Raw genomic sequence first — 110935 nt, forward strand, 5'->3', positions numbered from 1 at the left:
GGCCCGAGGGCTACGCACGGCTGGTTCGGGACAGCATCGACAGCACCAATGCCGAGGGCCTTCGCCTGGCACCCACGCTGGAGCGCCCCACCTGGATCCTAGGGCATGAACAGACCGGCGGTCGCGGACGGCGCGGCCGGAGCTGGGCCACGCCGCGGGGCAATTTCTCGGCCACGCTGATGATGCGGCCCACGGGCACTGCCGGATGGGCGGCGCTGCGCAGCTTTCTTGCCGCCAATGCCCTGTTCGAGACGCTTGCCCTGCACGTGGACCGCACGCGCCTGTCGCTCAAATGGCCCAATGACGTGCTGCTGGACGGCGGCAAGGTGGCCGGGATCCTGCTGGAAACGACGACGCGGAATGGCGCGGTGGACTGGCTGGCCATCGGGATCGGCGTGAACGTCGCGCATGTGCCCGAGGGAATCCGCGACGCGGCCTTTCCGCCAGTGAAGCTGGATCTCGACATCGCGGCCGAGGATCTGCTCACGTCGCTCGCCGGGTTCTACGCCACCGAAGAAGGAATCATCGAGCGGCTGGGCTTCGCGCCGATCCGCGAGAAATGGCTGCGCCACGCCGCGCGCCTGGGCGAAGTCATCACCGCGCGCACCGGCACCGAAGAACTCACAGGCGTGTTCCGCGACGTGGATGAGGGCGGCCACCTGGTGCTCGACACTCCCGAGGGCGAGCGGCGGATCGCGGCCGCCGATATCTACTTCTAGGGGACCTCGCGCATGCTTCTGGCCATCGATTGCGGCAACACGAATACCGTTTTCTCGATCTTCGACGGCGAGAGCTTCATCGCGACCTGGCGCACCTCGACCGAATGGCAGCGCACGGCGGACCAGTATTATGTCTGGCTGCGCACCCTGATGAGCCTGAACAAGATCGACGTCGCGATCGACGAGGTGATCGTCAGCTCGACCGTGCCGCGCGTGGTGTTCAACCTGCGGGTCCTGTGCAACCGTTACTTCGACTGCCGGCCTTACGTGGTGGGCAAGCCCGACTGCCTGCTGCCGGTGGACGTGCGGGTGGACAGCGGCACGCAGGTGGGGCCGGACCGGCTGGTCAACACGGTGGGCGGCTTCGATCTTCACGGGCCGGACCTGATCGTCGTGGATTTCGGCACCGCCACCACCTTCGACGTGGTGGGGCGTGATGGCGCCTATGTGGGCGGTGTCATTTCGCCGGGTGTTAATCTGTCGCTGCAGGCCCTACATGACGCTGCAGCTGCATTGCCTCTGGTCGACGTGACCAAGCCCGCGCAGGTCGTGGGCAAGAACACCGTCGACTGCATGCAGTCCGGAATTTTCTGGGGCTATGTGGGCCTCATCAACGGGGTGGTCGAGCGCATCAAGGACGAGCGCGCCCGCCCCATGAAGGTCATCGGAACGGGTGGGCTGGCACCGTTATTCCAGCAAGGTGACGCGTTGTTCGACGTGTTCGAAGACAATCTGACGATGCACGGGTTGGTCGTGATCCATCGTCACAACAAGGAAATGGGTAACTAACCATGAGCGAAAACCGACTGATTTACCTGCCCCTCGGAGGGGCGGGCGAGATCGGCATGAACTGTTACGTCTACGGCTACGGCACACCCGGCAAGGAGCGGCTGATCGTGGTCGACCTGGGCGTGACCTTCCCCGACATGGACACCACGCCGGGGGTTGACCTGATCTTCCCGGACGTGAGCTGGCTGGAAGAGCGCAAGGACCGCATCGACGGCATCTTCATCACCCACGCCCACGAGGACCACGTGGGCGCTGTCGGCCATCTCTGGGGCAAGCTGGATGCACCGGTCTATGCCCGGGCCTTCACCGCGCATCACGCGCGCCGCAAGATGGAAGAGCAGGGTCACAACCCCGACAAGGTGCAGGTGATGGGCCCCTGGCCCGAGATGCGCCAGATCGGCGATTTCAATATCGGCTTCCTGCCGGTCAGCCACTCGATCCCCGAAAGCTCGGCCATGGTAATCGAGACGCCGGACGGGCGGGTCATCCATACCGGCGACTTCAAGATCGACTACGATCCCGGCGTGGGCGAGGCATTCGACCGCGACCTGTGGACCGAGGCGTCGAAGCCCGGCGTGAAAGCGCTGGTCTGCGATTCGACCAACGTCTTCTCGGGCCACGAGGGGCGGAGCGAATCCTCGCTTGCGCCCGAGATCACGCGGCTCGTGGCCGAACAGCCCGGCATGGTGGTGGCCACAACGTTCGCGTCGAACGTGGCGCGGGTGAAGACGCTGGCCGAGGCCGGCATTGCCGCCGGACGCTCGGTCTGCCTGCTGGGCCGGGCCATGCGCCGCATGATCGAGGCCTCGGTCGAGACCGGCGTGCTGTCCGATTTCCCGTCGACCATCCCGCCCGAGGACGCGCGCGAGGTGCCGCGCGGCAACCTCATGCTGATCGTGACCGGCAGCCAAGGCGAACGCCGCGCGGCGTCGGCGCAGCTGGCGCGCGGGAAATACATGGGGCTGACCATGGCCGAGGGCGACACGTTCCTCTTCAGCTCCAAGACCATCCCCGGCAACGAGCGGGGCGTGATCTCGATCATGAACCAGTTTTCCGAGCAGGGCGTCGACGTGGTCGACGACGATGGCGGCCGCTACCACGTGTCGGGCCACGCCAACCGGCCCGACATCCTGGCCATGCACGAGCTCGTGCGCCCGCAGATGGTGGTGCCCATGCACGGTGAACACCGTCACCTGCGCGAGCACGTGAAGCTGGCCAAGGATAACGGCCGTGCGGGGGTGCTGGCGCCCAACGGCACCTGCGTGTCGCTGTCGGGCAACAAGCCTGAGGTGGTCGAGTACGTGGAAACCGGCCGCGTTTACCTGGACGGCGCGGTTCAGGTCGGCGCGCTGGACGGCATCGTGCGTGACCGGATCCGCATGGCTCTGAACGGCCACGTGGTGGTGACCCTGATCATCGACGAGGACGACACGCCGCTGGGCGATCCCTGGGTCGAGCTCGTGGGCCTGCCCGAGACGGGACGCTCGGGGAGTTCCGTGGCCGAGATCATGGAGCAGGACCTGGGCCAGTTCATGCAACGCGCCGACGACCGCACGCTGATGGATGACGACAAGCTGGACGAACAGCTGCGCCGCGTGGCTCGCAATACCGCCAATGACGAGCTGGGACGCAAGCCCGAGGTCACCGTGGTGATCTCGCGCCTGAGCTGAGGCCGGGCAGGGGGCGCCGCCCCCGTCCGCTTCGCGGCCTCCCCGGAGGTATTTGTCGAAAGATGAAGCCGGGGCGGGCCGCGCCCATCTGGCTTTTCAGTCGATCGGTTGCGGGGCCACGTCAGGCGTGGCCGTGCCCTCGGCCTCGTCGTCGTCGTCCCCTGAGCAGAGATAGACGGCGCCGCCGACGGCGACCAGGCTGACGGCCGCTGTACCGGCGAGCGCGGGGGCGGCCAAAGCTGCGGAGACCGCGCCGCTGGCGCTGCTGCCGACGCTGGACGCGATCGATGCGGCGCTGCCCGACAGGATTGCCGCGCCCGAGGCATGCAGGACGGCATTGGTGCGGCTCTGGCCTTCGGCGCGGCCCGCGGCGATATCGGTGGCGGTTCCGGCGATGCCCACCGCCGTGTCGCGCGCGGTGTTGACCCGTTCGCAGGCGGTGCGGGCGCAGCGGCCACGGTACGTACGTTCGCCCGGCACCAGCAGGAAGCCCATCAGGTCATCGGGCAACAGGCAATACCCGCTCAGATCATCTTCGGGAACCTCGCGGGCGAGGAACGCGATCAGCGTTTCGCTGTCGCAGGCGGGGGGACGGCCCCGCACCCGGTCGAGGCCCAGAGCGGCCCAGCCCGCCGCGCGTTCGCGCAGGCCCGGGTGCGGCGCGTCGAGCGCGTCACGGTCGATGGTGAGGGTCGTGGAGTTGACCTCGGCCCGGCAGAGATCCTCGGCCAGGGCAGGGGTGGCACAGACGACGGAGGCGAAGAGGAAGCAGGTAAAACGCCCCATGGACCGTGAGCTAGCCCGCCAGACGCTCTTCGAAAGACTTCTCGATGAATGTCGGCAGATGATCGCCCATGCCCTTGACCGCATCGTCGCCCGACGCGCCCTTGCCGCGTCCCCGGCCGCGACCACCGCGGCGGGATCCGCTTTCGGCCTCGGTCTTGGGCGTCTCGTCCTTGGGCGCTTCGGCCTTGGGGGCGTCGTCCTTCGGCGTCTCGGCTTTCGAAGGAGTCTCGTCGGCGGGTGCCTCGGACGCGGTTTCTTTCGCCGGGGCGGTGTCCGCTTTCGCCGGCGCGGTGTCTGCGTCGGACTTGCGGCGGCGCGAGCGGCTGCGCTTGGGCTTCTCGTCGGTCGCGGCCTCGGCCGTCGCCGGCTCGTTCGGCGCGTCGTTGCCCAGCGGGCTGTCGAGGCGCGGGATCTGTTTCTCGATCAGCCGCTCGACATCGTCGAGGTTCTTTTCGTCCTGGGGCACGCAGATCATGATCGCCTTGCCCTCGCGCCCCGCGCGGCCGGTCCGGCCGATGCGGTGGACGTAATCCTCGGCGTGGCTGGGCACGTCGAAGTTGAACACGTGGCTCACGGCGGGCACGTCGAGTCCCCGGGCGGCCACGTCCGACGCGACGAGGAAGCGCAGGTCGCCCGCGCGGAAGCCGTCGAGCGTGCGGGTGCGCTGCGACTGGTCCAGGTCGCCATGGATGGGCGCCGCGTCGTAGCCGTATTTCTTGAGGCTCTTGGCCACCACGTCCACGTCCATCTTGCGGTTGCAGAAGATGATCGCGTTCGAGCAGGCGTCGCCTTCCTTGTCGATCAGCGTGCGCAGCAGCTTGCGCTTCTCGCTGGGCTGGCGATCCTTGCGCGAGCCCTTGAACATCACCACGCCCTGTTCGATCGTCTCGGACGCGGTGGCCTGGCGGGCGACCTCGACGCGTTCGGGGTTCGACAGGAAGGTGTTGGTGATCCGCTCGATCTCGGGCGCCATGGTGGCCGAGAAGAACAGCGTCTGCCGGGTGAAGGGGACCAGGCTGAAGATCCGCTCGATATCGGGGATGAACCCCATGTCGAGCATCCGGTCGGCCTCGTCCACCACCATGATCTTGACGTCGGTGAGCAGGAGCTTGCCCCGCTCGAAATGGTCGAGCAGGCGGCCCGGCGTCGCGATGAGCACATCGACGCCCTTGTCGATCAGCACGTCCTGTTCCTTGAACGAGACACCGCCGATCAGCAGCGCCTTGGTCAGGCGCACGTGCTTGGCGTAGGTGTCGAAGTTCTCGGCCACCTGGGCGGCCAGTTCGCGGGTCGGTGCCAGCACCAGGCTGCGCGGCATGCGCGCCTTGGCGCGGCCGCGGGCGAGCTGGGTGATCATCGGCAGGGTGAAGGACGCGGTCTTGCCGGTGCCGGTCTGGGCGATGCCCAGCACGTCGCGTCCCTCCAGCGCGGCGGGAATCGCCCCGGCCTGGATGGGGGTCGGCGTGGTGTAGCCGGCTTCTTCGATGGCTTTCTGGACCTTGGGGCCCAGCTTCAGGTCGCTGAATTTCGTCATGTGTGTCCGAACGTCGAGGCGGCCCGTGCCGCCTTTGCATGTTGGGACGATGAAAAACGGCCGTCCCGTCGAATAGGCGCACGCGCATCGCCGCCCGGCGCCTGACTACTGGCTTGACGGCCCGTCGTCAATCGGCGGGTGGTTTCCCGCGCCCGGCCGTCAGAGCGCCGCCACAATCGCCCAGCCCACCGGGGCGAGCGTCGCGAAGCCCAGAAGCAGGATCGCGCCGTTGCCCATGGTCAGGCCCAGCCCGAACAGGAAGCAGGGCACCGCCAGCATGGCGGGCAGCCCCGGCACGAAGCCAACCAGCACCATGATCACGCCGCCCAACGCCGTGGCCGTGCCGACGGCCGCCAGGACGACCCGTGCCCGGGCCAGCCCCCGCAGCCGGCCGGACAGGGTGTCGTCGATCCAGTTGGCCACGGGGGACGCCTTGTTCACCGCGCTCGACAGGGCGGATTTCGGGATCTCGCGCCGTCCCAGCATATCCGGCACGCGCAAGCCGCGCCGGCCGCGCAGTAGCTGCACGCCCAGGATCACCAGCGTCGCGCCCACCAGGGCCGGAACGCCCGGCACCATTCCCACCGGCAGAAGCAGGAATGCGCTGATCGTCAGGAGGAGCGGGCCGAATCCCCGCGCCTGCAGGGTTTCGAGCAGCACGTCGAACCGCACGCCGCCGTCGCCGTCCGACAACTCGCCCAGCCGGGCGAGCAGGGACTGCACTCGGTGGTTTTCGCCCGGCTCGGATTCGGTCATGTGGCAAAAACGCGCAGGCGCCCCGGCGCGTTCCGATTGCCTAGACCATCATCTCTTTTGTCGCGGTCAGGTTGATGTCGGGATAGTCCCGCGCCACACGGTCGATGTCCCATTGCAGGCGCGTTAGGTAGACGAGGTCGCCGTCATTGTCGTGGGCGATGTGCTGCTTGTTGGCCTGCACGAATTTGTCCACCGCCGCGTCCGTGCCCGACACCCAGCGGGCCGAGGTGAACTGCGAGCCCTCGAAGCGGACGGGCAGGCCGTATTCCAGCTCGATCCGGCTGGCCAGGACCTCGAACTGGAGCGCGCCGACCACGCCCACGATGAACCCCGCGCCCATCATCGGCTTGAACACCTTGGCGGCGCCTTCCTCGGCGAACTGGCTCAGGGCCTTGTCCAGGTGCTTGGCCTTCATCGGGTCGCCCGCGCGGCAGTTCTGCAGAAGCTCGGGCGCGAACGAGGGGATGCCGCTGACGCGCAGCGCCTCGCCTTCGGTCAGCGTGTCGCCGATGCGCAGCTGCCCGTGGTTCGGGATGCCCATGATGTCGCCGGCCCAGGCCTCTTCGGCCAGCTCACGGTCGGAGGCCAGGAACAGCACGGGGTTCGAGATCGCCATGGGCTTCTTCGAGCGCACATGGGTCAGCTTCATGCCGCGCTTGAAATGCCCCGACGCCATGCGGACGAAGGCCACGCGGTCGCGGTGCTTGGGGTCCATGTTGGCCTGCACCTTGAAGACGAAGCCGGTGACCTTGTCCTCGTCGGGGCTGATCTGGCGCGGCTCGGCCTTCTGCGGCTGGGGCTGGGGGCCGAAATCGCCGATCCCGGTCATCAGCTCCTTCACGCCGAAGCTGTTGATGGCGCTGCCGAACCAGATCGGCGTGAGCGTCCCGTCCAGAAGCGCCTGCTGGTCGAAGGCCGGAAGCAGCTCGCGCGCCATCTCGACCTCTTCGCGCAGCTGTTCCAGCAGGGCGGGGGGCACGTGATCGGCCATCTTCGGGTCGTCGAGGCCCTGCAGCCGGATGGTCTCGGCTACCTTGTTGCGGTCGGCCCGGTCCATGAGTTCCAGCCGGTCGTTCAGGATGTCGTAGCAGCCCAGGAAATCGCGGCCCTGGCCGATGGGCCAGCTGGCCGGCGTCACGTCGATGGCCAGGTTTTCCTGGATCTCGTCGATGATCTCGAACGTGTCGCGCGCCTCGCGGTCCATCTTGTTGCAGAAGGTCAGGATCGGCAGGTCGCGCAGGCGGCAGACCTCGAACAGCTTCTGGGTCTGGCTCTCCACGCCCTTGGCGCCGTCGATCACCATCACCGCCGCGTCCACCGCGGTGAGCGTGCGATAGGTGTCTTCCGAGAAGTCGCTGTGGCCGGGCGTGTCCACCAGGTTGAAGCGGTAGGTGCCGAAATCGAAGGACATGGCCGAGGCCGAGACCGAGATGCCCCGGTCCTTTTCCATCTGCATGAAGTCCGAGCGCGTGCGCCGCGCCTCGCCCTTGGCGCGGACCTGTCCGGCCATCTGGATGGCGCCGCCATACAGCAGGAACTTCTCGGTCAGCGTGGTCTTGCCCGCGTCCGGGTGGCTGATGATGGCAAAGGTCCTGCGCCGCGCGATCTCGGGCGGCAGGGGGGCGGCATTGTGCGAACGATCCAACATGGGCTGCGATATAGGCCGCGCGGGATTGGCACGCAATCGGGCGCGTTTCGTGGTATGCTGAACCCACCTGACGGGGAGGTGGACTCATGGAACTGATGGCAGTTGCGAAACAGCTGGTCGAGCGGGTGCGCGATGGCGACGGCACCCGGCTGCTGGACGAGATCTACGACGAGGATGCGCGCTCGATCGAGGCCTGGAGCCCCGAGGGGCAGGACCGGGAGACGCGCGGGCTGGACGCGCTGCGCGGCAAGCATGCCTGGTGGGACGAGCACATGGAGACCCACGCGATGGAGGTCGAGGGGCCGTTTCCCCACGGCCATGACAAGTTCGCGGTGATCTACCAGGTGGACGCCACCGACCGGTCGAATGATCAGCGCTTCCAGATGCGCGAGGTCGCCGTCTACACGGTCGCGGACGGCAAGATCACGCGGGAAGAGTTCTTCTACGACAGGCCCGGCTGATCAGAAGCGCAGCGTCATCGTGCGACGCCCGGACGGGCAGCAGCGCGGGTCGCCGTCCTGCAGCACGTACAGTTCCAGCAGCAGCCCTTCGGGCGCGGGGGTGACCGACGCGATGCCGCCGGTCAGGTCGAATTCGGCCGCGCGCACGAAGCCGTCGTCGCGGGCGACATAGGCGTAGTAGCCCAGGCTCACCGCGTTGCCGCCGGGAAAGGGATACGCCGCCTGCACCAGGTAATCGCCCGCCCCGTCCTGGTCGAAATCCCACGCCCACGCCTTCACGGTGTCCAGGGTCCTGCCCTCTGCCAGGTCGGCGCGGATCGCGGGCGGGGCCTCCACGCTCGGCAGGGATTGGGCGGCAACCGGTCCGGCGGCCACGAGCGCCAGTGCAAGGGCGCGGATCAGCACGCCGAGGCGCGCCGCAGGGTGTCGACGGAAATCGGGGTGCGGGTGCCGTGCTCGTCCAGCTCGGCCGCGGGGGGCAGACCTTCGCCGGCATGCGATGCCACGGCCTCGGGCAGGGCGTTGCGGGTGCGGGTGTCGACCAGCAGCGTCTCGGCGGCGATGCCCTCGGCATAGATGATCTCGTGCCGGTCGAAGAGCAGCTGGTAATACTCGACGAACCCGCCATCGGTGCGGGTCACGGTGTCGCCATTGACCAGGTATTTCGCCTTCACCAGCACCTCGGCCCGGCCGACGCCCGCGCGGTCCTGGCGCTGGTAGACGAATAGGCGGTGGTTGGGGCTGACGATCAGGTCGTTCTCGTTGTGCAGAACGCCCTTGGCGATGCGGATCGGGGCGAAGGCGCCGATGGCCCGCACGGTGCGTGTGCCGACCCAGCGCACCTGCTGCACGCCGTGGTCGCGGGTCAGGACCGGATCGCCCACGCGCAGCTTCTCGATGGGAACCTGGCGTCCGTTGGCCATGGTGATGTGGGTGCCGCGGGTGAAGGACACGCAGGCGGCCTCGGCAAAGCGGGCGGCGGCCGCGTCGCGGTCGACGGTGACCAGCGTGTAGTCGCGGCGCGACGCCAATGGGGCCAGCGGGAACAGGTAGACCTGCGCGATGGTGCAGCGGTCGCGGTTCAGCTCGACAATGACCAGCGTTTCGACCGCGGTACCGTCGGTGGACATGAACGTGGCCAGGCAGTCCAGGTGCAGATCCGCCCCGACCAGCCCCGCCTCGGTGCCCGGTGCCACGACCATCTGGCCCGGACGGTGCGAGACCGACAGGCGCACCGGCTCGGCCCCGCGCATCAGGGCATAGGTGTCGCCCAGGATCAGGTCGTCGGCCACCGAAAGCGGGTCGCCCAGGTTGGCGCCGTCCACCGCGATGAACGACTGGGCGGGATAGATGACTAGGCTTTGCGCCGGATCCTGTTCGATCGCGGAAAGAAGGGTCATGTGGAAACTCGTACTAGCAAGGCCCCGTTGCCCGCCGCGCAGCCCTGCGGCGACGGAAGTTCGGAGCCTGCCAACGCTACCCGATTTCGGCCCGTGCGACAATCGCGACGGGTCGGCGGGGTCATTTGGACGCGCGACCGGTTCGGCCTGGTAAACGAGGGAGCGTTTGCGCGCAGACTGTTTCGATACCGGACACGCTCGTCCGGGTCTTTTGCAGTGGGCGGCACGCGGGCGCGGTGCTAAGTCACGGCCCGACACAATCGGGAAGGAGACACGGCATGGATCTGGGAATTTCGGGCAAGCGCGCGCTGGTCACGGCGTCGTCCAAGGGGCTTGGGCTGGGCTGCGCCGAGGCGCTGGCCGAAGCGGGCTGCAACCTCGTGATGAACGCGCGCGGGGCCGAGGCGCTCGAGGCCGCGGCGGCACGCATCCGCGAGCGCTGGGGCGTCGAGGTCACCACCGTGGCCTGCGATGTCACCACGGCCGAAGGGCAGAAGCAGGTGCTGGACTCCGCGGGGCAGCCCGACATCCTGGTCACCAACGCCGGCGGCCCGCCCCCGGGCATGTGGACCGACTGGGACCGCGACGACTTCATCGCGGCGCTGGACGCCAACATGCTGACGCCCATCGCGCTGATGAAGGCCTGCGTGCCCGCAATGATGGAGCGGGGCTGGGGCCGCGTCGTCAACATCACCTCGGTCTCGGTCAAGGCACCCGTGCCGGTTCTGGGCCTGTCGAACAGCGCGCGCGCCGGCCTGACGGGATATGTCGCCGGCACTTCGCGCCAGGTGGCGGGCAAGGGCGTGACGATCAACAACCTCTTGCCCGGCATCCACGCGACCGACCGCGCCGATGCGCTGGACAAGGGCGTGGTCGAGAAGGAGGGCATCAGCTTCGACGAGGCGCGCGCGAACCGGCAGGCGACGATCCCAGCCGGTCGCTATGGCACGCCCGAGGAGTTCGGGCAGGCCTGTGCCTTCCTGTGCTCGGTCCATGCCGGGTTCATCGTCGGGCAGAACGTTCTGCTGGACGGCGGCGCGACCAACCTGTCCATGTGATCGTCTTGATGGCGCGGGGCCGGGCTGCTAGCTGCACCTGACGAAACTTGTCGGACATCGCGATGCCGCTTACGACTCTCCGCCTTCAGGTCGACGACCTGTGCTGCTCCTTCGACGGCCGGCAGGTGGTGAGCGATGTCACCCTGTCGGTTGCCGAAGGCCAGGTCATGTGCCTGCTGGGGCCGTCCGGCTGCGGCAAGTCCACCACCCTGCGGGCCATCGCCGGGGTCGAGATCCCCGACAGCGGGACGATCCGCATCGACGGCGCCCCGGTCTTCGGCCCCGAGGGCAGCGTGCCGCCCGAGCATCGCGGCGTCGGCTTGATCTTCCAGGATTTCGCCCTGTTCCCCCACCTGTCGGTGGCCGACAACGTGGCCTTCGGTCTGAAGGGCCGCAAGAAGGACAAGCGCGCCCGGGCCCATGCCCTGCTGGAGCGGGTCCATCTCGAGCGCTATCTCGACAGCTATCCGCACGAGCTGTCGGGCGGCGAACAGCAGCGGGTCGCTCTGGCCCGGGCCATCGCGCCGAAGCCCCGCGTCATGCTGATGGACGAGCCTTTCTCGGGCCTCGACAACCGGCTGCGCGACGGCATTCGGGACGAGACGCTGGCCCTGTTGAAGGAGGAAGGCACCGCCGTCCTGCTGGTCACGCACGAGCCGGAAGAGGCGATGCGCATGGCCGACGAGATCGCGCTGATGCGCGATGGGCGGATCGTGCAGCGCGGTGCGCCCTACAACGTCTACAACGCGCCGGCGGACCGGGCCGCCGCCGCCTTCTTCAGCGATATCAACGTGATCGAGGGCGAAGTTAACGGGGCGCTGACCGATACGCCCTTCGGCCAGTTCCTCGCCCCGGGCCAGCCCGACGGCACCAAGGTCGACATCGCCATTCGCCCCCAGCACGTGCGCATCGACTTCGATCGGGACGGTCGCGGGCCGAATCCCACGCCGCAGGACGGTACGCCCGCCCGAGCGGTGGTCGTGCGGTCGCGTTTCATCGGTAACGAAAGCCTTGTTGAATTCAGGCTGGACGCGACGGGCGGCAAGATGATCGCCACGGTGCCCTCGGTCTTCCTGCCCAAGCCGGGTACGCCGCTGTGGCTGATGATCCGCCGCGACCGCTGCTTCGTCTTCCCCCGCGCATGAGCAACGGCGTGCTGCTGCAGCGCCTTCCCGACGACGCGGTGGCCCATCCTTTGCCGGGGACGCGACCGATCGATCCCGACGACTGGCTGCGTGTGGATGAGGCCTATGCCGCGCAGATGGCCTTGCGCGACTCGTTGCTCGATGACCGCCCGCACCTGGTGCGCGACGTGCTGCCAGACGGCCGCGCAGCGGCGCGGGAGGCCTTGGCGCTGGTCGTGGACCACCTGTCGCGGCGGTCGGATTTCGAGGTCACGCAGGACACGGTCCGACGGCCCGACGGCAGGCGCGTTTCGCTGAACGACGACAATCCGCTGGGCACCATCGGCCGGTTGGTGCAGGAGGATCTGTGCATTCTTGCGCCATCGCCCGAGGGTCACCGCCTCGTCGGGGCGGTCCTGTGTTTTCCGTCGGCCTGGACGTTGGCGCAGAAGATGGGCCGCACGCTGGACGCCTTGCACGGCCCCGTGCCGGACTATCAAGGCGATGTCGCGCGGCGCGTTCAGCGGTTGTTCGACGGGGTACGGCCAGACCGGCCGCTGGTCCGGCACAATCTCCTGCATCACGACAGCGACGCGCTGTTCAATCCGCGGCTGGAATTCTCGCAAACACCGCGCGGGCCGGGCGACTCGCGGTTCAAGCGGGTCGAGCGGCAGGTGATCCTGCGGCTGCCCGAAACGGGACTGGTGGGCTTTTCGATCCACACCTACCTGGTCGCCGCGGCCGGGGGCTAGCGGGGCCGCAAAGGCAGCTGTCAGTGCAGGAGTGCGCCGCGCATGGGTTCGGGGCTGATCCGGCCCGAGACGGGCAGGCGGCGGGGGATGTCCTGCAGGACAGCCCAGGTGAATTGCGTGGGACGCAGCACCTGGCTGGTGGGTTTCCACAGGATCGAAGCTGCGGACAGACGCATGCTGATCCGCCGCGCCAGTTCGTAGCAGAGTTGCCGCGCCACCAGGCCTTCGACGGTCTCGGCGGCCCGGACGGCGATAGCCACTTCCGATCCCTTGCCGAAAGCCGACGACTGAAGCTCGATGATGCCGTGATCCGTCTCGATCCGCATGCTCTCACCATCGAAGCCCAGATCCTGCGACAGGATGCATACGTCGGCCTGACGAAGGCACCAGCATACGGGGCCCGAGATCGCGTAGAAATCGGGAGCCTTGCCGGGACCGAACCGGACTTTGGCCGTAATGACCTTTGGCTCGCGTGTCATTGTTTCCTCACTCGTAGTTCAAATGCCGATGGAGAAACACTGTTGGCCGATCACGGCGCGAAAAGGGCGGACGAGAGGTAAATACCGTCAAAAAACAAGATGGCTCAATCCGGCTTCGCGAAGCCGTGATGCCGTGATGCAGACCGTGTCACTCGGCCAATATCGCATCATACTATCGAATTATCGGCTGGATGCCACTGCTAAGCCGGATTTCCTACGAAAAAGGGGCGCCGACGAACGGCGCCCCTTCGATATGCTCGGCTGAGACCGGGGTCAGCAGCTGTAATACATCTTGAATTCCATCGGGTGCGGGCAGTGCTCGTAGGCGTAGATCTCTTCCCACTTCAGATCCATGTAGCCCTGGATCTGATCCTTGGTGAAGACGTCGCCCGCGGTCAGGAAGTCCATGTCCTTCTCCAGTTCGTCCAGCGCTTCGCGCAGCGACGAGCAGACGGTCGGGATCTCGGCCAGCTCCTCGGGGGGCAGATCGTAGAGATCCTTGTCCATGGCTTCGCCCGGGTGGATCTTGTTCTTGATCCCGTCGATGCCGGCCATCAGCAGGGCGGCGAAGCACAGGTAGGGGTTCGCCGACGGATCGGGGAAACGGGCCTCGACGCGCTTGGCCTTGGGGCTTTCGGCCCACGGGATCCGGACGCAGCCCGAGCGGTTGCGGGCCGAGTAGGCGCGCAGCACGGGTGCCTCGAAACCGGGGATCAGGCGCTTGTAGCTGTTGGTCGACGGATTGGTGAAAGCGTTCAGCGCCTTCGCGTGCTTCAGGATGCCGCCGATGAAATACAGCGCCTCGTCGCTCAGGTCGGCGTACTTGTCACCGGCGAAGAGCGGCTTGCCGTCCTTCCAGATCGACATGTTCACGTGCATGCCGGTGCCGTTGTCGCCCGAGATGGGCTTGGGCATGAAGGTTGCCGACTTGCCATAGGCGTCGGCCACGTTGTGGATGACGTACTTGTACTTCTGCAGGTTGTCGGCCTGTTCGACCATGGTGCCGAAGATCAGCCCCAGCTCGTGCTGGCACGAAGCGACCTCGTGGTGGTGCTTGTCCACCTTCATGCCGATCCGCTTCATGGTCGACAGCATCTCCGAGCGCAGGTCCTGCGCGTCGTCGACGGGGTTCACCGGGAAGTAACCGCCCTTGATGCCGGGGCGGTGGCCCATGTTGCCCATCTCGAAGTCCGCGTCGCTGTTCCACGCGCCGTCCTGGGCGTCGACCTCGTAGCTGACCTTGTTCATGGCCACCGAGTACTTGACGTTGTCGAACAGGAAGAACTCGGCCTCGGGGCCGAAATAGGCGGTGTCGCCGATGCCGGACGAACGCAGGTATTCCTCGGCGTTGCGCGCGGTGCCGCGGGGGTCGCGGTCATAGCGTTCGCCGGTATCGGGCTCGACCACGGTGCAGTGCACGCAGATGGTCTTCTCCGCGTAGAACGGATCCATGTAGGCCGATCCCGCGTCGGGCATCAGTTTCATGTCTGACTGCTCGATGGATTTCCAGCCGGCGATGGACGAGCCGTCGAACATGAAGCCGTCTTCGAGGAAGTCCTCGTCGACCTCGTGCGACATCACCGTAACGTGCTGCAACTTGCCTCGCGGGTCGGTGAAGCGGATGTCGACATATTCGATCTCTTCGTCCTTGATCTTCTGGACGAGTTCCTTGTTGTTCATGGAATACCCTCTTTCCCTGATTGGACTGGTCTTGTCGGACGCGCGGCCGGTTACAGCGCGTCGTGCCCGGTTTCACCTGTGCGGATCCGGATGGCCTGCTCCACCGGGCTCACGAAGATCTTGCCGTCGCCGATCTTGTCGGTCTTGGCGGCCGAGATGATCGCCTCGACGGCGCTGTCGACCTGGCCTTCCTCGAGCACGACCTCGATTTTCACCTTCGGCAGGAAATCGACGACATATTCGGCCCCGCGATAGAGCTCGGTATGGCCCTTCTGGCGGCCAAAACCCTTCACTTCCAGCACGCTGAGGCCCTGGACGCCCACTTCCTGCAGCGCCTCCTTCACCTCGTCGAGCTTGAAGGGCTTGATGATCGCCTCGATCTTTTTCATGGGCCGATTCCTCCGGTTCCGCGTCACTTGGGGTCAGACCACTTCCCGCGCCGGGCCTCAATTGGATAGGCTGGGGGCAAGGGCGGTCGCTGGGGGTCATTCCTAGGGCGTGCTGAAATTATATGCAATGTGGCTTACGGCTGTGCAGTTTGTGAAGGGGTATCGATGGAGCGTTTGCTGACTGCCGCAGAAATGCGCGAAACCGAGAAAGCTGCCATGGAAAGCGGCGAAACCTCGGGGCGCCACTTGATGGAGCGGGCGGGCGAAGGGGCCGTGGCCGCTATCCTGTCGGAGTGGCCGGATCTGGCGGGCGGACCGCACCGCGCCGCCGTCTTGTGCGGCCCCGGAAACAACGGGGGCGACGGGTTCGTGGTGGCGCGCCTGCTGGCGGACCGCGGCTGGACGGTCGAGGTCTATCTTTACGGTGACCCCGATCGCGTCGCCGGCGATGCGCGCGCGAACCTCGAAGCCTGGACGGCCCGGCATCCGCTTCAGCCAATGGAGCAGGCAGCCGGCGCAACGCCGCCCGACCTGCTGATCGACGCCATGTTCGGCATCGGCGTGTCGCGTCCGATCCCCGACCTTTGCATGCAGGCCTGGCACGCGCTTGCCGCATCGGACGCGCCCTCAGGGCCGCCGGGGCGCACCGTCGCGTTGGACTGCCCGTCGGGCTTCGACGTGGATCGCGGCGGCTACTTCCTGCCCGAGCCCGAGGGGAATGATCCCGCCGCATGGCGGCTGCTTCCGGACCTGTGCGTCACCTTCCACGCGGCGAAGCAGGGCTTGTTCCTCGACGAAGCCGCCCGCCGCCCCCCGCGCGTCGTAGCTATCGGGTTGGCCGAGCACGCCGCCGCGACCGGCGCCGCCACCCGTCTGCTGTCCGGTGACGCCGCCGAGCAACGCGCGTGGTACCGCCGTGTCACGGGCGGCGACGAGCACCTCCATAAGTACGACCGGGGCCATGCGCTGGTCCTGGGCGGCGGGCCGGGAAAGGGCGGCGCCGCGCGCATGGCGGCCCGGGCGGCGCTGCGGGCGGGCGCCGGGTTGGTCACCGTCGCCGTGCCCCGGGACGCACTGCCCGAGAACGCGGCGCAGCTGAACGCGATCATGCTGTCTGCGATGGACACGCCCGACGACCTGGACCGCCTTCTGGAGGACGGGCGCCTTTCGGCCGTTTGCCTCGGTCCGGGGCTCGGGGTGGGGGCGCGCACCCGTGAGCTGGTCCGGTCCGCGCTGGACGGCGACCGGCGGGTGGTGCTGGATGCCGACGCATTGACCAGCTTCCGCGAGGCGCCGGAAACGCTATTCGAGATGCTGAACGGCGATTGCGTGCTGACCCCGCACGAGGGCGAATTCGCCCGCCTCTTTCCCGACCTCGCCGAACGGGGGCGCAGCCTGTCCAAGATCGACGCGGCCCGGCAGGCCGCCGCACGCTGCGGCGCGGTGGTCCTTCTGAAGGGGGCCGCGACGGTCATTGCCGATCCGGAGGGGACGGTCGGCGTTCACGCCGCGCTTTACGACCGCAGGGTGCCGCAGCTGGCGACGGCAGGGGCAGGGGACGTGCTGGCCGGGTTCATCACCGGGCTTTGCGCCGCGCCGGGCCGTGACACGCGCGCCGTGACCGAGCTGGCCGCCTGGCTGCACGCCGAATCCGCACGCACCTTCGGCCCCGGTCTCATCGCCGAGGATCTGCCGGATGAGCTTCCGAAGGTGCTGGCCGCGCTCGGTGCTTGAAGGGCCAGCCAGCATGGGCGCAACCAGAGCGCCGTAGCGCGGCGTTGCCGGTCCGGAAGCACTGACGACGTGACGCCAGCCCTCTGCGCATCACTTGCTCATGTGGAACGACGAAGCGGCTGCGCCCGCCCGGCCGCGTGTCAGTCCTTCAACGGAGACACCCGGGCCAGGCTGCGAACCTTCTCAAGCGCCGCGCCCGAATCGATACTTTCGCGCGCCATCTCGACGCCCGCTGCCAGGTCGTCCGCACGCCCGGCCACCACCAGCGCCGCCGCCGCGTTCAGCAGCACGGCGTCGCGATAGGCGCCGGTCGCGCCCTCCAGCAGCGCGCGGAAGGCGCGGCCGTTCTCGTCCGGGGTGCCGCCCACGATGGCCTCGAACGGATGCACGGGCAGTCCCGCATCCTCGGGCGCGATCTCGTGCTCGGTCACCGCGCCGTCCTCGAGTTTCAGAACCGTGCTGGGTGCCGCGATCGAGATCTCGTCGGTGCCGTCGCCGCCATGGACCAGCCAGGCGCGCGTGCTGCCCAGCGCGCCCAGCGTCTCGGCCATGGGCCGCAGGACCTCGCGCGAGAACGCGCCGGTCAGCTGGTATTTCACACCCGCGGGGTTCGTCAGCGGGCCGAGAATGTTGAAGATCGTGCGCGTCCCCAGCTCGGACCGGGTGGGCATCACGTGGGCCACGGCGGGGTGATGCATGGGCGCCATCATGAAGCCAATGCCGACCTCGTTCAGCGCGCGCTCGACCGTTTCGGGGCCGACCATCACGTCGATGCCCATCTGCGCGATCGCATCCGCGGCGCCGGATTTCGAGCTGAGGTTGCGGTTGCCGTGCTTGGCCACCGGAACGCCCGCGCCCGCGACCACGAAAGCCGTGGCGGTCGAGATGTTCAGCGTGCCCTTGCCGTCGCCGCCGGTGCCGACGATGTCCATGGCGCCCTCGGGCGCGCGCACGGCGCGGCATCGCGCGCGCATGGCGGCCGCGGCGGCGGCGTATTCGGCGACCGATTCTCCGCGCGTGCGCAGAGTCATCAGGAACCCGCCGATCTGGCTGGGCGTCGCTTCGCCGTCGAACAGCATCCCGAAGGCGGTCTCGGCCTCGGGGCCGGTCAGGGGGCGGTCGACGGCGGCGGCGATCAGGGGCTTCAGGTCATCGCTCATGCCGGGACCGCGCAGAGGTCCAGGAAGTTGCGCAGCATGGCGTGACCATGCTCGGACCGAATCGACTCGGGGTGAAATTGCACGCCATGGATGGGCAGCGACCGGTGCGCCAGCCCCATAATGGTGCCGTCGGCCAGCTCGGCCGTGACCTGCAAACTGTCGGGCAGCCCGTCGCGTTCGACCACCAGCGAATGATAGCGGGTCGCGCGCAGCGGGCTGGGAAGCCCCTTGAACACGGATGCCCCCGCATGGCGCATCTCGTCCACCTTGCCGTGCACGATGGCGCTGTGGCGGATCACCCGCCCGCCCATGGCCTGCCCGATGGCCTGGTGGCCCAGGCAGACACCCAGCAGCGGGGTGCCGCTGTCGGCGGCCGCCTGCACCATCTCGAGGCAGATGCCGGCCTGGTCGGGGTCGCAGGGGCCGGGCGACAGCACGATGCCGGCGGGTCGCTTGGACATGGCCTCCGCCGCGCTCAGCGTGTCGTTGCGCACGACCTCGACCTCGGCGCCGAGTTCGCCGAGGTAATGCACGAGGTTCCAGGTGAAGCTGTCGTAGTTGTCGATAAGCAGGAGCAAGCCGCCGGGCCTTTCGAGTGGAAACGGGGGGTGATCCCGTTGATCTGTCGCGATATACATGCGCAAAGGCGCGTCGAAGCGTCAAGCTGGGCCGACGACGGCGCCGCGTCAAGCGCTGGCCGGGCGGTCCGTTTTCAGGCGGGGCTGAGCGAAGGGCTCCGCGCCCCGAGGCATGTTACGGAGAAGCCCAGTTGAGCATGGCGTTGTTGAAAGGCGTTGCCACCGGCGCGGTCGTCTCGCTGAGCATTGTGGTCGTGGCGTCGCAGATGCTGAACCTGCAGACCCTGAGCACGACGCCGCCCGAGGCCGCGACGGCGCTGGACGATAGCGGCACTTTGCCCGGATCCGGCCCCGACACGCCTGTCGACGAGGCTGTGTCGCCCACTATCCCGGGTTCCTTCGACGCCGCGGACGCCACGGACGAGACGACGGCCGATCCGGCCAGCCCGGAGCCGCCCGCGTCGTCCGACACCGATCTCGCGGCCGACGGTCCCGGAGATGCGCCCGCCATGCCCGACACGAGCGGCGACGCGGCGGCGACCCTGCAGATGGGCGCGCCCGACACCGCCGCCGAAAACGCTGCGATCGACCGCGGTATGGCGGCCGATATTCCGCCCGCCGACACACCCGACAGTCGTCTTTCGGCCGCGCCCGAAGCCGATCCGATCCCTGCCGCTGTGCCGGCCGCGCCAGGGCCCACGTTGATCGTCGATCCTGACGTGACGCTGGCGGCGCCGGCGATCCCGGATGGTCCGGCCATTGCCTCGGCGCCCGATATCGCTGCCAAGATCGACATGTCGGCTCCCGCCGCGCCGGAGGCGGCAGACACGATCCAGTTGGCCGAAGCGCCCGATCCGCTGGGCCCGCGGCCCGCCGCGCCCTCCGGCGAAACGCCCGAAACGGGCGCCGAAGCCACCATCCCCGGGGATGCGGGCGGACCGGCCGAAGGCCCGGCGGGCGAGGCGCCGGCAGAGGGTCCCGTGGACGACGCCGTCGACACAGCGCCCGAGACCGAGATCGAGACGACCGAAAACGCGCCCTCCGATGCCCAACGCGATCCTGTCGTCGACGCGGCCGAAGATCCTTCGGCCGGCGGCGTGGCCGATCTCGCCCCCGAGGCGATGCCCGGGTCCGGCCGTGATACGGCTGGTGAGACGCCCGCGTCGGACGAAAACCCCGCCGGTGCGCCCGATGACGCCGCCGCCGACATCATGATCGCCCAGGACATGACGGGCGAGCTTGACCCGAACGCGGCCGCTTCTGATACGGGAACGGAAAATAACGCGCCGACCGGGCCATCGCAGGACGAGACGCCGCGCGGGGTCAGCGCCGCCGATGTGATCGACATGGACCAGATCGTCAGGTCCGATGAAGACACGTCCGGTCGGAACGAGCCCCCGGCCGGTGCGGGGATCGACGGAACCGATGAACTCGAGGCCGGCGTGCCCGAGCCCGACATGGACGACGACATCGCCACGTCTTTCCCGTCCGCAATGGCCGATAGTGAAGCGGCCCCGCCGTCCGCGCAGCCGGGTGGCGTGCGAGTGAACCGCCTGGTCCAAATCGAACCCGCGCCTGAACCCGAGCCCGCACCGGACGGTCAGGGGGGCGACGCCGACGGACCTGCGGGCGAGAGTGATGCATCGGGCGAAGCGGATGGCGACGACTCGGGTCTGGCGGGCTCGGGCCAGGGCTCGGATGCAACGGATGCCGCCGATTCTGATTCCGCCCCCGAGGCCCAGGACGACCCGTCGCTCAGCCCCGACGAACGGGTGGCTCTTGCCGAGTCCGAGGATCCGGCTGCCGGACCGACCGCACCGTCGTCCAACCTGATCGAGCGGCGGGCGCAGGGCTTCATGCCCGATTCCGGCGTTCCCGGCGCGGACCCCGGCGCTGAGTCGCCCGGCGCGCCGGTCGTGACTGCCAGTCCGCTCGAAATCGATCCGGACGCGCCGGTGGCCGAACTGACGGGCGACCCCATGACCGACTTCCGGCAACCCTTCGACAACCCTGAGGATCTCCCGGTAATGGCGGTGATCCTGCTGGATTATGGCGGGCCGATGATCGACGTGCCGGTCAACGCGACCATCGCGCTGGACCCGACCATGCCCGATGTCGCGGACCGCGCTGCCGCCTATTTCGCCATGGGCTTCGAGGTGGCGGTCATGCCCGACACCACCGGCGGCGGCTCGCCCGCAGAGATCAGCGAGGCATTGCGCGCCAGCCTGTCGGCCGTGCCCTTCAGCCTGGCCGTGGTCGAGGATCCGTCGCGCCCCATCGGCACCGCGACCGAAACGGTCGAGGTCATCCTTGACGGTTTGTCGGACAGTGGACACGGGCTGGTGACCTTGCCCGAAGGCCAGAACCGGGCGCAGCAGCTGGCGGCGCGGGCCGATGTGCCGGCGGGCCTGGTATTCCGCCAGATCGACAACCAGGGACAGGACCTGGCGGCGGTGAAACGCTTCCTCGACAACGCCGCCTTCCGCGCGCGGCAGGAGGAAACGGTCATCCTGCTGGGCCGCAACCGCCCCGAGACGACCGGAGCGATCCTGGAATGGCGCCTGGGCAATCGCGCCTCCGACGTCGAGCTTGCGCCTTTGTCGGCGGCTCTGGTCCCCACGGGTGACTGACGACGCGTCCTTATCAAGGCGCGGCTTGGTCGGGCTGGCCGCCTGCCTTGGCGCGAGCGTCATCTGGGGTCTATCGCCGCTTTACTACGCGGCGCTGGACCATGTTCCGGCCATCGACATCATCGCCCATCGCACCGTCTGGTCAGCGGTGCTCTTCGCCGCGATCCTGTCGGCCACGGGCCGGCTCGGGGCCTTGCGCCGGGTGATGACGGATCGCGGTGCAATGGTGCGGCTGACGCTGGCCGCCATCCTGATCTCGGTCAACTGGCTGGTCTTCGTGCTGGCGGTGCAGCGCGGGTCCGTAATCGAGGCCTCGTTGGGCTACTACATCTTCCCGCTCGTGGCCGTGGCGCTGGGCCGCGTGGCGTATGGCGAACGGCCCAGCCGATTGCAGTGGACGGCGGTGGCGCTGGCCTCGGCGGGGGTTCTGGTGCTGGGGGTGGGGCTGGGCGTCGCGCCTTGGATCAGCCTGCTGCTGGCGGGAAGTTTCGCGACCTACGGTACGTTGAAGCGCGGACTGGCCACCCACGCCACCGTCAGCGTGACGGTCGAGGTCGCATTGCTGGCACCCGTCGCGCTGGCCTGGATCGTGCTGCGGGACGGCGCCCATTTCGACGAGGGGCTACTAACTCGGGCGCTGCTGATCGGGACGGGGCCGCTGACCGCGCTGCCGCTGGTGCTGTTCGCCGTGGCCGCCCAGCGGCTTCATTTCGCGACGCTTGGGATCTTCTTCTACGTGAACCCGACCTTGCAGTTCCTGATTGGCGTCACCGTCTTCGCCCAGGCCTTCACCCCTTGGCACCAGGTGGCGTTCCCGCTGATCTGGACGGCGGTGAGCCTTTATTCCTGGTCGCTCTGGCGCAGTTCCAGGCGATCGCGCAGGGCGGCCATGGCGGCCTCGGCATCCGGCACAACCTGAACGAATCCCATCAGCGAATGGTCGGCGAAACCCTGTTCGACCACGTGGTCCATCAGCGTCACCAGCGGGTCCCAGAAGCCGTTCACATTGACCAGCACCACGGGCTTGGCATGCAGGCCCAGCTGGCGCCAGGTCAGCGCCTCGAAGAATTCGTCCAGCGATCCCGCGCCGCCGGGCAGCATGACCACCGCGTGGGCGTTCATGATCATCACCTTCTTGCGCTCGTGCATGGTCTCGGTGACGACGAAGCTGTCCAGGTCGCGCTTGCCGACTTCCATGTCCAGCAGGTGCGTCGGGATGACCCCCATGGTCGCGCCGCCCGCAGACTGCGCCGCGCGCGCGACCCGGCCCATCAGCCCCACATCGCCCGCGCCGTAGACCAGCCGCCAGCCGGCCGCCGCCAGCCCCCGGCCCAGCGCATCGGCCGCCGCGGCGAAGGCCGGGTCGGCCCCCTCGCGCGAGCCGCAATAGACACAGATCGACGGGGTGTCGGGGCTGGACATGGCAAACCTTGCAAATTGGCGTTTTTTGACGGCAGAACACGGCGTTGCTAGACTTGATGAGCCAGGCGGGCAAGGCCCGCTGTGCCGCCGATGCCGGGAGAAGTAGACTGATGACCGCCCAAGTGGTGCGATTGGCCGCCGTGGCCGTGTCGCTGAGCCTAGTTGGCTTGGTGGTCTTCGGGCCGGAAAGTGATTTGTCGCCTCGTCAGACGAGCGAGCCTCTCGACCCTTCCTCAAACGAATCCGCCACGCCCGAACCCGTGCAAACCGCAGACGCCGCCGGAGAGGACGCAGTCACCCCTTCGCGCGAGGCGGCAGCATCGGTCGGACAGGATGCAGCCACGACAGAGGGTGTTTCGATGCCCGGGACCGTTTCGTCCGACGCGCCCGGGCCGTCGGCGGAAGCGCCAGAGACCGATACGGTCGAAGCAGACACGGCCGACCTATCCGGGTCAGCGCCGGACGCGACTTCGAACGACCAGAACAGCGAGACCAGTGAATCGGCCCGGGCCATCAATGTGGACCTCTTCCGCGTCGAGCCCGATGGCAGCGGGATCCTGGCCGGATCGGGCCGCCCCGGAGCGCGGTTCGACCTGCTTCTGGACGGCCAAGTGGTGGGCGACGCCACGGCCGGGGACGATGGCGGGTTCGTCAGCTTCTTCACCTTGCCCGCCAGTGACGCGCCGCAGGTCCTGCGCCTGTCGGGCGAGGGGGCCAGCAGCGACAGCTTCATGATCCAGCCTCTGCGCGCGCCGTCCGCCGCGCCCGCGGTGGCCGATGCCAATGTCGACACGCCCGAGGACGCGCGGCCCGAGACGGCGGGCGCCGCCGCCCGCAGCCTGGATGCGCCGTCCTCGACCGGGGGCGATCCCGCGACGGCCCTCGATGCGGGAACGACCGATGTCGTCGCCGGGCTGACGCCGGATGTGGCCACACCCGCCGTGCCGCCGCTGGCGACAGGCGACGCCGGGGCCCTCGCGAACGACCCGTCCGAAACTGCCGCAACGGAATCGGGCGGGCCGGCGGGAACGCCGCCGCCCCCGTCAGTGCCGGCGGCCGCCCAGCCCGCCCCGGGCCCCGATGCGCCCAGCGTGGCCGTGGACACTTTGCCCGATGCGCCCGAGGCAAGCGCACCGCCGGTCCAGACCGGCCCCGTAGCCACGGCGACTGCGCCCGGTGATGCCGCGCCCCCCGCCGCGCCGCGGGTGATCCGGGCGGGGCGCGACGGCGTAGCGGTCGTGCAGGACGGTGACACGGCCCGGCCCGAGGCGCTGAGCGATCTGAGCATCGACACCATCACCTATGCCGATGGCGGCGCGGTGCGGCTGGGCGGGCGCGGGAATGCCGGGGGGCAGGTGCGCGTCTACGTGGACAACGCCCCGGTCGAACTGGCCACCACCGCGCCCGACGGTCAGTGGCGGGCGGACCTGCCCCGGCTGGATCCCCGCGTCTATACCCTGCGCGTGGATCAGATCGACGCCGACGGGCGCGTGACCTCGCGCGCCGAGACGCCATTCCGCCCCGAAACCCAGAGCGCGCTGGCGCGGCTCGAACGAGATGCCGACGGCAACGAGGTGGCGCTGGTGACGGTGCAGCCGGGCTTCACGCTCTGGCGGATCGCGGACGAGAACTACGGCGACGGTTTCGCCTACGTCCGGGTGTTCGATGCGAATTCGGACAAGATCCGCGATCCCGACCTGATCTATCCCGGGCAGGTCTTCACCGTTCCCCAGTGATCCGGGCCGCGCTTGTCAGGCGCGGGCCAGCGCGGTCTCGAGGTCCCCGTAGCCGGTCCGGCGCCGCTCGAACGCCAGGCCCAGCCTGCGCGCCGCGTCCTCGGCGCGCGCCGTGAGCGTCGCATCGTCGGTCTGCGCCAGGTAGACCAGCGTGGTGTAGTGGCCGAAATAGGCATCGCGCAGCTGCGGATGCCGGTCGAGCCCGAGGGGCCTGGTCACGAAGGCGTCGAACTGCCGGGCGAGGAAATCGGTCAGGTAGAAGCACGTCATGTCGTCCTCGCCGCGCGCGGCGAAGCGGTCGAGCCCGTCGAAGAAGGCGTAGCAATGGGGGCCCGCGATCATCTCGACGCCCAGCCGCGCGCAGGTCGCGGCCAGCGCGCCGCCGGTCCCGCAATCGGCATAGGCCACGAAGATCCGGTCATAGCGGTCGCGGTGTTGCGCCACCGCCCCGGCCACCGCGTCCGGAATGCGGTCCGGCGTGTTGTGCAGGATGGCGGGCAGGCAGGCCAGATCCATGTGGCTCCAGCCGTTCAGGCGGATCAGCGCCGTGATTTCGTGTGCCAGCGCCCCGCAGGCGAGGATCAGGATCCGTCCGTCTCCGCTGGGCGCTGTGCCGCCATGGGTCAGCGTATCGACTGGCGGGAGCGTATCAGCCAAGGCGCACGGCCGTCCCGTAGGCAAGGACCTCGGACGCGCGTTCGGCGATCTGCGACGTCTCGAACCGCGCGCCGACGATGGCGTCGGCCCCCAGCGCCCGCGCCTCGGCCACCATGCGGTCATGGGCCTGTTCGCGCGCGCCGGCCAGCAGCTGCGCGTATTCCCGAACCTCGCCGCCCACGAGGTTGCGCAGGCTGGCGACGATGTCGCTGCCCACGTGCTTGGCGCGCACGGTCGATCCGCGCACGAGGCCCAGCGTTTCGGTGATCTGCCGGCCCGCGACCGTTTCGGTGGTGGTGATGAGCATGACGCGGCCCTCTCAGCGCGGGGTCTGGTCGTAATGGTCGTCCTCGTGCGAGGACAGACGCTGGGCGATCACCCGCCAGACGACGTAGAGAACAAGGGCGGCGGGGATCAACAGGGTCAGCGCCAGCGGCGCATGCAGCCCGGCCACGATCATGCTGCCCAGCCAGATGGTCAGACCGGCGGCGAAAACCACGATCACGAGGATCAGGACGAACTTGTCGAGCGGCATGGCGCACCTCCTGTCCCAGATATAGGGGCCGTCGATGCGCCGCGGAAGATCAGTCCGCCGCGTTGGCGCCGTGCCCTTTCAGAATCATGCGCACCAGCAGCGCGGCCAGCAGGGCGACGGGCATCATGGCCGCCAGCCCGGGCGCGCTCAGCGCATCGGCCGAGAGGGCGACGGCGGTGCGCAGCGAGGCGAGGAAGAACACGGTGGGAAGGGCGACGAGGGACAGCAGGACAACATTGATCTTGCGGTGCATTCGAAAGGGCTCCGGTTGTGTCGCCCTCAGAGTTAAGATGCGTCATGGCGAAAAAGCGGCGCCAATTGGCGCTCATTCGGGAATTGTCGCGACCGTCCCGGGTCGCCCACCGGAAGCAGCGTTCGCTTCCGGTGGGGTAGGGGATCAGGCGACGCCCTGGTTGTGGCGACGGGCGACCTGGGCCTTGGCCGTTTCCACGGCGACCGCGGCATCCCGGCAATAGGCATCGGCGCCGATGGCCTTGCCGAATTCCTCGTTCAGCGGCGCGCCGCCCACCAGCACGATATAATCGTCGCGGATGCCCTTCTCGACCATGCTGTCGATGACGACCTTCATGTAGGGCATCGTCGTGGTCAGCAGGGCGGACATGCCCAGGATGTCGGGCTGTTCGGTCTCCAGCGCTTCAAGATACTTCTCGACCGCGTTGTTGATGCCCAGGTCGACCACCTCGAACCCGGCGCCTTCCATCATCATGGCGACGAGGTTCTTGCCAATGTCGTGGATGTCGCCCTTCACGGTGCCGATCACCATCTTGCCCATGCGCGGGGCGCCCGTCTCGGCCAAGAGCGGCTTGAGGATGGACATGCCACCCTTCATGGCGCCCGCGGCCAGCAGGACCTCGGGCACGAAAAGGATGCCGTCTCGGAAGTCGTTGCCGACGATGGTCATGCCGCCCACCAGCGCCTTGGTCAGCACGTCGTAGGGCTGCCATCCGCGCTCGAGCAGGATGTTGACGCCTTCCTCGATCTCTTCTTTCAGGCCGTCATACAGGTCGTCGTGCATCTGCTGGACAAGTTCGTCATCGTCCAGTTCGCTCAGGATGATCTCTTCGTCGTCTGACATCTTGCACTCCTTCTAAAGGCGCGGCGTTTCAGTTCCGTATGGCGGAACCGGCCGCGGCCAGTTGGTGATTGGCGACATGGATTGTCGATTTGGCGACGTTAAGACACTGTTTCGTCGCCCGATCTGGCATATGTTCCTTTTTCGTTCTAGTCTGGCCGCATGTCTCGCCGCCCTCATACCGCTCCGCCGCGCCAGCGCACGCCCGGGCGCGGCACCGACAGCAACCCCGAAACCCGTTTCGACCGCTACGCGCGGGTGGCCGAGGATGACGGTTGGGCGGTCTCCGAGGATGAGGATCTGCCGACCCTTAGGACCGAGGTGCGGGACGAGTCGCCGCGCCGTGTCATCACGCGCAACACGTCGCCCGATATCGGCTTCGACCGGTCGATCAACCCGTATCGGGGCTGCGAACACGGCTGCGTCTACTGCTTCGCGCGGCCCAGCCACGGGTATCTCGGCATGTCGCCGGGGCTGGACTTCGAAACGCGGCTCATCGCCCGTCCCGACGCGCCCGCGCGGCTGGAGACCGAGCTGCGGCGGAAGGGCTACGCGCCCGCGACCATCGCCATGGGCACCAACACCGACCCCTACCAACCGATCGAGCGGGATCGCCGCATCATGCGCGGCATTCTCGAGGTGTTGCAGCGGTTTCGTCACCCGCTGAGCATCGCCACCAAGGGCAGCCTGGTCGAACGCGACGCGGACATCCTGTCCGAGATGTCGGGGCAGGGTCTGGCGCGGGTCGGTGTGTCGGTCACAACGCTGGACGCCGGGCTGGCCCGGACGCTGGAGCCGCGCGTGCCGTCGCCCGCGCGCCGGCTGAAAACGATCGAGCGTCTGGCCCGTGCCGGGGTCGAGGTGCGGGTCATGGCCTCGCCGCTGATCCCGGGCCTGACCGATCCCGAGCTCGAATCGATCCTGCAATCGGCGCGCGACGCGGGCGCGGTGGCCGCCTCGTGGATCATGCTGCGCCTGCCCTTCGAGGTGTCGGGCCTTTTCGAGGACTGGTTGGAGACCCACGCGCCGGGCCGCCGCGACAAGGTGCTGGCGCGCCTGCGCGAAATGCATGGCGGCAAGACCTACTCGGCCGAGTGGGGGCACCGTATGCGCGGCGAGGGGGTGCACGCGGCGTTGATCGCGAAACGGTTCGATCTGGCCGTCAAGCGGCTGGGTCTGGTCGAACATCTCCCGCCTCTCAGGTGCGATCTGTTCCAGGTGCCGCTGGGCGATGCGCGGCAGCCGTCGCTGTTCTAGGCCGAAGATCATCCGGGATGATCTTTTCGAGACAATCCCGGATTGTCTCCGGCACATGATCCGGAATCATGTGCGGGCGCGGCGCCCGCGGCGGCGTTCGCGCGGCGCGGCGGTATCGTCGCCCGTGCCATCGGTCGGCGACGAGAACCCGCCCAGCCGCGCCTCGATCGCGGCCAGGTCCGGCGTTTCGCCGCGCGGTCTCTCTTCCAGGGCGCGGCGCATGTGGGCCAGGTGCTCGGGCGTGGTGCCGCAGCAGCCGCCGATGATCCGCGCGCCACAGTCGCGGGCCAGCACGGCGTAATCGGCCATCAGCTCGGGCGTGCCGTCATAGTGGATGTGGCCCTCCACGTATTTCGGGATGCCGGCATTGCCCTTGGCGATCACGGGCCGGTCCGGATCGGCCGCCACCATGCCCAGGACGGTGCGCAGCAGGTCCGAGGCGCCCACGCCGCAATTGGCGCCGAAGGCCAGCGGCTTGTTGTCGTTCAGCTTGCCCACGAGGGTCACCATGTCAGTGGATGTCACGCCCATCATGGTGCGGCCCGCGGTATCGAAGCTCATGGTGCCGCACCAGGGCATTCCGGCCAGGCGCGCGGCCTCGGCGGCGGCGCGGTACTCCTCGGGCGCGCTGATGGTCTCGACCCACAGCACGTCGGCGCCGCCTTCCTTCAGGCCCTCGGCCTGTTCGTGGAACATCTCGACCGCCAGCTCGTGGGTGAGGGTGCCCATGGGCGCGAAGATGTCGCCGGTCGGACCGACGCTGCCCGCAACGACCACGGGGCGATCGGCGGCATCGGCCACCTCGCGCGCCAGTTCGGCGCCCGCGCGGTTCAGCTCGCGCACGCGGTCCTGCGCGTCGTGGAGTTTCAGCCGCGAGGCGTTGCCGCCGAAGGTATTGGTCAGGAACAGGTCGCTGCCCGCGCCCACCGGGCCCTGGTAGAGCGCGCGGATTTTCTCGGGCGAGTCCACGTTCCACAGCTCGGGGGCGTCGCCGGACTGAAGCCCCATGTTGAACAGGTTCGTTCCGGTGGCGCCGTCCGCCAGGATCCAGTCGCGCGTGGCGAGCATTTTGGTCAGGGCGTCGGACATGGTGCTTTGCTTCCCAGAATTGATTTCCGCTGATGTGTCACGAATGCGCGCTGTGGACAAATGCAGATGTTTCATCATCTTCATGCGCCGGTGCCGTTTCGGGCGGTCGCGCGATGCACCACAGCAGGTCCGCCAGGCCGAGCGCAAGGGCCAGCCGGGAGGGCGCCGCGGCATACAAGGGACGCCAGCGCGGATCGAAATACGATTTGAACCGGCGCAGACCCTCGCTGCCCCGGGGCTGCCAGCGCGCCCCGTCCGCCACCGCGGCGAGGGAGACCTGGCGCATGCCACAGGCGCGCGCCGCCAGGATCGCGTGCGCGACGAGCGCGTGCATGGTTCCGTCCGGCGCCTCCGCGTCCCAGCGGACTAGGTCGAGCGTCCACTCCCGAGCGCCCTGGTGCAGCGTGATGAAGGCCACGGCGCGGCCGCGCAGACGGGCTGTGAAGACGCGCTGATGCGCCACGTAGCAGGGCGCATAGCGGCCCATGGAGACGCCGCGCGCGGGGCCGCAGGCGGCCTGCCAGGCGCGGTCGATCCGCGCCATGTCGGCGGGGCAGGCGGGGCCGGTGCCGATGGTCACGCCCGCCGTCTCGGCCTTGCGTAGCTTTCGGCGCAGCTGGCGGCACGCCGGGAGGGCGGGGTCGAAGGTGCTTGCGTCGACCACCGCCTCGGCGCCCAGCCGCAGCCGCGCCCAGCCCCGTGCCCCGAGCCGAACGGCATCGCGTTCTTCGATCTTGTAGGCGAGCGGGATACGTCCCTGTTCCCATGCCGCATCGATCAGCGTGTCGGCCCGGGTGTAGCCATCGTAGTCCGCACCGATCTGCGCCAGCGTGTGCGGTGCGGCCCAGCAGGTCGCGGCGGGCCGGCCATGGCGCAGCAGGGCCACCGCGCCGGGCTGATGCAGCAGACCGGCCTCGGCGCGCGTGGCGTCCGGCGGCGGGGCCAGTCCCGTGGCGGTTCGCGCGGGCAGGTCCGGCGCGGCGAAAAGGCTGGGGCGCAGCGTCAGCGCGGCGAGCGCCAGTGCTCCGGGCACGGCCACGTGGGCCATTCGGAACGCCATCGCCGCGCAGATGAGCGCGCCCGGCGCCGCCACCGGCAGCGACTGCGCCAGCGTCAGGTCGAAGCTGCCCGCCCCGCCCGGAAGACCCGACGCCAGGCCGGCGCCAAGGCTCAGCAGGAAGGCCGGAAGCACCTGGAGATAGGGAATCTCGGGCAGGAAGGCCCAGAACGCGCAGGCCGCGAAGCCGGCATCGGCCATGGCCCAGCCGGCGATGGTCAGCACAAGCGGAAGCGGCGGCAAGCGCCCCGCCCGGCGGTTCAGCGCCACGGCCAGCAGCCCGGCGGCCACCACGGCAAGGATGCTCCACCCCGCGATGCGCAGCGCGGTGCCGCCCAGCCCGCCCGACACGAAGCCCAATGCGGCCAGCGTGGCCAGCGCAGCCAGGAAGGCGCCGGAACTGGCGGCCGTCACCATGGCCGCGCGCCCCAGCCCCCCGGCCGGATCGCACCGCCAGCGCACCAGCAGCCCCACCAGGGGCCCCAGGCCGGTGACCTGCGTGACGCCCAACGCTGCCATCGCGCTGCGCCCGGCGGCCAGCGGGGCCCGGCGGGTGCCGAGCGCGCGGTGCACCGCGGCCTCGGACCGGGCGAAACAGCCGAAACAGGCGGCGGTGGCCGCAAGCGACAGGGCCCATTGCCCCGGCCCGATCCGGGTCAGCCGTGCCAGGATGTCGCCCAGCTCGGCCGCCGGCCACGCATCGCGTAGCGCCACCAGGAGGGCCACGGCGAGGAGCATGGGAAAAAGGCCCCGCAAGGCGGGACCCAGATACGTCGTTACTGCCTGATACATACCCTACCCGTCGAAGCTGCCCCGACGGGCACGATGACAGGCAGATGCCAAGAATTCGCTAAGGCGAGAAGAGGTCTTCGTCAGCTTTCGTCGGCGAGTTGCGCCTTCGCCTCGGTCAAGAGCTCGGTCATCTTGTCGCGCAGGGTCTTTTCCTCGACCCGGTCGCCCAGGTCGCCCTTCACCTTGCGGTAGACGTCCTCGTCGCCGGCTTCCTCGAAATCGGCCTTGACCACTTCCTTGGCATACTCGGCGGCGTCGTCGCCGGTCTTGCCCATCAGGTCGGCGGCCCAGAGCCCCAGCAGGCGGTTGCGCCGCGCCTCGGCCTTGAACTGCATCTGGGCATCGTGGGCGAACTTGTTCTCGAACGCCTTCTCGCGGTCGTGCATGTCGGTCATGGGGACCTCCCTGGTGGTATTCGTTTCTTTTATGCGGCCCGTCGTGCGCGCTGCCAAGCCCCCGTTCTTGCCGGTACGTCGGCAATCGCCTATACGCCGCAACAACACCCGGGCGCCCGGTGCGCGCGCGCCCCGATCGAGGAGCACCCATGGCACGGCGCAAGAAAATCTACGAAGGCAAGGCCAAGATCCTGTACGAAGGCCCCGAGCCGGGCACTTTCGTGCAGTATTTCAAGGATGACGCCACCGCGTTCAACGCCGAAAAGAAGGCGACGATCGACGGCAAGGGCGTGTTGAACAACCGCCTCTCGGAGTTCTTCATGAAGGGGCTGACGCAGATCGGCATCCCCAACCACTTCCTCAAGCGGCTGAACATGCGCGAGCAGCTGATCCGCCAGGTCGAGATCATCCCGCTGGAAGTGATCGTGCGCAACTTCGCCGCCGGTTCCATGTCGACGCGGCTGGGCCTGTCGGAGGGCACCGCGCTGCCGCGTCCCATCGTCGAGTTCTGCCTCAAGGACGACAAGCTGGGCGACCCGCTGGTCAGCGAAGAGCACATCATCGCCTTCGGCTGGGCGTCGCAGCAGGACCTGGACGACATGGTGGCGCTGGCGCTGCGGGTGAACGATTTCATGTCGGGCGTCATGCTGGCCGTCGGCATCAAGCTGGTGGATTTCAAGATCGAGATCGGCCGGGTGTGGGACAACGACTTCCAGCGCCTTATCGTCGCCGACGAGATCAGCCCCGACTCGTGTCGGCTCTGGGATGTCGAGACCGGCCAGAAGCTGGACAAGGACGTGTTCCGCCGCGACCTGGGCAGCCTGACCGACGCCTATACCGAGGTGGCGCGGCGCCTGGGAGTTTTGCCCTCGAACGTCACCCACGCCACCAAGCCTACGCTGATCAATTGAGGGCTGGTGGAGCGCCGTCAGGTATTTTGAGAAAGATGAAGCAGGGGACCCCGCGATGAAGGCACGGGTACACGTGATGCTGAAGGACGGGGTCCTCGACCCCCAGGGCGAAGCGGTGCGTCATGCGCTGGGCTCGCTCGGCTTCGACGAGGCGCGCGGCGTGCGTCAGGGCAAGGTGATCGAGCTGGACCTCGAGGACGGCACGTCCGAGGCCCGCATCGGCGAGATGTGCGAGAAGCTGCTCGCCAACACGGTGATCGAATCCTACCGGATCGAGATTCTCTAGGTGCGTATCGCCATCGACATGGACGAGGTGCTGGCCGACACGAACGCGGCCAAGCTGACCTTTCTGCGCGAGCGCGGCTATTCCTTCACCGAGGACGAGATGACGGGCCGCAAGGTCACCGAGCTCGTCAGTGCCGAGGATGCCGCGCGGGTCGAGACGATGCTGCATCGCGGTGTCGTGTTCGGCAATGTCGACGTCATCGAAGGCGCGCAAGAGGCTCTCTCGCGGTTGGTCGAGGATCACGAGGTCTTCATTGCCACGGCGGCCATGGAATATCCCGCGTCCTGCGTTCACAAGGTGGCGTGGATGGAGCGGCATTTCCCCATGGTGCCCGTGCTGAACCTGGTCCTGTGCGGCGACAAGTCGATCATCGCGGCCGATGTGCTGATCGATGATTCGCCGCGCCATTTCGAGGGTTTCGGGGGCATCGTCGTCTGCTTTGATGCGCTGCACAATCGCGGGCAGGACGTCGCCCACCGGCTGATGCGCTGGTCCGACGCGCCCGACCTCATCGAACGGCTGGAGAAGGAGCGTGCGCAATGAAGGCGGCCGTCATCGTCTTTCCCGGATCGAACTGCGACCGTGACCTGGCCGTGGCCCTGCGCGCGGCGGGGTTCGACGTGACCATGGTCTGGCACAAGGACACCGGACTGCCGGCCGATGTGGACCTGGTGGGTCTGCCGGGCGGGTTCTCGTTCGGCGACTACCTGCGCTGCGGCGCAATCGCGGCCCGCTCGCCCATCGTGTCGGCCGTCGTGGACCACGCGAAGAAGGGCGGCTATGTCCTTGGTATTTGTAATGGTTTCCAGATCTTGACCGAGAGCGGCCTGTTGCCGGGAGCGCTGATGCGCAACCGCGAACTTAAATACATCTGCCGGACCGTGCCGCTGATCGTGAAGAACGCCAGCAGCGCCTTCACCAACGGCTATCGCGACAGGCAAGCCATCGACATCCCGATTGCCCACCACGACGGCAACTATTCCGCCGATGCCGACACGCTGGAGCGGCTGACGGGCGAAGGGCGCGTGGCTTTCACCTATGCCGCCAATCCCAACGGCTCGCGCAACGATATCGCCGGTGTGCTGAGCGAAAACGGCCGTGTGCTGGGCATGATGCCCCACCCCGAGCGCGCGGCCGATCCGGCGCTGGGCGGCACCGACGGGCGGGCGCTGTTCACGAGCCTTGCGCAATCCTTCGCCGACGCCTGAGCTTGCCGGGGCGGACGCGGGCGCGTAATTTCGCGGCATGAGCGCATCCGACCAATCGGTGACCGAAGATACTCCCCGCCGCCGCTGGGCCTGGCGGCTGGCGGCTGCACTTGCGCTGGCCGCGGCGGTGTCTGTGGTGTGGTTCACCAACATCCTGCTGACCGAGCGTTTCACCGAAAGCACCCGCAACCGGGCCGAGGTGCGCCTGGCGCTCTACTCGGGCAACCTGATGAGCGCGCTGCAGCGGGCAGGCGTCGTGCCGCTGCTGCTCAGCCGGGATCCGGCGCTGATCGGCGCGCTGACATCGAATGATTTCACCGCGACCAGCCAGCGCCTGATCTCGTATCTGGAAGAAATCGGTGCCGCGTCGTTGATGTTGCTCGACCGTGACGGACGCGCGGTTGCCGCCACCGACCGGGCACGACTGGGATCGAACCACCGGCAGGAGCCCTATTTCATCAACGCCATCCGCGGCGACGGGACGGTCTTCTCGACCACACAGCGCGACAGCGGCGCCTTCGCCTTCAGCTATTCCCGGGCGATCCGCGTGGGCGGCAATCTGACCGGCGTGATCGTCGTTGGGGTGGACCTGCGCCAGTTCGAGGAAAGCTGGGCAGGCTTTTCCGACGCGGTCATGGTGACCAACAGTGAAGGTCAGATCGTGCTGGCGACGGAATCGCGCTGGCGCGGTCTGACCGAGGACGTGGCGCTGGAACGCCGGTCCGCGACGGGGGCGATCCAGCGGGCGATCCGCGCAACCGCCGACTGGACGGCACTGCCCGCCGACGCCTACCTGTCAGGCGAGGCGGTAATGCGGCAGTCCACGCGCATCCCGTTCCAGGGATGGCGGATGACGAGTTTCACCAACTACGCCTCGGTGCGTGACCAGGTGAATGGCGTCCTGGCGATCGAGATCATGGCTTTCGCCCTTCTTATCGCCGCCGGATCCTTCCTGGCCGGGCGCAAGGCGCTCAGCCGGTCGATCTTTTTCCAGCGCGAGTCGGCTGAACTCCGCGCGTTGAACGGTGCCTTGCAGCGGGAAATCGCCGAACGCGAGAAGGCCGAAAAGAACCTCGAAGTGGCCGAGCAGACGGTGGCGCAGACCTCGAAACTGGCAGTGCTGGGCGAAATGTCGGCGTCGGTCAGCCACGAGCTGAACCAACCGCTGGCCGCCATGAAGACGTATCTCGCCGGCGCGCGGCTGCTGGTCCAGCGGCATCGCCCGGACGAGGCGCTGGCGTCGTTCCGGCGGATCGACGACCTGATCGAACGGATGGGTGCGATCACGCGGCAGCTGAAAAGCTATGCAAGAAAGGGCGGCGACGCGTTCGAGCCCATTGACCTGAGGGCGTCGCTGTCGGCCGCGCTTGCCATGATGGAGCCGCAGCTCAAGGCGCGCGACGTGACGATCAGCCGGTCGGTGCCACCCGATCCGGTGCCCGTCATGGCCGACCGCATCCGGGTCGAGCAGGTGATCGTCAACCTCCTGCGCAATGCCATCGACGCCACCAAGGACGCCAAGGCGCCACGGATCGAGCTGATCCTGGCCCACGGTGACAACGCGGTTTTGACCGTGCGTGATAACGGCACCGGGATTAACGATCTCGACGCCCTGTTTGAGCCGTTCTACACGACAAAAGCGCCGGGCGACGGCACAGGGCTGGGACTCGCGATCTCCTCCGGGATCGTGGCCGACTTGGGCGGCCGCCTGACAGCCCGCAACGGTCGCGGGGGCGGCGCGGTGTTCGAGATGCTCCTTCCCAGCCTTGAGGGGGGCCGGGAAGCGGCGGAATGACAGGAGGTGCAGTATGGCTGCGTCCATGAAAATTGCGATCATTGATGACGAACAGGACATGCGCCAATCGATCAGCCAATGGCTGGCGCTGTCCGGGTTCGATACCGAGACATTCGGGTCCGCCGAGGATGCCCTGAAGGTGCTGGGGCAGGATTATCCCGGTGTCGTGGTCAGCGACATCAAGATGCCCGGCATGGACGGCATGCAGTTCCTCAAGCGCCTGATGGGCGTCGATAGCGCGCTGCCCGTCATCATGATCACAGGCCACGGCGATGTACCCATGGCGGTCGAGGCGATGCGTGTGGGCGCGTTCGATTTCCTGGAAAAGCCCTTCAACCCCGAGCGCATGACCGAGCTGGCCAAGCGCGCGGTTGGCAAGCGGCGCCTGACGTTGGACAACCGCGCCCTGCGGCGCGAACTGTCGGACGGCACCGGCATCATGAAGAAGCTGATTGGCTCGTCCCCTGTGATGGAGCGTCTGCGCGAGGACATCCTTGACCTGGGCCAGGCTGACGGACACGTCCTGATCGACGGCGAGACCGGCACCGGCAAGACGCTGGTCGCCCACGCGCTGCACGCGGTCGGGGCCAAGGCGGGCCGCAAGTTCGTGCTGTTCTCCTGCGCGGGCCAGGACGAGGAAACGCTGACCGCTCATCTGTTCGGGGCAGGGGGCGAGGACATTCCGCTGCTGGAGCAGGCGCGCGGCGGCACACTGGTGCTGGAGGATATCGACGCGTTGCCCACGGGGTTGCAGGCGCGCCTTCTGACCTGGATGAACGAGCAGGGCACGCCGGCCGAGACGCGGCTGATCGCCATCTCGAACCTCAGCGAACAGGGCAAGACCTGCGAGGACGTGCTGCGCCCGGACCTCTACTATCGTCTCGCGGCGATGAAGATCACCCTGCCGCCGCTGCGCCAGCGTGGCGAGGATATCCTGACGCTTTTCGCCCGCTTCTCGGAGCAGGCGGCCGAGGAATACGGCTGTGACGCGCCCGAGGTGAACGCACAGGAGGCCGCGCAGCTGTTGCAGGCGCCGTGGCCGGGCAATATCCGTCAGCTGATCAACGTGGCCGAACGCGCGGTTATGCAGAACCGGCGCGGCTCGGGAAAGATCTCGAGCCTGCTCATGGCCGACGAGAACGACGCCGAGCCGGGGATGACCACCGAAGGCAAGCCTCTCAAGGAGTATGTCGAGGCGTTCGAACGAATGCTGATCGACAACACGATGCGCCGCCATCGCGGCTCGATCGTCGCCGTGATGGACGAGCTGTGCCTGCCACGGCGGACCCTGAACGAGAAAATGGCCAAGTACGGCCTGACGCGATCGGACTATCTCGGCGGCTGATCCGCGCCCGATACACAGTAAATCCGTCGTGCGCCGGGTCCCCAAGGGTTGGGCCCGGGCGCGGGTGCGCACCCATGGGTTGTCGCGGATCGCGCATATTGTCGTTGTAAATCGGTCGCCATCTCCTCTATGAAGAAGGGTAGCGGATGACCGATGGACACATGTCCGTGTCGCCCCCTCGATTTCGCTGGCGGAGATCGACACCGGACAAACCGTGTGTCCCGGCAGACAGATCTGGGCCGAGAGGCCCGTGATAATTCCGGCAAAGGATGCGTCCGCGCCGGATCCCGAATGGACGAGCGGAGCGCTGCTTCACTTGTCGGAGATGAACTGCGATGCGCCGCGCGCCTAGGACAGACCAGCCGATCATGGGGCCCATCGGGCGCCCCCGGCGGTCGCTTTGCGGCCCAGCCATCGCCCGTGACAGACAATCCGTGCCCCCATGCACAGCACCCCCGCAGGTCGCTGCGCCGCCCGGATTGCGGAATTTGGATTTATGGCAAAAAAGATGCTCATCGACGCCACCCACGCGGAAGAGACCCGCGTCGTGGTGGTGGACGGAAACAAGGTCGAGGAATTCGATTTTGAATCCGAGAACAAGCGCCAGCTCGCTGGCAACATCTACCTCGCAAAGGTAACGCGGGTCGAACCGTCGCTTCAGGCGGCCTTCGTCGATTACGGCGGCAACCGCCACGGCTTCCTGGCCTTCTCGGAGATCCACCCCGACTATTACCAGATCCCGGTCGCCGACCGCGAAGCCCTGCTGGCCGAGGAAATGGCCGAGGCCGAGGAAGAGGCCCGGGAAGAGGAAAAGCCCAAGCGTCGCAGCCGTAGCCGGAGCCGCGCCAAGGCCGCCGACACCAACACCGACGACGCCGTGACCAGCGCGGCCGCCGAGGGCGAGGGCGCGGATGCCGACGAACTGGCCGACGCCAAGACCGCCGCCGTCATCGACGGTGTGCCGGGCATGGACGTGGTCGACCTGACCGAGGACGACGACGGCGCCGATGCGCCCGGCGACGACGATGACGACGAGCCCAAGCCCTACGTCGCCGCCGACGATGCGTCCGAGCGGGACGACAACATCGAATCCGTCGCCGACGACGACACCCCGGACGACGTGCGCCCGCGCCGCAAGCCGCGCGCGAAGAAGTACAAGATCCAGGAAGTCATCAAGGTCCGCCAGATCCTGCTGGTGCAGGTCGTCAAGGAAGAGCGGGGCAACAAGGGCGCCGCGCTGACCACCTACCTGTCGCTGGCCGGCCGGTACTGCGTGCTCATGCCCAACACGGCGCGGGGCGGCGGCATCAGCCGCAAGATCACCAACGCCGCGGACCGCAAGAAGCTGAAGGAAATCGCCACCTCCATCGAGGTGCCGAAAGGCGCCGGGCTGATTATCCGCACCGCGGGCGCCAAGCGCACCAAGACCGAGATCAAGCGCGATTATGAATACCTGCAGCGCATGTGGGAGCAGATCCGCGCCCTGACGCTGCAATCCATCGCGCCCGCGCCGATCTACGAGGAAGGCAACCTGATCAAGCGCTCGATCCGCGACCTGTACAATCGCGAGATCGACGAGGTGCTGGTCGAGGGCGAGGTCGGCTACCGCGTGGCCAAGGACTTCATGAAGATGATCATGCCGTCCCACGCCAAGAACGTGAAGAATTACCACGACCAGATGCCGCTGTTCGCGCGTCACCAGGTGGAAAGCTACCTGGGCGGCATGTTCAACCCGACGGTCCAGCTTCCTTCGGGCGGCTACATCGTGATCGGCGTGACCGAGGCGCTTGTGGCCATCGACGTGAACTCCGGCCGGGCCACCAAAGAAGGCTCGATCGAGGACACGGCCTACAAGACCAACATGGAAGCCGCCGAGGAAGTGGCGCGCCAGCTGCGGCTGCGCGACCTGGCCGGCCTGATCGTGATCGACTTCATCGACATGGAGGATCGCAAGCACAACGCGAATGTCGAGAAGCACTTCAAGGAAAAGCTGAAGACCGACCGCGCGCGCATCCAGGTCGGCAAGATCAGCGGTTTCGGCCTGCTGGAAATGTCGCGCCAGCGCCTGCGCCCCGGCATGATCGAGGCGACGACCCAGCCTTGCCCGCATTGCCACGGCACCGGCCTGCTGCGCTCGGACGACAACGTGTCGCTCGCCATCCTGCGCCAGCTTGAGGAAGAGGGCACGCGCAAGAAGACGCGCGAGATCTGCGTGACGGCGCCGGTGGCCATCGCCAACTACCTGATGAACCACAAGCGCGACCACATCATCCAGATCGAGGCGCGCTATGGCATGGTCGTCCGGATCGAAGCCGACGCCACGCTTGTCAGCCCCGACTACAAGCTCGAGAAATTCAAGCAGCAGATGACCCGGCAGGTCGAGCAGACCGCCGCAATCGTGTCCTCGGCTTCGATGATGGACGAGCTCGACGCGGTGGACGAGACCAACGAGGTCATCGCAGACGAAGCCCCGGCGGCGAACGGGTCCGAGCCCACGCCGTCGCGCGCCGGATCGGATGACCCGGGCGAGGACAAGCCGAAGAAGCGCCGCCGCCGCCGTCGTCGCCGCAAGGGCGGAAATGGGGACGGGGCCGACAACGACAACGGCAACGGCAACGGCCAGTCCGAGACTCAGACTGCCGACGCCAAGTCCGGCGACCAGTCCAGGCAGGACGACGACGCCAAGGCGCCCGACAGCAATGGAGAGGCCAAGCCGGCCGACCAGAACGCGCAGGACGACGACGACTCGTCCGGTGACAAGCCCAAGCGCAAGCGGTCGCGTGGCGGCCGTCGGCGAAAGCCGGCCGATCCCGTCGCCTCGGAAGCCGCGGCAGAGACCGACGCGCCCAAGACCGACGATCAGACCGAGGTCGCCGCGCGGGCAGAGACCCCCGCCGCCGCACCCGTGGATGAAACGGCCAGCGACGACAGTGCGCCGGCCATGGATCAGCCCGTCTCGGACGAGGTGAAGGACCAGATCAGCGCGGACGCCCCCGTCGCGCCGCCGGTCGCGGAAAACGAGCCCGAGAGCCCGGCGCCCGTGGCTGAGACCAAGGCCGACGACGCGCCCGCCCCCGAGCCTGCGGATTCCGAGCCCGAGAAGGCCGAGCCGGCCATGGCCGATGCCGACCAAGGGTCCGACGAGTCGCAAAAGCCGAAGAAACGCGGTTGGTGGTCGCTGAGAAGCTAGGATCCGAACGCGCCCGGCCCCCGTGCCGGGCGCGTGTCGTTCCAGGCCCCGCGGGATGAACCCCGAGGCCGCCGCGCGCAACGTCGCGCTTTACCCGTGGTTCAAGTTCTTCCAGTCGCTTCTGTTCTGGCAGGCGGTCTGGTTTCTCTATTTCCAGTCCAGCCTGTCGGCCGCGGCAGCCGTGGCGCTCTATGCCGTCTACGATACCGCAACGCTGATCCTCGAGGTTCCGTCGGGCTATGCCTCGGACCGCCTGGGGCGCCGGCCGACACTGATCCTGGCCGCGGGATGCGGGGCGCTGGGATGCGGCCTGCTGGCGCTGGGCGGCGGGTTCGCCATCTTCGTGCTGGGGCAGGTGGCGCTGGGGGCGGCCGCGGCGCTTGCCTCGGGGACCGACAGCTCGTTCCTCTACGAATCCCTGCGGGCGCAGGGCCGCGGCGACCGGGTCGAGGCCGAGGAGCTCCGCGCTTGGCGATTCTCGTTCTCGGCGCTGGCGCTGGCGGCGGTGTCGGGCGGGGCGCTGGGCCTCGTGTCCTTCCCGCTGACCTTCGGCCTGGGCGGCGTGGCCTTCGCGGCGGCCTGCTTGATCGCGTGGCTGTTCATCGAACCGCCGCACAGGGGGGCCGAGGCCGCCAACCCGTTGCCGGGCCTGCGCGCGGCCATCTCGCGGCCGGTGCTGGCATGGCTCTTCGCGCTGGCGGTGCTCATGTACGGCTACAGCCATATCCCCTTTGTCTTCGGCCAGCCCTTCATCCTGGACGCGCTGCGCCCGCTGGGCCTGTCCGAGGGCACGCCGGCCGTCAGCGGGGTGGTCACGGCGGTCATGATGGTGGTTTCTGTCGCCGCCTCTTGGGCCGCGCCGGGGCTGCGCCGGCGTTTCGGGCTGGCGGCGCTGCTGCTCTTGGCTTTCGGGATGCAGATCGGGCTGAGCGCGGTGCTGGCCGCCAGCGCCAGCGCGCTTGTCGTCGCGATCCTGTTCCTGCGGATGGTGCCGGATGCGCTGTCGACGCCCTTCATCCTCGCGAGGATCCAGCCGCTGCTCGATGACCATACCCGCGCCACCTACCTCTCGGTGCAAAGCCTGGCCGGTCGCGCCCTGTTCGCCGCCAGCCTGTTCGTGGCGGCCGGCGCCAGTCCCGACACCGACAGCATGCGCCACGCCGAGATGCAGCCAATCCTTGCCGCCTATGCCGTGGCGGGCCTGATGTGTTGGCTGGGGCTCTTGCTGTGGGCGCGGCGGGTGCCGGTGGATCAGCCGGCCTTGCGCACGAAGTAGTGCTGCGCGTCGTCGGTTTCGGATTGTCCCAACAACTCGTGGCCAGCTTCGGCGCAGAAATGTGGAATGTCGACGATGGCCGCCGGGTCGTCCGCCTGCACGCGGATCACGGCGCCGGGGGCCAGCGCCTGCATCCGCTTGCGCAGCTTCAGCACGGGCAGGGGGCACAGCAGGCCGCGCGCGTCCAGATCGTGGTCGAATGTCATGGGCGCGACACTGCCGGGGGTGTTTCACTTTGTCCACGGGCTTGTGACGCTTGTGCGGATGACGCGCTGCGCCCGCTGGGCTAAGCAGACCCCATGCATGGATTCGACATCATCGATGCGAGCCTTCTGCCCGCGTTGCTGATCGCGCTCAGCGCGGGGCTGCTGTCGTTCCTGAGCCCCTGCGTGCTGCCCATCGTTCCGCCTTACCTGGCCTATATGGGCGGCATTTCCATGTCCGAGATCCAGGCGGGCACGGTCCAGCGACGCCGCGCGATGCTGCCCGCGCTGTTCTTCGTGCTGGGCCTTTCGACGGTCTTCCTGATCCTCGGGTTCACGGCGTCGGCCTTCGGCGCGTTTTTCCTGCAATATCAGGATATAATGACGAAGATCTCGGGTGCCGTGGTCACGATCTTCGGCCTGCACTTCCTGGGCCTTTTCCGCATCCCAATCCTCGATCGCGAGGCGCGGCTCGATGCCGGCGACCGCGGCGGCAGCGGGCTGGGCGCATACGTCCTGGGGCTGGCCTTCGCCTTCGGCTGGACGCCCTGCATCGGCCCGCAGCTGGGCGCGATCCTCAGCCTTGCCGCGTCCGAGGCCGACGTCGCGCGCGGCACGACCCTGCTGGCCGTCTATGCCGCCGGACTGGGAATCCCGTTCCTTCTGGCGGCCCTGTTCATCCAGCGGGCGATGGGCGTGATGAACCGGATCAAGCGGCACATGAAGGCGATCGAGCGGGCCATGGGCGCGCTGCTGGTCGTGGTCGGGGTCGCCCTGATGACCGGGGCCTTCACCGCCTTCTCGTTCTGGCTGCTCAACACGTTCCCCGGGCTGGCCCTTCTGGGCTAATCGTGGCGCTCCGCTACTTATTGTTGCCCGATTTCGTTGCTATCCTTCGCCCAAGCACGAGGGATGTCGCCGATGGAAACCGCCGCCAGCCGCCCGGTCAAGACGCGCCGGGTCTTCTACCTGCCGGGATACGACCCGATCCACCCGCGCCGCTACCGCGAGCTCTACCGAAAGGAAAGCAAGCAGCAGGCGGCCCTTTCGGGATACGAGATCGGGATCAAGCCGCGACAGGGCAAGCGGTACGGCTGGGACGTGGGCGCCCGGATCGAGGGGCGCACGGCTCTCAGCTCGGTCGAAGTGCTGGTCTGGTCCGATATCGTGCGCACATCCATGAACGGCGGTATCGCGGCGACCTACGCGCAGCTGGCGCGCACGGCCTGGACCTATATCGCCTCGGGCGCGCTGCGGCGGCTCATGTGGCTGCGCAAGGGGCCGGTCATCGCCGCGCTCTACCCGGTGGGGATGCTGCTTCTGCAGCTCGTTCTCGCGGTGGTGGCGGGGCGCATCGTGGGATCGGCACTCACCTTCGGCCTGACCGTGGGCCTGCATCCGCTCGGGATCGGCCTGGGATGGGTCGGGCCGGTCATCGAGCTGGTCGTCGGCGCGGCGGTGGCGGTGGCGGCCCTGCGCGGGTTTCGCAGGATCGATAACAGGCTTTACGCCTATTACCTGATGCACGACTACGCCTTCGCGGCGCGGTGGAACGGGGCCAACCCGCCCGCGCTCGAGGCGCGGATGGACGCGTTCGGCAATGCCATCGCCGCCGCGCTGGCCGAGGACGTGGACGAGGTGCTGGTCATCGGGCACAGCTCGGGCGCGCATTTGGCGGTGTCGATCCTCGCGGACCTGATCCGCGACGGGAAAGTGCCGGCCAACGGCCCTGTCCTGTCCTTCCTGTCGCTGGGGCAGGTCATCCCGATGATGAGCTTCCTGCCCGCCGCGGACCGGCTGCGGGCCGACCTGCGGTTCCTGTCCACGACCGACCGGCTGACCTGGGTGGACGTGACCGCCCCCGGCGATGGCTGCTCGTTCGCGCTGTGCGACCCCGTCGCCGTCTCGGGCGTCGCCCCCGGGACCGGGCAGCGCTGGCCGTTGGTGCTGTCGGCGGCCTTCACCCAGACGTTGCGGGATGAGACCTGGAATAAGCTGCGCTGGCGCTTCTTCCGGCTGCATTTCCAGTATCTCTGCGCCTTCGACGACCTGCCCGACGATCCGGGCCGCTACGACTATTTCGCGATCACGGCCGGGCCGCAGACCCTGGCCGCGCGGCTGGCGGGCCGCAAGCCTTCGGCCTCGCGCATTGATGTGGCCGCCTCGTCCCATACCTCCATGGCTGCATGACGTTGCCGCCCAAGCCGGTGGCGCGACCCGACCGGGTGCCGCTCTGGCGGTATTTCAAGCTGTTCCGCGCCGATATCCTGTCCGCGCAGCCCGCGCGGCTCTATCGTGCGTGGATGGCCGAGTTCCGCACGCCGTTCTTCCGGTCCTTCATGGTGAACGATCCGGGCGTCCTGCGGCTGGTGCTGCGTGACCGGCCCGCCGACTTCCCCAAGGCTGACCGCGTGGGCGAGGGGCTGCGCCCGTTGCTGGGCCGCTCGGTCTTCGTCACCAACGGCGCGGAATGGGCGCGCCAGCGGCGGATCATCGACCCGGCCTTCGCGGGCGGACGGCTGCGCGATACCTTCCCGGCCATGCTGGAGGCCGCGCGCGCCGGGGCCGGGCGGCTGCAGACCGGCGTCCAGGACGTCGAGCCCGAGGCCAGCCATGCCGCCGCCGACGTGATCTTCCGCACGCTGTTCTCGATCCCGATCGAACATCAGGTCGCGGCGCGGGTCTTCGACGAGTTCCGGGCCTACCAGCGGACCCAGCCCCTGATGAACCTGGGCGCCTTTCTGCGTCTGCCGTCCTGGGCGCCGCGCCTGCACCGCCGTCGCACCCGCGCGGCGGCCAGGCGCATCCGCGGCCTGATCGCGGGTCTGGTCGATCAACGCCTTGCCGAGGTGGCCGAGGGGCGCGCGCCAGATGACCTGGCCACCAAGATCCTGACCACCGCCGATCCCGAGACCGGCGCACGCTTCGACGCGGACGAGATGGTGGACCAGGTGGCGATCTTCTTCCTGGCGGGGCACGAGACCAGCGCGGCGGCCCTGGGCTGGGCGCTGTACCTGCTGGCGACCCATCCCGAGATCCAGGACCGTGTGGCGGCCGAGGCGCGGGAGTACATGGACGACCCGACCTTCGCGCGCCTGTCGGTTCTGAAAACCACCCGCGACGTATTCCGCGAGACCCTGCGACTGTACCCGCCCGTGCCGATGATGGTGCGCGAGACGAGCCGGGCCGAGCGGCTGCGCGACCGCGATGCACGCCGGGGCGACCTGGTGGTGCTGAGCCCCTGGCACCTGCACCGGCACGAACGGCTTTGGGACAATCCGGATGCCTTTGACCCCGACCGCTGGCAGGACCCGGCCACCCGCGACAGCCAGCGCGACGCCTACATGCCGTTCTCGGCCGGGCCACGGGTCTGCACCGGCGCGGGCTTCGCCATGGCCGAGGGGGTGATCCTGCTGGCCGCGATCCTCGCGCACTGGCGCCTGGCCCCGGTCGCGGGGCGGGTGCCGGTACCGCAGGCGCATCTGACGGTGCGGGCGGCGGAGGGGATCTGGTTGGACCTGTCGCCCAGATGATCCTGGATCATCTGTTCGAGACTATCCGAGATAGTCTCCGGGAGATCATCGCAGATGATCTCATCACAGGTTCAGCACACCACGCGCACCGGTTCGTTGTTGCAGAAAATAACGAACTGGCCGGCATTCTCGACGGCGTGGAAGCCACGGCGTTCCAGCTCGGCACGGAAGGCAGCGCGGCCCATCACCCGCTCCACGTCGCGCGCGGCGCGGCGGACCACGCCACCCGACATCGCCGACTTGCTGCGAAAGACCTGGAACAGGAACTGGTCCGGCGTGATCGTCTGGTATCGCGTGTCCATGCGCCGAGTTTGAGCGCGAAAGGGTTAAGACTTTCTTTCAAGCGCCCGTTCCAGAACGAAAACCCGGATCGCCGAGGCGAGACCGGTCTCGGGGTCGCGCGCGGCGTCGATAGCGGCGGCAAGGTCGTTGAGCGCGCGTCCGTCCTCGGCCGCGATGCGCCGGAATTCCCGCCAGAACGGGTCCTCCAGCGACACGGAGGTGCGATGCCCCCGCAGGGTGAGCGAGCGTTTGACCGGTGGCCCGCTCACTCGTCCTCGGTGAACTTGTGACCGTCGAGCAGCGCCCGGGCGCGGTCCGTGCGGGCGGCCTCGGCCACCCGCTCGGCCTTGCTGCGGCCGTGTTTCGCGGCGTTGGCGTCGGCCAGCGCCTTGTCGTCGGCTCGCTTGCGCGCTTTGCGGGCCTTGTTCAGGTTGATCGGGCCATCGCTCATTTCGGGCCGATCATCTGCTCGGGACGGACCACGCGCTCGAACGTCTCGGCATCGACGAAGCCCAGGTTGATGGCCTCTTCCTTCAGGGTCGTGCCGTTCTTGTGCGCAGTCTTGGCGACGGTCGTGGCGTTGTCATAGCCGATCTCGGGGGCCAGCGCGGTGACCAGCATCAGCGACTCGCGCATGAGCTTGCCGATGCGATCCTCGTCGGCGCGGATGCCCGCCACGCAATTGTCGGTGAAGGCCACGCAGGCGTCGCCCAGAAGCTGCATGGATTGCAGCACGTTGTAGGCCATCATCGGCTTCATCACGTTCAGCTCGAAATGCCCCTGGCTGCCGGCGAAGCCCACGGCGGCGTCGTTGCCCATGACATGGGCGCAGACCTGGGTGATCGCCTCGACCTGGGTGGGGTTCACCTTGCCGGGCATGATCGAGCTGCCGGGCTCGTTCTCGGGCAGCATCAGCTCGCCCAGGCCGCAGCGGGGGCCCGAGCCCAGCATGCGGATGTCGCAGGCGATCTTGTAGATGGACGCGGCCACCGTCTTCAGCGCGCCCGAGAGCTCGACCAGCGTGTCGTGCGCGGCCAGCGCCTCGAACTTGTTGGGCGCGGTGACCAGCGGCAGGCCGGTGATGTCGGCCATGTGGCCCGCGACTTCCTCGCCCCAGCCCTTGGGGGTGTTGAGCCCGGTGCCCACGGCGGTGCCGCCCTGGGCCAGCTGGTGCAGGCGGGGCAGGGTGGCCTCGACCCGCTCGATCCCCATGGCGACCTGGTGCGCGTAGCCCGAGAACTCCTGACCCAGGGTCAGCGGCGTGGCGTCCATGGTGTGGGTGCGGCCGATCTTGATGATGGCGTCCCATTCATTCGCCTTGGCGTCCAGCGCCGCGTGCAGGTGGCGCAGGCCGGGCAGCAGCGTGTCGCGCACTGTGGTGGCGCAGGCGATGTGCATGGCGGTGGGGAAGGTATCGTTGCTGGACTGGCCCATGTTGCAATGGTCATTGGGGTGTACCGGGTCCTTCGAGCCGATCTCGCCGCCCATGATCTCGATCGCGCGGTTGGCGATGACCTCGTTGGCGTTCATGTTCGACTGGGTGCCCGAGCCGGTCTGCCACACGACGAGCGGGAAGTGATCGTCGAGCTTGCCGGCCACCACCTCGGATGCGGCCGAGATGATCGCGTCGGCCCGGCCGTCGTCCAGCTTGCCGCGGGCCTTGTTGGCCATGGCGCAGGCCTGCTTGATGACGCCAAGCGCGCGGACGATGGCCACCGGCTGACGCTCCCACCCGATGGGAAAGTTCATCAGCGACCGCTGGGTCTGCGCGCCCCAGTACTTGTCTGCTGGAACGTCAAGCGGGCCAAAGCTGTCGGTTTCGGTGCGGGTGCCGGTCATCTGCGGGGTCCTCACATGCGGTCCTTGGGGTTTCCCAGTGGACTAGCGCAGCGCCGCGCCCGCGACAACGGCGCGCGTGGCCCGCTACTTGCGGAAGGCGTCCAGGCTGACCACGTCGGCGTCCTTCTTGGGCTTGGGCTTCGCCTCGGCGTCATCGTCGATGTCGATCATGCCGGCGGGCGCGACATCCTCGTCGTCATCGTCGGACGCGTCCTCATCCTCCTGCGTCTCGAAGCGCAGGCCGAATTCCACCGAAGGATCCACGAAGGTGCGGATGGCGTCGTAGGGGATGTAGAGTGGCTCGGGGCTGTCGCCGAAATTCAGGGTGACGGAAAAGCCTTCCCCGGTCACCTCCAGCCCGTCGTACCAGTGCTGCATGACCACCGTCATTTCGCCCGGGTAACGGTCGGACAGCCAGTCGGCGATCTCGACGTCGGGGTGCATCGTGTCGAAGGTGATGAAGAAATGGTGGTCGCCCGGAAGGCCGTGGTCGCGCACATCCTCGAGCACGCGTCGGATGAGGCCCCGCATGGCCGCGTGCATCAGGTTGCCGTAATCGATCTTGCGCGTCATCGCCTCTGCCCTTGTCGGTTCCTCTGACCATACGACATTCGCAAGCGATGAAAAGGGACGAAAGGGCCCGTGCGGAGACCCGCGAAAAGATGAAAATTCGGGGGATGAAAATGCAGGCTTCTGTTGCCAGGTGCCTGCGAACCCCGCCTTACGCTGCTAGGCGCAAGGACTTAGATTTCGGTCTGTTACAGCTTAGGCTGCAACGGCGACCGGAGCACGATTGTCGTTGGCAATTGTACTTTTCTGCACCGATATCGGTGGTAGCTCACCGAGACAAAGCAACCCCTTTAGACGTCCGTCGATCCTGTTTCGGCCCCATGAGCCCCCAACGAGGGAATTTGGTGGAGCCGCCGGGTACCGCCCCCGGGTCCGATCCGCTTATTACGAGCGCGTTTATGTCCATAGTTCCTTGCAGAACAACCTAGAAATAGGGGGCGCGGGCGGTCGGTTCAAGCCCGAAGCGCGACGCTCAGGCCAGATTGATCCAGATGCCGACGATGCCCACCACGGCCTCGACCGCGAAGAAGATCACCTTCGACCGGGTCACGCCGTCGAGCAGCAGGGACGTGGCGCGCCCCACGGCCCCGCCGCCCCAGGCAAAGCCGATCATGGCATAGGCGATGGGGTCGCCGATCAGCAGCGCGCCCAGACCCAGCCCCACGAACAGCGCGCCCGAGGCGGCGCGCACCTCGGACACGCCCATGGTCGAGCCCTTGTCCTGGGTGTCGAGTTTTTCCATCGTGTAGCGCGGCGCCAGCCAGCCGATGGCGCCGAAGCCGATGGACAGAAGCGCGATGACGATGTTCAGAAGGTCGACCATGAAAACTCTCCGCTGATTTCGCCTTTAGCGACCGGCGCGGCGCAAAGTTCCGGGCGGGCCGCCTAGTACAACCGCCGTATTAGCAATAGGAGCCCCGCGAAGGCGCCAAAGACCGCGCCTGCGGCAAGAAAGGTAGATACCACGGTGCTGCCGGCGTCTATCTCGGTCCGCAGGTCGATCACCACCGAGAGAATGGTCACGCAGGTCAGCGCCGCGAGGATAATGTTCATCCGCCGTCCCCGGCTGCTTTCGTTCAGCCGCGCGATGTCGCTGATCGCCTGATCGCAACTGTCGAGGACAGATTGCCAGTAAAGGTTGATCCGGACCAGCCCTCGGGTCGCCATAAGGTTGTCGAACATCTCGCGCTCGGTGTCGTAGCGGAAAGAGTTCTGGAAAGCGGTTGAGCGGATGTCGATCATCACCGACACGCGGATATCCGCGAATTCCTTCTGCAATCCCTCGATCAGGCGGACATCGGCGCTGGCCAGACGGCTCACATCCTTGCCGGCAAGCCGCGACTGCACGTCGAGGATGCGGTTGTAGACGCCCGACACCTTATCGACCCAGCGGCGCAGCACCATTTCGTTGTGAGTGGCCAGAACATGCACAAGCAAGAAATACGGGCATGTCCCCACGACCTTGCGGCCCTCGTGAAAACTGCGCGACTGGCGCGCGACCTCGATGAGAATGCGCTGGCTTGCGATCACGATCACACCATCCTCGGCGAAGATCGGATCGAGGCTATCGAGGGTCTCGGCCCGATCTTGATGTGCGTGATCGAGAACGTTCTGCGCGCAGCCGGCGAAGCTTTCCAAAAGCGGCGGGAAGGGTGCGTCCGCCTCTGCGCGTGCGGCGAGCACGAGGTCAAACAGGGCTGGGCTTTCCACGAACAAGGCCAGCCGCGCGGGCGACATGTCGTGGGGCTCGGCGCCCGTCACCTCGGCCAGGAGGCCGTCGATGAATTTGGTCAGGCTCTGGCGGCCGCTGGCGGTCGCAGCCTCGATCCGCGGGGGCGTCGAAAGCTCCCGCGGGGCCCAGAGCTTTTCGATCAGTGTGACCGCATCCAGTCTTTCGGGCGTGAGCTCCAGATCCCGGAGGTCGAACGCCAGCGAGGCCACCGCGCGGCCCAGTGGCAGGGCGGCCACCGACAGATTGAAATGCGCCTCCAGAGCCTCGGGGAACGGGCCGTGATCGATGCTGCGGCCCTCGGTCTCGATCCTGATCTCGCGCGGGAAGCGCAGGCTGACAGACCCGGTCTTGAGGCCCGGATAGTGTGTGCAGTCGAAAAGCGACGTCGAGGCCCGCAGGTCGACGACGTCTTCTTCGAAGGTCTGGAAAGCGGTTCCGCTCTGCCAATGGGTGGGCACGGTCGGCAAAGCGAATTCGAAGCTGAGAACCAACGTCGCGGTGGCATCCACGGATGCAGTCATTGCGGTACGCTCCCCTCCCTGTGCGCCAGCGGCGCCCCTTTTCTCGACTTTCGAGCCGGGGGCGCGGTTTTGCAACCGTCGCCCGAGGATCACGATTCGATTTGACAGGCGCCACGTATCTGGTCGACCAAGCCGGTGAATGGACCGCGAAGCAGGGAGGCGCGCGTGACCCGCTGGACTGGATGGGTGCGATCGGCGCTTTGGCTCGGCTTCTTCGCGGTGATCCTTGGCGCCTGGTGGTTGATGTACTCCATGGCGCGCATGTCCGGCGTCGATCTGCTGGGGCGCCCGGTTTCCATGAACATGATGCCGATGGATGGCTTCGGGGCGCTGTTCGTCATGTGGGCGGCGATGATGGCGGCGATGATGCTGCCCACCATGGTGCCGACCTTGCGCGCCTATGACGACCTGACGCGCAGCGCGGGCGCCACGCGGGCTGGCTGGCTGGGGGTCCTTGCGGGCTTCTTCGCTGTCTGGGTGGTCTTCGCGGCCGGTATCGCGGCGGTGCAGGTCGCCCTTTTGCGCGCGGGTGTCATCGACGATCTGGGCATCGCGACGAGCGGCCTGATCTCGGGCGGCCTGCTGATCGCCGTGGGTCTCTTCCAGTTCACCCGCGCGAAAGAGGTCTGCCACGGCGTCTGCCACGCCCCCACCACATATTTCCTCGGTCACTGGCGCCCCGGCGGGCACGGCGGGCTGCGCATGGGCGTTTCGCTGGGCGCCTTCTGCGTCGGCTGCTGCTGGGGCTTCATGGCGCTGGGCTTCGTCGGCGGCGTCATGAGCCTGTTGTGGATGGGCGCCGCGACCCTGTTTATGGTGCTCGAGAAATTGCCGCAGATCGGCCACCGCCTGCTCCGGCCGGCGGGCGCCGCGCTCTGCCTCGCCGGGGGCGGTCTCATCGCCGCCTCGATCCTTTGATCCGTTCCGAAAGGTTGCCCATGTCCGATACGCCCGACACGCCCGCCCCCTCCGACCGTCTGCGGGTGCGCGACCGCATTATGCAGCAGATGGCGAACCCGCTGCGCCGGAAAAGCAAGCCGACCGAGTGGCGGATGAAGGGCGAGCTGTTCCTCAACTGCTCGTGCGAGGTGTTCTGTCCCTGCGTCGTGTCGTTGGGCGCGCACCCGCCGACCGAGGGGCACTGCCATGCCTGGATGGCCATCGCCATCGACGAGGGCCATTTCGAGGGCGAGCCGCTGGACGGGCTGAACATCGGGCTGCTGGTCGACATCCCCGGCCGCATGGCCGAGGGCAACTGGAAGGTCGCGGCCTACGTCGACGACCGCGCGAGCCAGAAGGCCTATAACGGGCTGCTGAAGATCCTGTCGGGCGCGGCGGGCGGCACAACGGGTCTGTTCACCATGCTGGTGAGCGAGATCATCGGCGCCGAGCGCGAGCGGGTCGAGATCACCCGCGAAGGCAACCGCCGCACCATCATGGTGGGCCGCAAGATCCAGGGCGAGATCGAGACGCTGGCGGGCAAGTCGCCCGATCACCCGGTGATGATCTCGAACTCGAAATACTGGATGGGTCCCGACATCATCGCCGCGCGCGGCATCAAGTCCAAGCTGCGCGACTATGGCCGGGTGTGGGATTTCTCGGGCAAGTCGGCCGAGATCTGCCCCATCGACTGGTCGGGTCCGGGGCGGTGATCACGCCCGCCTGGGTCGCCATGATGGCGCGCTACAACGCCTGGCAGAACGGCTGGGTGATCGAGGCGTGCGAGGCGCTGGGCGATGCGAAGCGGCGCACGGACCGGGGCCTTTTCTTCGGGTCGATCCACGGCACGCTGAGCCATATCCTCTGGGGCGACCAGATGTGGCTGGCGCGGTTCACCGGGGGCGATCTGCCCGGCATTCGCATCGCGGACTCGGGCGATTACGTGACGGACTGGTCCGCCCTGGTGCACCAGCGCGCCGAGACCGACGCGGCCTTGGTCGACTGGGCGGGCGGTGTGACCGGGGATTGGCTGGACACCGATTACAGCTGGCATTCCAAGGCCGCGGGGCGGCAGGTCAGCCGGCCCATGGCGCAGGTTGTCACGCATCTCTTCAACCACCAGACCCACCACCGCGGCCAGATCCATGCCGCGCTGACCCAGACGGGGCAGGCGACCCGCGACACTGATCTCTTTTTCCTGGAGCCCGACTGATGGCCACGATCTCGCCCTCGCGCCGGTTGCGGCGCACGCCCTTTTCCGATGGCAACGAAGCGGCCGGTGTGAAGGGCTACACGGTCTACAACCACATGCTGCTGCCCACCGTCTTCCGCAGCATCGAGGAGGACTATCGCCACCTGAAACAGGCGGTGCAGGTCTGGGACGTGGCCTGCGAACGGCAGGTCGAACTGCGCGGTCCCGACGCGGGCCGGCTCATGCAGATGCTGACGCCCCGCGACCTGCGCGGGATGCTGCCCGGCCAGTGCGCCTACGTGCCGCTGGTGGACGAGACCGGGGGCATGCTGAACGACCCCGTGGCGCTGAAGCTGGCCGAGGACCGGTGGTGGATCTCGATCGCCGACAGCGACCTGCTGCTGTGGGTCAAGGGTATCGTCTACGGCTACCGGCTGGACGTGCTGGTGGACGAGCCCGACATCGCGCCCCTGGCCGTGCAGGGTCCGAAGGCCGAGGATCTGGTGGCGCGGGTCTTCGGCGACGGCGTGCGCAAGGTGCGGTTCTTCCGCTTCGGCTGGTTCGAGTTCGAGGGCACCTGGATGGTCGTCGCGCGCTCGGGCTACTCCAAGCAGGGCGGGTTCGAGATCTACGTGGACGGCTTCGACAACGGCATGCCGCTCTGGAACGCGCTGATGGAGGCGGGGCGCGATCTGGACGTCCACGCGGGCTGCCCCAACTTGATCGAAAGGATCGAGAGCGGGCTTCTGAGCTATGGCAACGACATGACGCGCGAGAACACGCCCCACGAATGCGGGTTGGGCCGGTTCTGCGACACGCAGACCGCAATCGGCTGTGTGGGCCGCGACGCCCTGCTGCGGGTCAGCATGGAAGGCCCCGTGCGCCAGATCCGCGCGCTGGAGCTCGACGCGACATCGGTGCCACCCTGCGACCGCATCTGGAACGTGACGGACGCCCGCGGCGCGCGCGTGGGCCGCGTCACCTCGGCCGCGCTGTCGCCGGATTTCGGCTGCGGCGTGGCCATCGGCATGGTGCGCATGACCCATTGGGACCCGGGCACGCACCTGCTGATCCAGGGCCCGGACGGCCCCATCGACGCGCATGTGCGCGAGACATTCTGGAACTGAGGGAGAGAGAGATGTTCAAGGCGCTGCTGGTCGAGAAGGACGACGAGGGCAAGACCCACGCATCCGTGCAGGAGCTGGACGACGACCGCCTGCCCGAGGGCGACGTGACGGTCGCGGTCGAGTATTCCACCGTGAACTACAAGGACGGTCTGTGCATCGGGCCGGGCGGTGGCCTCGTCCGCAACTACCCCCACGTGCCCGGCATCGACTATGCCGGCACGGTCGAGAGCAGCGAGCACGAATGCTACAAGCCCGGCGACAAGGTCGTGCTGACCGGCTGGCGCGTGGGCGAGGCGCATTGGGGCGGCTACGGCCAGAAGGCGCGGGCCAAGGCCGAATGGCTGGTGCCGCTGCCCGAGGGTCTGAGCACCAAGCAGGCGATGGCCGTGGGCACCGCCGGGTTCACTGCGATGCTGGCCGTCATGGCGTTGGAGGATCACGGGATTGACCCCGACCGGCCCGAGCCGGTGCTGGTGACCGGCGCCTCGGGCGGGGTGGGGTCGGTGGCCACGGCGATCCTGGCCAACTTGGGCTACAAGGTCGCCTGCGTCACCGGGCGCCCCGACAACGCCGATTACCTGAAGGATCTGGGCGCCACGCAAATCGTCGCGCGCGAGGATGTGGCCGAGACGGTCAAGCGCCCGCTGGAATCCGAGCAGTGGCAGGGGTGCATCGACGCCGTGGGCGGGCCGATGCTGGCGCGCGTCCTGGGGCAGATCTGCTATGGCGGGTCGGTCGCGGCCGTGGGTCTTGCGGGCGGTGCGGACCTGCCGGCCAAGGTGATCCCGTTCCTTCTGCGCGGTGTGAACCTGCTGGGCATCGACAGCGTGATGCAGCCCTACGACAACCGCCTGCGCGCCTGGCAACGGATCGCGAGCGACCTGCCCATGGACAAGCTCGAAGCCATGATCCAGCCCGCGACATTGCAGGATTTGCCCCGGCTGGGGTCCGAGATCCTGAAGGGACAGGTGAAGGGCCGCGTGCTGGTCGACGTGGCCGGATCCTGAATACCTGAGACGCTCGATGGTCGGAGATTGCAGGGTTCGCCCGGTGTGAAAAGCCGGGCGAACCCACGTCTTTTTACATAAATTTTCATTTAGGGGGATCAATCTCGCGCCCCTCCGCGTTAAACGGCGGGACGGTGTATGAGGGACGCTCGCGCCGAAATTTACAATAAACCGAGACAAGGAGGGGTAAACGACATGTCAGACACGACACAGTCACCACAACCCGATCTCGACATCCCGACACCCGATGGGGACGTCACAATCATCGAAACGGACTACTCGGTCGGTCAGGATAACGTCGAAGGCGACCTTGGGCCGCTGAAATTCGACATTCACAATCCGGTCTTCATGATCTCGTCGCTGACGGTCGTGGCTTTCGTCCTGGTCACGCTGATCTTCCAGGACCAGGCCAGCGCGGCGTTCAGCTGGATCTTCAACTTCGTCACCACGACGTTCGACTGGTTCTTCCTTATGGCCGCGAACATCTTCGTGGTGTTCTGCCTTTTCCTGTGTGTCTCGCCCTATGGCAAGGTGCGCCTGGGCGGCGCCGACGCCAAGCCGGATTTCACCTATTTCTCGTGGTTCGCGATGCTGTTCGCTGCCGGCATGGGCATCGGCCTGATGTTCTTCGGCGTGCTCGAGCCCGTGTACCACATGCAGGTGTCGGGACCTCTCGGGCTGGAAGGGCCGTTCACCGACGGCACCCTGAACGAAGAGCAGGTCGCCGAGGCGCGGGCCCACGGCCTCGCCGCCACGATCTTCCACTGGGCGCTTCATCCCTGGTCGATCTACGCCGTGGTCGCGCTGAGCCTGGCGCTGTTCACCTATAACAAGCAGCTGCCGCTTTCGATCCGCTCGGCCTTCTACCCGCTGATGGGCGAACGCGTCTGGGGCTGGCCCGGTCACCTGATCGACCTGATCGCCGTCTTCGCCACCCTGTTCGGCCTGACCACGTCGCTGGGCCTTGGTGCGCAGCAGGCCACCGCCGGGATGAGCTATGTCTACGGCGTCCCCGACACCATCAACACGCAGGTCATCGTCATCATGGTCGTGACCGCCATCGCGCTGGTTTCGGTCGTGCGCGGCCTCGACGGCGGCGTGCGGGTGCTGTCGAACATCAACATGGTCTTCGCCGCCGCGCTGGTTCTGTTCGTGTTCATCTTCGGGCCGACCGCGCAGATCGTGCGCGATTTCTTCACCGGCCTCGTGACCTACGCGCAGGACGTCGTGCCGCTCTCGAACCCGTTCGGCCGCGAGGATGACAGCTTCCGCGAAGGCTGGACCTCGTTCTACTGGGCCTGGTGGATCAGCTGGTCGCCCTTCGTGGGCCTGTTCATCGCCCGTGTCAGCCGTGGCCGCACCGTGCGTGAGTTCATCACCTGCGTGATCCTGATCCCGACGCTCGTGTCGGTGTTCTGGATGGCCGTCTTCGGCGGCACCGCGATTACGCAGGTGGTCGAGCAGACGACCGACAGCGGTGTGTACCAGAACGTGATCGGCAGCTACGACGCGTCCATCGCCATGTTCGCCATGCTGGGCGAGCTGCCGTTGACCAATGTCCTGTCGACCCTCGCGATCATTCTGGTCCTGGTGTTCTTCATCACCTCGTCGGACTCGGGCTCGCTGGTCATCGACACGATCACCGCGGGCGGCAAGACCGCCGCGCCCACCGCGCAGCGCGTGTTCTGGGCCACGACCGAGGGCATCGTCGCCATCGTGCTGCTGATCGGCGGCGGGCTCGAGGCGCTGCAGGCCATGGTGAATGCCACCGGCATCTTCTTCACCTGCGTGCTGCTGGTGCTGTGCTGGTCGCTGCTGCAAGGTCTGCGGTCCGAGCCCAGGGGCGTCTGACCCTACGGCGCGCCCCGCGCGCCACCTGAAAGACGAGACACCCGGCCGGAGAAATCCGGTCGGGTGTTTTTTTACATAGCGCGTTTGAAATGAGGCCGTCTCAAGATATAGTCCAAACAACGCTCCCAGAAAACAGACCTACAAAATGTGGATCGGGTCGCGGCACGCGGCCCCGGCAGAGGGACTATATTCAATGAAACCACCGATAACCGAGATCGACATCAAGACCGCCGACGGCGGCTTCTACGATGGCTTCACCACCCACGTGACAATCACGGCAAAGCTGATCATCGGCGCGCTCATCGTCTGGGCCGTGGCATTTCCCGAGCAGGCCGGCGCCTTCCTGTCCAACATCAACAGCTTCATCCTGGCGTTCTTCAACCTCTGGTACATCTACGCGATCGCGCTGTTCCTTCTGACGTGCTTCATCCTCGCGGCGGTCCCGAGTTCGGGGAAGCTGAAGCTCGGGCTCGATCACGAGAAGCCCGAATTCGACAACTTCTCGTGGTTCTCGATGATGTTCGGGGCCGGCATCGGGATTGGCATGCTGACCTTCGCCACAGCCGAGCCGCTGTATCACTGGCAGTCGAACCCGCAGACGATCCAGGGCCTCACCACCGAGTCCGGGGCCGACAACGTGCGCGCGGCCTACCAGTGGTCGTTCCTCCATTGGGGGCTGGGCGCCTGGGGCGCCTATGCGCTGGCGGGCCTGGGACTTGCGTTCTTCAGCTATCGCCGCGGCCTGCCGCTGACCATCCGGTCATCGCTGACGCCGCTGTTCGGCGAGCGTATGGCGGGCCGCACCGGGCACGTGGTCGACGTGGTCGCCGTGGTCGCGACCGTGCTGGGCGTGGCGCAGACGCTGGGCTTCGGGGTCGAGCAGTTCATCGCGGGTCTCGAGCGGATCGGCTTCGGGTCGTGGCTGACGCGCCCGGACGGTGATGGCGGAACGACCTCGACCACCGCAGGCATCATCTTCGCGCTGGTCGTCATCATGGGCGCCTCGACCCTGTCGGCGCTGTCGGGCGTGGGCAAGGGCATCAAGTGGCTGTCCAACATCAACATGGGCTTGTCGTTCTTCCTGCTGGCCTTCTTCGTGATCTTCGGGTCGACCTTCTTCGGGCTGTCGGCGCTGTTCGTCGGCATCTGGGACTACCTGGTCGCGCTGCCGGGCATGCTGTTCACCGTCTGGGATGCCGATGCCGCCGGCGTCGAGGGCGAGCTTGGCGACTGGCAGGCCGCGTGGTCGGTCTTCTACTGGGCCTGGTGGATCGCCTTCGCGCCGTTCGTGGGCCTGTTCCTCGCCCGCATTTCCAAGGGCCGAACCATCCGCGAGTACGTTCTGGGTGCGCTGATCGTGCCGTCGCTCATGTGCTTCGTCTGGTTCGCGCTGGTGGGTGGCACGGCCATCGACCTCGAGCTGAGCGGCACGGCCGATGGCGCCATCGTCGGTGCGGGGCAGGAGGATCAGCTGTTCGCGATGCTGGCCGTCATGCTGCAGCCCGCGCTGGCCTGGATCTTCTCGGTCATCGTCGTGGTGCTACTGCTGACCTACCTGGTCACCTCGGCGGACTCGGCGGTTCTGATCATCAACACGATCAACGCCGCGGGCGACGAGGGCCCGAAGGCGCGCCCGCACATCCTGTTCTGGGGTGCGGCGCTGGGCCTCGTCGTCGGGTCGCTGTTGATCGGCGGGGGCCTGTCGGCCGTGCAGACGGCCATGGTGATCGGCGCGCTGCCCTTCTCGGTGGTGATGGTGCTGATGTGCGTCGCGCTCTTCAAGGCCGTCTACCGCGACTACAAGCGCGAGCAGCAGGGCATCCCGACGCTCTACGATCCGGCCCAGCCGGCCGAGTAGACAGCAGGCTGACCGGGGGCCGCGCCACGACGGCGCGGCCCTTGATCGACGGCCCGGCGTCCTAGCTTGCTGGTGCGAGCGAGAGGACGGCCATGGCAGACAATTCCCCCATCATCCTGTGGATTCGCCGCGACCTGCGGCTGAGCGACCATCCCGCGCTGGACCGCGCCGCCGCGACGGGCCGCCCGGTGATCCCCGTTTTCGTGCATGACGAGGTGGTGGAAGGCCATGGCGCCGCGCCCAAGTGGCGGCTGGGACTCGGTGTTCGGTCGTTCGCCGAGCGCCTGGAAGGGATCGGCTCGCGCCTGATTCTGCGGCGGGGCGAAGCGGTGAAGGTGCTTCAGCAGCTGGTGGACGAGACCGGCGCCACGACCGTGTGGTGGACCCGCGCCTACGATCCCGACAGCATCCGCCGCGACGAGGGCGTGAAATCCGCGCTGACGGGGCAGGGGACCGAGGCGGGCAGCGTGCCGGGCCACCTCCTGTTCGAGCCCTGGACGGTCGAGACGCAGCAGGGCGGGTTCTACAAGGTCTACACCCCCTACAAGCGCGCGGTGTGGGATCGCGAGGTCTCGCCCACGCTCAGCGCGCCGTCCGAGCTGCGGCCGCCGGACAGCTGGCCCGACAGCGACGACCTGGACGACTGGCAGATGGGCGCGGCCATGGATCGCGGCGCCGAAATCGTCGCGGGGTTCGTCAATGTCGGCGAAGAAGCCGCGCAGCAACGGCTGGCCGCCTTCGCCCGCGACGGCATCGCCGACTACGACGACCTGCGCGATCTGCCGGCGAAGGATGGCACCTCGAACCTGAGCGAGAACCTGACCTACGGCGAAATCTCGGCCCGCGCCTGCTATCACGCCGGGATGCGCGCCATCGACGATGACAAGGCGGGCGCAACCGCCTGGGTGGAAGAGCTGATCTGGCGCGAATTCGCCTATCACCTCGTCTATCACACACCCAGGTTGGTGTCGGGCAACTGGCGCGAGGAATGGGACAAGTTCCCCTGGAACGAGGACGAGCGCGTGGCCGAGGTGAAGGCCTGGAAACAGGGCCGCACCGGCATCCGCTTCGTCGACGCCGCCATGCGCGAGATGTACGTGACCGGCCGGATGCACAACCGGTCCCGCATGGTCGTTGCAAGCTACCTGAGCAAGCACCTGATGTGCCACTGGAAGATCGGGATGAAGTGGTTCGAGGACTGCCTGGTCGACTGGGATCCGGCCAGCAACGCCATGGGCTGGCAGTGGTCCGCAGGATCGGGGCCCGACGCGACCCCCTATTTCCGCGTCTTCAACCCGGTGACGCAGCTGGACAAGTTCGACAAGAACCGCGCCTACGCCGACCGCTGGATCGCCGAGGGGAAATCGGACCCGCATCCCGACGCGCTGAAATACTTCGAGGCGATCCCGCGGCGCTGGCCCATGTCGCCCGATGACGATTACCCCGAACCTGTGGTCAGCCACAAAGAGGGGCGCGAGCGGGCGCTGGAGACCTACCAGAACCGCGATTTCTGATCGGCTCACGTCCGCGTGTGCGACCCGTCGCGCGGTGGACACGATACGCGGGATGGGTATGTTCCGTCGCATGTCCGTGATCCGCACGATCCTGCTGGCCGCCTTGACCGCCCTGCTTTTGCCGTGGGCCGCCTACGCGAGCCCGATGGCCGGCGCGGCCCTTGGCGGGTCCGCCGCGTCCGCCGAGATGGGCGATCTGCGCGCTTCCGGGGTGGACGTCGCTTCGGCGAAACGCGACTGCAAGGGCAAATCGATCCTCGGAGCGTCTTGCGGCCCCGATCTAGCGATCGCGACGGACGCAGGCTTTACGCGGCCCGCGGAAGTCTCGGTGCCCAGATCGCACATGGATGCGACATCGTCGCCACGCCGGGTGGCATGGGCCGTCTGGGATCCGCCGCGCGGTTGAGCTTTCGCTTGCCCAATCGCCGAGAACACCCTAACGCCCAGATCGAAATTCACGAGGTTATACGATGATCTCCCGCCGTTTTCTCATGGCCAGTGCCGGTGCCGCCGCGCTTCAGGCCTGTGCCCGCACTCCAGCCCCCGAGGTGTCGCGGACCGCGACCCCCGCCGTGACGCTTCCGGCACCGGTGCCCGCCGCCTATGGCGCAATCACCGACGAGCCGTTTCCGATCCCGGCCATCCAGCCCGGCGTGGTCGATCCGCGCCTGTTCCGGCAAGTGGTTGCCTCGCCGCGGCCCGACATGGAAGAAGGCTCGATCCTGGTCGATCCCGACGCGGCTTACCTGTGGCTCATGCAGGAAGACGGCAACGCCCTGCGCTACGGCGTCAGCGTGGGCGCCGCCGGGTTCGGCTGGTGGGGCGAGGCCAAGCTGCAATACAAGCGCAAGTGGCCGCGCTGGACCCCGCCCGACGAGATGGTCGAGCGTCGCCCCGAGTTCGAGCCCTATTCCATCGCCAATGGCGGCATGCCGGGCGGCCCCGACAACCCCCTGGGCGCGCGGGCGCACTACCTGTTCCAGAACGGCGAGGATACGCTCTACCGGATCCACGGGGCCTGCGAGCCCGCCTATCTTGGCAAGGCGGTGTCGTCGGGCTGTATTCGCATGCTCGATCACGACGCGATCGATCTCTACGAGCGTGTCCGCGATGGCGTGCGGGTCGTGGTGCTGCCGTCCCTGATGCCCGACCCGCTGAAGACGATCTACTAGGCAGCGTGACGATCCTGCGGCGAGTGTCGCAACGTAAACCGCTGATTTCCAGTGGCAGGACCGGGGGTGGGCCTTTAGCTTCCTCGAGAACATCACGGGGAGCACGATGGAGAACCTGACATCGACCAAGGGGCAGGCTGGGCTGCCCCGCTACTTCGCCCAGGCCTTTGCCATGGCCTCGAAGCTGGAACACGGCCGACTGGACTTCGTGCTGCCGGACGGTCGTCGTTTCCGGGCCGAGGGAACCAAGCCCGGGCCGGTGGCCGAGATCGACATCCACCATCCCGACCTGTTCGCACGGCTGATCCGCGAGGGCGACCTGGGCTTCTGCGAAGCCTACTTGGATGGCTGGTGGTCCACGCCGGACCTGCAAGCCTTCATGGACGTGGTCCACGCCGACAACGACGATGTCTACGACGGCTTCCCGGGACAGGGTCTGGTGCGCGCCTACGAGCGGCTGCGCTTCTGGCTTCAATCCAATTCCAAGCGCCAGGCCCGGAAGAACATCAGCCACCACTACGACCTGGGCAACGATTTCTACAAGCTGTGGCTCGACGACACGATGACCTACAGCTCGGCCCTGTTCACCACGGGGCAGGAAAGCCTCGAGGCGGCGCAGACGGCGAAATACGCCTCGCTGGTGGACCAGATGGGCGCCAAGCCCGGCGATCACGTGCTGGAGATCGGCTGCGGCTGGGGCGGATTCGCCGAATACGCGGCGGCCGAACGGGGATTGAAGGTCACCGGCCTGACCATCAGCCGCGAACAGCGCGATTACGCCGTTGCGCGCATGGAACGGGCGGGCCTGTCGGACCGGGTCGAGATCAAGCTGCAGGATTACCGCGACGAGCGGGGTCAGTACGACGGCGTCGCGTCCATCGAGATGTTCGAGGCGGTGGGCGAAAAATACTGGCCGATCTATTTCGACACGCTGCGCGAACGGCTGAAACCCGGCCGCGCGGCCACCTTGCAGATCATCACCGTGGCCGACCGCCGCTGGGAGGTCTACAAGCGCGGTCCGGACTTCATCCAGAAATACATCTTTCCCGGTGGCATGCTGCCGTGCCCGTCGGTGCTGCGCGACCAGGTGCGCGCGGCCGGCCTGACCGTGGCGCGATCGGTCGAGTTCGGCGAAAGCTACAGCCAGACCCTGCGCCGGTGGTTCGATACCTTCAACGACCGCTGGGACGAGGCCGCGCGCCTGGGCTTCGACGACCGGTTCCGCCGGATGTGGAATTTCTATCTCACCTCTTGCGCGGCGACCTTCCACGTCGGTAACTGCGACGTGACGCAGATCACCGTGGAAAAGCCCGCCTGACATGTATCCCACCGCCGCCAAGCTTTTCGCCGCCTTGGGCTACGCGGCCCTGGTCTGGTACGCCAGCCTGCTCATCATTCCCAACCTGCCCGAAGGGCGGTCCGAGGGCCTGATGCCCGAGGTGAACGCGCTGCTGGCCATGATCCTGGGCTGGCGGATCATGGGCGCCCGCGCCGGTCAGGGCTTCGTCAACGCCATCGGGATCGGGCTGACCACTGCCGCCGCGATCCTGTTCTGGGCGATCATCATGTGGGCCGGCTACGAGGCGCTGATGCGCTCCATCAACCGGCGCTACAACGGTCCGGTCGAGGCGATCGAGGCGTCCATCGCGCTCGCCATGGAATTCGCGCAATACACCTGGCCTGGTCAATGCTTGGCGACGCTGGCTGTGGGCGGGATCATCGTGGGTGTCCTGTCCGAAGCGTTCGCCTGGCGCTACGGGCGCTGATGCCCGATCTTTTCCTCTTCGGCACTTTGCTGGATGCGTCCTTGCGCGACCTGGTCGCGGGCGGCGCGGTCGCGACACGCCCGGCCGTTCTGGACGACCACGCGGTAAACCGTGTCGAGGGTGCCGATTTTCCTGCGCTGGTGGCGCAGCCGGGCACCCGCGTCGAGGGTCTGTTGCTGACGCCCGACGCGACCCAGATGGCCCGGCTGCATTTCTACGAGGAAGGGTTCGGCTTCGGGCCCGAGCCGGTGACGGTGATTGCGGACGGCCAGCCGGTCGAGGCGATCGTCTACCGACCGCGCGACGGCGTGACCGCCTCGGACACCCCTTGGGATCTTGCCGCCTGGCAGCAGGCATGGGGCGCGCTCACCCGCCGCGCCGCGCGTGAGAGCATGGGCGACTTCGGCCAGATCGATGGCGCGACGCTGCGCGAGCGGGTGCCGATGATTTTCACGCGCGCCGATGCGGCACTGCGCGCCGAAAGCGAAATGGTGCCCTGCACCCTGCGCGCCTCGACGAACCGCGACGCGATCACGGTAGACGACCGCCGGGTGCCCTACGCCAAGTTCTTCGCGGTCGAGGAATGCGACCTACGCCATCCCCTGCACGGGGGCGGGCAGTCACCACAGGTGACACGGGCAAGCTTCGTCATGTCCGACGCGGTCACAGTATTGCCCTACGATCCGGCGCGCGACCGGGTGATGCTGGTCGAACAGTTCCGTTTCGGTCCCTTCGCGCGGGGCGATCTCTATCCCTACGCGTTGGAACCCATTGCCGGGCGCATCGACCCGGGTGAAGGGCCCGAGCAGACCGCGCGCCGGGAAGCCATGGAAGAGGCGCGTTTGTCTCTGGGACCGCTGCATCTCGTGGCGCGATACTATCCCAGCCCCGGCGCCACGACCGAGTATCTCTATTCCTATGTGGCCGAGGCGGAACTGCCGGACGGCATCCAGACCATCGCCGGATCGGATGCCGAGAACGAGGACATCCGGACACATGTCATCACGTTCACGCGCCTGCTTGAGCTGATGGAAAGCGGCGAGGTCGACGTGGGCCACCTTCTGGTCTCTGTGCTCTGGCTCCAACGCGAGCGGGCGGCCGGCCGTTTTGCCTGAAATCGGGGAACCCGCCGTGGGGGTGGTCGCTTGAAAGGGGCCCGGCCGGGGCCTACAACCATCGGCACCGCATAGCACCGCCCAAATCCGAGGGAGCCGCCCAAATGATCCACAGCGACCTGTCCGCCGCCGTCGGGAACACGCCCCTCATCCGGCTGCACGGCCCGTCCGAGGCCACGGGATGCGAGATCCTGGGCAAGGCCGAGTTCATGAACCCGGGCCAGTCGGTCAAGGACCGCGCCGCACTGTTCATCATCCGCGACGCCGTCGAAAAGGGCCTGCTTGAACCGGGCGGCACCATCGTCGAGGGCACCGCCGGCAACACCGGCATCGGTCTCAGCCTCGTCGGCGCGTCGCTGGGCTTCAAGTCCGTGATCGTGATCCCCGAGACCCAGTCCGAGGAGAAGAAGGACATGCTGCGGCTGGCTGGTGCCACGCTCGTGCAGGTGCCTGCCGTTCCGTACAAGAACGACAACAACTACGTGAAATATTCCGGCCGCCTGGCCGAACAGCTGGCCAAGACCGAGCCGCACGGCGCCATCTGGGCCAACCAGTTCGACAACGTGGCCAACCGGCAGGCGCACGTGGAAACCACCGGCCCCGAGATCTGGGACCAGACCGGCGGCAAGGTCGACGGCTTCATCTGCGCCGTGGGCTCGGGCGGGACGCTCGCAGGTGTCGCGCAGGTGCTGCAGCCGAAGGGCGTCAAGATCGGCCTCGCCGATCCCGAGGGGGCAGGCCTCTACAAGATCTACACCGGGGAAGAAAATCCCGGCGACTCGATCTCGGAAGGGATCGGGCAGGGGCGCATCACCGCCAATCTCGAGGGGCTAAGTCCCGATTTCTGCTACCGCGTCCCCGATGCCGAGGCGCTGCCGGTGGTGTTCGACCTGCTCCAGCACGAAGGTCTTTGCATGGGCGGGTCCACCGGCGTGAACGTCGCGGGCGCCATGCGCCTTGCGCGTGAGCTGGGGCCGGGCCACACCATCGTGACGATCCTGTGCGACTATGGCACGCGCTATCAGTCCAAGGTGTTCAACCCCGAGTTCCTGGACAGCAAGGGTCTGCCGGTGCCCGAGTGGCTGCGCAAGGGATCCGAGCGGATGATGCCCTCGGTCTTCGTCGACACGTGATGCCGCTTTTGCGCGCCTGGCTGTGCGCGGTCCTGCTGCTTGTCGCAGGGGCCGTCACGGCGCAGGATATTCCCCGCCCGAACTACGATGCCTGGTCCGAGCTGACGTCCGAGGTCGAAGAGACGCTCGACGGCTTCGCCACCGTGGGAACGCTCGAGGACCTGCGCGCCGATGTCGCGCAGCGGCGCGAGGCCTTCCTGGCGGCGCAGGACATCAACGCGAACCGCATCGCCACCGTCGAAAGCCAGATCGAAGCCCTGGGCCCGCCCCCGGCCGAGGGGGAAGAGCCCGAGGCCGAAGACGTGGCGCAACGCCGCGCCGAGCTGAACGAGGAGCTGGCCGAACTGCGCGCCCCGGTCATCGCCGCCGAAGAGGCATTTACGCTCGCCAATGGCCTGATCGGCCAGATCGACCGCACCATACGCGAACAATACGCTCAGCAATTGCTGGCGCGCGAAGCAAGCCCGCTGAACCCGGCCTACTGGCTGGGGGCCGCGGACCTGCTGCTCGAGGGATGGGACACCGTCGCGACGCCGGTGATCCAGGCGTGGCAGGATCCCGGTCAGCGGGCGCGGGCCTTCGACAGCCTGGCCGCCGCCGTGCCACTGGCGCTGGTCGCCCTTCTGCTGATCTTCCGCAGCCGCTGGTGGATCCGCCTGATCTCGGGCTGGGCGGTCAATCACTCGACCCGGGGCCGCGGTGTCGTCTTCTTCCTGCTGTCGCTGGGCCAGATCCTGTTCCCGACCCTCGGCGTCTATTTCCTGGCGCGCGCCGCGGCGCTGACGGGCTTGTTCGACGGGGCCGCGATGACGGTGCTGGACGCACTGCCGCTGGTCGCCATGCCGATCTTCGTTTCCAAATGGCTGGCCCATGTCCTTCTGGGCAGCGAGGCCACGGCGCAGCCGTTCTGGCGCGGCGATGACGTCCCGCTCACGTCGCTTCGGTGGCACAGCGTTCTCATCGGCTACGCGGTGACGGCGATCTTCGCCGTGGCGCTGCTGGCAAACGTGACCGGGCGCAGTGACGTCCCGGTGGACGTCCTGAAATTCGCGCCGCGCGTTCTGCTTGGCTGCCTGCTGTTCAGCATCGGTCGCATCCTGATCAGGATGGGGCGTGGCAATACGGACGAGAGCGGGACGCAGAGGGTGGGCAGTTCGCTTCTGCGGCTGATCGGACGGCTGTCGATCATCGCGGGCGTTCTGGGCGTGCTCCTGGCCGCCGTCGGCTATTCCAACGCGGCGCAGGCGGTGCTGGTCCCCGCGGCCATGACGCTTGGCGTCACGTCGGTCCTGGGTCTGCTGCAAAAGCTGGTCTCGGACCTTTACGCGCTGCTGACCGGAACGGCCGAGGGCGAAAGCGAGGCGCTCGCCCCGCTCCTGATCGGGTTCCTGTTGGTCCTGGCCGCGCTGCCGGTCTACGCGCTGATCTGGGGCGCACGCGTCGCCGACCTGACCGAGGTCTGGTCGCGGTTCCGCGCGGGCTTTGCCTTCGGCGACACGCGGATCTCGCCCACGGATTTCCTGGCCTTCCTGCTGATCTTCGTCATCGGCTATGCGCTGACACGGCTGGTGCAGGGCACGCTGCGCAACACGGTGCTGCCGAAGACCCGGCTGGACGTGGGCGGGCGCAACGCCATCGTGTCGGGCGTCGGCTACATCGGTATCTTCCTGGCGGCGCTTCTGGCGATCACCGGCGTGGGGATCGACCTGACCTCGCTGGCCGTCGTCGCCGGTGCGCTGTCGGTCGGCATCGGTTTCGGCCTGCAGAACGTCGTGTCGAACTTCGTGTCGGGCATCATCCTGCTGATCGAACGCCCGATTTCCGAGGGCGACATGATCCAGGTGGGCGACCAGATGGGCTACGTGCGCGACATCTCGGTGCGCTCGACCCGGATCGAGACCTTCGACCGCACCGACGTCATCGTGCCCAACGCCGATCTGGTGTCGAACTCGGTCATCAACTGGACCCGGGGCAACAACGTGGGCCGGGTGATCGTGCCGGTGGGCGTGGCCTACGGCTCGGATACAGAGCGGGTGGCCGAAATCCTGCAGGAGGTCGCCGAGGCGCATCCGATGGTGATGCTGAACCCGCCGCCGGCGATCCTTTTCCGCGCCTTCGGTGCCTCGAGCCTCGATTTCGAGATCCGCGCCATCCTGCGCGACGTGAATTTCATCGTGGTGGTGCAAAGCGACCTGCTCCACGCCATCGCAAAGCGCTTCACCGAGGAGGGGATCGAGATCCCGTTCCCGCAGCAGGACCTGTGGCTGCGCAACCCCGAGAGCCTGCGCCCCGTCGCATCCGGCGGGGCAGGGGCGCCAAGCCCCGACGCGCCACATTCGCAGCCCGATGCCTCGACCCCGGAGAGCCCCGCATGACCGACCTTCTGCATCTCGACGATCCGTTCCGTAAGACCGCCACGGGCCAGGTGGTCGAGACCGGCGACGGCTGGGTGCGGGTCGATCCGTGCCTGTTCTACGCCACCGGCGGCGGCCAGCCCGGCGACACCGGCGAGATCAGATGGGACGGCGGGCAGGCCAAGGTCACGATCTGCGAAAAGGGGGCGGACGGCGCGCCGATCCTGCGGCTTGCCGATGGCGCCGCGCCCGATGAGGGGCTTCCGGTCGAGCAGGCGATCGACTGGGACCGGCGCTGGGGCCACATGCGCGTGCACACCGCGCTGCACTTGCTGTCGGTGGTGGTGCCGCTGCCGGTGACGGGCGGGGCCATCTCGGTCGAGAAGGGGCGTCTGGACTTCGCCATGCCGGATCCGCCCGAGGACAAGGACGCGATCGAGCGGGCGCTGAACGACCTGGTGGCCCGCGACCTGGCCGTCGGCACGGACTGGATCACCGAGGACGAGCTCGACGCCAACCCGGGCCTCGTGAAGACGATGTCGGTGCAGCCACCGCGCGGCGCCGGTCGGATCCGGCTGGTACGCATCGGCCAAGGCGACGATCAGGTCGACTTGCAACCCTGCGGCGGCACCCACGTGTCCACCACTGGCCAGATCGGCCGGTTGCGGCTGGGCAAGGTCGAGAAGAAATCCGCGACCTCGCGCCGGATCACCCTGCACCTCGCCTGAGCCCGCGCGGCGTCCACCGGCCCTTGCGCAAGGGTGGGAAGATGCGCTAGGCGCTTGCCAACGGAGCGGTGGCCGAGTGGTCGAAGGCGCACGCCTGGAAAGTGTGTAGGCGGGAAACCGTCTCCAGGGTTCGAATCCCTGTCGCTCCGCCACTTGCCCCTGCGAACGCGTTCTCCCGATCCGGCTGCGGCAGGATTTTTCCGTTGTTTTCGAGGGTTATGCGGGAGGGGCTGAGCACTGCCCTAGGCGCGAGAAGGCACGGAAGCGGTCTCTCAGGCCAGATATTCTCTGGACCTCATGACTGCGCCGATTTGGTGAATAGCTTGTAAGGCACTGTTAAGCATGGATTTCTTTCTGCGCGACCTGAATACTTCGACTGGGGTCGCGTTCGACCACACGGAACGGAGATCGAACGTTCGCTAGCCGCCGGGTGAAGCGCACACGCCGATACAGATGTACTGCGCACAACCTGAAGCTCGACGGGAAGGGCGGGAAGCGGACCTTCGCTGCGCACTGACCCAATGACCGCTGCTGTTCTCGAAGTCGGCTCTTGACCGAGTAGCCCTCGCTTGATGTTCCGACCTCAGACGCGCTGCCATGCTCGCGAGAGCAGGATGACCACCGGAAAGGTCATTGCATAGGTCAGCGCACCGTAGACGACCGAAGGTGTCGCGTAGAGCGGAAAGCCCGCCGCATCGCCCCACAACATCGCCCCCGCAGCAAGCCCCAGCCCGCTGTTCTGCACGCCGGTCTCTACGGCGATGGTCGTCCGCTGCGGCGCGGACAGACCGCAGGCCTGTCCGAGGGCAAGGCCGAGGCCCAGAAGCAGAAAGGTGAGAAGCAAAAGCTGCAACCCGATCAAGATTAGGCCGGATCGCAAGGTGTCGGCGACTTCTATGAAGGACCAGCCGATGATCGCTATGAACACGGCGGAGCAGATGCGGAAGATGGCAAGCTCGTGGCTCTCGACGGGGCGGGGCGCGAGGTAGCGGATCGCCATGCCCAAAAGGACGGGAACCGTGGCAAGCGCAATGACGCGCAGCGTGAGATCTTCGAAGGCGACCCGGGTCCCCTCGGTGCCGAGGAAATAGTTCGCCGCCAGCACGGACAGCGCCGGCAGGGTCGCCGCCGAAAGGAGGTTGCTTACCGCTGTCAGGGATACGGACAGGGCCACGTCACCGCCGGCAATCCGCGTCAGCAGGTTGCTCATCGCCGCACCGGGGCAGAGCGTGAGGAGCACGATGCCGAGGGCAAGCTCCGCATCCTGTTGCTGGGCCGAGACGAACAGGAAACCCACGATCGGAACCAGAACGATCTGGCTCGCGATCCCGAGAAAGAGAGCCCCTGGCCGTTTCAAGGAGGACCGGAAGTCGGCGACTGTCAGGCCGAGGCCAAGCGCGAACATCATCACGAAGACCGCGACGGGAACGGCTACATCGATGATCGTGTCGGTCGTCACGGTTTTGGCCCTCGCGGTATCCATATCACGACCAACGTGGCAGATCGAGCCAAAGGCCTGGCAGAGCAGGCCAAGACGATCGCGGCCTCAATCGCGACAGTCGGTACATGGAAACCAGCAAAGTGAGCCAGCCATGTCCCGCATTCAAATACCCGGTTCGATCTCGGCCGCTCCGGCCGCGTCCCAAGCCTTTCTCGAGCGCGTCGGCAAGTCGCTCGGAAGCGTCCCGAACCTCTTCCGCCTGACCGCCAACAGCCCCGCCGCGCTGGAGGGGTATGTCGGGCTGAGCGGTGCGCTCGCCAAGGGCAGCCTGGCGCCCCAGACCCGCGAGCGGATCGCGCTGGCGGTGGCCCAGATCAACGGGTGCGACTACTGCCTGTCAGCGCACGCCTACTTGGCCGCGAACGTGGCGAAGCTCGACGCGGCCGAGATCGCCGCGAACCGCGCGGGCGGGTCATCGGACCCCAAGGCCGATGCAGCCGTGAAGTTCGCGGCGGCGCTGGTGCGCGCGCGGGGGCAGGTCTCGGAGGCCGACCTCTCCGCGGTGCGGATGGCCGGACATTCCGACGCCGAGATGGTCGAGATCGTGGCGCATGTCGCGCTGAACACGCTGACCAACTACCTCAACGAGGCGTTCGACACGCCCATCGATTTCCCGGTCGTCACCGCCTCGGCGGCGTGACACCGCGGACACCCCGGTCGCGGTCCCGTCTCCCCCCTCCCGCGCGACCGGGGTGCAATCTGCCCCTGCCACCAGGACCACTGCCATGACACGTCCCCCGTTGCCGCCCTTCGATACGCTGTCCGCACGGACCAAGGTTCGCCTGGCCGAGGACGCGTGGAACGGCCGCGCGCCGGAACGGGTCGCGCTTGCCTACACGCCGGACAGCCGGTGGCGGAACCGGACCGAGATGTTCCGGGGCCGCGACCGCATTATCGCGTTCCTGACCCGCAAGTGGACCGAAGAGCTGGACTATCGCCTGATCAAGGAGCTGTGGGCCTGTGACGGCGACCGCATCGCGGTCCGCTTCGCCTACGAGCATCGGGACGCCGGCGGCGCGTGGTTTCGCAGCTACGGAAACGAGAACTGGGCGTTCGACGCCGAGGGGCTCATGCGCCAGCGCATCGCGTCGATCAATACCCTGCCGATCTCCCCGGACCAGAGGCTCTTTCACTGGCCGCTCGGTCCGCGGCCCGGCGATCACCCGGGCCTGTCGGAGCTCGGGCTATAGGAGGTGCACCATGCCGAATGCCTTTGCCGATATCGCCTTCACGCCGCGCGTCCGGGCCGAGCAGCAACGCTTCGGATCGGCTGACGCCTATGCGCGCGTCCTGTCGCCCGACCGCGACGACGGCGCGGAACTTGGCCCGCGCGAGGCGGCGTTCCTGTCCGCGCGGGACGGGGTCTACCAGGCGACGGTGTCCGAGACGGGTTGGCCCTATGTCCAGTTCCGAGGCGGCATGCCGGGTTTCCTGAAGGTCATCGACGCGCGCACGATAGGATACGCGGACTACGCGGGGAACCGTCAGTATATCAGCGTGGGCAACCTGCGGCTGGACGACCGGGTTTCGTTGATCGCCGTGGATTATGCCCGCCGCGAACGGTTGAAGCTGTGGGGCCGCGCCCGGATCACCGAAGATCCCGATATCGTGGGTCTTTTGAACGGCGATGACGGCCCGCGGGCCGAGCGCGGCATCGTCATCCGCCTGGCCGCGTTCGACTGGAACTGCCCCAGGCATATCCCCGTCCGCCACACGGATGGCGAGCGCGACGACGAGATCGCGCGCCTGGCCGAACGGATCGCGGACCTGGAGGGGCAGTTGGCCGGCCGTCCTGCCATGCGGCGGCAGGCGCGCCCCTGAATGCGCGGGCCGTCGTGGCGGCCAACGCGTGGAACTGGCGCCGCGAGCGATTCCGGCCTAGCGTTGGCCATGCCCACCGTGACCAACGCATTCGCGCGCGCGATGGCCCAGGCGGCCGGAATGGAGCTGAGAGAGGACGGTGTCCTGATCTCGGGCGGGGTCGCCGTGCGCCGGCTGCCGCGGCCGCGCGACGGTCGTATTTCCGAAACGGACTACTTCGATCTCCTCGACTGGATCCGCCAGCGCCACGGCGACGAGATCGCGCTGCTCGCGGCCTATGCCAAGGAGATCCGCGCCGATGATATCGGCGTGCTGGGGCTCGCGATGAAGACGGCGCCGACGCTGCGGGCCTCGCTCGAACGGATCGAGCGGTACTGGCGCGTGGTCACCGACACCGCGATCTATCACCTGGACGGCTCGGACGACCCCGCGGCCCTGGTTTTCGAAGGGCGGACGGGGCATCATCCCGCGCTCGACTTCCGCAACGAGGGCGCGCTGGCCGCCCTCGCCCGGAACATGCGGCTCTTCGTCGACGGCGATCTGGTGCTTGAGCACGTGTCGTTCCGGCACCCGTGCCGCGGCGACCCCGATCACTATGCCGCCCATTTCGGCTGTCCCGTGAGCTTCGGGGCCGCCCGAAACGCCATTATGCTGCGCCACGAGATGCTGGACCTGCGGGCCGAGCTCTTGCGGCGCCTGACCCCCGCGCTGAGCGACGGGGTGCCGCAAGCCGCCGAGATCGCGCGGGACATGGGGATGAGCGAGCGCACGCTCTACCGTCGCCTTTCGGATGAAGGGCTGACATTCCGCGACGTGGTGACCGAGGCGCAAGCCTCGCTGGCGCAGGAGCTTCTGCGCGACAGCACCAGCTCGATCGCCGAGATCGCGTTCCTGACCGGATTTTCCGAGCAGAGCACCTTCAGCCGTGCCTTCAAGCGCTGGAGCGGTCAAACCCCCTCGCAGTTCAAGCAGCACGGTCCGGCCCGCTAAAGGCGCGCGTCAGCGCGGCCCCGGGTGCCCCTTGGACCACCTGACGCGCGGGCCTTGGTCCGGGCTGCACCGCGGCGACGTTCAATCAAGTCCCCCCGACAGATCGTGATTGCGCGACGCCCGCCACCCCGTGCCCGTGCTTCGCGCAGTGCATGGCAGGTTCAGCCAAGCGCTTGGCAGGCCGGGCCGATACCGGGTTGGCGGGGCAGGGATAGCGTGCCCGCATCGACCACCGGAAAGGTCGGGCGCTGGCACGATCCCGGCGCGGCCTTTCCGCCCAGAGAAGGGCCACCGCCATGCGCAAGACCGACAGACAGACCAGACCGAAGACCAGAGCCGCGGGCATGCCATAGTTGTACATCGGCGTCGTGATAACGATGACATCAGCCGCCGCCACCTCGGCGATCAACTCGTCGGAGATCCTGGTGAGTTCGCGCTGCTGCGCGGTTATCTCGGTGCTGAAGACAGCCGCGATCCACGCCTCGGTAATGATCGGAGGCGGGCTCCGTCCGACGTCCCGCACCGTGATGTCGATCTCGGGTTCGTGCGCGATCCATGCATCGATGAATTGGTCGCCGAGTTTGCGCGAAAGGGAACGCCCGGTGCGGGCGCTTGCGTCGACTCTGAGGATACGTGTCATGTTGGCGGCCCTTCTGTGAGGTTTGAGAGATGGCTGGTTTCACGGGGCTCCAGCCATCATGTGCAACGGAAATCCCGGGTCCCGACGATCGGCACCCGGGAGAGGAATGCGATCTTTGCTCAGAGATCGCCGACGCGGGTCGATTCGATGCTCGGCCACTGCGCGTCGGCGCCCGCGATGACCGTCTCCGGATCCTCGAGGTATTTCTCGAGGGTCGCGGCATTGACGAAGAGATATAGGTGGCCATCGACGATGTCGGCGTAGCGGACGTCGCCATCGAGCTTCTTGCCGAGATAGACACCGAAGGCGCAGAACCCGCCGAATTGCGGCAGGAAGGCCGCCGGGTCGGCGTCGAACTGCTGCTTGGCCGCCTGGGTGGCGAAGTAGTAATCCACGCCGTCGTGTTCCGAGGTGAAGCCCGCGTCGCCGATCCGCGGGCCTGCACCCCCGAACATCGAAACGGGGTCGGTGCCGTGCAGGCCCAGCGGGTTGCCGGTCGCGGTCAGGCCGTTGGAGACGTTGACCTCGTCGGCGGCGAAGGCGGCAGACGCGAGCGCGAGGGTGATGGCCACGGCGGGCAGGCTGATGATCATTTTCATTGGAAGGGTCCTTTCAGGGGTTTGGAGTGAATTGGGTGTCACCGGGCTGCCGGGTCAGGCCGAGCGCGCGATGCGATCGACCGCGTCGTCGGTCCACCAGACGCCGTTGGCGACCATGCGGAAGTTGATGATCGCGGCGAGATAGCCGTCGCCCTCGGGCACCTTCGCGCCCGCGGTCGCGTCGCGCACCACGGCGACCTCGTAGCCAAGCTCGAGCATCTCGTAGAGATGCGCCTGGGTGCAGAGATTGGCCGACATGCCCGCCAAGATCACCTTGTCGATCCCGCGCTTGCGCAGCTGCAGGTTCAGGTCGTTCTGCGCAGGGCCGTAGACCTTGTGCGGCGAGCAGATGATGGTCTCGCCATCCTCGATGTACTTCTTGTATTGCGGCATCCAGTCCGCGCCCGACCCTTCGAAGCCGTCGAGATCAAGGGGGCCGGGCCGGTCGAACATGCCGATGGAATGCATCGTGCGCTCCAGCGTGCCTTCGAACTCCCACCTGTGGTCATGGGGGTAGTAGTAGTGCGGCGAGATGAAGACCGGCATCCCGGCCGCCTTGGCGGCGGCGAACAGGCGCTCGATATTGTCGACGGTGCCCTGCTCGGTCACGCTTTCGCCCACGACGCCCCAGGTGACGCCGTCCTCGGACAGGAAGTCGATCTGGGGGTCGGTGACGACCAGCGCGGTGCGGCCCGGCGCGATTTCCATGTCGATCTGCGGCAGGCCCGGCGTATCGGGATCGGCGTAAAGCGCGCGGGCCTCGTCGGTAGCGGCCATGGCGGCGCCGGCGGTCAAGGTGCCGGCGGCCGTGGCGGCGGCCGCGCCTTTCATCAGGCGCCTGCGCGCCATGTCGACCTTCTCGGGCGTGACGTCGCAGCCGCAGGCGTGGTGGGGGTCATGGTCCATTTCATTGCTCCTTCCGGGGGGTTTTGGCGGACCGCTGGCGCGGACGGCCGGGATGGGGTGGGTTTGCCTTTGCCGGGCATGGGTCGGGCGGTTGCGGCGACGAAGGCATCGGCGACGGCGTGTGCGGGATGCGCTGTCAGCCCAGGGGCGCGGGAACCGGGCCACCTGCGACGACTAACGGTGCGGCGGCCTCGTGCGCGGATGGCCCGTTCGCCAGCGTGACCGGCAGGGCCAGCAGTCCTGTCAGGACGGCGGCGGCGACCGTGATCAGCAGCAGGTACGCCATATCGCCCAGCCGCATCGGCGGCGTGCCGGTGGAGTGCGCCACGCAATGGTCGTGCCGCCTGAAGGCGTGGTTCGATCAGGTGGTACGCGTCAACAAGACCTTCACCTTCGACCTCGCACGCGGCGACCGGCCGCTCGAGCCGGTGCTATCGAGCAAGACTGTCATCGCACTGACTGCATGCGGCGAGTTCGGCTTCGGATCAGGCGAGTTGAACGAGGGCGGCGACCATCTCGTCCCGCATTTGCGTTCCGTATCCCGGTATCTTGGCATGTCCGAGTTTCACCATGTCGGCGTCGAGTACCAGGAATTCGCCGATCACAGGCATGAAGCGTCGAAGGCGGCCGCTTCACGGTCGGTCCGCGATTTGGGCGCCCGGCTCGCATCCTTGGCCGCCAGCGAGGCAGCCTGAGGCAGGCCGAGAAGTCATACCGCTCTACCACAAGACGATCTACCCTCGGCCTGTCGTCGCCCGACCTTGCGCGCGAGATCGCGATCGCTGAAGATTAGACCGGGAACGCGATCGGCGTGAAGCTATAGCAAGCTATCGGTCAACAGACCCGCGTCGCTGTTCCGTTTGCAGGAGCCGACCTTCACTTGTGGTGGCGCGAACGTCCGGTTCGGGCCGTTCGCTTCGCTCAGGATAATTCTACCCGTTGGTCCGACCATACGAGTGGGAAAGGCTCCATCCCACGCGCCAGCGTCAGCGCTTGCCCCTGCTTCCCGTCCAGGATGGCACCGACGATATCGGGCGCGAGCAAGGACAGGCGCAGGACGCGGGTCATGTAGGAGGACGCGATCCCTTCGCGCTCGGCCAGTTCAGCGATCGTGGTGAACTCCCCGGAATCCAGCATCCGCTTCCACCGGAAGGCGCGCGCCAGCGCCTTGACCAGCGTGCTGTCCTTCCGGCGCGGCTGGGCAGCGCCTTCCGGAAGTTGCATCTCTTTGCGCCCGCCGCGCTTCACGATCCGGAACGGGACGTGGAGCGTCACGGTGTCGGGGATCGGCGTTGCGCGGGTCACGCCGCGCGCTCCACTTTACCGGCCAACATCTCGCGCGCGAGACTGCCGAGGCCGTCGACACGGAGCCGAACGTTTAGCCCATCCGTGGCGATGTCGACGCGCTCGACCAGCAGCGCCAAGATGCGCGCCTGTTCGGCGGGGAAGAGTTCGTCCCAGAGCAGGTCGAACTGCTGCAGGGCTGCCCGCGCGTCGGCCTCGGTAATGTCGCCCTCGTGGGCGCGCGCCGCCTTCCACGTCCCTGCCACGATCTCGGGCTGGCGGAAGACAGCGTGCAGCTGGTCGATGACCGCCGACTCGATCTCGCCCGCGGGCACGCGGCCGACCGGGCACGATCCGGCGCCGTGTTTCAGCACCGTCTGGCTGACATAGTAGCGATAGAGCTTGTCGCCCTTGCGGGTGTGCGTCGGCGAGAACGCGGCGCCATCTGGGCCGAACAGCAGACCCTTCAGCAGCGCGGGCGTCTCGGCGCGGGTGCGCGCAGCGCGTTTGCGAGGACTCTCCTTCATGATCGCATGAACGCGGGCCCACGTCTCGCGGTCGATAATGGCGTCGTGCTCTCCGGGATAGCTCTCGCCCTTGTGGACCGCCTCGCCGATGTAAGCGCGGTTGTTCAGCATCCGGTATCTCCCGATGAATGGATAGTGCGACACGGGCCGGTAGAATACGAATTAGCGCAGGGCTACGACTGACTGAACGTGGCCTTGAGAGCCTGGTGCTTTACTGTTGTCGGCTCTTGGCGGCGCGTTTCTAAAAATGACTATATTACAGTTATTTATATCGTGATGCATGATGGTCGGGCCGATGGCGGATCGTCGATCCAGGGTTGTCGGCCGAGGCTGGCGGAGGGTTGAATGACCGTGGCGCCACTTCCGAAACGGCACACCACGGGGCGGGAACACATGCCAAGCGCAGTCCGGAAGATCGAAGCGCGTTCCCCGGCATCAGACCAGGTGTCGCAAGTAGCGGTCGACCTCTCGGCGCTGGTCATGCGACCGAAAGGGCCTGAAGCGACGGGGCGGCTCCGGCCGACACGGACAGCCGAAGGCAGTGGGGCCGGTCTCGGCAAGAGCCGGGGCTGGTCGTCCTATGCCTACCGCTCAAGGGCTCACCAACCGACACAGGGCATAGGTAGGCCGTACGCGATACCCGCGCGCGGGACGCGGACATGGGCGGTAGCGTGTCTGGTCGACCGACGTCGACAACGCGCCGCTCGCCAACTTCTCGCACGCGGGCTCGGTTTCTTTGGCCTGAAGAGCCGAAGATGACAATCTTAAGTTCTGAGCGGATAGTATCGGTTGCCGCCCGAGGACCCGCAAAGCAGCCGTTCATCCGACGATCAGCGAATGGCTGGAAGGAGGCCGGAGTACCTGATGCTGCGGCTCGTTCAAATGTGTGAGAAGCGTGCAGTGCCGCCTCTAGTCTCCGAATGGATCAGCCCAGAGCCGCCTTTCACCCTACCATCGCGATGCTGCAGTGCTGCCTACCGGAAGAGACATTCGCCGCGCCCGCAAGATCAGGCTGTCGGCGAAGTCACACATCTCGGAGGAATGCGGACCTTGCGGACGTTGATCTGCCGCGCAGCTTCGATCTACCAAGCTTCCGGATGACGCCCCTGACCGCCCAACAAATGGATGGAATTTCGAGGCGGTGATGAGCTCGGCCGACGTTCTGAATGGGTTCTTCGGCGACTGGCCGAAGGAGTTCTCGTTCGAGGAAGATCTGACCGGCCTGCACTGGCAGTATCGCGAGTTCACCCTATGTAGGGCCTTCACTTGGATCGCCCGGTACGAGAACGACACTTATCTCGGCTGTGATTATCTGTTTCCAGAAACGCGCGCGCTGACGTGGTCACGCTGATACGCGCCCGCCTGTATCAGCAGGAACTGCTGGTGCGGCTTAACGCAGAGCTCGGCCCGCGCATGCCCGAGAGCGTTCGCCAGATCTGGACGACGCGCGACGACGTGTTTCCTGCAAACCCCGAATCTGTGCTATGATACAAACGACGGACCGAAATTTTTATGGGATTTTGGGATGATACGCCGTTTACTTGTTGTGGTCGCATTTGTTTTCGTTGCTCTGCCCGCTTTGGCTGGGCTGGAAATCATAACGCCGAAACCGGCGCCGGAACTGCAAGCAGGAGACGGTCGTTACCTGACGCTGGTCGTGGGAAACTCGAATTATAACGCACTTCCTCCTTTGCAGAACCCGACCAATGACGCAGAGGCTGTCGCCGAGCTCTTCTCGCGCCTCGGCCATGATGTCGTCCTTCTGACCAACGCAAATGAGGATGTCTTCCGGGACGCACTGCGCACCGTGGAACAGCGCGCGCCGGAGTATGAGCAGGTCATGTTCTATTACGCGGGGCATGGAATGGCCTATGACCGGACGAACTATTTGTTCGCCACGGATTTTGTCTGCAAACAGAAAGAGGAATGTCAGGCCAAGCTGAAAGAAGACGCGATCAACATGGACGAGGTGGTCGAAAGCCTGTCCGAGGCTGCCGAAATCTTCATTGCCATTTTCGATGCCTGTCGGGACGATCCGTTCGATCTTGCGTCAAGCGATGGCGACCTAAACGGACTGGTCCGGCCTGCCGAATTCGATACCAATACGATGCTCGTCTATTCAACGTCGCCCGGCGCCGTGGCGATGGACGGTGCGGGCTCGTTCAGTCCGTTCGCGGAGGCGTTTCTGGAAGCGGTATATGCCACGCCGACGGCGGAGATCGGAGATACCCTGCGGCTTGTCAGGCAGAAGGTCGTCCGCACCACCGAGGGGCAGCAGGTGCCGTGGTCCGAAGATTCCCTGATCCAACAGGTCAGCTTCAGCGTTGCTGCTGTGGTCCCGCCGGTCGAACCCGAGCCGGAACCGCAGATCAACACAGTCAGCATCCAACCGCCAGCGGGCATCGACAGCGAAGCGCCCTGCGATCCGAGCGTGTCGAGCCCGTATCAGAGGTTCACTGCCGCGGCGGCTTTCGATGCGCTCGGACCCGAACCCGGCAAGCAGGCGCTAAATCGGTGGCTGGAAGGGCATCACAATATCTGCGGGATCGAGAACCTGATCGATCGGGCGATGTCCCGGTATCAGAGCATTCTCGTTCACAACATGCAGATCGCCGCCTTGTCCGTCGGACCGGACGGCAAGGGGGGTGAGGTACAGTCGCGGCGGCTCACGCCGCCCGAGGACAGCCCGCTCGGCACGCCTGGACGGCGTTTGTCGCTGCTGATCGGGATCAACGATTACGAGGCTCTGCCGGACCCGGGCACGCCCGGACCGCTGAAGGATCTACGATATGCGGAGAACGATGCCCATGATTTCGAACGCCTCCTGCGCGGCGGCCGGTTAGGCGAGTGGAATGTCAAGCCGATGATTGGTGCCAAAGCGCGTCGGCTTCCGGTCGTAACCGCGATGCGCCAGCTGCTACTCCGCGCGGAGGAGAACGACATCGTGCTCGTCTTCTTTTCCCGCCACGGAAGCTATGACCGCTACGACGAAGAGGACGTGTATCTGATGTTGAGCGACTCGGTCGAAGACAATGTCGAAAGCGGCTTGCCCATCGCCGACCTTGAGAACTGGGTCCGGAAAAGCAAGGCGCGGCAGGTCATCTTCGTTCTCGATGCGTGCCGCAGCGGGTATTCCTCTGCCGGTTCGAAAGGTCAGACGGATGCGCGAACCGGGCTGACCTATGACGCGCTCTTGACGAACCAACTTCTCGACGCGCCGAACCGGATTTTCCTGACCTCCAGTTCTGCCGATCAGTTGTCCTGGGAAGACACCGATCTTCAGAACGGCGTATTCACGCATTTCCTGATCAAAGCCCTCGATGGAGAAAGCCACGACAGCATCCCGAACCGCTTCGTCGATTTGAAGGAAGTCTTCGATTACACGCACGAGCAGGTATTCCAGCATAGCTCGCGCACGACTTGGATGGATGTGCAGGAGCCGCAGATGCGGGAAATCAGCGGCAAGTCGGTCTCTGGTTTTGCATTGGCCTATCGTGACTGAGGCGCAATGCTGAAGCTGCTGATCGAGAAGCTGGCCGCAGCCTGGACAAGCGCCGGGTGGGGCGCGCGCGCGGCAATTGCACTCGGCCTGATAGCTGTTTTTTTCGCCGCTTCCCGCACGGGCTATCTCGGCGCCGATCTGCAACGCCTCAACCGCAGCATGATCAGTGTCACCATTCCCGGGCTCGACGTGCAGGTCGGGACGGTGGCGCTCTCCGCATCGTGGGCGGTTTCATCGGGCAGCGAAGCTATTCCACTTTCGCAGGGCGGCTTCTGCCGGTCCGGCGATGTCGTGTCGCTCGACTATGCGGCCTCCGAACAAGGCTGGGTGTTCGGCGTGGGACTCTCGCCATCCGGCCCCTATCCGATCCTGGGCCAGGGTCTTGCGGCCCGCCCGGTCGCAGCGAACGCGATTTATGCCACGGAAGTGCGGCTCGACACCGAAATCGGGATCGAATTCTTCGGGCTCGGTTTCTCGGCGACACCGCTCGCGGAGGACGAAGTTACGGCTCTGGTCAGGCCTTATGATGCGTTGATGGAGTTCACCGATGGCGGACGCGGCGGAGCGGTCTTCGCGCTCTTCGAGCCGAGCGGGCAAGTGTTGGCGACGCGCAGCCATTACTGCCTGCACGACGAGTAATCCTCACGTGAATGCCCGCTATCGCGTGGCTACAAATTGAGTTTCGCGCTTGCGGCGTATGACGGATCCCCGCCCTCCCTGTTTGAACGCGACGTCGTCATGCGCAAACAGCGGCCGTCGGAACCTGGCGCAGCGAAGTAGTGGTTTGTCCCACACAGCTGCCGTCTGCACACCCACGGTGAGGGTCTGGTTCGAGGCAGTCGACGGCCAAAACGAAACCGTTTCCGGTACCGGCGGAATCAACCTCTTAGTCACGGTGCCAATTGAGTGTAATACTAAGGCTCCCATTGGGTGCGACGCGATCAAGCAGTTGATCGAGCAGGTCGCCTCGAGTGCGGTCAGGCGCTCGGCGCGCCGCTTCGAGCTCGGGGCCCACGGCGGGCACTCCGTTCAGCGGGTCATCGGCAGCGCCTGTGATCTCGTCCCATTGGCGCGCAATTACGGCGCGCATGGCGCGGCGGACATCGATTTGGCCGTTGCCCATCTGCCAGTCGGCCAAGATGCGGTCCCGGATCGCGGCGTGCTTCGGGCGCTCCGGGAACTTGGCGCCCGTGAGCCCTTTCACGATTCGCGACGTCCGTATCCCCTTGTTGGCAACGTGTACGGCGAGGCTTGGGTTACGGTCGTATTCCTCGTCGGAAACAGGATTGCCGAGCTCATCGATCCGTCGGCCCTCCTTGTCGCGAGCCGCAACCGTGGCATGGTGCACTGCGACGACCTCCCAGTGGCGGTTGAAGACCGGCGAGCCCGAGGCTCCGCGCTCCGTGTCCGAGGTGTACCATAGCGCCTGGTCGAACTCGCTCTCGCGGTGGTCCTGAAGGAAGACCACGGTCGAGTCGTGCAGCACCACCGACTTGCGCATGCCCTTGGGGTACTGGACGACGCCCGTCGGGTCGCCGAGCGCGATCTTGCCCTGGTCGGGGATCATGGGATGCCAGCCGAGGCGGCGCGAGATTTCTGCGCCCTTCGCGGGGTCGAGTGCCACGATGCTCACGTCGAGCCCCTCGTCCGTCCACCAGAAGTGGTCCGGCGCAAGGTCGCAAGCCGGGAAGACGGTCCGGCCGTCATACGTCTCAAACCCGATCTCGGTCAAAGAGGCCACCGTTTCCGACGGCAGGACATGGTTGTTCGTCATGATCATGCCTGGTGCGCATATGAAGCCGGTGCCGAAATAGGAGCCGCCGAGCGCGTCGAGACGTCCGATCGAGCGTGCGGCGACGAGGCCCTTTACGAAGGTGTCTACGCGCAGGAAATCGCTGCGCCCCACGGTCGCCTCCCGCTCCAAAGGTGGCATGATGCCGGACTGGGCCAACTCCCAGAGGTCGCGCATCGTGACGGTCTCGTCGCGCGCAACCCGCTTGGCCCGCCGATTGTCGGGATCGGCGGGCAGCGCGCCGCGCACCTTCGCTGACACGGTTTCGGCAGCGATACGGCTCACCATGCCGCCATACCCATCCTCTGCTTGGCGATTCAGGGCTTGCCGACGCGCTTCAACCTCCGCAAGCACGGCATCGTGAGCTTCTTGGCCGTCAGAGGGCTCATCTTCAGAGGTCATACGCACCCTTCGGTCGTTAGGCAAAGGCTAGCATGTGACGGCCACTTGACCTAGGGGCAACTTCCGCCGCAGGCTCCGCCCTAGCACCCGTGGCGAAGGGGGAGGCCATGACGAACGATCCGGAGGAGACGGCACGCGGTCTCGGCAAGCTGGATTACGCCGATTACCTCGAGATGATTGGCGATCCCAAAACGCCAGACGAGCGCATCCTAGACTACTCCTTGATCGAGCGCGGCGCGAGCGGCTTCGAGTTCGTGCTTCGCCCCGATCCGGAAAAGGTCGAGATGACCGAGCTTCAAGAGGAACTCGAAAGCGCGATGGCGATCGGCAATGCCGCCGCCCGGTTCCGACGGCATCGCGAGACCCGCGCGCGCATCCAGAATGGCGACGAGCGGCCGTTTTTGGTCTCGGAAGGCGACAGCTGGTTCCAGTTCCCGATCCTCATCAAGGAGGTCATCGACCATCTGCGCCCGCACTACACCATTGCGTCGTTCGGTGCGGCCGGCGACACGGCACAGAACATGGTCTTCGGCCCACCCCGGCGCGGCGGGGCCGAGTTCCTGACCGAACTCTGGCGCCATCGCAGCCGCGTGCAGGCCTTCCTATTCTCGGCCGCAGGCAACGACATCATCGGCGAGGACCTGGCCACCGGGGATGCCGTTCCCGCGCTACGGAAACTTTTGCGCGCGCCCGTGGGTGCGGACCCGGATGTGCGCGACGTGGTAGACATGGAGGAGCTTGAGCGCCGGCTCGGCAGCCTGAGACACGCCTACCGCTCGGTAATCGCCAACGTCCGGGGCTTGGACAGCGCCGACCGTCCGTCGCACCTGCCGCCGTTCTCGAAGCTGCCGATCGTGATCCACGGCTACGATTACCCGTTTCCCTATCCGACGACGCCCGAGGTCGGCGGAGCGCCTGAATGGCGCGACCCGCGCTATGCCAAACAAGACCAGTGGCTGGGTTCGGCCTTCTCGCACCACGGTATTGACGACGCACGGTTGCGGCGCGAAGTGATCGTTTTCCTCTTGGACCGGCTCTACGATATGCTCTCCGGCTTAGCGGGCGACGCGAGCGAGACTGGTATCTGGCTGGTAGATTGTCGCGGTGCCCTCCCAAGGGTGACTGACTGGAACGACGAGATCCACGGGACCTCCGATGGTTTTCAAAGTATCGCCGCGCGCTTCCACGACGTTCTCAACAATGCCATCGCACCGCAGGTTAGGTGATATGACGGCATTCTAGAACGTACATCGCTGTCGCTTCGGCATCATGATCGGACAAGTCCAGAAAGCACCATTTTTGGCGCAAGCAGATTTCCGGTAGCGGGATTGGGCTCAGTAGCAGTGAAGGGCCGCTTCGTCAGTACAGCAGAACATCGCAGCGCCCGGAAACGTCGGCCGCTTTGGTCCCAAGCACTCGCACGATCATCGTAGTTTCTTTTGCGCTCCACCACGGACATCGAGTTTTTTGGACCGGAGCAGCTGAACTCACGATCCGGCGTTGAACGCCCTTCGTCTGTTTATGCGACAAATCCCTATCAGTACTTATAAGAGAAATGTCGCCTAAATCGCTGTGGAAAGGCGGGCGTCTAAAAGCGCCAGCGCTGCTGTCTCTCGCGCCAGTCCAGCATCGCGCGTCATGAGCGGTTCCCAGTAAATTGTCGGCTTATGTCTTTTGTCTTCGTAAAACGACATAAATACAATTAGTTAAATCTCTGATATTCTGCCGCAGAACGGAGCGAGTGTGCTTCGGTAATCCGAGGCGGGGTCATGGTCGGTGCAGAGCGTCACGCAGAACACATGCCGGGAGCGCAGACGGTCGAGCGGCGCTCGGTCGACGCACTCGTCCCCTACGCCCGAAATGCCCGAACTCATTCTGGCGCACAGATCGCGAAGATCGGCGGATCGATCCGCGAGTTTGGATTCAACAACCCGGTGCTCGTCGACGGCGAAAACGGGATCATCGCGGGTCATGGCCGAGTGCTGGCCGCGCGGAAGCTGGGGCTCGCCGAGGTGCCGGTGATCGAACTCGGCCACCTCTCTGAGGCGCAGAAACGGGCCTACATTCTCGCAGACAACCGTCTCGCCGAACGGGCGGGATGGGACCGGGAGCTGCTCGGTCTTGAGCTGGCCGACCTCGGCGATCTCGGGATCGACTTGGGCGAGATCGGCTTTGAGGGGGCGGAGCTCGACGCGCTGCTGTCTAGCGGGCTCGCGAAGGACGGCGAGGAGGCGACGCCGGAGCCACCGGTCGATCCAGTCAGCCGCGTGGGCGATCTCTGGTGCCTCGGGGCCCACCGGCTGCTGTGCGGCGATGCGACCGACCCCGACGCCGTTGCGCGGCTGCTCGTTGGTGTGGTGCCCCACCTGATGGTCAGCGATCCGCCCTATGGCGTGAGCTACGACCCGGCCTGGCGCAACGAGACTGGTGCGGCGAAGACGAAGCGGACGGGAAAGGTGGGCAATGACGACCGGGCCGACTGGCGCGAGGCCTGGGCGCTCTTTCCGGGCGACGTCGCCTATGTCTGGCACGGCGCCCTGCACGCGGGCACCGTTGCCGAGGGCCTCGTTGACACCGGCTTCGACATCCGCGCACAGATCGTCTGGGCCAAGGAGAGACTGGTTCTGAGCCGGGGGCACTACCACTGGCAGCACGAGCCCTGCTGGTATGCCGTGCGGGGCAAGGGACACTGGTCTGGCGACCGCACGCAGTCAACGCTTTGGTCGATTCCGAACCGTGACCAGGACGCCGAGACCGTGCACGGTACTCAAAAGCCGGTCGAGTGCATGCGTCGACCAATCCTGAACAACTCCAGCCCCGGACAGGCAATATATGAGCCGTTCGCCGGATCCGGCACGACCCTGATTGCTGCCGAGACGACTGGACGTGTCTGCTGCGCGATTGAACTTGATCCTGCTTATTTGGACGTCTGTGTTCAACGCTGGCAGGCGTTCACGGGACAACAGGCCGTGCTGGCGGGCAGCGGTGACGCCTTCGCAGACGTCGCCCGAGCGCGCCTGGGGGAGGCCCCATGAGGCCCGATCGATGATGCGCGGACGCAAACCGAGGCCGGACCGCAAGTCCTTGAAGGATACGCCGCTTGCCGCCTTGCCTCGCTGCCCCCCTCATCTGTCGAAGATTGCCCAGAAGGAATGGCGTCGCCTCGCCACCCCGCTCTTTGACGCGGGCATTGTAACCCTCGCCGACCGAGCAGCCTTGGCGGCCTATTGCCAGGCCTATGGGCGATGGGTTGAGGCCGAGGAAAGGCTGAAGGAAACACCGCCGTTGCTGAAGGCCCCATCCGGCTACGTCCAGCAGTCACCATGGCTGTCGGTGGCCAACAAGCAGTTGGAACTCATGGGGCGCTACATGGGCGAATTGGGGCTCACGCCCGCGGCCAGGTCTCGTATTCGGACCATGAAGGGAGACGACACCAGCCCCAAGATGGAATTCGTTATGATCTACGAGGACGGCCCGAGCCAGGCACAGCTGGAAAGAGATGAGAAGGACGGGGTCAAGCGCCACTATCTCGACGCCCGCCTCTGAACCTCCGTACACTCAGCGCCGCCTTTACGGTACACATCTGCGCAACCAACGTCAGGCAGGTGTGTACATGGTCAAGAATGCTGCCCCATCGCAGAGGCTCGTCGCCTACGAGCGGGTCTCGACAGCCCGGCAGGGGCGGTCCGGGTTGGGTCTGGAGGCGCAGCGCAAGGCGATCGACAACTACGCGGCCTCCCGCGACGCCGAGGTCATCGCGCGTTTCACCGAAGTGGAAAGCGGCCGCAGGAATGATCGGCCGGAGCTGGAGAGTGCTCTGACGCTCGCGCGTCTCACCGGCGCCACGCTGGTGATCGCCAAGCTCGACCGCCTGTCGCGCAACGCCGCCTTCTTGCTGACCCTTCAGGGCAGCGGCGTCCGCTTCTTAGCCTGCGACATGCCCGAGGCGAACGACCTGACCGTTGGGATCATGGCCTTGGTGGCGCAACAGGAGCGAGAGGCGATCTCGAGGCGCACCAAGGAGGCGTTGGCGGCTGCCAAGGCACGAGGCGTGAAGCTCGGCAATCCGAACGGTGCCGCGGCACTCCGGCGTGCAGGCAAGGGTGGCGCGGCCCTGCGCAAGGTGGTGACTGCCAATGCCGACGCCTTCAGCATGTCTCTTGCGTCGGTCATCGCCGACATCCGCGCCAACGGCCATGCAACGCTTCGCGATATTGCAACTGAGCTCAATGCCCGAGGAATACAGACGCGCCGCAGCCGAATCTGGCACGTATCAAGCGTCAAAAACCTGCTGGAGCGTATGCGCACCGCGTCGCCAACCGACTGATCTGACCGGTGCGACCCGTTGTAACACCGATCGGATTGCGGCAGGGAGATGAGGACAGTTTGGGGGACCGGCATGACACGTCACACAATCACGGCAGTCGTTGCAATCGCGCTCCTGACCGGCTGTGGCACCGTGGGCGGCGACCGTTCAGTGGTTGAGCGAACGGGCCCGGATGAGCTCCTGAAACTCCGCGCCGGGCCGGGCCTCGGCTTTCGAGTGATCCTCGGTCTGCCGGATGGCACGGAGTTGATCCGGCGCGATTGCGTGACAGAGATTGGTCAACTCTGGTGCCGGGTTTCTCTCGCGGATGCCCCCGGGATCACCGGCTTTGTTTCCGCGGACTACATCTCCTTGCCGTGATCAGGTTCACTCAACTGTAAGCGGAAGTATCAAGAGACCAGGTCAATCTCCTGCTGCCCTGCATCCCTGCAGCGCAGGCCCAGAAGCGCGTCGCCCACAATGAAGCGCTGCGGTTGCTCGATGGACTGGTCCAGCTTTCCGTACTCGTCCGGGACCTGACGGCGCCGCCCGGGAACTCCGCCGATCGCTACCGCTAAGTCCCCGGCACTGGTGGCTTAGGTTCGGGCCGATGTTCGCCTCGGAGATCCGCATGCGTCGTATCGAGGGCATGAAGTCCAGCCGCTGGCGCTGGCAACCCGACGAGATTTTCGTGAAGATCAACGGCGAGCGGCGCTATCTCTGGCGCGCTGTAGATCACGAGGGCGAGGTGCTGGAAAGCTAGGTGACGAAGACCAGGGACCGGAAGGCGGCGCTGAAATTCCTTAAGAATGCGATGCGGAAGCATGGTCGCCCTGAGGCGATCGTCACGGACAGGCTACGCTGATACGGTGCCGCGCTCAAAGAACTCGGGGCTACAGGACGCCAGGAGACTCGACGATGGCTCAACAATCGAGCCGAGAATTTGCACCTGCCGTTCCGAAGAAGAGAGCGTGCGATGCCCCGGTTCCGACGGATGAGAAATCTTCAGAAATTCGCCGCCGTTCACGCTTCGGTATCGAACCATTTCAACCATGAACGCAGCCTCTCAAGCCGGCATATTTTCAAGCTAAACCGCACCGCCGCTCTTGCCGAGTGGCGCGATCTCTGTGCGATATAATGGACGGCGCCTCTGTCCTGACAGTCACCAGTTCGCATTCGTTCGACAGCACCGGATTGACCAAGTGAGCGGCGAAAGGGCCGCAATATTGTCGCAAAGAGCATCATTGTTTCTGGAAGCACAACAGTGAGCAGCTTCGACAACGACCGTTTTGCGTGATTTGGTGAGACCTGACTAATTGTACAGGTTGTGTGAGGGCAGGAGCGTGGGGCATTCTTGAGCCACGATATCCGTCGCATTTGGGTATTCTGTTATCATTTAATGGGCCGGGCCAGAAATGGTCCGGCCTACATCTTTTGCCGGTCTTGCGGGCGCACAGCGCCGGTTGTCATCGTGGTGGGCCGGCAGGGTAACGAACTCGGTAGGTTGATCTTATGGCAGACGATCCGTCTCCGGCGGGGGAGTTTAGTGATCTAGCAGTAACGATTTTCCGCTTGAGCGCGGCTGCTCTGCCCCCCGAAAACTGGACCGTTCGAAGCTGGAGGTTCCGGCTCAGCTTTCCCGGCTGGGAGAGCAGCGGAGTCGCATGCAGGCATCAAGGTTCATACAGGCGCAGAAGGCGATCATCCTGAAGCAGGGCGAGGACAGAACGCCCGTGACAGAGTCTGCCGTAAGGCGGGGGGCAGCAGACGACCCACTTCAGCTGGACGAAACCGTGGTGGCTTGCTGCCGGACGAGATGCGCCGTCTGAAGGCGCTCGAGGACGAGAATGGTCGAGAATTTTATCTTGATCGGCCAACGCGGCGCCGCTAGCGTTGAGGACGTTCGGGGTTGGTTGGGGGATCAATTTTGCTTGCAATTCATTCCGTGAGTTGGGTCCGTTATTTTCTTGACAGTCTAATTGCGCACTCAAAGAGGGCGACGCCCAATACATTTCTCAAGGGTTCGGCTAGTCGCTATCCACACGGCGACACCCGCTCTTGTGCAGAGGTTACCTTTATACCTGTGTTCGAAAAACCCAGCCAAACGCCTTAATAATGCTGAATGTGATGGGTCCGGTCGACGCTGCACGAACCATCGACCTTCACCACAAGGGATGCGCTACGTCTACTTGATCAGTGAACGTCGCAGCGATGCGGTTCGAAATCACTTCAGTCCATTTCTTTCTATGCGAAACAACTGAAGGAATTGTGAAACCGACTACTAAATCAATACCGAAGTTAAAGGCTGGCCATGATTTTCTACTATTTTTCCACCGGGACTGATCCACTGGATTTAGGTGCTTCGCGTGTAGTCGACTTCACCTCTGACACAGTCGATCTCGACAGCCTCGCGAACACTACACGCATGGCCAGCAGCGAAGTGGAGACGGGACTGTTGAGCGGTATCGTCGATGCAGTCGCCATGGATGATCTGGAAGACCTGCGTACCTACGTGAGCGGATTTACTCTCGACGGTGCCATTTTCGAATATGACCATGGTTTACAAACGCTTGTCGAAGGACCGGGCGGATCGCCGGAGGAGCCGACGCCCCCCGAGCCACCAGCGCTGGTCGAGCTGGAGATACTGGTTACAAGGGAATCGGGTCTCGTTGATCCGGCCGGGCTGAGCGCGGCACAAGTGGCCGCAGTTGTGAACGATGATTTCTTCGAGGATGCTGGTTTCCGTGTGGCTCTGCGCAGCGAAGAACTCGAAGCCCATCTTGATAGGTTGGGCATAGCCCAGGAAATGGTTGAGACCTTTACGCAGCGAGGAACGCTCCGAAACGTCGCCAGCCGTCTTGAGGACGGCTCGCTACAAGCCCTCCTTCTGCCAGCAGATGTAAGTGAGTTCTACGAGGACTCTTTCGAGCTTGGCGGTGCCATCTCGATCGAGTTCCTCTTGAATGGTCGTGAGATCCGCGCCGGAGGCGAAGATGTCTTACTTCGCGGATTTATTCTGGACGACACAATCATAGGAAGCCCAGGTGCCGACACCATAATCGGTGAGGCAGGCGATGACCTGATTTTTGGCTGGAACGACAGGGCAACCGAGGCCGACTTACGGGATAACATCTATGGTGGCGACGGTAACGACACCATCGAGGGCGGTCGGGGCAATGACGAGCTGCGCGGTGATGCAGGCAACGACTCCATCGCCGGTGGCTTCGGCGCGGACACGGTGATCGGTGGGACCGGCGACGACACGCTGACCGGCAGCGCCTTCGGCGACGAGATCTTCGGCGGCGACGGGTTCGACTTCATCAACGGCGGGTTCGGCAGCGACCGGGTCAATGGCGGGGCCGGCGGCGACAGGTTTTTCCACCTCGGCATCGCGGATCACGGCAGCGACTGGATTCAGGACTATTCCAGCGCCGAGGGCGATGTCTTGGCCTATGGCGGCATGGCAAATGCGTCACAATTCCAGCTGAACTTTGCCACCACGCCCACGGCGGGCGCCGATGATGTGCAAGAGGCCTTTGTGATCTTCCGCCCCACCGGACAGATACTGTGGGCGCTGGTCGACGGCGCGGGGCAGGATGCGATCAACCTCAGCATCGGCGGGCAGGTGTTCGACCTAACGGCTTGAAGCTACTCGGCTCGTATGGCTCCTTATGGGAAGACCACTTTTGGGAGTGCAGGTATTCCAAGGTGGGTAGCAGTGCAGTTGGAGTGGAGTCTTACCCCAAACTGACGGAAGCGGCGGGCTCAGGCCGAGAGAGCTAGCTGACTTTACGATGTGGTGTCTGAAGGAGAACATATCAAAAAGACAACGCTGATGTGACATAACGAGATCTCTCGGCTAGCCTTTCTTGATAGGGCCTTTGAGTGGGGGATGATCATGCGGGTCACTTCGAACGATATCGAGGTGGTGTTCCTTGGCCTTCGGGGTTCAGGCACCTTCGAACTGTACGGAGCTACAGGCACTGGCGAACTGGTCCCACTTTTCCGTCCAGATTCGCAGATCTCAGGCGGCGACCAGACGCTCGGGTCGATGGGCATTGCTCAAGTCAACCTTGCCGATGTGCAGGGCGATCTGTGGTTTACCTCGCTGGAAACCGTATACTCGGAAGCGGGCGGAAATCGGGCGCAGGGCCTGAACGTTGTTGTGCATCGGATAACGCACGAGGGCATCCTCGATAGCGGAATAGCCCGCTTCGAGAATGCCCAAGCTACTGGGTACCAGTGGAGTAGCTTCTGGCCGAGTGCGATAGATTGGCAAGGGAATTACACCTTGCCGATCCTAGATGGTGATCTCGGCGGTCGGCTGGGTGTGGTGAATGGCGATGTCTACACCGTATCGCTGAGCGGGGAGATCACACAGCTCAGCAATCTGTTTCGCGACGGGGGCCACCCGGATGCTGCCCTCGCGGGGCTGGGGGACACATTATACTACATCGCGGATCAGCAATCGCCTCTAGGCAGCGACGAGCTGTGGCGCCGCAATGCAGACGGCACAAACGACTTCGTCTTTGTGGATCCCCTTGGCGATGTGAGAGACTTGGACAGCTTTGGCGGTGCGGTCTGGTTCACGGTGGACTACGGCGCCACGAGCGGGGTGAGCGATCCTGGCTTTTACCGTATCGGCAGCGACGGGGTGGTGCAGGCAGTCGATCTGTCGGACGCTGGCAGCCTGTTCCGCCTCGGGTTGATCTTGAAGGAGCAAGACGGCCGCCTTCTTCTCTACAGCACTTACGGCGACCTTTTCGAAGTGGCACCTGACGGCGGCTTGACCCAGCTCTTGCAGGAGGGCGAGTTGGGGATCATTCGCGATGTCGTCCTTTTTGCAAACCGGATTTATCTTGCGGCCGATGGACCTGGCGGCAGCCAGCAGCTGTATAGGCTCAGCGATAATGGTACGGTGAACACGGTGCCCGGCATCGGCAGCCTATCAGGGGACTTCGGAGTAGGGGTTTTCGCCGCGACGGAGGAGCGGCTTTACATGCGCGGCAACGCCGTCATCGACGACGGCTTCGGCGGCGTCGAAATGATCGGCGGGAACCTCTGGGTTATGGATGCCGACGAGACTCTGACGCGCCTGACCGGCGAGCAGTCAGCAAATCCGGATATGCGCGGGGTCGGAGCGCTCTTTTCTCATGAGATTGATGTACCTGAAGGGTTGTTCGGTACCGTCGAAGACGACAGGCTTGTCGACGGTGAGGGCAGCAGCCTTCTCGAAGGCTACGCAGGCAATGACCTTCTGATCGGAAATGCCGGGAACGACACTTTGCGCGGAGGTGACGGTCTGGACACCCTTGTCGGCGGCGACGGCGACGACCTGATCGAGGGGGGCGAAACGGGGGCTGATCTCCGGGACAACATCTATGGAGGCGACGGCGACGACACGATCGACGGCGGCCACGGCAATGACGAGCTGCGCGGAGACGCGGGCAACGACTCCATAGCCGGTGGCTTCGGGGCCGACACGGTAATCGGCGGCGCGGGCGATGACACACTGACAGGCTCGGCCTTCGGCGACCTGATCTTCGGCGGCGACGGGCTCGACTTCGTCAATGGCGGTTTCGGCAGCGACAGGGTCAACGGCGGGGCGGGCGGCGACCGATTCTTTCACGTCGGGATTGCGGATCACGGGTCGGACTGGATCCAGGACTACAACGCGGCCGAGGGCGATGTGCTTGTATACGGCGGCAGCGCCACGCGCGATGAGTTCCAGATGAACGTCACCACCACGCCCACGGCAGGCGCAGACGACGTCCAAGAGGCCTTCGTCATCTACCGTCCCACGGGCCAGATCCTCTGGGCGCTGGTGGATGGCGACGGGCAGGACGCCATCAATCTGAGCTTCGGAGGGCAGGTGTTCGACCTGACGGCGTAAAAGAAGGACCACCAAGTTGGACTGCATGGAGACTGGAATCGCGCTAGATGAAATTGTGAAGGGTCAACGCTGTACAGGGGAGAGAAGGTTCGACGTCAGGCCCATCCCCTCCGCCATTTCACTTTTTGATTGAGTTCCTCCGAGCCACCCTAAGCGGCCTTTTCAATCCAATCTGTGACTTGGAGGGGCGGCCAAGCTGTACTGGATTTCTTTCGCTTTACCTGCACTCGTTCGTTGCGTGGTATGGATAGTGGTTCGATTGGATGGCGCTGGGCGGCAAGCTGATCAAGAAGCTCGTGGCGAATCTCGGCCCCGGCCGGCATGGGGATGGCAACGGTCTCTACTTAGTCGTCGATCCCTCCGGCGCGCGTCGCTGGATCGCGCGAGTGACAATAAAGGGGCAGCGTAACTCTAGGGGCAAGCCGCTTCGGACGGATTTCTGCCTTGGCAGCGCAGAACTCGTGACGCTGCCGCAGGCACGCGATCGAGCATTGGAGTACCGCAGGATGGCGCGCGCCGGGCTCAATCCCCGCTTCATTTCGACACGCGAAGTGCCATCCTTCGAAAAGATCGCGGCTCAAGTGCATATCGAGCGTCTGCCGACCTTCAAAAATGCCAAGCACGGCCAGTAGTGGATCAACACGCTGCACGACTATGCTTTTCCAAAAATCGGCCGTATGCCGGTCGATAGCATCGGTCAGCCGGAGGTGCTGATATGCCTCTCGCCGATCTGGACAGAGAAGCATGAGACCGCCCGGCGTCTTGCTCAACGGATCAAGATCGTGCTCGACGTCGCCCGCTCAAAAGGGTTCCGCGATGGCGAGAATCGGGTCACGGCGATCAAAGACGCGGCCATCCTGCCGAAGGTCCGAGCGAAGCCCCAGCATCACGGCGCGATGCGCTGGCAGGACCTGCCGGCCTTCTATGCTTTGCTGAAAGACCGTAGGGCAATGGCAGCGCGAGCGCTGTTGTTCACCTGCCTGACCGCAGCGCGCACCAACGAGGTTCTTCGCATGCGCTGGGAGGAGATCGATGTGGCCGGGCGGCTCTGGACCTGCCCGGCCGAGCGAATGAAGGCCGGCGAGGCCCATCGCGTTCCGCTGACGCCGCAAATGCTTGCGATCCTGGACGAGCAGTGGGCGCCCGGGGCGGAGGTCGTCTTTGAGGGCCAGCAACGCCACCGACCGATGTCGAATATGTCGATGCTGATGCTTCTGCGCCGGATGGGGATCGAGGGTGTGACGATCCACGGCTTCCGATCGGCTTTCCGCGATTGGGCGGCGGAAGCCGCGGGCGCGCCCCGTGAGGTAGCAGAGATGTGCCTCGCGCACCGGGTCGGCACGGCCGTAGAACGGGCGTATGCCCGGTCGGACCTGCTGGAGAAGCGGCGCGATTTGATGGCGTCCTGGACCAAATACGTATGCGAGGTTGAATAAATGTTCGCGCCTTGCGGCTATGAATCACTGCATGTCCTTTGGAATGATTTCGTAAGGCGTCATGCCGAATCTCTCTGCGCGATAGCTCGGACGAAATACATCGCGACTGAACCTACATCAGATCGCTATCCTTGGCCGGACTTCGAAGCGTTTGGGTCCCCAGCGGATTTCGTCGAACAGGCGTTCATCGAAACATTCGACGTCCAAGCTATCACATTGGTTACGGCGCATATGGCGATAGGGCGTTATGCGACGATAGATCCAAACAGCCAGTTCCGGCTTCTGGAACGCCTTTCGGTCTTTGAGGCAACCACTCATGTCTGCGAGCACGATCCCGAAGCCACCATCGCCGCGTTGCGCGACGAACGATCTTTGACCCGCGAACAGCGCAAAGCCTGGTCGGAAAACATGGGTCACGAGGGCGAAACAATAACCGACAGGCACTACGCCAAGATACCGGGAGAGAGTCGGGCCGAGCTGCTTGAGGAGATTGGAACGGACGATCAGGCGAAGTCGAGATTTGGCCCAGATTTACGACGCCGCCTTGAAGAAATTCGTAATGAATTGGATGCATGTCTAAAGGCGTCCTCGCCCGACGAAGCTTCCGCATCGATTTCTTGAGGAATTTTTGGAGACGCCTTCCGGTCCCGCGTTTTTGTGGCAAAGCTATTGAGCTGAGACCCGGCTCTCCTCCGGATTTCCGGAGCGTCCGCAGGTTGATGCTCTGCTCCCCAACCTTGGACCGCCGGGAGCTGGAATTTCCCGGCTGTTTCACGGTGACGGGCTGGTTGCGCCATCGGGATAATGCACGGCAATCGGGACGTTATATCCGATCGCGGTGTGAGGTCGGTTTTCGTTGTAGTGTCTACGCCAGTCTTCCTCCATCTGGCTCGAAAGCCTACTTCAAGAAGGACCAATTTTCTTGGGGGCAGACCAGCAGTCCTCATCCGGCTCATGGTTTATTGGTTCGCGTCTAGTCGCGTGTTGGATAACTCAGGCTCTCCGGAGTGATTGGATTCATCCTGATCACTTGGAGAAATCCCTTAGAAAAGCCATGGACGCGGAGATCGATGTGTGCGGGTTTTCGCGGTAGCGCGCGTCCCGTGCGGTTGCCTCGAACGAGAAGGGCCCGCGATATCCTTTGGTGATCAGATGGCTGATCTGCCGGGCGGCACCGGTCCGATCATTCTCGTCGATCAGGACCCGCTTTGCATCGTCGGCTTCGGTCAGGGGGCCGCGCCCGTCAGGCAGACCCGAAATGTGAACATGACGGAGGTGTTCGACCAGTATTTCGCCGTCGCCCGACAGGCTGTGCTGGAACGTATCGTGGAGGATACCCACTCGATCGCTCGCATCGAGCTGGGAGATGCAGTCCGCAACCTCACTGTGAAACCGGATCGAGCTGCCCGGAAAGCCGATCGGCTCGATGAGTAGCGAAATGTCGTGATCATCGGTCATGGACAGGATCTGGGAAACAATATCCTGATGCCGGGCAGGGGAGCCAAACATGCTGGGTCCCTTGCCATCGACACGCGGGATCAGGCTGATCGTTTCCGCGCCGGCCTCGGAGGCCGAGCGGAGAAGCGACTTGGTCAGCGCGCGGCGTTCCTCCGTCCAATCTTTGAAAGGGAACACCTCGCTGATCCCGACAAGGCGCAAGCCCCGCTCCCGTATGCGGTCCCCCGCCTCGGCCGCGGGAAGACCGTCGAACAGGGGGCGGCCGAGATCAATCCGGGCTTCGACGCCGACACAGCCGAGGTCGGCCGCGAGGTCGAGAAAGGCCAGGAACGGTGTTTCCGGCAACGTCTTCTGGTTCAGCGCGAACTGGATCAATTCGGCGTCAGGCATCGCGCTGCATGATCCATTCGACCTCGGGCGCAGGAACGAAGCGCCACTTACGCAGCGGGCCCGCCATGACGTTCAGGTAGTACATCTCGAACCCGTAGGGAGCGCCACAGGGGTGATGGCCGCGCGGGACTAGGACGACGTCGCCATCCGATACCGCCATGGTTTCGTCCAGCTGTCCGTCATCCGTGTAAACCCTTTGAACACCGAAACCCGCGGCAGGGTTCAGGCGATGATAATACGTCTCTTCCAGGTAGGTGATACGCGGGAAATCGTCCGTCATGGCGGTGCGACGGATAGGAGGACCAGTGACCGGCCGGGGTGAACACCTCGGTGACGAGAAGCGAGTCGCAGTAATCCTCGTTCTCCATGGCGATATTGTTGATCTGCCGGGTGTTGGTGCCCTTTCCCCGCTCGGTCAACGTGATGCCTTCGGGCCCGATCCGACGCGGTGCGTGTCCGCCAAGGCCCGGCTGGCGATTTGGCTCGCAAATCTGTCTCTCCATGACGGGATCGTTCCATCCCCTTGGTAGATCACTTCAGTGGAGTCACTCCTTGCCCAGGTCCTGGTGCTCATCCGAGGGCGGGGCGGCGGCGCGCAGCTCTTCCTCGGTTTTTCCGTAGTGGCGTTCGGTCAGGACCAGAGCTTTCTCGACGTCGCGCGCCAGCACGGCCTCGGAAATCGCCTTGTGCTCGGCGCCGAGGTCGCGCCGGCCGCGTGATCGATCCACCGAGGCCCGGCGGTATCTCTCGGCGAGTGTTTGTAGCCCGGCGCGGACCCGCAGAAGCCAGTCGGATCCGCAGGCGGCCACCATGGCCAGATGGAAGTCGGCGTTCGCCTGCTCCCAATCGTCGGCGCCAGGCACCGTGTCGGCATCGGCGCTGGCCATCAGGTAGGTTGCCGACACGACGCGTGCCTCCCATGCGCGGTCTCCGTGGGCGATCGACAGCCTGAGGCATTCCCGCTCGACCGCGATGCGCGCCCGGGTCAGATCCGAGAACTCTGCCGGATCGAGCGGCGCGACCGCGAAGCCGCGATTCCCTTCGGCGATGACGAGTCCCTCCGCCGAAAGGCGCTGAAGTGCCTCCCGCAGCGGGGTGGGGCCGATGCCGTAAAACTCGCGCAGGCGCTCGATTCTCAACCTTTCGCCCGGCGGGCGCGTGCCCGAGACGATATCGCGGCGCAGGCGCTGCCAAGCTGTGTCGGCCAGCGTTGCGCCAGACGGCGCGGAATCAGGGGGAAGCAGCATGTCCATGCCTTCTCATGCGTCGAATTTGACAAGCAACGCAAGATCGGCCAGATTGATTATCGATAATAATTTGGAATATCGATGATATGAAGCTTGTGACCTTCGAGAAGGACGGGGAACTCGGCGCAGGTGTGCTGGAATCGGGCACGATCCGCATTTGCGCTCAGGGCGACGGGGCCGGAAATGCGGTGCTGGACGCGATCCGGTCGGGCCAGACCGATGACTGGGCGCGGCGGCGCGGTCCGCGCATGGCGCCGGAAGACGTGCGTCTCCTGGCACCGATCCCCGACCCGCGGGGGCCGATCTATTGTGTCGGCAAGAACTACCACGCCCATGCCGACGAATTTCATGGATCGGGATTCGACTCGTCATCGAAAAGCGCGTTGCCCGACCATCCGGTCATCTTCACCAAGCCTCCCAGCAGTGTCGTCGGGCCCGAGGCCGAGGTGCGCGGGTCGCTCGATCCGACGGCGACGGTGGATTACGAGGGCGAGCTGGGTCTGGTCATCGGTCGCCCCACCTTCGGTGTCAGCGGTGATGCGGTGTGGGACCACATTTTCGGCTATGTCATCATCAACGACGTCACGTCGCGTGAACTGCAGCGCCAGCACGGGCAATGGACCATCGGCAAGGGGCTCGACACGTTCTGCCCGATGGGCCCATGGCTCGTCACCGCGGACGAGGTGGGTGATCCGACAACGATGGAGCTGGTCACCGAGATCAACGGCGAGACACGCCAGAAGGCGGTCGTGAAGGACCTGATCTTCGACATCCCGACCATCATCGAAACGCTGAGCCGCACGATGACCCTGCGCCCCGGCGACATCATCGCCACCGGAACGCCCGCCGGCGTCGGGATCGGCTTCACGCCCCCGAAATACCTGCAAGCGGGCGACGCGATGACGGTGTCGATCACCGGCCTTGGGTCGCTGCACAACAGGGTCGGGTAGGCGCGCATGGCGGACAGGGGGGACCGGCGCGACATGTCCGTGATCAGGGCCGAGGCGCTTCGAAAGACTTTCGGCGGCGGTGCGGTCGTTGCCGTTGACGATGCAGATTTCACCGTTCGTGAGGGCGAATTCATCTCGCTTGTCGGACCTTCGGGCTGCGGCAAGTCCACCCTTCTGCGCATGGTGGCGGGGCTGCTGGACCGCAGCGCGGGCACGCTGTCGATACACGGTCGCGATGTGACCGGCCCGAATCCGGCCGTGGCCATGATGTTCCAGAAACCCACGCTTCTGGATTGGCGCACGGCGATCGAGAATGTGCTTCTGCCGTCCGAGATCGGCGGACGCGTCACCGACGATGATCGTCGCAAGGCTATGGGCCTTCTGCGACTGGCCGGACTCGAGGACTTCGCCTTTTCTTTTCCCAGCCAGCTTTCGGGCGGGATGCAGCAGCGGGTGGCGCTGGCGCGGCTGCTGCAGACGGGCGCCGATATCCTGTTGCTGGACGAGCCTTTCGGCGCGCTGGACGAGTTTACCCGCGAACATCTGAACGTGGAGTTGATGCGCATCGTCGGAGAGGTGGGGGCCACCACTCTATTCGTGACCCACAATATTGGCGAGGCGATATTCCTGGCCGACCGCGTCTTCGTGATGACCCCGCGCCCGGGCCGGATCGCCGGCATTGTCGAGGTGCCTTTCGAGCGTCCGAGGCGTCCGTCGCTGCAGCAAAGCGCCGAGTTCAACGCCCTTGTGTCCAAGGTGCGGGCCACGTTCGAGACCGAGACAACCGCCGGCGAGGACGCATGAGCGACGAGGGCGATCTGGGTGCCGTCGCGGCGAAGGGCAGGACCCGCGGGATCGTCGCGCGGCACGCGGGAATCCTGGTCGCGCTTGTTGCCGCCTGGGAGATCTCGTGCCGGATGGGCTGGCTCGACCCGCTGTTCTTCCCTTATCCCAGCGCGATCCTTCTGGGGTTCTGGCGGCTCTATATCACCCAGGGCAATATCTGGCCGCATCTCGGTCTTACCATGCTCGAGGTGTTGGTCGGCTTCCTTGCCGGATCGGCGCTCGGCATCGCGCTTGCCGTCTGCGTCGGCATGTCGGACCGGCTTCGCCGCTATCTCAAGCCCTACGTCGTCGTGCTGGAGGCGACGCCGCGCATCGCCATCGGTCCCGTCATCATCGCGGCCTTCGGTTTCGGCTGGACCTCCAAGACGGCCATCGTGATGCTCGTCTGCTTCTTCGCCCCGTTCGTGAACACGCTGAACGGCATTGTGGGGGTAGAGCCCGAGAAGCAATCGATGTTCCGCTCGATGGGGGCAAGCAAGGTTCAGACCTTCACCAAGCTCCTGTGGCCCTCGGCGCTGCCGGAAATTTCGGCCGGGCTGAGGCTTGCCATGGCGTCCGCGCTGGGCGGGGCCCTGGTGGCCGAGTTCATCGCGTCGAATGCCGGGCTTGGTGTCCTGATCACCCAGTACACCGGCACGCTGAACATGGCGTCCGCCTTCGTCTGCGTGCTGACCCTTTCGGCGCTTGGCTATTTCATCTTCCGCGGCATGGAGGAGCTGGACCGCATCGTCGTCTTCTGGTCCGACGGTGACCGCACCGACGCCATGAGCCGCCGCCGCAAGGCCGCTTGGCGTGCAAAGATGGGGACGACATCGTGATGGGACACCTTGCCATTCGCCTGGTGCCCGTGATCAAGCACCTGCTGGTCTTCGCCGGCCTGATCGCCCTTTGGGAACTGGCGGCCGCGACGGGGGTGATCGACGTGATCCTGCTGCCCGAGCCGCACAAGATCGCCGCCAGCATCTGGGAGCTCTACGTCGAGAACCGCACCATCTATCGCCACTTCATCATCACCTTCTACGAAGCCTTCGCGGGCTTTCTCGTGGGCGGTGTTTTGGGCCTGGCGCTGGCGGTCGGGTCATCGCTGAACGACAGTTTCCGCCGCTACGTCTCGCCCTATGCAATCCTGCTGAACGTGACACCGGGTCTGGCCCTGACACCCATCGTCATCGCCTGGTTCGGTTTCGGCTACAGCTCGAAGATCGCGCTGGGGGCCATCGTCTGCTTTTTCCCGGTCTTCGTGAACACGCTGCTGGCGCTGACGCGCACCGACGAGGACACGCTCGAGATGTTCCGTTCCATGGGGGCGAGCCGCGCGCAGGTGTTCTGGAAGTTGCGGGTGCCCGCGGCGCTGCCGATGATCTTCGCGGGCTTCAAGATCGCCATCACCACGGCGCTGGTGGGCGCCGTCGTCGCTGAATTCAGCCAGGCGACCGCCGGCATCGGCGTGCTGATGCAGCGGCTGAGTTTTTCGCTGAACATGAGCGCGGCCATCGCGGCCCTCCTGAGCATGTCGCTGCTTGGACTGATCCTGTTCAGCCTCATCGAGATTCTCGACGATCGCGTCGTCTTCTGGCGGCGAACGGAGAGGATGGACGCCGTCGGCCGGAGACGGCGCGCGCGCTGGTCCGTGACCGACGCTGCCACACCCGGCGAACCCCAAGGGAGGAAAAATCTCACATGAGACGCATACTTACAGCAACGGCGCTGGGCGCCCTTGTCGCGATGCCCGCGATGGCCCAGGACACGACCACCATCAACGCGGTCATGCCGAAGCAGCGTTCGGCCAACTATTTCCCGCTGATCGTCGGCGAGGCACTGGGATACTTCGAGGAGGAAGGCATCGAGGTGAACCTGCTGCCCTCGGATACGCCCATTCCTTTCGTGAACTTCCTGCGCAACGGCCAGGCCGACATCGCGATGCTGGACTCGGCCGAGGTGCTTCAGGCAATCGCGGCGGGCGTGGACCTGAACGTGATCTACGAGGTCATGCAGACCGCGCCGGACGGCATCGCGATATCGGGTGATAGCAGCATCACGGATGTCGAGGAACTGGCCGGCGAAACCGTGGGGCTGGTTTCCGACCGCGACCGCGTGACCATGCAGATCGCTTTGGATGCACGCGGCATGACCGAGGACGACGTCACCACCGTCGTTGTCGGCGAGGCGGGGCCAACGCTGGCGGCCGCGTTCCGCGACCAGACCGTCGCCGCCATCGCCGGGTCGGGGCCCGATTGGCTGGCCATTCAGGCCAACGGCATCCCGGTCAAGCTGATCACGCCCGAGGAAGTCTCGAACAAGCCCGGCAACACCTTTGCCGTCATGGCGTCGACGCTGGAGGAAAAGGGTGACGCCATCGAAGGCTATCTGCGCGCTTGGTCCAAGGGCATGTACGTGGCGGAGGTCGACCCCGAGGTCGTTGCACAGATCGCCCGGACCGCTGTGCCCGAGGAGTGGGAAGATCCGGAATTCGGCCAGCAATACCTCAACAATGCCATCCGCCTGAATGTGTCGGTCACCGAGACCCTCGGCGGGCTCAATACCGAGACCTGGAGCGCCATCCAGCCGGGCATGCAGAAATTCGGCCTGATCGACGAGCAGGTCGAGCCGGACCGCTTCCTTCAGCCGGGCCCTGTCGAAGCCGCGAATGATTTCGATCGCGCCGAGGTCGAGGAAGAAGTCGCAGCCTGGCGCGAGGCGAACATGTGATCGGCCAGTTGCCGACTGAAGTCACTGATGCCGGGGCCCTTTCGGGCCCCGGCCGGCGTTTGGTACAGGGACCTTTGCATGGCTGAAACCCTGGCTGCCTATTACGATGCAAAGGTCGAAGAGGGTCTCAGCCGCGATCCCGCGCAGCTTGAGATCGTGGCGCGGCTGGATGCACTGCGATCGGAGCTGGACGATTACCGGTCGGGCGGGCTGTCCCGCCTGTTCGGTCGCGGGTCCGCCCCGCGCGGCGTCTACCTTTGGGGGGACGTCGGGCGCGGGAAATCCATGCTGGTCGACGGATTGATGCAGACCATGGGCGACATTCCCGCTCGGCGCACCCACTTCCATGCCTTCATGCGCGACATCCACCGCGCCCTGCACACCGCCCGCGAGCAGGGCCGCGACGAGCTCGTGCACCACGCCGCGGATGCGCAGGTCCCGGGCCTGTCGCTGCTCGCGCTGGACGAACTCGAGATCGTCGATATCGTCGACGCGATGATCGTGGGACGGGTTTTTTCGCGGGTGCTTGAGCGGGGCTGCACTGTGGTCGTCACGTCGAACCGCCCGCCCGCCGAGCTTTATCGCGACGGGTTGAAGCGGGATCTCTTCCTGCCCTTCGTACGTCTGATCGAGGAGCGGCTTGACGTATTGCACCTGGACGGCGGGCGTGACTACCGGGTGGGTTCCTGCGCGGCCGCGTTCTACGCAGTGGGCGACGACGGGGCGGAGGGCGCACGGATCGACGCGCTTTGGGACGCGGCGGGAGACGCCGAGCGCGAGATCACCATCGGGGCCAGTGGCGTCATGCGCAGGAAGGGCGGCATGGTCCGGGCCGATTTCGCCGCGCTCTGCCGCGTGCCGATGGCACCCTCATCCTATCTCGATCTTGCCGAGCAGGCGGAGGGGCTGATCCTCGACAATGTGCCGGTCCTGGGCGAGCGCGATCACGATGCCGCGCGCCGTTTCATCCTGCTGGTCGACACGCTTTACGACGCGGGTTGCGGGCTGGCGGTCCGGGCCTCGACAGAGCCCGAGGTCTTGTATCGCGCGGGCGAGTTCGGGGCCGAGTTTCGCCGCACGGTCAGCCGGCTGCACGAAATGACTCGGCCCGACTGGCGCGGTGCGTCGACCTTCAGGTGAAGCCGACGCTACGGCGCAGCTCGGCCCGGGCGGGATCGATCAGCTGGGCGATCAGCGCGCGTGCCGCCTCTGGCTGCATCGCATTCACCGCGACTGCCGCAGTGTAGGTCGTGCTGAGATCGTGAGGCGGGGGCAGGGCGCCCACGTAATCCACGCCCTCGGTGTTGAGGATCTCGGTCACCTGGGTGCAGCCCACCGGTGACGTCAGGTCCGATTTCGCCATCGCCGCCATGGCAGTCTGGCCGTTCGGATATTCCTTCAGGGTGTCCGCATCGGCGAGCCCGAGCTCCTTCAGGACCGCGGCGAAATGGATGCCGGCCGTGGCCTTCTGCGTGTCGGGGCAGAAAAGCCCGTCGGCCCCGGAGAAGAGGCGCGCCAAAGCTGCGCCATCCGCGATCGACGGATGATCGGTGCCCGCGCGGACGGCCACGCCGGTATCGACGCCGCCCAGGTCGGCGACGCTCGCCCCGTCCAGCTTGCCCGCTGCCACCAGCGCGTCGATCGCCGCGCGGGTCAGGATCGCCAGGTCGATGCGCTCGCCGCCCTCGATCCGGTCGCGCATCCCGCCGACGGCGCCGAAATCGCCTTCGATCTCAAGGCCTGTCTCGGCGCGAAACGGCGCGCGCAGCGCGTTCACCAGACCGTTCGCGGCCCCGCCGCTAAGTATCCGAAGTGCCATGTCCATCTCCCTTGCTCCGTGCGGGGCCCGTCCTACTCCAGGACAGGGCGCAGCCGTTTCAGTGTGACGCGGTAGTGCGCTTCGAGCAGTTGCGTCGCGCGATCGGCGTCCCGCGCCACGGCAGCCTCGAGAAGCGCGCGGTGTTCGCCGATGGCATCTCCGCGCCGGGCGATGTCCACGTTCATCGATAAGTTCCGGTACCTCACCGCCTGATCCATCATCGACGAACAGAAGCCCAGCAGCAGGGACGATCCGCAGAGCGAGATCAGCTGCAAGTGGAAGGCCTTGTGGCATTCCTCCCAGGCGGGGTTCAGCAACTCGGCGCTATCGCCATCCTCGAGCCGCTGGGTGCGTTCAAGCCTGTGGAAAGCCAGCACCAGATCATCTTCCCAAGCGTCGTCCGCGACCGCCAGCGTTTCCGAAAGGGCTTTGGTTTCAAGCCAGATCCGCGTCTTCACGAGCTCGTCCAGCGACGAAATCGACATGCCCGCAACGAAGAAGCCCCGCTGGCTGCGGCGCTCGACGAATTTCTCCGACGACAGCCGGTTGAGCGCCTCGCGCAGGGGGACCACGCCGATGGCGTAGTGCTCGGACAGCTTGTCGAGCGCAAGGCGCGCGCCAGGCCGCAGCGCCGCCGCCAGGATGTCGCGTTTCAGCGCCTGGTAGGCTTGCTCGGACAGGTTGGCCGAGCTGCCGGAAAGAAGCTCATCCGATGGCACCGGGCACGTCCCCACGATTCCAGAACACCAGCCTGCGCTGCAACCAGACCACGAACAGGTACATCGCGAGGCCGAGGAAGCTGAGATAGATGATGAGCGAGAACACCCTTGGGGTGTCCAGCTGGGACGCCGACACGCGGATGAGGGCTCCCATGCCCTCGCCGCCGCCCAGGAACTCACCGGTGATCGCGCCGGCCATTACACCCACTGCTGCGATCTTCAGTCCGGTGAACAGGTAGGGCAGGCCGGTGGGCAGCTTGAGCCTTACCAGCGTCTGCATCCGCGTGGCGCCGATGGACTTGAACAGCATCCGTTCATTTTCGGACGCCGCATAGAGACCTGCTGCCGTCGATACGACGATGGGGAAGGTCGCGATAAAGGCCGCAAGCGCCACCTTCGACGCGATGCCGAAGCCAAGCCATGCGATGAACAGCGGTGCGAACGCCACCTTGGGCATGGTGTCGATAGCCACCAGGTAGGGCATGACCGCGCGTTCCCCGAACTTCGTTTCACCGACCAGCACGCCCAGCGAAAAGCCGATGCCAGCCGCGATGGCGTACCCGTAAAGCACCGTTCTGGTGGTCGTCCAGAGCGCCTCGAGCACGTAGCCCGCGGAAAGGATGTTGGCGCCGACGAAGACGATGTCCTCCCAGGTTTCGGCCGGTGTCGGCAGGATGATCGGCGACACCAGGCCCGATGCCGTGGCGCCCCACCAAAGTCCAACGATCAGGACGAAAAGGGCCACCATCGCGACCGAGCGTGGCACGCGGTCGATCCAGGGATCCTGTTCGATCCAGACCGTATCTTCACCCGGCGTCTGCTGTGACTGGAAGCCTGTCGGCATGTCAGAGGAACCCTTCCTTGTCGAGCCGGCCGCGGATATGCGACACGATTTCCCCGAATTTCTGCGTGTTGACCATGTCGAGCGATCGGGGGCGCGGCAGATCGATGTCGATGACTTCGCCCACCCGGCCCGGATTGGCCTGCATGACGAAGATGCGATCCGACAGGATCACGGCCTCGGGGATCGAGTGGGTCACAAGAAAGGCGGTGGCGTCGCGCGCCTCGCAGATGCGCTGCAACTCGATATTCAGAAAGTCGCGGGTCAGTTCGTCCAACGCGGAAAACGGCTCGTCCAGCAGCAGGACCGCGGGCTCGGAAATCATCATGCGGCAGATCGCGACCCGCTGCGCCATGCCGCCCGACAGCTCGTCGGGGTACTTGTTGCCCGCGGCCTCCAGTCCGACGAGCTCCAAGAGCTCCTGCGCGCGGGGCAGGGCCTTCTTCGCGGCCGATCGGCCTTCGCGGATCGAAATCGGCATGACAATGTTCTCGATGGCGGTCTTCCACGGCAGAAGCGTCGCCTGCTGGAACATCATTCCGATATCGGCGCGTGGACCCAGCACCGGACGGTCGTCGAGCACGACGCGGCCGGCGCTCGGGGGCATCAGGCCTGCCATGATCTTCAGCAGGGTGGACTTGCCGCAGCCCGACGATCCGATAACGCTTGCGAATTCGCCCTTGCCGAGGCTGAGATCCACGTCCGACAAGGCGAGGAAATCACCGTACCGCTTGGTCAGACCGGAGATCTCGTAGACCGGCCGGGTTTCCCCGGCCGGATCCTGTTCGACCTCTGCCGCCATCGCGGTCATTGGCCGTTCCACGTGGCGACGAAGTCGTTGGTGAACGCCGCGCTCAGATCGTCGAGCGGCGCGTCCAGAACACCGTTGTCCTGAAGGCTCTGGTGCCAGGCTTCCCAGTGCTCGGGCGGCTGGTAGCCGAAGCCCTGATCGGCATAGGCATCGGTGGGCGTCATGCGTTCGACCACCGCATCCAGCAGCGCGCCCGCGAATTCGCGATCCTCGCCTTCCTGCGGATTGCCCGCCGCCATGTGGTCCAGCGTGGTCTCACTGTTGGCGGGGTCGGACATGAATTCCATGCCGCGGACCAGCGCGCGCCCGAAGCCTTCGATGACGTCCGGGTTCTCTTCCATGTAACCACGCGTCGTCGCGACGCCGTTGCCGAAGAAGCCCAGGAATTTCTCGGGTGTGATCTCGGTCAGTTCGATACCGCGGGACCGCAGGATGGCCGCGTCGCTGATCGCGCCGGCGTAGGAGTCGACTTCGTCGCGCAGGAAGGCCACCGCCGCGGTGCCGCCGTCGCCCACGGGCAGGAACTCGTAGCCCTCGCCCTCGGTCAGGCCCGCATCGCCCAAAATCGCGCGGGCAAAGGCCACTTCGGCCCCGTCCGCGGTGCCGACTCCCACGGTTTGACCTTCAAGCTCGGCCGGGTCGGTGATGCCGGTGCTCGACTCCACCAGAAGGCCGAACAGGCTCTTGGGATACATGTTGTAGATAAACACCGCGTCGAGATCGCGCGCCCTGGCGGCCAGAACCGGTCCGGGACCGGGCACGCCGATCTGGGCCTGTCCGGCCGACATCGCCTGCAGCACGGCGCTCGAGCCGTCGACGGCCTGGACATCGACGCTCAGTCCTTCTTCCTCGAAATACCCCTCACCCGCGGCGGCCCAGATCGGCCCCCACAGGATCGCCGAAGGGTTCGGCACTGCCACGGTTACATCGGTCTGGGCCATCGCGGTCGTCGCGCCAAGCGTCATGACCGCCCCGCCGATGACTGCCCGTATTTTCGCGATCTTGGTCATGTTGAATCCTCCTCCCAATGAGCGCGACGCAACGGTCACGCTGACGCGATAATATACAAATTGATATAACGAGGCAAAAAATATATTATTTGAGCGAGGCAACAGGGATCGGGCCTGAATAATCACGCGTCTTCGCCGTCCGGCACCTGGCGCAGCAGCCCGGCTTTCGAGCGACGCGCGGTATCGAAACCGCCGACCAAGCAGGGGAGCGACCATGGGCGAGCGAATCGGGATAGCGGGAACGGGACGAATGGGTACGGCCTTCGCCGAGAGGCTGGTCGCAACCGGCCACACTGTAACGGTGTGGAACCGCACCGCATCCGGCACGAAGCGGGCACAGTCGTCCGGGGCTTCCGTTGCCGATAATCTTTCCGCGCTGGTTGCGGTCTCGGATGTGATCCTCATCTCGGTCCGCGATGCCGCGGCGGTGGCTGCGGTGATTGACGGGCTGGCGGCCTCGGACCTGTCCGGGCGGCTGGTGATCGACACCAGCACGCTCCTGCCACCGGAAAAGGAACGTGCAGCCGCTCGCGTATCGGATGCCGACGGGGCCTTTGTAGATTGTTCCGTCGGGGGAACGGTCGCACCCGCTTTGAAAGGCGCTCTTCTGGGCCTCGCGGGTGGCTCCGACGCGGATGTGGCGCGGGCGAGGACGGTAATGGATCATCTGTGCAAGCGCGTGGCCCATGTGGGCCCTGTGGGCGCGGGGGCGCAGATGAAGCTGGCGGTGAACCTTCCACTTGCGCTCTACTGGGCCGCGCTGGGCGAAAGCCTGTCGATGCTGCGCGGTGCGGGTTTGTCGGGCGAGGTCATCGTTGACCTGCTGGCGTCTTCGTCGGCCGGGCCGACGGTTCTTGGCAACCGTGCCGGGGTCGTTGCGGCCACCATCGACGGCACCGACCAGCCCGGCACCTTCGACATCGACGGGTTGGCGAAGGATTTGCAGCTGGCACGGGACTGGGCCGCCGCCAAGGGGGCTCAGGTGCCCTTGGCCGATGCCGCGGCGCGGGTCTACGACGCCGCGCAGGCCGAGGGCCTTGGCGGCTTCGACGGGTCGAGCCTGTCGCGTTTCGCCGCGCGGCGCTGACGTGCCGACGGACATGATGCCGATGGACCTGGTGCCGATTGTCCTGGCCTTGGCGCTGGCCGGGCTGGCCATCGGGTTCCTGGCGGGGCTTTTCGGCGTGGGCGGCGGCGCCGTTTCGGTGCCCGTATTCTTCGAGGTATTCCGCGCGACCGGCAGCCCCGAAACGATCGCCATGCCCATGGCCGTGGGCACTTCGCTGGCCATCATCGTGCCGACCGCGATTTCGGCCAGTCTGCAGCACGCGCGCAAGGGAACGGTCGAAGGGCGGGTCTTGCGGCTCTGGGCCCTGCCGATCCTGCTGGGCGTCGTTGCCGGCAGCGCCATTGCCAGCATCGCGGCACCCGCGGTCTTCCAGGGTGTCTTCGCCGCCGTTGCGCTGCTGCTCTCGGTGCGAATGCTGACCGGGGGCGCGGGGTGGCGGCTCTCCGACGACCTGCCGTCAGGTCCCGTGCTGTCCGGCTACGGTGCTGTCATCGGTCTGCTGTCCAGCTTGATGGGAATCGGCGGCGGCGCACTGTCGACGATGGCACTGACGCTGCACGGTCGCCCAATCCACGTGGCGGTCTCGACGTCTGCGGGGGTGGGCATCCTGATCGCCGTGCCCGGCACCATCGGCTATGCGGTGGCGGGCTGGGGCGCGCCGGGTCTGCCGCCAGGGTCGATCGGGTTCGTGTCACTGCTGGCCGTGGCGATCCCGCTGCCCGCGTCGTTGCTGGCGACGCGGCTTGGGGTATCTGTCGGTCACGCCCTGTCGCGAGAGGCGCTGACCCGGCTGTTCGGCGCGTTCCTCTTGTTGGTCGGCCTGCGGTTCGCCGTGGCGGTGATCCCGGGCCTTGGCGGCTGATCGGTCGAAACCTTCTTCTGCCGAGGCTCCCCTTGCGAGGGTCGGGGCGTCAGCAGGCCCTCGGGTCGTGCGCCAGGTATTGTCAGGGGCCCATGTCCTGAGGCAGGGCAGGGCTGTGGCTAACCGTCGAGGATGACCCAACGCTCGCCTCTCCGCTACTTCAAGACCGGTCCGAAGATCATCCGCTCGGCAAGGAACGAGCCCTCTCCAGCCTATGCCATTTCAAGAACAACCGCGCCGCCGCTCTCGCCGAGTGGCACGGTCTCTGGGCGTAATAAGGGGCAGTGCCGATGTCCTGGCAGACACCAGTCCGCATTGGTCTGACAGCACTCCCCTGTTTCATGCCAGGCAACGCCACGGCCGCATTCATCCGTAGACCAATCGCGGTAGCCAGATGATGACTTGCGGAAAGAGCATGCACACAGCGAGTCCCACGATTTGAAGGAAGAGAAAGGGCAGGGCCGAACGGAAGATATCGCCCATCGGGATCTCCGGAGGGGCGACCCCGCGCAGGTAGAAGAGCGCGTAGCCAAATGGCGGCGACAGGAAGCTCATCTGCATGTTGACGAGGTAGAGCACCCCAAACCACAGAACCAGATCGTCGGGGTCGGCCAGTCCGAAGCTCTGCGCGCCCAATGCCCGGACGATGGGCACGAAGATCGGGACGCACAGGAGGAGGATTCCCACCCAATCGAGAAACATCCCGAGGATCACGAGCAGCACCTGCATGAGAATGAGGATGCCCCAGGGGCCGAGCCCGGTCGCTGCGAGCGCTTCGTTCACGAATTGCTGCCCGCCTTCAAGGACATAGAGCCCGACGAAGATCGTCGCGCCGAACATGATCCAGATTACCATGGCCGAGGCTTTCAGCGTCGTCAGACAGGCCTCGCGTACGGTCGGCCAGTCCAGCTGCCGGTGAATCGCGGCGACGATGAACGCGCCGAAGGTGCCGATCCCGGCTGCCTCGACCGGCGTGGCGACCCCAGAGAAGATCACCCCCAGCACCACCACAATCAGCGCGATGGGCGCGGCCATGTTGCCGAGAAGGCGGAGTTTCTCGCGGTTCGACACCCGCTCCTCCACCGGGATCGGCGGTCCCAGCTGGGGGTTGATCGTACAGCGCAGTACGCAATAGCCGATATAGAAGGTCGACAGCATCAGCCCCGGGATAACCGCGCCGATGAACAGCTCGCCCACGGATTGCTCGGCGACGACGGCGTAGATTATCGCCAGGATCGAGGGCGGGATCAGGATGCCCAATGTCCCGCCCGCCATGATCGAACCCATCGCAATCTTTGGATCGTAGCCGCGCGACAACATGGCGGGCAAGGCGATGATCCCCATCGTGACAACCGCCGCCCCGATCACGCCGACCATCGCGGCCAGGATGGTCGAGGCCAGCACCGTCGCAGCCGCAAGGCCCCCCTTCACACCGCCCAGAAGCTTGTAGATCACGTCGAACATGTCGTTGATGATGCCCGCCCTCTCGAGCATCGATGCCATGAAAATGAAGAGCGGGATTGCCGACAGCTGATAATTCGTCATCAGCGGGAATATCCGCGATGGAACGATGTTCAGGGCGTTCGCGTCGCCCAGGATGAACAGGAATACGCAGGCCAGCCCTCCGGTGACGAAGGCCAGTGGGAGCCCCGCCATGAGAAGCGCGAGGAGTGATCCGAACATGACAAGGGTGAGCCACCCGATTCCAATCTCGATGCCCATCAGGCGTTCCCTCTCAGTTCAGCGGCCGCGCCGGGCGTTCCCCGGGTCGGCGGCTCTCCGCCCCGAAGGGCCCGGATGTCCTCGGACAGTTTCGAGACGCCCTGGAGCACCAGCAGCAGCCCGCCCAGCACCATGACCCATTTCATCGGCCAAAGGGGCACCTCCCATTCGTTGAAGCTGATCTCGCCCCAGCGGATGTTCGGATCGGACCACTGGTTCAGACCGAATCCCGACACCATCTCACTGAAGCCGATATTGCCGCGCGCCCACTCGCTGACGGTTGAGTTGCCCGTCGGAACGGCCAGTGCGTCGAAGGCGAAGATATATGACGTGACCAGCAGCGTGCCGGCGAAGATGAAGAAGAAGACCGAGGTCAGCAGGTCGACCCAGGCCTTCCGCTTGCGGGGCAGGGGGGCGTAGAAGATGTCGACCCGTACATGGCTCTCGGTCAGCATCGCGTAGGCGCCCGCAATCAGGTATTGCATCCCGAACATCAGATACATCGCCTCGTGCGCCCAGTTCGTCGGGCTTCCGAAGACGTAGCGGGCGATAACCTCGTAGTAGTACACGAAGACAGCGATCACGGCCCAGTAGGCGGCGAATTCTCCTGCGAATAGCGACAGTCGGTCGATCCAGTTCGTTGCGTAATCCGCATCGGATTTCGGATCCTCGCCAGCTTCGGAGAGGGTCACTTCGTCTGTCGGCGTGAGACCGGTGTCGGGTTCCAGTCCGCGGTTCGCGCGGCGAACCAGGGACGGCAGAAGAATCGCGTCGACCACCATGCCCGCCACGAGAAGGTAGAAGGCGATTTGCGCCACGCGGGCCCAGTAGGCCCGATCGCCGCGTGCCGCCGTCAATTCGCCCTGGACTTCGTCAAGCGTCGCGCGAGCTTCCGCCAGTCTTTCTTCGCCGCCCGAAATCGTATCCTCGGCGCGGGAAAGCCGACGCTCGGCCAGACGGGCCTGAACCGACCCCGTTTCCGCCTCGTCGAATGCGGTCTGCAACTCTTCCAGTTGCGCGCGCGCCTCCTCGATCCGCGGGCCTTCGCGCTCGACC

The 110935-nt window shown here is 66.0% G+C and carries 110 protein-coding genes, 1 tRNA gene, 1 other RNA gene and 4 pseudogenes (2 of these 116 only partly in view); 69 read left to right on the top strand and 47 right to left on the bottom strand.

What is annotated here, in order from left to right:
- The 3 genes in view from BMX96_RS00275 to BMX96_RS00285 are tightly spaced (at most 12 nt apart) and all read left to right on the top strand, a layout consistent with a single transcriptional unit that may run on beyond the window.
- A protein-coding gene (locus BMX96_RS00275) for a biotin--[acetyl-CoA-carboxylase] ligase (protein ID WP_091842940.1) crosses the window boundary here: on the top strand, positions 1–719 show its 3' portion. 19 nt of this gene lie to the left of the window's left edge; the window shows 719 of its 738 coding nt (coding positions 20–738); its start codon lies off the left edge, out of view; the stop codon is at positions 717–719.
- A gap of 12 nt (positions 720–731) precedes the next feature.
- The gene (locus BMX96_RS00280; RefSeq protein WP_091842942.1) at positions 732–1508 is read left to right on the top strand and encodes a type III pantothenate kinase; all 777 of its coding nucleotides are present in this window, start codon (positions 732–734) and stop codon (positions 1506–1508) included.
- 2 nt (positions 1509–1510) lie between these two features.
- Positions 1511–3178: a ribonuclease J gene (locus BMX96_RS00285; RefSeq protein ID WP_091842945.1), complete on the top strand. Its 1668-nt coding sequence runs from the start codon at positions 1511–1513 to the stop codon at positions 3176–3178.
- Between the two features lie 96 nt (positions 3179–3274).
- Here BMX96_RS00285 and BMX96_RS00290 read toward each other — a convergent pair whose 3' ends face one another.
- The 4 genes from BMX96_RS00290 to BMX96_RS00305 form a co-directional block, all read right to left on the bottom strand.
- Complete coding sequence (locus BMX96_RS00290; protein ID WP_091842949.1) at positions 3275–3964, bottom strand: hypothetical protein; 690 nt, start codon at positions 3962–3964, stop codon at positions 3275–3277.
- A gap of 10 nt (positions 3965–3974) precedes the next feature.
- On the bottom strand, positions 3975–5498 hold the full coding sequence (locus BMX96_RS00295; protein ID WP_091842952.1) for a DEAD/DEAH box helicase: 1524 nt from the start codon (positions 5496–5498) through the stop codon (positions 3975–3977).
- A gap of 159 nt (positions 5499–5657) precedes the next feature.
- Positions 5658–6254 (bottom strand): exopolysaccharide biosynthesis protein, encoded by a 597-nt coding sequence (locus BMX96_RS00300; protein WP_091842956.1) that lies wholly within the window; start codon positions 6252–6254, stop codon positions 5658–5660.
- 40 nt (positions 6255–6294) lie between these two features.
- On the bottom strand, positions 6295–7902 hold the full coding sequence (locus BMX96_RS00305) for a peptide chain release factor 3 (protein ID WP_073128881.1): 1608 nt from the start codon (positions 7900–7902) through the stop codon (positions 6295–6297).
- 86 nt (positions 7903–7988) lie between these two features.
- Here BMX96_RS00305 and BMX96_RS00310 point away from each other — a divergent pair, with 86 nt between their 5' ends.
- Positions 7989–8363, top strand: coding sequence for a nuclear transport factor 2 family protein (locus BMX96_RS00310; protein WP_091842958.1), 375 nt, complete (start codon positions 7989–7991; stop codon positions 8361–8363).
- Here the strand turns inward: BMX96_RS00310 and BMX96_RS00315 are convergent, their stop codons facing one another.
- Complete coding sequence (locus BMX96_RS00315) at positions 8364–8699, bottom strand: hypothetical protein (RefSeq protein ID WP_139209894.1); 336 nt, start codon at positions 8697–8699, stop codon at positions 8364–8366.
- Between the two features lie 62 nt (positions 8700–8761).
- Entirely contained in the window at positions 8762–9763 is a 1002-nt protein-coding gene (locus BMX96_RS00320) for a Hint domain-containing protein (protein WP_091842964.1), read from the bottom strand.
- 278 nt (positions 9764–10041) lie between these two features.
- On the opposite strand from BMX96_RS00320, the gene BMX96_RS00325 reads away from it, so the two are divergent.
- From BMX96_RS00325 to BMX96_RS00335, 3 genes are all read left to right on the top strand, one after another.
- A complete protein-coding gene (locus tag BMX96_RS00325; RefSeq protein WP_091842967.1) occupies positions 10042–10821 on the top strand; it encodes an SDR family oxidoreductase in 780 nt (259 codons plus the stop codon).
- Positions 10822–10883: 62 nt separating this feature from the next.
- On the top strand, positions 10884–11966 hold the full coding sequence (locus BMX96_RS00330; RefSeq protein WP_091844357.1) for an ABC transporter ATP-binding protein: 1083 nt from the start codon (positions 10884–10886) through the stop codon (positions 11964–11966).
- Positions 11963–12697 (top strand): heme-dependent oxidative N-demethylase family protein, encoded by a 735-nt coding sequence (locus BMX96_RS00335; RefSeq protein ID WP_091842970.1) that lies wholly within the window; start codon positions 11963–11965, stop codon positions 12695–12697. The genes BMX96_RS00330 and BMX96_RS00335 overlap by 4 nt, the downstream gene beginning before the upstream one ends.
- A gap of 20 nt (positions 12698–12717) precedes the next feature.
- Here the strand turns inward: BMX96_RS00335 and BMX96_RS00340 are convergent, their stop codons facing one another.
- The 3 genes from BMX96_RS00340 to BMX96_RS00350 all read right to left on the bottom strand — a co-directional run bounded on the left by BMX96_RS00340 (position 12718) and on the right by BMX96_RS00350 (position 15245).
- The gene (locus tag BMX96_RS00340) at positions 12718–13176 is read right to left on the bottom strand and encodes a hypothetical protein (RefSeq protein WP_091842973.1); all 459 of its coding nucleotides are present in this window, start codon (positions 13174–13176) and stop codon (positions 12718–12720) included.
- A 273-nt stretch (positions 13177–13449) separates the two neighbouring features.
- Complete coding sequence (gene glnA / locus BMX96_RS00345; RefSeq protein WP_091842976.1) at positions 13450–14856, bottom strand: type I glutamate--ammonia ligase; 1407 nt, start codon at positions 14854–14856, stop codon at positions 13450–13452.
- 50 nt (positions 14857–14906) lie between these two features.
- Positions 14907–15245: a P-II family nitrogen regulator gene (locus BMX96_RS00350; protein WP_073128889.1), complete on the bottom strand. Its 339-nt coding sequence runs from the start codon at positions 15243–15245 to the stop codon at positions 14907–14909.
- Positions 15246–15410: 165 nt separating this feature from the next.
- Here BMX96_RS00350 and BMX96_RS00355 point away from each other — a divergent pair, with 165 nt between their 5' ends.
- Positions 15411–16979, top strand: coding sequence for an NAD(P)H-hydrate dehydratase (locus BMX96_RS00355; protein ID WP_091842980.1), 1569 nt, complete (start codon positions 15411–15413; stop codon positions 16977–16979).
- Between the two features lie 140 nt (positions 16980–17119).
- Here the strand turns inward: BMX96_RS00355 and trpD are convergent, their stop codons facing one another.
- Both trpD and BMX96_RS00365 read right to left on the bottom strand, forming a co-directional pair.
- Complete coding sequence (gene trpD / locus BMX96_RS00360) at positions 17120–18139, bottom strand: anthranilate phosphoribosyltransferase (protein WP_091842983.1); 1020 nt, start codon at positions 18137–18139, stop codon at positions 17120–17122.
- Positions 18136–18717: an anthranilate synthase component II gene (locus BMX96_RS00365; RefSeq protein WP_091842986.1), complete on the bottom strand. Its 582-nt coding sequence runs from the start codon at positions 18715–18717 to the stop codon at positions 18136–18138. The genes trpD and BMX96_RS00365 overlap by 4 nt, the downstream gene beginning before the upstream one ends.
- Positions 18718–18914: 197 nt before the next feature.
- Between BMX96_RS00365 and BMX96_RS00370 the strand changes: the two genes are divergently transcribed.
- Together BMX96_RS00370 and rarD are read left to right on the top strand one after the other, a co-directional pair.
- Positions 18915–21347 (top strand): divergent polysaccharide deacetylase family protein, encoded by a 2433-nt coding sequence (locus tag BMX96_RS00370; RefSeq protein WP_091842988.1) that lies wholly within the window; start codon positions 18915–18917, stop codon positions 21345–21347.
- 25 nt (positions 21348–21372) lie between these two features.
- Entirely contained in the window at positions 21373–22266 is an 894-nt protein-coding gene (gene rarD / locus BMX96_RS00375; protein ID WP_091842991.1) for an EamA family transporter RarD, read from the top strand.
- Here the strand turns inward: rarD and BMX96_RS00380 are convergent.
- Positions 22188–22769 (bottom strand): LOG family protein, encoded by a 582-nt coding sequence (locus tag BMX96_RS00380; protein ID WP_091842994.1) that lies wholly within the window; start codon positions 22767–22769, stop codon positions 22188–22190. The genes rarD and BMX96_RS00380 overlap by 79 nt on opposite strands.
- A 359-nt stretch (positions 22770–23128) precedes the next feature.
- Here BMX96_RS00380 and BMX96_RS00385 point away from each other — a divergent pair, with 359 nt between their 5' ends.
- Positions 23129–24505 carry a LysM peptidoglycan-binding domain-containing protein gene (locus BMX96_RS00385; RefSeq protein WP_091842996.1) on the top strand — a complete coding sequence of 459 codons (1377 nt, stop codon included), beginning with the start codon at positions 23129–23131 and terminating at the stop codon, positions 24503–24505.
- Between the two features lie 15 nt (positions 24506–24520).
- Here BMX96_RS00385 and BMX96_RS00390 read toward each other — a convergent pair whose 3' ends face one another.
- From BMX96_RS00390 to BMX96_RS00410, 5 genes are all read right to left on the bottom strand, one after another.
- On the bottom strand, positions 24521–25162 hold the full coding sequence (locus BMX96_RS00390) for a DUF1638 domain-containing protein (RefSeq protein ID WP_236736901.1): 642 nt from the start codon (positions 25160–25162) through the stop codon (positions 24521–24523).
- Positions 25155–25469 carry a YbjQ family protein gene (locus BMX96_RS19795; RefSeq protein ID WP_091842999.1) on the bottom strand — a complete coding sequence of 105 codons (315 nt, stop codon included), beginning with the start codon at positions 25467–25469 and terminating at the stop codon, positions 25155–25157. The genes BMX96_RS00390 and BMX96_RS19795 overlap by 8 nt, the downstream gene beginning before the upstream one ends.
- Before the next feature lie 12 nt (positions 25470–25481).
- Positions 25482–25697 (bottom strand): hypothetical protein, encoded by a 216-nt coding sequence (locus BMX96_RS00400; RefSeq protein WP_091843003.1) that lies wholly within the window; start codon positions 25695–25697, stop codon positions 25482–25484.
- Between the two features lie 49 nt (positions 25698–25746).
- Entirely contained in the window at positions 25747–25950 is a 204-nt protein-coding gene (locus BMX96_RS00405; protein ID WP_091843006.1) for a hypothetical protein, read from the bottom strand.
- Positions 25951–26094: 144 nt separating this feature from the next.
- Positions 26095–26793 carry a corrinoid protein gene (locus BMX96_RS00410; protein WP_073128899.1) on the bottom strand — a complete coding sequence of 233 codons (699 nt, stop codon included), beginning with the start codon at positions 26791–26793 and terminating at the stop codon, positions 26095–26097.
- Positions 26794–26952: 159 nt separating this feature from the next.
- Here BMX96_RS00410 and BMX96_RS00415 point away from each other — a divergent pair, with 159 nt between their 5' ends.
- Positions 26953–28047 carry a PA0069 family radical SAM protein gene (locus BMX96_RS00415; protein ID WP_091843009.1) on the top strand — a complete coding sequence of 365 codons (1095 nt, stop codon included), beginning with the start codon at positions 26953–26955 and terminating at the stop codon, positions 28045–28047.
- Positions 28048–28113: 66 nt separating this feature from the next.
- Here BMX96_RS00415 and bmt read toward each other — a convergent pair whose 3' ends face one another.
- The 3 genes from bmt to BMX96_RS00430 form a co-directional block, all read right to left on the bottom strand.
- On the bottom strand, positions 28114–29136 hold the full coding sequence (gene bmt, locus BMX96_RS00420) for a betaine--homocysteine S-methyltransferase (protein ID WP_091843012.1): 1023 nt from the start codon (positions 29134–29136) through the stop codon (positions 28114–28116).
- 37 nt (positions 29137–29173) lie between these two features.
- Positions 29174–30931: a phosphatidylglycerol lysyltransferase domain-containing protein gene (locus tag BMX96_RS00425; protein WP_139209896.1), complete on the bottom strand. Its 1758-nt coding sequence runs from the start codon at positions 30929–30931 to the stop codon at positions 29174–29176.
- A 134-nt stretch (positions 30932–31065) separates the two neighbouring features.
- The gene (locus BMX96_RS00430; RefSeq protein WP_073128903.1) at positions 31066–31380 is read right to left on the bottom strand and encodes a DUF1476 domain-containing protein; all 315 of its coding nucleotides are present in this window, start codon (positions 31378–31380) and stop codon (positions 31066–31068) included.
- Positions 31381–31529: 149 nt separating this feature from the next.
- On the opposite strand from BMX96_RS00430, the gene purC reads away from it, so the two are divergent.
- The 8 genes from purC (at position 31530) to BMX96_RS00470 (ending at position 41391) form a co-directional block, all read left to right on the top strand.
- Positions 31530–32291 carry a phosphoribosylaminoimidazolesuccinocarboxamide synthase gene (gene purC, locus BMX96_RS00435; protein ID WP_091843018.1) on the top strand — a complete coding sequence of 254 codons (762 nt, stop codon included), beginning with the start codon at positions 31530–31532 and terminating at the stop codon, positions 32289–32291.
- A 55-nt stretch (positions 32292–32346) separates the two neighbouring features.
- Positions 32347–32577: a phosphoribosylformylglycinamidine synthase subunit PurS gene (gene purS, locus BMX96_RS00440; protein WP_073128905.1), complete on the top strand. Its 231-nt coding sequence runs from the start codon at positions 32347–32349 to the stop codon at positions 32575–32577.
- Complete coding sequence (locus BMX96_RS00445) at positions 32578–33120, top strand: 5' nucleotidase, NT5C type (RefSeq protein ID WP_091843021.1); 543 nt, start codon at positions 32578–32580, stop codon at positions 33118–33120.
- The gene (gene purQ, locus BMX96_RS00450; RefSeq protein ID WP_091843024.1) at positions 33117–33785 is read left to right on the top strand and encodes a phosphoribosylformylglycinamidine synthase subunit PurQ; all 669 of its coding nucleotides are present in this window, start codon (positions 33117–33119) and stop codon (positions 33783–33785) included. Before BMX96_RS00445 ends, purQ begins: the two co-directional genes overlap by 4 nt.
- Before the next feature lie 37 nt (positions 33786–33822).
- Positions 33823–35580 carry a sensor histidine kinase gene (locus BMX96_RS00455; protein ID WP_091843027.1) on the top strand — a complete coding sequence of 586 codons (1758 nt, stop codon included), beginning with the start codon at positions 33823–33825 and terminating at the stop codon, positions 35578–35580.
- A gap of 13 nt (positions 35581–35593) precedes the next feature.
- Complete coding sequence (locus BMX96_RS00460; protein ID WP_091843029.1) at positions 35594–36925, top strand: sigma-54-dependent transcriptional regulator; 1332 nt, start codon at positions 35594–35596, stop codon at positions 36923–36925.
- 496 nt (positions 36926–37421) lie between these two features.
- The gene (locus BMX96_RS00465; protein ID WP_091843032.1) at positions 37422–40115 is read left to right on the top strand and encodes a ribonuclease E/G; all 2694 of its coding nucleotides are present in this window, start codon (positions 37422–37424) and stop codon (positions 40113–40115) included.
- A gap of 55 nt (positions 40116–40170) precedes the next feature.
- Positions 40171–41391 (top strand): MFS transporter, encoded by a 1221-nt coding sequence (locus BMX96_RS00470; protein WP_091843035.1) that lies wholly within the window; start codon positions 40171–40173, stop codon positions 41389–41391.
- Here BMX96_RS00470 and BMX96_RS00475 read toward each other — a convergent pair.
- Positions 41367–41597 (bottom strand): sulfurtransferase TusA family protein, encoded by a 231-nt coding sequence (locus tag BMX96_RS00475; protein WP_091843041.1) that lies wholly within the window; start codon positions 41595–41597, stop codon positions 41367–41369. The genes BMX96_RS00470 and BMX96_RS00475 overlap by 25 nt on opposite strands.
- Positions 41598–41690: 93 nt before the next feature.
- Between BMX96_RS00475 and BMX96_RS00480 the strand changes: the two genes are divergently transcribed.
- The 3 genes from BMX96_RS00480 to BMX96_RS00490 all read left to right on the top strand — a co-directional run bounded on the left by BMX96_RS00480 (position 41691) and on the right by BMX96_RS00490 (position 45127).
- Positions 41691–42443 (top strand): cytochrome c biogenesis CcdA family protein, encoded by a 753-nt coding sequence (locus tag BMX96_RS00480; protein WP_091843044.1) that lies wholly within the window; start codon positions 41691–41693, stop codon positions 42441–42443.
- 72 nt (positions 42444–42515) lie between these two features.
- The gene (locus tag BMX96_RS00485; RefSeq protein WP_091843046.1) at positions 42516–43784 is read left to right on the top strand and encodes a hypothetical protein; all 1269 of its coding nucleotides are present in this window, start codon (positions 42516–42518) and stop codon (positions 43782–43784) included.
- Positions 43781–45127 carry a cytochrome P450 gene (locus BMX96_RS00490; protein WP_091843049.1) on the top strand — a complete coding sequence of 449 codons (1347 nt, stop codon included), beginning with the start codon at positions 43781–43783 and terminating at the stop codon, positions 45125–45127. The genes BMX96_RS00485 and BMX96_RS00490 overlap by 4 nt, the downstream gene beginning before the upstream one ends.
- Before the next feature lie 71 nt (positions 45128–45198).
- On the opposite strand, the gene BMX96_RS00495 is transcribed toward BMX96_RS00490, so the two are convergent.
- The 8 genes from BMX96_RS00495 to BMX96_RS00530 all read right to left on the bottom strand — a co-directional run bounded on the left by BMX96_RS00495 (position 45199) and on the right by BMX96_RS00530 (position 50071).
- On the bottom strand, positions 45199–45429 hold the full coding sequence (locus BMX96_RS00495) for an N-(5'-phosphoribosyl)anthranilate isomerase (RefSeq protein WP_091843051.1): 231 nt from the start codon (positions 45427–45429) through the stop codon (positions 45199–45201).
- Positions 45430–45453: 24 nt separating this feature from the next.
- Positions 45454–45678: a ribbon-helix-helix domain-containing protein gene (locus BMX96_RS00500; protein WP_091843054.1), complete on the bottom strand. Its 225-nt coding sequence runs from the start codon at positions 45676–45678 to the stop codon at positions 45454–45456.
- The gene (locus BMX96_RS00505) at positions 45675–45860 is read right to left on the bottom strand and encodes a DUF4169 family protein (protein ID WP_091843057.1); all 186 of its coding nucleotides are present in this window, start codon (positions 45858–45860) and stop codon (positions 45675–45677) included. Before BMX96_RS00505 ends, BMX96_RS00500 begins: the two co-directional genes overlap by 4 nt.
- Positions 45857–47248, bottom strand: a complete 1392-nt coding sequence (fumC, locus tag BMX96_RS00510; protein ID WP_091843060.1) for a class II fumarate hydratase — start codon at positions 47246–47248, stop codon at positions 45857–45859. The genes BMX96_RS00505 and fumC overlap by 4 nt, the downstream gene beginning before the upstream one ends.
- An 84-nt stretch (positions 47249–47332) precedes the next feature.
- A complete protein-coding gene (locus BMX96_RS00515) occupies positions 47333–47821 on the bottom strand; it encodes an SspB family protein (RefSeq protein WP_091843063.1) in 489 nt (162 codons plus the stop codon).
- Positions 47822–47930: 109 nt separating this feature from the next.
- Positions 47931–48278: a transfer-messenger RNA gene (gene ssrA, locus BMX96_RS00520) on the bottom strand.
- A gap of 12 nt (positions 48279–48290) precedes the next feature.
- Positions 48291–48641, bottom strand: coding sequence for a DUF4345 family protein (locus tag BMX96_RS00525; protein WP_073128920.1), 351 nt, complete (start codon positions 48639–48641; stop codon positions 48291–48293).
- 62 nt (positions 48642–48703) lie between these two features.
- Complete coding sequence (locus BMX96_RS00530; RefSeq protein ID WP_139209898.1) at positions 48704–50071, bottom strand: hypothetical protein; 1368 nt, start codon at positions 50069–50071, stop codon at positions 48704–48706.
- A 165-nt stretch (positions 50072–50236) separates the two neighbouring features.
- Between BMX96_RS00530 and BMX96_RS00535 the strand changes: the two genes are divergently transcribed.
- The 17 genes from BMX96_RS00535 (at position 50237) to BMX96_RS00615 (ending at position 67979) form a co-directional block, all read left to right on the top strand.
- Positions 50237–50989 carry a DUF2182 domain-containing protein gene (locus BMX96_RS00535; RefSeq protein ID WP_236736902.1) on the top strand — a complete coding sequence of 251 codons (753 nt, stop codon included), beginning with the start codon at positions 50237–50239 and terminating at the stop codon, positions 50987–50989.
- Positions 50990–51009: 20 nt separating this feature from the next.
- Complete coding sequence (locus tag BMX96_RS00540; RefSeq protein WP_091843068.1) at positions 51010–51723, top strand: DUF1326 domain-containing protein; 714 nt, start codon at positions 51010–51012, stop codon at positions 51721–51723.
- A complete protein-coding gene (locus BMX96_RS00545; protein ID WP_091843071.1) occupies positions 51720–52223 on the top strand; it encodes a DinB family protein in 504 nt (167 codons plus the stop codon). Before BMX96_RS00540 ends, BMX96_RS00545 begins: the two co-directional genes overlap by 4 nt.
- Positions 52223–53329 (top strand): dimethylsulfoniopropionate demethylase, encoded by a 1107-nt coding sequence (locus BMX96_RS00550; protein WP_091843074.1) that lies wholly within the window; start codon positions 52223–52225, stop codon positions 53327–53329. The genes BMX96_RS00545 and BMX96_RS00550 overlap by 1 nt, the downstream gene beginning before the upstream one ends.
- Positions 53330–53340: 11 nt before the next feature.
- Positions 53341–54336 (top strand): acryloyl-CoA reductase, encoded by a 996-nt coding sequence (gene acuI / locus BMX96_RS00555; RefSeq protein WP_091843077.1) that lies wholly within the window; start codon positions 53341–53343, stop codon positions 54334–54336.
- Positions 54337–54531: 195 nt separating this feature from the next.
- Positions 54532–56187 (top strand): BCCT family transporter, encoded by a 1656-nt coding sequence (locus tag BMX96_RS00560; protein WP_091843080.1) that lies wholly within the window; start codon positions 54532–54534, stop codon positions 56185–56187.
- 193 nt (positions 56188–56380) lie between these two features.
- The gene (locus tag BMX96_RS00565; protein ID WP_091843083.1) at positions 56381–58045 is read left to right on the top strand and encodes a BCCT family transporter; all 1665 of its coding nucleotides are present in this window, start codon (positions 56381–56383) and stop codon (positions 58043–58045) included.
- Between the two features lie 92 nt (positions 58046–58137).
- Positions 58138–59559: a cryptochrome/photolyase family protein gene (locus BMX96_RS00570; RefSeq protein WP_091843086.1), complete on the top strand. Its 1422-nt coding sequence runs from the start codon at positions 58138–58140 to the stop codon at positions 59557–59559.
- 70 nt (positions 59560–59629) lie between these two features.
- Complete coding sequence (locus BMX96_RS00575) at positions 59630–59965, top strand: hypothetical protein (RefSeq protein WP_139209900.1); 336 nt, start codon at positions 59630–59632, stop codon at positions 59963–59965.
- A 64-nt stretch (positions 59966–60029) separates the two neighbouring features.
- Complete coding sequence (locus BMX96_RS00580) at positions 60030–60731, top strand: L,D-transpeptidase (protein ID WP_091843091.1); 702 nt, start codon at positions 60030–60032, stop codon at positions 60729–60731.
- Positions 60732–60837: 106 nt separating this feature from the next.
- Complete coding sequence (locus tag BMX96_RS00585; protein ID WP_091843094.1) at positions 60838–62049, top strand: SAM-dependent methyltransferase; 1212 nt, start codon at positions 60838–60840, stop codon at positions 62047–62049.
- Between the two features lies 1 nt (position 62050).
- On the top strand, positions 62051–62497 hold the full coding sequence (locus BMX96_RS00590) for a TrgA family protein (protein WP_091843097.1): 447 nt from the start codon (positions 62051–62053) through the stop codon (positions 62495–62497).
- Positions 62497–63612, top strand: a complete 1116-nt coding sequence (locus BMX96_RS00595) for a gamma-glutamylcyclotransferase (protein WP_175481617.1) — start codon at positions 62497–62499, stop codon at positions 63610–63612. The genes BMX96_RS00590 and BMX96_RS00595 overlap by 1 nt, the downstream gene beginning before the upstream one ends.
- Positions 63613–63716: 104 nt before the next feature.
- Positions 63717–64745 carry a cysteine synthase A gene (locus BMX96_RS00600; protein WP_091843102.1) on the top strand — a complete coding sequence of 343 codons (1029 nt, stop codon included), beginning with the start codon at positions 63717–63719 and terminating at the stop codon, positions 64743–64745.
- Positions 64745–67120 carry a DUF3772 domain-containing protein gene (locus BMX96_RS00605; RefSeq protein ID WP_091843105.1) on the top strand — a complete coding sequence of 792 codons (2376 nt, stop codon included), beginning with the start codon at positions 64745–64747 and terminating at the stop codon, positions 67118–67120. The genes BMX96_RS00600 and BMX96_RS00605 overlap by 1 nt, the downstream gene beginning before the upstream one ends.
- Positions 67117–67827 carry an alanyl-tRNA editing protein gene (locus BMX96_RS00610; protein WP_091843108.1) on the top strand — a complete coding sequence of 237 codons (711 nt, stop codon included), beginning with the start codon at positions 67117–67119 and terminating at the stop codon, positions 67825–67827. Before BMX96_RS00605 ends, BMX96_RS00610 begins: the two co-directional genes overlap by 4 nt.
- A gap of 62 nt (positions 67828–67889) precedes the next feature.
- Positions 67890–67979, top strand: a tRNA-Ser gene (locus tag BMX96_RS00615).
- Between the two features lie 431 nt (positions 67980–68410).
- On the opposite strand, the gene BMX96_RS00620 is transcribed toward BMX96_RS00615, so the two are convergent.
- The gene (locus tag BMX96_RS00620) at positions 68411–69286 is read right to left on the bottom strand and encodes a bile acid:sodium symporter family protein (RefSeq protein WP_175481618.1); all 876 of its coding nucleotides are present in this window, start codon (positions 69284–69286) and stop codon (positions 68411–68413) included.
- A gap of 133 nt (positions 69287–69419) precedes the next feature.
- Between BMX96_RS00620 and BMX96_RS00625 the strand changes: the two genes are divergently transcribed.
- The 4 genes from BMX96_RS00625 (at position 69420) to BMX96_RS00640 (ending at position 72139) form a co-directional block, all read left to right on the top strand.
- The gene (locus BMX96_RS00625) at positions 69420–69968 is read left to right on the top strand and encodes a carboxymuconolactone decarboxylase family protein (protein ID WP_091843114.1); all 549 of its coding nucleotides are present in this window, start codon (positions 69420–69422) and stop codon (positions 69966–69968) included.
- A gap of 85 nt (positions 69969–70053) precedes the next feature.
- Positions 70054–70518: a nuclear transport factor 2 family protein gene (locus BMX96_RS00630; protein ID WP_091843116.1), complete on the top strand. Its 465-nt coding sequence runs from the start codon at positions 70054–70056 to the stop codon at positions 70516–70518.
- Between the two features lie 10 nt (positions 70519–70528).
- Positions 70529–71149 (top strand): pyridoxamine 5'-phosphate oxidase family protein, encoded by a 621-nt coding sequence (locus BMX96_RS00635; RefSeq protein WP_091843119.1) that lies wholly within the window; start codon positions 70529–70531, stop codon positions 71147–71149.
- A 69-nt stretch (positions 71150–71218) separates the two neighbouring features.
- Positions 71219–72139 carry an AraC family transcriptional regulator gene (locus BMX96_RS00640; RefSeq protein ID WP_091843122.1) on the top strand — a complete coding sequence of 307 codons (921 nt, stop codon included), beginning with the start codon at positions 71219–71221 and terminating at the stop codon, positions 72137–72139.
- Positions 72140–72224: 85 nt separating this feature from the next.
- On the opposite strand, the gene BMX96_RS00645 is transcribed toward BMX96_RS00640, so the two are convergent.
- The 3 genes from BMX96_RS00645 to BMX96_RS00655 form a co-directional block, all read right to left on the bottom strand.
- A complete protein-coding gene (locus tag BMX96_RS00645; RefSeq protein WP_091843124.1) occupies positions 72225–72779 on the bottom strand; it encodes an FMN-dependent NADH-azoreductase in 555 nt (184 codons plus the stop codon).
- Positions 72780–72898: 119 nt separating this feature from the next.
- A complete protein-coding gene (locus tag BMX96_RS00650) occupies positions 72899–73378 on the bottom strand; it encodes a YHS domain-containing (seleno)protein (protein WP_091843127.1) in 480 nt (159 codons plus the stop codon).
- A gap of 54 nt (positions 73379–73432) precedes the next feature.
- Entirely contained in the window at positions 73433–74284 is an 852-nt protein-coding gene (locus BMX96_RS00655) for a cysteine hydrolase family protein (protein ID WP_175481619.1), read from the bottom strand.
- Between the two features lie 218 nt (positions 74285–74502).
- Here BMX96_RS00655 and BMX96_RS00660 point away from each other — a divergent pair, with 218 nt between their 5' ends.
- On the top strand, positions 74503–74979 hold the full coding sequence (locus BMX96_RS00660; RefSeq protein ID WP_214606816.1) for an NAD(P)H-dependent oxidoreductase: 477 nt from the start codon (positions 74503–74505) through the stop codon (positions 74977–74979).
- A gap of 226 nt (positions 74980–75205) precedes the next feature.
- Here the strand turns inward: BMX96_RS00660 and BMX96_RS00665 are convergent, their stop codons facing one another.
- Positions 75206–75589, bottom strand: coding sequence for a hypothetical protein (locus BMX96_RS00665; RefSeq protein WP_091843133.1), 384 nt, complete (start codon positions 75587–75589; stop codon positions 75206–75208).
- A pseudogene (locus BMX96_RS00670) lies at positions 75586–76212 on the bottom strand (recombinase zinc beta ribbon domain-containing protein); the annotation flags it as partial. The gene BMX96_RS00665 and the pseudogene BMX96_RS00670, both read right to left, overlap by 4 nt.
- Before the next feature lie 1027 nt (positions 76213–77239).
- Between BMX96_RS00670 and BMX96_RS00675 the strand changes: the two are divergent.
- The 3 genes from BMX96_RS00675 (at position 77240) to BMX96_RS00685 (ending at position 80236) form a co-directional block, all read left to right on the top strand.
- A complete protein-coding gene (locus BMX96_RS00675) occupies positions 77240–77446 on the top strand; it encodes a hypothetical protein (protein WP_091843135.1) in 207 nt (68 codons plus the stop codon).
- 174 nt (positions 77447–77620) lie between these two features.
- Entirely contained in the window at positions 77621–79597 is a 1977-nt protein-coding gene (locus BMX96_RS00680; protein ID WP_091843138.1) for a caspase family protein, read from the top strand.
- A gap of 6 nt (positions 79598–79603) precedes the next feature.
- Complete coding sequence (locus BMX96_RS00685) at positions 79604–80236, top strand: hypothetical protein (RefSeq protein ID WP_091843140.1); 633 nt, start codon at positions 79604–79606, stop codon at positions 80234–80236.
- Positions 80237–80483: 247 nt separating this feature from the next.
- On the opposite strand, the gene BMX96_RS00690 is transcribed toward BMX96_RS00685, so the two are convergent.
- Positions 80484–81791, bottom strand: coding sequence for a trypsin-like serine peptidase (locus BMX96_RS00690; protein WP_091843143.1), 1308 nt, complete (start codon positions 81789–81791; stop codon positions 80484–80486).
- A gap of 107 nt (positions 81792–81898) precedes the next feature.
- Between BMX96_RS00690 and BMX96_RS00695 the strand changes: the two genes are divergently transcribed.
- The 13 genes and pseudogenes from BMX96_RS00695 (at position 81899) to BMX96_RS19070 (ending at position 94047) form a co-directional block, all read left to right on the top strand.
- Positions 81899–83017, top strand: a complete 1119-nt coding sequence (locus BMX96_RS00695; protein WP_091843146.1) for a hypothetical protein — start codon at positions 81899–81901, stop codon at positions 83015–83017.
- A 543-nt stretch (positions 83018–83560) separates the two neighbouring features.
- Complete coding sequence (locus BMX96_RS00700) at positions 83561–84826, top strand: site-specific DNA-methyltransferase (RefSeq protein ID WP_407944643.1); 1266 nt, start codon at positions 83561–83563, stop codon at positions 84824–84826.
- 10 nt (positions 84827–84836) lie between these two features.
- On the top strand, positions 84837–85337 hold the full coding sequence (locus BMX96_RS00705) for a phage terminase small subunit P27 family (protein WP_236736903.1): 501 nt from the start codon (positions 84837–84839) through the stop codon (positions 85335–85337).
- A gap of 67 nt (positions 85338–85404) precedes the next feature.
- A complete protein-coding gene (locus tag BMX96_RS00710) occupies positions 85405–86118 on the top strand; it encodes a recombinase family protein (RefSeq protein ID WP_091843149.1) in 714 nt (237 codons plus the stop codon).
- A gap of 72 nt (positions 86119–86190) precedes the next feature.
- On the top strand, positions 86191–86478 hold the full coding sequence (locus BMX96_RS00715) for an SH3 domain-containing protein (protein ID WP_091843152.1): 288 nt from the start codon (positions 86191–86193) through the stop codon (positions 86476–86478).
- A 107-nt stretch (positions 86479–86585) separates the two neighbouring features.
- Complete coding sequence (locus BMX96_RS19800; RefSeq protein WP_269085873.1) at positions 86586–86675, top strand: hypothetical protein; 90 nt, start codon at positions 86586–86588, stop codon at positions 86673–86675.
- Positions 86676–86680: 5 nt separating this feature from the next.
- Positions 86681–87235 (top strand): annotated as a pseudogene (locus tag BMX96_RS00725) (IS6 family transposase); the annotation flags it as partial.
- A gap of 526 nt (positions 87236–87761) precedes the next feature.
- A pseudogene (locus BMX96_RS19805) lies at positions 87762–87952 on the top strand (IS3 family transposase); the annotation flags it as partial.
- Between the two features lie 456 nt (positions 87953–88408).
- On the top strand, positions 88409–89743 hold the full coding sequence (locus BMX96_RS00730; protein WP_091843155.1) for a calcium-binding protein: 1335 nt from the start codon (positions 88409–88411) through the stop codon (positions 89741–89743).
- Between the two features lie 246 nt (positions 89744–89989).
- On the top strand, positions 89990–91990 hold the full coding sequence (locus tag BMX96_RS00735; protein ID WP_236736904.1) for a calcium-binding protein: 2001 nt from the start codon (positions 89990–89992) through the stop codon (positions 91988–91990).
- A gap of 263 nt (positions 91991–92253) precedes the next feature.
- Positions 92254–92622 carry an Arm DNA-binding domain-containing protein gene (locus BMX96_RS19810; protein ID WP_236736905.1) on the top strand — a complete coding sequence of 123 codons (369 nt, stop codon included), beginning with the start codon at positions 92254–92256 and terminating at the stop codon, positions 92620–92622.
- A 12-nt stretch (positions 92623–92634) separates the two neighbouring features.
- A complete protein-coding gene (locus BMX96_RS19815) occupies positions 92635–93426 on the top strand; it encodes a tyrosine-type recombinase/integrase (RefSeq protein ID WP_407944648.1) in 792 nt (263 codons plus the stop codon).
- On the top strand, positions 93427–94047 hold the full coding sequence (locus BMX96_RS19070) for a hypothetical protein (protein ID WP_139209902.1): 621 nt from the start codon (positions 93427–93429) through the stop codon (positions 94045–94047). It begins immediately after the preceding gene.
- Between the two features lie 150 nt (positions 94048–94197).
- Here the strand turns inward: BMX96_RS19070 and BMX96_RS00745 are convergent, their stop codons facing one another.
- The 4 genes and pseudogenes from BMX96_RS00745 to BMX96_RS00760 all read right to left on the bottom strand — a co-directional run bounded on the left by BMX96_RS00745 (position 94198) and on the right by BMX96_RS00760 (position 96527).
- Complete coding sequence (locus tag BMX96_RS00745) at positions 94198–94311, bottom strand: integrase core domain-containing protein (protein WP_091843157.1); 114 nt, start codon at positions 94309–94311, stop codon at positions 94198–94200.
- A 141-nt stretch (positions 94312–94452) separates the two neighbouring features.
- Positions 94453–95274: a TIM barrel protein gene (locus BMX96_RS00750; protein ID WP_091843161.1), complete on the bottom strand. Its 822-nt coding sequence runs from the start codon at positions 95272–95274 to the stop codon at positions 94453–94455.
- Positions 95267–95744 (bottom strand): annotated as a pseudogene (gene iolB / locus BMX96_RS00755) (5-deoxy-glucuronate isomerase); the annotation flags it as partial. The pseudogene iolB and the gene BMX96_RS00750, both read right to left, overlap by 8 nt.
- 75 nt (positions 95745–95819) lie before the next feature.
- Complete coding sequence (locus BMX96_RS00760) at positions 95820–96527, bottom strand: GntR family transcriptional regulator (RefSeq protein ID WP_091843163.1); 708 nt, start codon at positions 96525–96527, stop codon at positions 95820–95822.
- Between the two features lie 80 nt (positions 96528–96607).
- Between BMX96_RS00760 and BMX96_RS00765 the strand changes: the two genes are divergently transcribed.
- From BMX96_RS00765 to zapE, 6 genes are all read left to right on the top strand, one after another.
- Positions 96608–97471, top strand: coding sequence for a fumarylacetoacetate hydrolase family protein (locus tag BMX96_RS00765; protein WP_091843165.1), 864 nt, complete (start codon positions 96608–96610; stop codon positions 97469–97471).
- Between the two features lie 33 nt (positions 97472–97504).
- Positions 97505–98275, top strand: coding sequence for an ABC transporter ATP-binding protein (locus tag BMX96_RS00770; RefSeq protein WP_091844364.1), 771 nt, complete (start codon positions 97505–97507; stop codon positions 98273–98275).
- Complete coding sequence (locus tag BMX96_RS00775; protein ID WP_091843168.1) at positions 98272–99135, top strand: ABC transporter permease; 864 nt, start codon at positions 98272–98274, stop codon at positions 99133–99135. The genes BMX96_RS00770 and BMX96_RS00775 overlap by 4 nt, the downstream gene beginning before the upstream one ends.
- On the top strand, positions 99135–100001 hold the full coding sequence (locus BMX96_RS00780) for an ABC transporter permease (protein WP_091843171.1): 867 nt from the start codon (positions 99135–99137) through the stop codon (positions 99999–100001). Before BMX96_RS00775 ends, BMX96_RS00780 begins: the two co-directional genes overlap by 1 nt.
- Complete coding sequence (locus tag BMX96_RS00785) at positions 99998–101026, top strand: ABC transporter substrate-binding protein (protein ID WP_091843173.1); 1029 nt, start codon at positions 99998–100000, stop codon at positions 101024–101026. The genes BMX96_RS00780 and BMX96_RS00785 overlap by 4 nt, the downstream gene beginning before the upstream one ends.
- A gap of 78 nt (positions 101027–101104) precedes the next feature.
- Entirely contained in the window at positions 101105–102166 is a 1062-nt protein-coding gene (gene zapE / locus BMX96_RS00790) for a cell division protein ZapE (protein WP_175481620.1), read from the top strand.
- On the opposite strand, the gene BMX96_RS00795 is transcribed toward zapE, so the two are convergent.
- Genes BMX96_RS00795 through BMX96_RS00815 form a run of 5 tightly spaced genes read right to left on the bottom strand, consistent with a single transcriptional unit; the run spans position 102159 to position 106226 of the window.
- On the bottom strand, positions 102159–102851 hold the full coding sequence (locus BMX96_RS00795) for a molybdate ABC transporter substrate-binding protein (protein ID WP_214606817.1): 693 nt from the start codon (positions 102849–102851) through the stop codon (positions 102159–102161). The genes zapE and BMX96_RS00795 overlap by 8 nt on opposite strands.
- 26 nt (positions 102852–102877) lie before the next feature.
- Positions 102878–103564 (bottom strand): GntR family transcriptional regulator, encoded by a 687-nt coding sequence (locus BMX96_RS00800; protein WP_091843179.1) that lies wholly within the window; start codon positions 103562–103564, stop codon positions 102878–102880.
- Positions 103551–104408 (bottom strand): ABC transporter permease, encoded by an 858-nt coding sequence (locus tag BMX96_RS00805; RefSeq protein WP_091843181.1) that lies wholly within the window; start codon positions 104406–104408, stop codon positions 103551–103553. Before BMX96_RS00805 ends, BMX96_RS00800 begins: the two co-directional genes overlap by 14 nt.
- 1 nt (position 104409) lies before the next feature.
- Positions 104410–105216, bottom strand: a complete 807-nt coding sequence (locus BMX96_RS00810; protein ID WP_214606818.1) for an ABC transporter ATP-binding protein — start codon at positions 105214–105216, stop codon at positions 104410–104412.
- Entirely contained in the window at positions 105213–106226 is a 1014-nt protein-coding gene (locus BMX96_RS00815) for an ABC transporter substrate-binding protein (protein ID WP_236736907.1), read from the bottom strand. Before BMX96_RS00815 ends, BMX96_RS00810 begins: the two co-directional genes overlap by 4 nt.
- 121 nt (positions 106227–106347) lie before the next feature.
- Between BMX96_RS00815 and BMX96_RS00820 the strand changes: the two genes are divergently transcribed.
- Positions 106348–107313, top strand: a complete 966-nt coding sequence (locus tag BMX96_RS00820; RefSeq protein ID WP_269085874.1) for an NAD(P)-dependent oxidoreductase — start codon at positions 106348–106350, stop codon at positions 107311–107313.
- A 1-nt stretch (position 107314) separates the two neighbouring features.
- Complete coding sequence (locus BMX96_RS00825; protein WP_236736909.1) at positions 107315–108157, top strand: sulfite exporter TauE/SafE family protein; 843 nt, start codon at positions 107315–107317, stop codon at positions 108155–108157.
- Between the two features lie 366 nt (positions 108158–108523).
- Here the strand turns inward: BMX96_RS00825 and BMX96_RS00830 are convergent, their stop codons facing one another.
- Complete coding sequence (locus BMX96_RS00830) at positions 108524–109840, bottom strand: TRAP transporter large permease (RefSeq protein WP_236736910.1); 1317 nt, start codon at positions 109838–109840, stop codon at positions 108524–108526.
- A gap of 38 nt (positions 109841–109878) precedes the next feature.
- Positions 109879–110935, bottom strand: partial view of a TRAP transporter small permease subunit gene (locus BMX96_RS00835; RefSeq protein WP_091843192.1) — the 3' portion only. Its footprint extends 305 nt past the window's final position; 1057 of the gene's 1362 nt are visible here — the last part of the coding sequence; its start codon lies off the right edge, out of view — the gene reads right to left on this strand; it ends in the stop codon at positions 109879–109881.

This window comes from Palleronia pelagia (genome assembly GCF_900110115.1).
Taxonomy (GTDB): Bacteria; Pseudomonadota; Alphaproteobacteria; order Rhodobacterales; family Rhodobacteraceae; genus Palleronia; species Palleronia pelagia.

What these genes read in the sequence shown, in the direction of transcription:
- BMX96_RS00280 (WP_091842942.1), top strand. Translation starts at nt 732, where the DNA reads ATGCTTCTGGCCATCGATTGCGGCAACACGAATACCGTTTTCTCGATC.
- BMX96_RS00285 (WP_091842945.1), top strand. Translation starts at nt 1,511, where the DNA reads ATGAGCGAAAACCGACTGATTTACCTGCCCCTCGGAGGGGCGGGCGAG.
- BMX96_RS00290 (WP_091842949.1), bottom strand. Translation starts at nt 3,964, where the DNA reads ATGGGGCGTTTTACCTGCTTCCTCTTCGCCTCCGTCGTCTGTGCCACC.
- BMX96_RS00295 (WP_091842952.1), bottom strand. Translation starts at nt 5,498, where the DNA reads ATGACGAAATTCAGCGACCTGAAGCTGGGCCCCAAGGTCCAGAAAGCC.
- BMX96_RS00300 (WP_091842956.1), bottom strand. Translation starts at nt 6,254, where the DNA reads ATGACCGAATCCGAGCCGGGCGAAAACCACCGAGTGCAGTCCCTGCTC.
- BMX96_RS00305 (WP_073128881.1), bottom strand. Translation starts at nt 7,902, where the DNA reads ATGTTGGATCGTTCGCACAATGCCGCCCCCCTGCCGCCCGAGATCGCG.
- BMX96_RS00310 (WP_091842958.1), top strand. Translation starts at nt 7,989, where the DNA reads ATGGAACTGATGGCAGTTGCGAAACAGCTGGTCGAGCGGGTGCGCGAT.
- BMX96_RS00320 (WP_091842964.1), bottom strand. Translation starts at nt 9,763, where the DNA reads ATGACCCTTCTTTCCGCGATCGAACAGGATCCGGCGCAAAGCCTAGTC.
- BMX96_RS00325 (WP_091842967.1), top strand. Translation starts at nt 10,042, where the DNA reads ATGGATCTGGGAATTTCGGGCAAGCGCGCGCTGGTCACGGCGTCGTCC.
- BMX96_RS00330 (WP_091844357.1), top strand. Translation starts at nt 10,884, where the DNA reads ATGCCGCTTACGACTCTCCGCCTTCAGGTCGACGACCTGTGCTGCTCC.
- BMX96_RS00335 (WP_091842970.1), top strand. Translation starts at nt 11,963, where the DNA reads ATGAGCAACGGCGTGCTGCTGCAGCGCCTTCCCGACGACGCGGTGGCC.
- BMX96_RS00340 (WP_091842973.1), bottom strand. Translation starts at nt 13,176, where the DNA reads ATGACACGCGAGCCAAAGGTCATTACGGCCAAAGTCCGGTTCGGTCCC.
- glnA (WP_091842976.1), bottom strand. Translation starts at nt 14,856, where the DNA reads ATGAACAACAAGGAACTCGTCCAGAAGATCAAGGACGAAGAGATCGAA.
- BMX96_RS00350 (WP_073128889.1), bottom strand. Translation starts at nt 15,245, where the DNA reads ATGAAAAAGATCGAGGCGATCATCAAGCCCTTCAAGCTCGACGAGGTG.
- BMX96_RS00355 (WP_091842980.1), top strand. Translation starts at nt 15,411, where the DNA reads ATGGAGCGTTTGCTGACTGCCGCAGAAATGCGCGAAACCGAGAAAGCT.
- trpD (WP_091842983.1), bottom strand. Translation starts at nt 18,139, where the DNA reads ATGAGCGATGACCTGAAGCCCCTGATCGCCGCCGCCGTCGACCGCCCC.
- BMX96_RS00370 (WP_091842988.1), top strand. Translation starts at nt 18,915, where the DNA reads ATGGCGTTGTTGAAAGGCGTTGCCACCGGCGCGGTCGTCTCGCTGAGC.
- BMX96_RS00380 (WP_091842994.1), bottom strand. Translation starts at nt 22,769, where the DNA reads ATGTCCAGCCCCGACACCCCGTCGATCTGTGTCTATTGCGGCTCGCGC.
- BMX96_RS00385 (WP_091842996.1), top strand. Translation starts at nt 23,129, where the DNA reads ATGCCCGGGACCGTTTCGTCCGACGCGCCCGGGCCGTCGGCGGAAGCG.
- BMX96_RS19795 (WP_091842999.1), bottom strand. Translation starts at nt 25,469, where the DNA reads ATGCTCATCACCACCACCGAAACGGTCGCGGGCCGGCAGATCACCGAA.
- BMX96_RS00400 (WP_091843003.1), bottom strand. Translation starts at nt 25,697, where the DNA reads ATGCCGCTCGACAAGTTCGTCCTGATCCTCGTGATCGTGGTTTTCGCC.
- BMX96_RS00405 (WP_091843006.1), bottom strand. Translation starts at nt 25,950, where the DNA reads ATGCACCGCAAGATCAATGTTGTCCTGCTGTCCCTCGTCGCCCTTCCC.
- BMX96_RS00410 (WP_073128899.1), bottom strand. Translation starts at nt 26,793, where the DNA reads ATGTCAGACGACGAAGAGATCATCCTGAGCGAACTGGACGATGACGAA.
- BMX96_RS00415 (WP_091843009.1), top strand. Translation starts at nt 26,953, where the DNA reads ATGTCTCGCCGCCCTCATACCGCTCCGCCGCGCCAGCGCACGCCCGGG.
- bmt (WP_091843012.1), bottom strand. Translation starts at nt 29,136, where the DNA reads ATGTCCGACGCCCTGACCAAAATGCTCGCCACGCGCGACTGGATCCTG.
- BMX96_RS00425 (WP_139209896.1), bottom strand. Translation starts at nt 30,931, where the DNA reads ATGCTCCTCGCCGTGGCCCTCCTGGTGGCGCTACGCGATGCGTGGCCG.
- BMX96_RS00430 (WP_073128903.1), bottom strand. Translation starts at nt 31,380, where the DNA reads ATGACCGACATGCACGACCGCGAGAAGGCGTTCGAGAACAAGTTCGCC.
- purC (WP_091843018.1), top strand. Translation starts at nt 31,530, where the DNA reads ATGGCACGGCGCAAGAAAATCTACGAAGGCAAGGCCAAGATCCTGTAC.
- purS (WP_073128905.1), top strand. Translation starts at nt 32,347, where the DNA reads ATGAAGGCACGGGTACACGTGATGCTGAAGGACGGGGTCCTCGACCCC.
- purQ (WP_091843024.1), top strand. Translation starts at nt 33,117, where the DNA reads ATGAAGGCGGCCGTCATCGTCTTTCCCGGATCGAACTGCGACCGTGAC.
- BMX96_RS00455 (WP_091843027.1), top strand. Translation starts at nt 33,823, where the DNA reads ATGAGCGCATCCGACCAATCGGTGACCGAAGATACTCCCCGCCGCCGC.
- BMX96_RS00460 (WP_091843029.1), top strand. Translation starts at nt 35,594, where the DNA reads ATGGCTGCGTCCATGAAAATTGCGATCATTGATGACGAACAGGACATG.
- BMX96_RS00465 (WP_091843032.1), top strand. Translation starts at nt 37,422, where the DNA reads ATGGCAAAAAAGATGCTCATCGACGCCACCCACGCGGAAGAGACCCGC.
- BMX96_RS00470 (WP_091843035.1), top strand. Translation starts at nt 40,171, where the DNA reads ATGAACCCCGAGGCCGCCGCGCGCAACGTCGCGCTTTACCCGTGGTTC.
- BMX96_RS00475 (WP_091843041.1), bottom strand. Translation starts at nt 41,597, where the DNA reads ATGACATTCGACCACGATCTGGACGCGCGCGGCCTGCTGTGCCCCCTG.
- BMX96_RS00480 (WP_091843044.1), top strand. Translation starts at nt 41,691, where the DNA reads ATGCATGGATTCGACATCATCGATGCGAGCCTTCTGCCCGCGTTGCTG.
- BMX96_RS00485 (WP_091843046.1), top strand. Translation starts at nt 42,516, where the DNA reads ATGGAAACCGCCGCCAGCCGCCCGGTCAAGACGCGCCGGGTCTTCTAC.
- BMX96_RS00490 (WP_091843049.1), top strand. Translation starts at nt 43,781, where the DNA reads ATGACGTTGCCGCCCAAGCCGGTGGCGCGACCCGACCGGGTGCCGCTC.
- BMX96_RS00495 (WP_091843051.1), bottom strand. Translation starts at nt 45,429, where the DNA reads ATGGACACGCGATACCAGACGATCACGCCGGACCAGTTCCTGTTCCAG.
- BMX96_RS00505 (WP_091843057.1), bottom strand. Translation starts at nt 45,860, where the DNA reads ATGAGCGATGGCCCGATCAACCTGAACAAGGCCCGCAAAGCGCGCAAG.
- fumC (WP_091843060.1), bottom strand. Translation starts at nt 47,248, where the DNA reads ATGACCGGCACCCGCACCGAAACCGACAGCTTTGGCCCGCTTGACGTT.
- BMX96_RS00515 (WP_091843063.1), bottom strand. Translation starts at nt 47,821, where the DNA reads ATGACGCGCAAGATCGATTACGGCAACCTGATGCACGCGGCCATGCGG.
- BMX96_RS00525 (WP_073128920.1), bottom strand. Translation starts at nt 48,641, where the DNA reads ATGGTCGACCTTCTGAACATCGTCATCGCGCTTCTGTCCATCGGCTTC.
- BMX96_RS00530 (WP_139209898.1), bottom strand. Translation starts at nt 50,071, where the DNA reads ATGACTGCATCCGTGGATGCCACCGCGACGTTGGTTCTCAGCTTCGAA.
- BMX96_RS00540 (WP_091843068.1), top strand. Translation starts at nt 51,010, where the DNA reads ATGTCCGATACGCCCGACACGCCCGCCCCCTCCGACCGTCTGCGGGTG.
- BMX96_RS00550 (WP_091843074.1), top strand. Translation starts at nt 52,223, where the DNA reads ATGGCCACGATCTCGCCCTCGCGCCGGTTGCGGCGCACGCCCTTTTCC.
- acuI (WP_091843077.1), top strand. Translation starts at nt 53,341, where the DNA reads ATGTTCAAGGCGCTGCTGGTCGAGAAGGACGACGAGGGCAAGACCCAC.
- BMX96_RS00560 (WP_091843080.1), top strand. Translation starts at nt 54,532, where the DNA reads ATGTCAGACACGACACAGTCACCACAACCCGATCTCGACATCCCGACA.
- BMX96_RS00565 (WP_091843083.1), top strand. Translation starts at nt 56,381, where the DNA reads ATGAAACCACCGATAACCGAGATCGACATCAAGACCGCCGACGGCGGC.
- BMX96_RS00570 (WP_091843086.1), top strand. Translation starts at nt 58,138, where the DNA reads ATGGCAGACAATTCCCCCATCATCCTGTGGATTCGCCGCGACCTGCGG.
- BMX96_RS00575 (WP_139209900.1), top strand. Translation starts at nt 59,630, where the DNA reads ATGTCCGTGATCCGCACGATCCTGCTGGCCGCCTTGACCGCCCTGCTT.
- BMX96_RS00580 (WP_091843091.1), top strand. Translation starts at nt 60,030, where the DNA reads ATGATCTCCCGCCGTTTTCTCATGGCCAGTGCCGGTGCCGCCGCGCTT.
- BMX96_RS00585 (WP_091843094.1), top strand. Translation starts at nt 60,838, where the DNA reads ATGGAGAACCTGACATCGACCAAGGGGCAGGCTGGGCTGCCCCGCTAC.
- BMX96_RS00590 (WP_091843097.1), top strand. Translation starts at nt 62,051, where the DNA reads ATGTATCCCACCGCCGCCAAGCTTTTCGCCGCCTTGGGCTACGCGGCC.
- BMX96_RS00595 (WP_175481617.1), top strand. Translation starts at nt 62,497, where the DNA reads ATGCCCGATCTTTTCCTCTTCGGCACTTTGCTGGATGCGTCCTTGCGC.
- BMX96_RS00600 (WP_091843102.1), top strand. Translation starts at nt 63,717, where the DNA reads ATGATCCACAGCGACCTGTCCGCCGCCGTCGGGAACACGCCCCTCATC.
- BMX96_RS00605 (WP_091843105.1), top strand. Translation starts at nt 64,745, where the DNA reads ATGCCGCTTTTGCGCGCCTGGCTGTGCGCGGTCCTGCTGCTTGTCGCA.
- BMX96_RS00610 (WP_091843108.1), top strand. Translation starts at nt 67,117, where the DNA reads ATGACCGACCTTCTGCATCTCGACGATCCGTTCCGTAAGACCGCCACG.
- BMX96_RS00625 (WP_091843114.1), top strand. Translation starts at nt 69,420, where the DNA reads ATGTCCCGCATTCAAATACCCGGTTCGATCTCGGCCGCTCCGGCCGCG.
- BMX96_RS00630 (WP_091843116.1), top strand. Translation starts at nt 70,054, where the DNA reads ATGACACGTCCCCCGTTGCCGCCCTTCGATACGCTGTCCGCACGGACC.
- BMX96_RS00635 (WP_091843119.1), top strand. Translation starts at nt 70,529, where the DNA reads ATGCCGAATGCCTTTGCCGATATCGCCTTCACGCCGCGCGTCCGGGCC.
- BMX96_RS00640 (WP_091843122.1), top strand. Translation starts at nt 71,219, where the DNA reads ATGCCCACCGTGACCAACGCATTCGCGCGCGCGATGGCCCAGGCGGCC.
- BMX96_RS00645 (WP_091843124.1), bottom strand. Translation starts at nt 72,779, where the DNA reads ATGACACGTATCCTCAGAGTCGACGCAAGCGCCCGCACCGGGCGTTCC.
- BMX96_RS00650 (WP_091843127.1), bottom strand. Translation starts at nt 73,378, where the DNA reads ATGAAAATGATCATCAGCCTGCCCGCCGTGGCCATCACCCTCGCGCTC.
- BMX96_RS00655 (WP_175481619.1), bottom strand. Translation starts at nt 74,284, where the DNA reads ATGGACCATGACCCCCACCACGCCTGCGGCTGCGACGTCACGCCCGAG.
- BMX96_RS00675 (WP_091843135.1), top strand. Translation starts at nt 77,240, where the DNA reads ATGAGCTCGGCCGACGTTCTGAATGGGTTCTTCGGCGACTGGCCGAAG.
- BMX96_RS00680 (WP_091843138.1), top strand. Translation starts at nt 77,621, where the DNA reads ATGATACGCCGTTTACTTGTTGTGGTCGCATTTGTTTTCGTTGCTCTG.
- BMX96_RS00685 (WP_091843140.1), top strand. Translation starts at nt 79,604, where the DNA reads ATGCTGAAGCTGCTGATCGAGAAGCTGGCCGCAGCCTGGACAAGCGCC.
- BMX96_RS00690 (WP_091843143.1), bottom strand. Translation starts at nt 81,791, where the DNA reads ATGACCTCTGAAGATGAGCCCTCTGACGGCCAAGAAGCTCACGATGCC.
- BMX96_RS00695 (WP_091843146.1), top strand. Translation starts at nt 81,899, where the DNA reads ATGACGAACGATCCGGAGGAGACGGCACGCGGTCTCGGCAAGCTGGAT.
- BMX96_RS00700 (WP_407944643.1), top strand. Translation starts at nt 83,561, where the DNA reads ATGGTCGGTGCAGAGCGTCACGCAGAACACATGCCGGGAGCGCAGACG.
- BMX96_RS00705 (WP_236736903.1), top strand. Translation starts at nt 84,837, where the DNA reads ATGATGCGCGGACGCAAACCGAGGCCGGACCGCAAGTCCTTGAAGGAT.
- BMX96_RS00710 (WP_091843149.1), top strand. Translation starts at nt 85,405, where the DNA reads ATGGTCAAGAATGCTGCCCCATCGCAGAGGCTCGTCGCCTACGAGCGG.
- BMX96_RS00715 (WP_091843152.1), top strand. Translation starts at nt 86,191, where the DNA reads ATGACACGTCACACAATCACGGCAGTCGTTGCAATCGCGCTCCTGACC.
- BMX96_RS00730 (WP_091843155.1), top strand. Translation starts at nt 88,409, where the DNA reads ATGATTTTCTACTATTTTTCCACCGGGACTGATCCACTGGATTTAGGT.
- BMX96_RS00735 (WP_236736904.1), top strand. Translation starts at nt 89,990, where the DNA reads ATGATCATGCGGGTCACTTCGAACGATATCGAGGTGGTGTTCCTTGGC.
- BMX96_RS19810 (WP_236736905.1), top strand. Translation starts at nt 92,254, where the DNA reads ATGGCGCTGGGCGGCAAGCTGATCAAGAAGCTCGTGGCGAATCTCGGC.
- BMX96_RS19070 (WP_139209902.1), top strand. Translation starts at nt 93,427, where the DNA reads ATGTTCGCGCCTTGCGGCTATGAATCACTGCATGTCCTTTGGAATGAT.
- BMX96_RS00745 (WP_091843157.1), bottom strand. Translation starts at nt 94,311, where the DNA reads ATGGAGGAAGACTGGCGTAGACACTACAACGAAAACCGACCTCACACC.
- BMX96_RS00750 (WP_091843161.1), bottom strand. Translation starts at nt 95,274, where the DNA reads ATGCCTGACGCCGAATTGATCCAGTTCGCGCTGAACCAGAAGACGTTG.
- BMX96_RS00760 (WP_091843163.1), bottom strand. Translation starts at nt 96,527, where the DNA reads ATGGACATGCTGCTTCCCCCTGATTCCGCGCCGTCTGGCGCAACGCTG.
- BMX96_RS00765 (WP_091843165.1), top strand. Translation starts at nt 96,608, where the DNA reads ATGAAGCTTGTGACCTTCGAGAAGGACGGGGAACTCGGCGCAGGTGTG.
- BMX96_RS00770 (WP_091844364.1), top strand. Translation starts at nt 97,505, where the DNA reads ATGTCCGTGATCAGGGCCGAGGCGCTTCGAAAGACTTTCGGCGGCGGT.
- BMX96_RS00775 (WP_091843168.1), top strand. Translation starts at nt 98,272, where the DNA reads ATGAGCGACGAGGGCGATCTGGGTGCCGTCGCGGCGAAGGGCAGGACC.
- BMX96_RS00780 (WP_091843171.1), top strand. Translation starts at nt 99,135, where the DNA reads ATGGGACACCTTGCCATTCGCCTGGTGCCCGTGATCAAGCACCTGCTG.
- BMX96_RS00785 (WP_091843173.1), top strand. Translation starts at nt 99,998, where the DNA reads ATGAGACGCATACTTACAGCAACGGCGCTGGGCGCCCTTGTCGCGATG.
- zapE (WP_175481620.1), top strand. Translation starts at nt 101,105, where the DNA reads ATGGCTGAAACCCTGGCTGCCTATTACGATGCAAAGGTCGAAGAGGGT.
- BMX96_RS00795 (WP_214606817.1), bottom strand. Translation starts at nt 102,851, where the DNA reads ATGGACATGGCACTTCGGATACTTAGCGGCGGGGCCGCGAACGGTCTG.
- BMX96_RS00805 (WP_091843181.1), bottom strand. Translation starts at nt 104,408, where the DNA reads ATGCCGACAGGCTTCCAGTCACAGCAGACGCCGGGTGAAGATACGGTC.
- BMX96_RS00810 (WP_214606818.1), bottom strand. Translation starts at nt 105,216, where the DNA reads ATGACCGCGATGGCGGCAGAGGTCGAACAGGATCCGGCCGGGGAAACC.
- BMX96_RS00815 (WP_236736907.1), bottom strand. Translation starts at nt 106,226, where the DNA reads ATGACCAAGATCGCGAAAATACGGGCAGTCATCGGCGGGGCGGTCATG.
- BMX96_RS00830 (WP_236736910.1), bottom strand. Translation starts at nt 109,840, where the DNA reads ATGTTCGGATCACTCCTCGCGCTTCTCATGGCGGGGCTCCCACTGGCC.